General features: G+C 42.1%; 107 protein-coding genes, 6 pseudogenes and 1 riboswitch (2 of these 114 running past the window's edge). Of the genes and pseudogenes, 7 read left to right on the top strand and 106 right to left on the bottom strand.

All coding sequences use genetic code 11. From position 1 onward, the window contains the following. Both B9L23_RS06950 and B9L23_RS06945 read right to left on the bottom strand, forming a co-directional pair. A protein-coding gene (locus B9L23_RS06950; protein WP_089097103.1) for a methyl-accepting chemotaxis protein crosses the window boundary here: on the bottom strand, window positions 1-643 show its start. Its footprint begins 1,049 nt before the window's first position; only the first 643 of its 1,692 coding nucleotides appear in the window; it begins with the start codon at window positions 641-643; its stop codon lies beyond the left edge, outside the window. A 97-nt stretch (window positions 644-740) separates the two neighbouring features. Next, a complete protein-coding gene (locus tag B9L23_RS06945; protein ID WP_089097484.1) occupies window positions 741-2,093 on the bottom strand; it encodes an MDR family MFS transporter in 1,353 nt (450 codons plus the stop codon). Window positions 2,094-2,327: 234 nt separating this feature from the next. On the opposite strand from B9L23_RS06945, the gene B9L23_RS06940 reads away from it, so the two are divergent. Further along, on the top strand, window positions 2,328-3,842 hold the full coding sequence (locus B9L23_RS06940; protein WP_089097102.1) for a glycine betaine uptake BCCT transporter: 1,515 nt from the start codon (window positions 2,328-2,330) through the stop codon (window positions 3,840-3,842). On the opposite strand, the gene B9L23_RS19920 is transcribed toward B9L23_RS06940, so the two are convergent. The 10 genes and pseudogenes from B9L23_RS19920 to B9L23_RS06890 all read right to left on the bottom strand — a co-directional run. Beyond that, window positions 3,820-4,020, bottom strand: a complete 201-nt coding sequence (locus tag B9L23_RS19920; RefSeq protein ID WP_245842301.1) for a hypothetical protein — start codon at window positions 4,018-4,020, stop codon at window positions 3,820-3,822. The genes B9L23_RS06940 and B9L23_RS19920 overlap by 23 nt on opposite strands. Window positions 4,021-4,090: 70 nt before the next feature. Beyond that, window positions 4,091-4,687: a transposase gene (locus B9L23_RS06930; RefSeq protein ID WP_089097101.1), complete on the bottom strand. Its 597-nt coding sequence runs from the start codon at window positions 4,685-4,687 to the stop codon at window positions 4,091-4,093. Window positions 4,688-5,011: 324 nt separating this feature from the next. Continuing rightward, on the bottom strand, window positions 5,012-5,749 hold the full coding sequence (locus B9L23_RS06925) for a metallophosphoesterase family protein (RefSeq protein WP_062678173.1): 738 nt from the start codon (window positions 5,747-5,749) through the stop codon (window positions 5,012-5,014). Between the two features lie 110 nt (window positions 5,750-5,859). After that, window positions 5,860-6,219 (bottom strand): nuclear transport factor 2 family protein, encoded by a 360-nt coding sequence (locus B9L23_RS06920; RefSeq protein ID WP_062678174.1) that lies wholly within the window; start codon window positions 6,217-6,219, stop codon window positions 5,860-5,862. Window positions 6,220-6,560: 341 nt separating this feature from the next. Continuing rightward, window positions 6,561-7,577, bottom strand: coding sequence for a C40 family peptidase (locus tag B9L23_RS06915; protein ID WP_089097100.1), 1,017 nt, complete (start codon window positions 7,575-7,577; stop codon window positions 6,561-6,563). Between the two features lie 303 nt (window positions 7,578-7,880). Continuing rightward, entirely contained in the window at window positions 7,881-9,704 is a 1,824-nt protein-coding gene (locus tag B9L23_RS06910) for an APC family permease (protein WP_089097099.1), read from the bottom strand. 116 nt (window positions 9,705-9,820) lie between these two features. Next, window positions 9,821-9,961 carry a hypothetical protein gene (locus B9L23_RS20355; RefSeq protein ID WP_169712520.1) on the bottom strand — a complete coding sequence of 47 codons (141 nt, stop codon included), beginning with the start codon at window positions 9,959-9,961 and terminating at the stop codon, window positions 9,821-9,823. A 163-nt stretch (window positions 9,962-10,124) separates the two neighbouring features. Further along, complete coding sequence (locus B9L23_RS06905) at window positions 10,125-10,439, bottom strand: hypothetical protein (RefSeq protein ID WP_062753305.1); 315 nt, start codon at window positions 10,437-10,439, stop codon at window positions 10,125-10,127. Between the two features lie 518 nt (window positions 10,440-10,957). Then, window positions 10,958-11,842, bottom strand: a complete 885-nt coding sequence (locus tag B9L23_RS06895; RefSeq protein WP_015863536.1) for a YitT family protein — start codon at window positions 11,840-11,842, stop codon at window positions 10,958-10,960. A 153-nt stretch (window positions 11,843-11,995) separates the two neighbouring features. Next, window positions 11,996-12,124 (bottom strand): annotated as a pseudogene (locus tag B9L23_RS06890) (ISNCY family transposase); the annotation flags it as partial. Window positions 12,125-12,193: 69 nt separating this feature from the next. On the opposite strand from B9L23_RS06890, the gene B9L23_RS06885 reads away from it, so the two are divergent. Next, window positions 12,194-12,358, top strand: a complete 165-nt coding sequence (locus B9L23_RS06885) for a helix-turn-helix domain-containing protein (protein ID WP_073967901.1) — start codon at window positions 12,194-12,196, stop codon at window positions 12,356-12,358. Window positions 12,359-12,374: 16 nt separating this feature from the next. After that, the gene (locus B9L23_RS06880; RefSeq protein ID WP_081188988.1) at window positions 12,375-13,190 is read left to right on the top strand and encodes a DUF817 domain-containing protein; all 816 of its coding nucleotides are present in this window, start codon (window positions 12,375-12,377) and stop codon (window positions 13,188-13,190) included. Window positions 13,191-13,404: 214 nt separating this feature from the next. Here the strand turns inward: B9L23_RS06880 and B9L23_RS06875 are convergent. Both B9L23_RS06875 and B9L23_RS06870 read right to left on the bottom strand, forming a co-directional pair. Further along, window positions 13,405-13,638: pseudogene (locus B9L23_RS06875) on the bottom strand (tyrosine-type recombinase/integrase); the annotation flags it as partial. Between the two features lie 144 nt (window positions 13,639-13,782). After that, on the bottom strand, window positions 13,783-14,175 hold the full coding sequence (locus tag B9L23_RS06870; RefSeq protein ID WP_141103841.1) for a phosphate-starvation-inducible PsiE family protein: 393 nt from the start codon (window positions 14,173-14,175) through the stop codon (window positions 13,783-13,785). Window positions 14,176-14,898: 723 nt separating this feature from the next. On the opposite strand from B9L23_RS06870, the gene B9L23_RS20350 reads away from it, so the two are divergent. Continuing rightward, window positions 14,899-15,090 (top strand): ATP-dependent DNA ligase, encoded by a 192-nt coding sequence (locus tag B9L23_RS20350; protein ID WP_328268822.1) that lies wholly within the window; start codon window positions 14,899-14,901, stop codon window positions 15,088-15,090. Window positions 15,091-15,292: 202 nt separating this feature from the next. Here the strand turns inward: B9L23_RS20350 and helD are convergent. Both helD and B9L23_RS06855 read right to left on the bottom strand, forming a co-directional pair. After that, window positions 15,293-16,815: pseudogene (gene helD, locus B9L23_RS06860) on the bottom strand (RNA polymerase recycling motor HelD). 320 nt (window positions 16,816-17,135) lie between these two features. Beyond that, a pseudogene (locus B9L23_RS06855) lies at window positions 17,136-17,425 on the bottom strand (transposase); the annotation flags it as partial. 498 nt (window positions 17,426-17,923) lie between these two features. Here B9L23_RS06855 and B9L23_RS06850 point away from each other — a divergent pair. Together B9L23_RS06850 and B9L23_RS06845 are read left to right on the top strand one after the other, a co-directional pair. Further along, window positions 17,924-18,796 (top strand): methyl-accepting chemotaxis protein, encoded by an 873-nt coding sequence (locus B9L23_RS06850; protein ID WP_081188987.1) that lies wholly within the window; start codon window positions 17,924-17,926, stop codon window positions 18,794-18,796. Window positions 18,797-18,814: 18 nt separating this feature from the next. Next, complete coding sequence (locus B9L23_RS06845; RefSeq protein ID WP_081188986.1) at window positions 18,815-20,275, top strand: aldehyde dehydrogenase family protein; 1,461 nt, start codon at window positions 18,815-18,817, stop codon at window positions 20,273-20,275. Window positions 20,276-20,386: 111 nt separating this feature from the next. Here the strand turns inward: B9L23_RS06845 and B9L23_RS06840 are convergent, their stop codons facing one another. The 4 genes from B9L23_RS06840 to B9L23_RS06830 all read right to left on the bottom strand — a co-directional run bounded on the left by B9L23_RS06840 (window position 20,387) and on the right by B9L23_RS06830 (window position 22,040). Next, window positions 20,387-20,656 carry a hypothetical protein gene (locus B9L23_RS06840; RefSeq protein WP_089097096.1) on the bottom strand — a complete coding sequence of 90 codons (270 nt, stop codon included), beginning with the start codon at window positions 20,654-20,656 and terminating at the stop codon, window positions 20,387-20,389. Window positions 20,657-20,765: 109 nt separating this feature from the next. After that, window positions 20,766-21,206 carry a hypothetical protein gene (locus B9L23_RS20345; RefSeq protein ID WP_089097095.1) on the bottom strand — a complete coding sequence of 147 codons (441 nt, stop codon included), beginning with the start codon at window positions 21,204-21,206 and terminating at the stop codon, window positions 20,766-20,768. Window positions 21,207-21,342: 136 nt separating this feature from the next. After that, complete coding sequence (locus B9L23_RS20340) at window positions 21,343-21,489, bottom strand: hypothetical protein (protein ID WP_158082878.1); 147 nt, start codon at window positions 21,487-21,489, stop codon at window positions 21,343-21,345. Window positions 21,490-21,665: 176 nt separating this feature from the next. Then, the gene (locus B9L23_RS06830) at window positions 21,666-22,040 is read right to left on the bottom strand and encodes a WGxxGxxG family protein (protein ID WP_245842299.1); all 375 of its coding nucleotides are present in this window, start codon (window positions 22,038-22,040) and stop codon (window positions 21,666-21,668) included. 438 nt (window positions 22,041-22,478) lie between these two features. Beyond that, window positions 22,479-22,568: riboswitch (cyclic di-GMP riboswitch) on the top strand. Between the two features lie 106 nt (window positions 22,569-22,674). On the opposite strand from B9L23_RS06830, the gene B9L23_RS06825 reads away from it, so the two are divergent. Further along, complete coding sequence (locus tag B9L23_RS06825; RefSeq protein WP_089097094.1) at window positions 22,675-23,034, top strand: response regulator; 360 nt, start codon at window positions 22,675-22,677, stop codon at window positions 23,032-23,034. A 600-nt stretch (window positions 23,035-23,634) separates the two neighbouring features. On the opposite strand, the gene B9L23_RS20335 is transcribed toward B9L23_RS06825, so the two are convergent. The 86 genes and pseudogenes from B9L23_RS20335 to flgD form a co-directional block, all read right to left on the bottom strand. Continuing rightward, window positions 23,635-23,793 carry a hypothetical protein gene (locus tag B9L23_RS20335; protein ID WP_156482437.1) on the bottom strand — a complete coding sequence of 53 codons (159 nt, stop codon included), beginning with the start codon at window positions 23,791-23,793 and terminating at the stop codon, window positions 23,635-23,637. Window positions 23,794-23,990: 197 nt separating this feature from the next. Then, window positions 23,991-25,850, bottom strand: coding sequence for a DNA mismatch repair endonuclease MutL (mutL, locus tag B9L23_RS06815; RefSeq protein WP_089097092.1), 1,860 nt, complete (start codon window positions 25,848-25,850; stop codon window positions 23,991-23,993). A 13-nt stretch (window positions 25,851-25,863) separates the two neighbouring features. After that, window positions 25,864-28,443, bottom strand: a complete 2,580-nt coding sequence (gene mutS, locus B9L23_RS06810; protein ID WP_089097091.1) for a DNA mismatch repair protein MutS — start codon at window positions 28,441-28,443, stop codon at window positions 25,864-25,866. A 386-nt stretch (window positions 28,444-28,829) separates the two neighbouring features. Further along, window positions 28,830-29,339, bottom strand: a complete 510-nt coding sequence (locus B9L23_RS06805; RefSeq protein WP_062678181.1) for an acetone carboxylase subunit gamma — start codon at window positions 29,337-29,339, stop codon at window positions 28,830-28,832. Window positions 29,340-29,348: 9 nt separating this feature from the next. Continuing rightward, window positions 29,349-31,619: a hydantoinase B/oxoprolinase family protein gene (locus tag B9L23_RS06800; protein ID WP_089097090.1), complete on the bottom strand. Its 2,271-nt coding sequence runs from the start codon at window positions 31,617-31,619 to the stop codon at window positions 29,349-29,351. A 27-nt stretch (window positions 31,620-31,646) separates the two neighbouring features. Then, window positions 31,647-33,794 (bottom strand): hydantoinase/oxoprolinase family protein, encoded by a 2,148-nt coding sequence (locus tag B9L23_RS06795; RefSeq protein WP_089097089.1) that lies wholly within the window; start codon window positions 33,792-33,794, stop codon window positions 31,647-31,649. Window positions 33,795-34,888: 1,094 nt separating this feature from the next. Further along, on the bottom strand, window positions 34,889-35,437 hold the full coding sequence (locus B9L23_RS06785) for an outer spore coat protein CotE (protein ID WP_015863531.1): 549 nt from the start codon (window positions 35,435-35,437) through the stop codon (window positions 34,889-34,891). Between the two features lie 177 nt (window positions 35,438-35,614). Further along, on the bottom strand, window positions 35,615-36,052 hold the full coding sequence (locus B9L23_RS06780; protein ID WP_081189851.1) for a YlbF/YmcA family competence regulator: 438 nt from the start codon (window positions 36,050-36,052) through the stop codon (window positions 35,615-35,617). A 1-nt stretch (window position 36,053) separates the two neighbouring features. Further along, the gene (gene miaB / locus B9L23_RS06775) at window positions 36,054-37,625 is read right to left on the bottom strand and encodes a tRNA (N6-isopentenyl adenosine(37)-C2)-methylthiotransferase MiaB (protein ID WP_081189850.1); all 1,572 of its coding nucleotides are present in this window, start codon (window positions 37,623-37,625) and stop codon (window positions 36,054-36,056) included. Between the two features lie 184 nt (window positions 37,626-37,809). Then, entirely contained in the window at window positions 37,810-38,676 is an 867-nt protein-coding gene (locus B9L23_RS06770; RefSeq protein ID WP_089097088.1) for a 2-oxoacid:ferredoxin oxidoreductase subunit beta, read from the bottom strand. A 2-nt stretch (window positions 38,677-38,678) separates the two neighbouring features. After that, window positions 38,679-40,415, bottom strand: coding sequence for a 2-oxoacid:acceptor oxidoreductase subunit alpha (locus B9L23_RS06765; RefSeq protein WP_089097087.1), 1,737 nt, complete (start codon window positions 40,413-40,415; stop codon window positions 38,679-38,681). A gap of 202 nt (window positions 40,416-40,617) precedes the next feature. Further along, window positions 40,618-41,541, bottom strand: a complete 924-nt coding sequence (locus B9L23_RS06760) for a dipeptidase (protein ID WP_015863526.1) — start codon at window positions 41,539-41,541, stop codon at window positions 40,618-40,620. A 92-nt stretch (window positions 41,542-41,633) separates the two neighbouring features. Continuing rightward, a complete protein-coding gene (gene spoVS, locus B9L23_RS06755) occupies window positions 41,634-41,894 on the bottom strand; it encodes a stage V sporulation protein SpoVS (protein WP_015863525.1) in 261 nt (86 codons plus the stop codon). Window positions 41,895-42,008: 114 nt separating this feature from the next. After that, the gene (locus tag B9L23_RS06750; protein ID WP_015863524.1) at window positions 42,009-42,803 is read right to left on the bottom strand and encodes a TIGR00282 family metallophosphoesterase; all 795 of its coding nucleotides are present in this window, start codon (window positions 42,801-42,803) and stop codon (window positions 42,009-42,011) included. Between the two features lie 83 nt (window positions 42,804-42,886). Continuing rightward, window positions 42,887-44,443: a ribonuclease Y gene (gene rny / locus B9L23_RS06745; RefSeq protein ID WP_015863523.1), complete on the bottom strand. Its 1,557-nt coding sequence runs from the start codon at window positions 44,441-44,443 to the stop codon at window positions 42,887-42,889. Window positions 44,444-44,903: 460 nt separating this feature from the next. Then, a pseudogene (gene recA / locus B9L23_RS06740) lies at window positions 44,904-45,668 on the bottom strand (recombinase RecA); the annotation flags it as partial. A gap of 974 nt (window positions 45,669-46,642) precedes the next feature. Further along, window positions 46,643-46,930, bottom strand: a pseudogene (locus B9L23_RS06735) (recombinase RecA); the annotation flags it as partial. Window positions 46,931-47,093: 163 nt separating this feature from the next. Next, window positions 47,094-48,344: a competence/damage-inducible protein A gene (locus B9L23_RS06730; protein ID WP_062678187.1), complete on the bottom strand. Its 1,251-nt coding sequence runs from the start codon at window positions 48,342-48,344 to the stop codon at window positions 47,094-47,096. Window positions 48,345-48,380: 36 nt separating this feature from the next. Further along, on the bottom strand, window positions 48,381-48,959 hold the full coding sequence (gene pgsA, locus B9L23_RS06725; protein ID WP_015863518.1) for a CDP-diacylglycerol--glycerol-3-phosphate 3-phosphatidyltransferase: 579 nt from the start codon (window positions 48,957-48,959) through the stop codon (window positions 48,381-48,383). A 56-nt stretch (window positions 48,960-49,015) separates the two neighbouring features. Further along, on the bottom strand, window positions 49,016-49,900 hold the full coding sequence (locus tag B9L23_RS06720) for a helix-turn-helix domain-containing protein (RefSeq protein WP_041269617.1): 885 nt from the start codon (window positions 49,898-49,900) through the stop codon (window positions 49,016-49,018). A 24-nt stretch (window positions 49,901-49,924) separates the two neighbouring features. After that, on the bottom strand, window positions 49,925-50,716 hold the full coding sequence (locus B9L23_RS06715) for a DUF3388 domain-containing protein (protein WP_089097086.1): 792 nt from the start codon (window positions 50,714-50,716) through the stop codon (window positions 49,925-49,927). Between the two features lie 132 nt (window positions 50,717-50,848). Next, entirely contained in the window at window positions 50,849-51,097 is a 249-nt protein-coding gene (locus B9L23_RS06710; protein WP_062678189.1) for a DUF3243 domain-containing protein, read from the bottom strand. A gap of 61 nt (window positions 51,098-51,158) precedes the next feature. Next, the gene (ymfI, locus tag B9L23_RS06705; protein WP_015863514.1) at window positions 51,159-51,875 is read right to left on the bottom strand and encodes an elongation factor P 5-aminopentanone reductase; all 717 of its coding nucleotides are present in this window, start codon (window positions 51,873-51,875) and stop codon (window positions 51,159-51,161) included. Between the two features lie 40 nt (window positions 51,876-51,915). After that, the gene (gene yfmH / locus B9L23_RS06700) at window positions 51,916-53,208 is read right to left on the bottom strand and encodes an EF-P 5-aminopentanol modification-associated protein YfmH (protein ID WP_062678190.1); all 1,293 of its coding nucleotides are present in this window, start codon (window positions 53,206-53,208) and stop codon (window positions 51,916-51,918) included. 2 nt (window positions 53,209-53,210) lie between these two features. Continuing rightward, a complete protein-coding gene (gene yfmF / locus B9L23_RS06695; RefSeq protein WP_089097085.1) occupies window positions 53,211-54,491 on the bottom strand; it encodes an EF-P 5-aminopentanol modification-associated protein YfmF in 1,281 nt (426 codons plus the stop codon). A gap of 153 nt (window positions 54,492-54,644) precedes the next feature. After that, window positions 54,645-55,604 (bottom strand): ABC transporter permease, encoded by a 960-nt coding sequence (locus B9L23_RS06690; RefSeq protein ID WP_081188553.1) that lies wholly within the window; start codon window positions 55,602-55,604, stop codon window positions 54,645-54,647. Further along, a complete protein-coding gene (locus B9L23_RS06685) occupies window positions 55,605-56,675 on the bottom strand; it encodes an ABC transporter permease (protein ID WP_062753333.1) in 1,071 nt (356 codons plus the stop codon). After that, the gene (locus B9L23_RS06680; protein ID WP_062678192.1) at window positions 56,672-58,201 is read right to left on the bottom strand and encodes an ABC transporter ATP-binding protein; all 1,530 of its coding nucleotides are present in this window, start codon (window positions 58,199-58,201) and stop codon (window positions 56,672-56,674) included. Before B9L23_RS06680 ends, B9L23_RS06685 begins: the two co-directional genes overlap by 4 nt. A gap of 129 nt (window positions 58,202-58,330) precedes the next feature. Beyond that, window positions 58,331-59,422: a BMP family lipoprotein gene (locus B9L23_RS06675; protein WP_062753334.1), complete on the bottom strand. Its 1,092-nt coding sequence runs from the start codon at window positions 59,420-59,422 to the stop codon at window positions 58,331-58,333. Between the two features lie 90 nt (window positions 59,423-59,512). Continuing rightward, window positions 59,513-60,244 carry a GntR family transcriptional regulator gene (locus B9L23_RS06670; protein WP_015863507.1) on the bottom strand — a complete coding sequence of 244 codons (732 nt, stop codon included), beginning with the start codon at window positions 60,242-60,244 and terminating at the stop codon, window positions 59,513-59,515. Window positions 60,245-60,446: 202 nt separating this feature from the next. Beyond that, entirely contained in the window at window positions 60,447-62,756 is a 2,310-nt protein-coding gene (locus tag B9L23_RS06665; RefSeq protein ID WP_089097084.1) for a DNA translocase FtsK, read from the bottom strand. Window positions 62,757-62,862: 106 nt separating this feature from the next. Beyond that, a complete protein-coding gene (locus tag B9L23_RS06660) occupies window positions 62,863-63,087 on the bottom strand; it encodes a YlzJ-like family protein (protein WP_015863505.1) in 225 nt (74 codons plus the stop codon). Continuing rightward, entirely contained in the window at window positions 63,084-63,821 is a 738-nt protein-coding gene (locus B9L23_RS06655; RefSeq protein WP_015863504.1) for a ClpP family protease, read from the bottom strand. Before B9L23_RS06655 ends, B9L23_RS06660 begins: the two co-directional genes overlap by 4 nt. Window positions 63,822-63,930: 109 nt before the next feature. Continuing rightward, entirely contained in the window at window positions 63,931-65,598 is a 1,668-nt protein-coding gene (locus B9L23_RS06650) for a ribonuclease J (protein WP_015863503.1), read from the bottom strand. A 151-nt stretch (window positions 65,599-65,749) separates the two neighbouring features. Then, entirely contained in the window at window positions 65,750-66,622 is an 873-nt protein-coding gene (gene dapA, locus B9L23_RS06645) for a 4-hydroxy-tetrahydrodipicolinate synthase (RefSeq protein ID WP_015863502.1), read from the bottom strand. A gap of 12 nt (window positions 66,623-66,634) precedes the next feature. Further along, on the bottom strand, window positions 66,635-67,882 hold the full coding sequence (dapG, locus tag B9L23_RS06640; protein ID WP_062753338.1) for an aspartate kinase: 1,248 nt from the start codon (window positions 67,880-67,882) through the stop codon (window positions 66,635-66,637). A gap of 31 nt (window positions 67,883-67,913) precedes the next feature. Continuing rightward, the gene (asd, locus tag B9L23_RS06635) at window positions 67,914-68,960 is read right to left on the bottom strand and encodes an aspartate-semialdehyde dehydrogenase (protein WP_015863500.1); all 1,047 of its coding nucleotides are present in this window, start codon (window positions 68,958-68,960) and stop codon (window positions 67,914-67,916) included. 123 nt (window positions 68,961-69,083) lie between these two features. After that, the gene (locus B9L23_RS06630) at window positions 69,084-69,680 is read right to left on the bottom strand and encodes a dipicolinate synthase subunit B (RefSeq protein ID WP_089097083.1); all 597 of its coding nucleotides are present in this window, start codon (window positions 69,678-69,680) and stop codon (window positions 69,084-69,086) included. Continuing rightward, a complete protein-coding gene (gene dpaA / locus B9L23_RS06625; protein WP_062753339.1) occupies window positions 69,681-70,583 on the bottom strand; it encodes a dipicolinic acid synthetase subunit A in 903 nt (300 codons plus the stop codon). 142 nt (window positions 70,584-70,725) lie between these two features. Then, entirely contained in the window at window positions 70,726-70,965 is a 240-nt protein-coding gene (locus B9L23_RS06620) for a YlmC/YmxH family sporulation protein (protein WP_015863496.1), read from the bottom strand. A 107-nt stretch (window positions 70,966-71,072) separates the two neighbouring features. Next, the gene (locus tag B9L23_RS06615) at window positions 71,073-72,314 is read right to left on the bottom strand and encodes a M16 family metallopeptidase (RefSeq protein WP_062753622.1); all 1,242 of its coding nucleotides are present in this window, start codon (window positions 72,312-72,314) and stop codon (window positions 71,073-71,075) included. A gap of 13 nt (window positions 72,315-72,327) precedes the next feature. Next, window positions 72,328-73,293, bottom strand: coding sequence for a polysaccharide deacetylase family protein (locus B9L23_RS06610; protein ID WP_081188561.1), 966 nt, complete (start codon window positions 73,291-73,293; stop codon window positions 72,328-72,330). A gap of 89 nt (window positions 73,294-73,382) precedes the next feature. Next, complete coding sequence (gene pnp, locus B9L23_RS06605; RefSeq protein ID WP_062753344.1) at window positions 73,383-75,521, bottom strand: polyribonucleotide nucleotidyltransferase; 2,139 nt, start codon at window positions 75,519-75,521, stop codon at window positions 73,383-73,385. Window positions 75,522-75,680: 159 nt separating this feature from the next. After that, window positions 75,681-75,950 carry a 30S ribosomal protein S15 gene (gene rpsO, locus B9L23_RS06600; protein WP_062753346.1) on the bottom strand — a complete coding sequence of 90 codons (270 nt, stop codon included), beginning with the start codon at window positions 75,948-75,950 and terminating at the stop codon, window positions 75,681-75,683. A gap of 90 nt (window positions 75,951-76,040) precedes the next feature. After that, window positions 76,041-77,024 (bottom strand): bifunctional riboflavin kinase/FAD synthetase, encoded by a 984-nt coding sequence (gene ribF, locus B9L23_RS06595; protein ID WP_089097082.1) that lies wholly within the window; start codon window positions 77,022-77,024, stop codon window positions 76,041-76,043. A gap of 39 nt (window positions 77,025-77,063) precedes the next feature. Further along, complete coding sequence (gene truB / locus B9L23_RS06590; RefSeq protein ID WP_015863490.1) at window positions 77,064-77,972, bottom strand: tRNA pseudouridine(55) synthase TruB; 909 nt, start codon at window positions 77,970-77,972, stop codon at window positions 77,064-77,066. Between the two features lie 75 nt (window positions 77,973-78,047). Next, window positions 78,048-78,428: a 30S ribosome-binding factor RbfA gene (gene rbfA / locus B9L23_RS06585; protein ID WP_015863489.1), complete on the bottom strand. Its 381-nt coding sequence runs from the start codon at window positions 78,426-78,428 to the stop codon at window positions 78,048-78,050. A 15-nt stretch (window positions 78,429-78,443) separates the two neighbouring features. Beyond that, window positions 78,444-78,722, bottom strand: a complete 279-nt coding sequence (locus tag B9L23_RS06580; protein ID WP_015863488.1) for a DUF503 domain-containing protein — start codon at window positions 78,720-78,722, stop codon at window positions 78,444-78,446. After that, the gene (gene infB / locus B9L23_RS06575) at window positions 78,719-80,917 is read right to left on the bottom strand and encodes a translation initiation factor IF-2 (RefSeq protein WP_062753351.1); all 2,199 of its coding nucleotides are present in this window, start codon (window positions 80,915-80,917) and stop codon (window positions 78,719-78,721) included. The genes B9L23_RS06580 and infB overlap by 4 nt, the downstream gene beginning before the upstream one ends. 19 nt (window positions 80,918-80,936) lie before the next feature. Continuing rightward, window positions 80,937-81,239: a YlxQ family RNA-binding protein gene (locus B9L23_RS06570; protein WP_015863486.1), complete on the bottom strand. Its 303-nt coding sequence runs from the start codon at window positions 81,237-81,239 to the stop codon at window positions 80,937-80,939. Next, a complete protein-coding gene (rnpM, locus tag B9L23_RS06565) occupies window positions 81,229-81,519 on the bottom strand; it encodes an RNase P modulator RnpM (protein ID WP_015863485.1) in 291 nt (96 codons plus the stop codon). Before rnpM ends, B9L23_RS06570 begins: the two co-directional genes overlap by 11 nt. Window positions 81,520-81,531: 12 nt before the next feature. Further along, window positions 81,532-82,680 carry a transcription termination factor NusA gene (gene nusA / locus B9L23_RS06560; RefSeq protein ID WP_015863484.1) on the bottom strand — a complete coding sequence of 383 codons (1,149 nt, stop codon included), beginning with the start codon at window positions 82,678-82,680 and terminating at the stop codon, window positions 81,532-81,534. A gap of 24 nt (window positions 82,681-82,704) precedes the next feature. Continuing rightward, entirely contained in the window at window positions 82,705-83,178 is a 474-nt protein-coding gene (gene rimP, locus B9L23_RS06555; RefSeq protein WP_062753353.1) for a ribosome maturation factor RimP, read from the bottom strand. A 330-nt stretch (window positions 83,179-83,508) separates the two neighbouring features. Then, window positions 83,509-87,816, bottom strand: coding sequence for a PolC-type DNA polymerase III (locus B9L23_RS06550; RefSeq protein WP_015863482.1), 4,308 nt, complete (start codon window positions 87,814-87,816; stop codon window positions 83,509-83,511). A gap of 118 nt (window positions 87,817-87,934) precedes the next feature. Then, on the bottom strand, window positions 87,935-89,638 hold the full coding sequence (locus tag B9L23_RS06545) for a proline--tRNA ligase (protein WP_062753355.1): 1,704 nt from the start codon (window positions 89,636-89,638) through the stop codon (window positions 87,935-87,937). A gap of 76 nt (window positions 89,639-89,714) precedes the next feature. Next, window positions 89,715-90,974 carry an RIP metalloprotease RseP gene (gene rseP / locus B9L23_RS06540; protein WP_062753357.1) on the bottom strand — a complete coding sequence of 420 codons (1,260 nt, stop codon included), beginning with the start codon at window positions 90,972-90,974 and terminating at the stop codon, window positions 89,715-89,717. An 18-nt stretch (window positions 90,975-90,992) separates the two neighbouring features. Next, window positions 90,993-92,138, bottom strand: coding sequence for a 1-deoxy-D-xylulose-5-phosphate reductoisomerase (gene dxr, locus B9L23_RS06535; RefSeq protein ID WP_089097482.1), 1,146 nt, complete (start codon window positions 92,136-92,138; stop codon window positions 90,993-90,995). A gap of 20 nt (window positions 92,139-92,158) precedes the next feature. Further along, the gene (locus B9L23_RS06530) at window positions 92,159-92,953 is read right to left on the bottom strand and encodes a phosphatidate cytidylyltransferase (protein WP_015863478.1); all 795 of its coding nucleotides are present in this window, start codon (window positions 92,951-92,953) and stop codon (window positions 92,159-92,161) included. A 5-nt stretch (window positions 92,954-92,958) separates the two neighbouring features. Then, window positions 92,959-93,735: an undecaprenyl pyrophosphate synthase gene (locus tag B9L23_RS06525; RefSeq protein ID WP_089097081.1), complete on the bottom strand. Its 777-nt coding sequence runs from the start codon at window positions 93,733-93,735 to the stop codon at window positions 92,959-92,961. Between the two features lie 140 nt (window positions 93,736-93,875). Further along, entirely contained in the window at window positions 93,876-94,433 is a 558-nt protein-coding gene (gene frr / locus B9L23_RS06520; protein WP_015863476.1) for a ribosome recycling factor, read from the bottom strand. Between the two features lie 2 nt (window positions 94,434-94,435). After that, window positions 94,436-95,158 (bottom strand): UMP kinase, encoded by a 723-nt coding sequence (gene pyrH, locus B9L23_RS06515; protein ID WP_089097080.1) that lies wholly within the window; start codon window positions 95,156-95,158, stop codon window positions 94,436-94,438. A 155-nt stretch (window positions 95,159-95,313) separates the two neighbouring features. Next, window positions 95,314-96,198, bottom strand: a complete 885-nt coding sequence (tsf, locus tag B9L23_RS06510) for a translation elongation factor Ts (RefSeq protein WP_015863474.1) — start codon at window positions 96,196-96,198, stop codon at window positions 95,314-95,316. A gap of 166 nt (window positions 96,199-96,364) precedes the next feature. Beyond that, entirely contained in the window at window positions 96,365-97,072 is a 708-nt protein-coding gene (rpsB, locus tag B9L23_RS06505; RefSeq protein ID WP_062753365.1) for a 30S ribosomal protein S2, read from the bottom strand. Between the two features lie 159 nt (window positions 97,073-97,231). After that, complete coding sequence (locus B9L23_RS06500) at window positions 97,232-97,702, bottom strand: hypothetical protein (RefSeq protein ID WP_089097079.1); 471 nt, start codon at window positions 97,700-97,702, stop codon at window positions 97,232-97,234. Window positions 97,703-97,711: 9 nt separating this feature from the next. Next, window positions 97,712-97,957: a hypothetical protein gene (locus B9L23_RS06495; RefSeq protein WP_062753366.1), complete on the bottom strand. Its 246-nt coding sequence runs from the start codon at window positions 97,955-97,957 to the stop codon at window positions 97,712-97,714. Window positions 97,958-97,978: 21 nt separating this feature from the next. Further along, on the bottom strand, window positions 97,979-98,743 hold the full coding sequence (locus B9L23_RS06490) for a FliA/WhiG family RNA polymerase sigma factor (protein ID WP_015863470.1): 765 nt from the start codon (window positions 98,741-98,743) through the stop codon (window positions 97,979-97,981). Between the two features lie 43 nt (window positions 98,744-98,786). Then, window positions 98,787-99,245 carry a chemotaxis protein CheD gene (locus B9L23_RS06485; protein ID WP_171698686.1) on the bottom strand — a complete coding sequence of 153 codons (459 nt, stop codon included), beginning with the start codon at window positions 99,243-99,245 and terminating at the stop codon, window positions 98,787-98,789. A gap of 38 nt (window positions 99,246-99,283) precedes the next feature. After that, window positions 99,284-99,916 (bottom strand): chemotaxis protein CheC, encoded by a 633-nt coding sequence (locus B9L23_RS06480; protein WP_041269852.1) that lies wholly within the window; start codon window positions 99,914-99,916, stop codon window positions 99,284-99,286. A gap of 48 nt (window positions 99,917-99,964) precedes the next feature. Further along, entirely contained in the window at window positions 99,965-100,402 is a 438-nt protein-coding gene (locus tag B9L23_RS06475) for a chemotaxis protein CheW (protein ID WP_015863467.1), read from the bottom strand. A 31-nt stretch (window positions 100,403-100,433) separates the two neighbouring features. Beyond that, window positions 100,434-102,461: a chemotaxis protein CheA gene (locus B9L23_RS06470; RefSeq protein WP_089097078.1), complete on the bottom strand. Its 2,028-nt coding sequence runs from the start codon at window positions 102,459-102,461 to the stop codon at window positions 100,434-100,436. Further along, the gene (locus B9L23_RS06465) at window positions 102,427-103,524 is read right to left on the bottom strand and encodes a protein-glutamate methylesterase/protein-glutamine glutaminase (protein ID WP_062678212.1); all 1,098 of its coding nucleotides are present in this window, start codon (window positions 103,522-103,524) and stop codon (window positions 102,427-102,429) included. Before B9L23_RS06465 ends, B9L23_RS06470 begins: the two co-directional genes overlap by 35 nt. Before the next feature lie 7 nt (window positions 103,525-103,531). After that, complete coding sequence (locus B9L23_RS06460) at window positions 103,532-104,401, bottom strand: MinD/ParA family protein (RefSeq protein ID WP_089097077.1); 870 nt, start codon at window positions 104,399-104,401, stop codon at window positions 103,532-103,534. Next, entirely contained in the window at window positions 104,398-105,516 is a 1,119-nt protein-coding gene (flhF, locus tag B9L23_RS06455; protein WP_089097076.1) for a flagellar biosynthesis GTPase FlhF, read from the bottom strand. The genes B9L23_RS06460 and flhF overlap by 4 nt, the downstream gene beginning before the upstream one ends. Beyond that, a complete protein-coding gene (flhA, locus tag B9L23_RS06450) occupies window positions 105,513-107,552 on the bottom strand; it encodes a flagellar biosynthesis protein FlhA (protein WP_062753374.1) in 2,040 nt (679 codons plus the stop codon). Before flhA ends, flhF begins: the two co-directional genes overlap by 4 nt. A gap of 19 nt (window positions 107,553-107,571) precedes the next feature. After that, complete coding sequence (gene flhB / locus B9L23_RS06445; protein WP_015863461.1) at window positions 107,572-108,654, bottom strand: flagellar biosynthesis protein FlhB; 1,083 nt, start codon at window positions 108,652-108,654, stop codon at window positions 107,572-107,574. Continuing rightward, window positions 108,655-109,428 carry a flagellar biosynthetic protein FliR gene (gene fliR, locus B9L23_RS06440; protein WP_015863460.1) on the bottom strand — a complete coding sequence of 258 codons (774 nt, stop codon included), beginning with the start codon at window positions 109,426-109,428 and terminating at the stop codon, window positions 108,655-108,657. Window positions 109,429-109,434: 6 nt separating this feature from the next. Continuing rightward, window positions 109,435-109,704 (bottom strand): flagellar biosynthesis protein FliQ, encoded by a 270-nt coding sequence (gene fliQ / locus B9L23_RS06435; protein WP_062678217.1) that lies wholly within the window; start codon window positions 109,702-109,704, stop codon window positions 109,435-109,437. 14 nt (window positions 109,705-109,718) lie between these two features. Next, window positions 109,719-110,387 (bottom strand): flagellar type III secretion system pore protein FliP, encoded by a 669-nt coding sequence (gene fliP / locus B9L23_RS06430; RefSeq protein WP_015863458.1) that lies wholly within the window; start codon window positions 110,385-110,387, stop codon window positions 109,719-109,721. Then, a complete protein-coding gene (gene fliZ, locus B9L23_RS06425) occupies window positions 110,380-111,045 on the bottom strand; it encodes a flagella biosynthesis regulatory protein FliZ (RefSeq protein ID WP_089097075.1) in 666 nt (221 codons plus the stop codon). The genes fliP and fliZ overlap by 8 nt, the downstream gene beginning before the upstream one ends. A 20-nt stretch (window positions 111,046-111,065) precedes the next feature. Then, on the bottom strand, window positions 111,066-111,425 hold the full coding sequence (locus B9L23_RS06420; RefSeq protein ID WP_013401257.1) for a response regulator: 360 nt from the start codon (window positions 111,423-111,425) through the stop codon (window positions 111,066-111,068). 22 nt (window positions 111,426-111,447) lie between these two features. After that, window positions 111,448-112,650 carry a flagellar motor switch phosphatase FliY gene (gene fliY, locus B9L23_RS06415; RefSeq protein WP_089097074.1) on the bottom strand — a complete coding sequence of 401 codons (1,203 nt, stop codon included), beginning with the start codon at window positions 112,648-112,650 and terminating at the stop codon, window positions 111,448-111,450. Then, window positions 112,640-113,644 carry a flagellar motor switch protein FliM gene (gene fliM / locus B9L23_RS06410; RefSeq protein WP_062753386.1) on the bottom strand — a complete coding sequence of 335 codons (1,005 nt, stop codon included), beginning with the start codon at window positions 113,642-113,644 and terminating at the stop codon, window positions 112,640-112,642. The genes fliY and fliM overlap by 11 nt, the downstream gene beginning before the upstream one ends. 30 nt (window positions 113,645-113,674) lie before the next feature. Further along, complete coding sequence (gene fliL / locus B9L23_RS06405) at window positions 113,675-114,100, bottom strand: flagellar basal body-associated protein FliL (RefSeq protein WP_089097073.1); 426 nt, start codon at window positions 114,098-114,100, stop codon at window positions 113,675-113,677. Continuing rightward, window positions 114,097-114,315: a flagellar FlbD family protein gene (locus B9L23_RS06400; RefSeq protein ID WP_015863453.1), complete on the bottom strand. Its 219-nt coding sequence runs from the start codon at window positions 114,313-114,315 to the stop codon at window positions 114,097-114,099. The genes fliL and B9L23_RS06400 overlap by 4 nt, the downstream gene beginning before the upstream one ends. A gap of 45 nt (window positions 114,316-114,360) precedes the next feature. Next, window positions 114,361-115,170, bottom strand: a complete 810-nt coding sequence (gene flgG / locus B9L23_RS06395) for a flagellar basal body rod protein FlgG (RefSeq protein ID WP_081188579.1) — start codon at window positions 115,168-115,170, stop codon at window positions 114,361-114,363. Window positions 115,171-115,190: 20 nt separating this feature from the next. After that, window positions 115,191-115,343 carry the end of a flagellar hook assembly protein FlgD gene (gene flgD, locus B9L23_RS06390; protein WP_081188581.1) on the bottom strand. The gene runs 270 nt beyond the window's last position, so the window shows 153 of its 423 coding nt (coding positions 271-423); its start codon lies beyond the right edge, outside the window; its stop codon occupies window positions 115,191-115,193.

Genomic DNA, 115,343 nt, shown 5'->3' with positions numbered 1-115,343 from the left:
AAAGGGTGAGGAGCGGACGAGAAAGATTGCGGCTCATGTAAATGGTAAGGAGGTTGCCAATAGCGAGCGCAATGACTCCGATAATAATCATCCATACTTTAATGGATGCCGCTTTTGACGTTGCATCCTTGTCAGCCTGATTCATATCTTTTTGTTGGATTTCCACTAGTTGTTGTGCCGCTTCATCAAATTGTGTAGTAATATCCCTTCCTGTTGTTGTAATTAACTGTGTATAAGCCTCCACATTATTTTCCTGTTTTAATTGAAACGTTTTTTGTCCTAGTTCGTAAAACTGTTGTTCCAGCTCATTCAATCGTGCTAGCAACTCTTTTGTTTCCGCCTTTGTCAACGTTTTCTCCAGTTTATTGCTTAGTTTTTCATATTCATCGTGCGCTTTCGTAAAGTTTGTCAATGACGTTTGATCGCCGGTAAGCAAATAACCGCGCATGCTCCCTTGCTCGCGCCGGATCAGAACTTCTAGCTGTTTAACATCGATAAGATTGGAAACTTTATCATTTAAAAGATGCGTATAACTAGCATTAATAGTAGAAATCTGATAATAAGCAATGCCAACGAGTGCGATTAACAGCATATATACGGCGGCAAATACTGCATACAATTTTTTTCGGACTGTCATCTTCATCATCTGATCCCCCCGTTTATTCACATCTAACAACCCATCTACAAAAAAGAAGGAAATGACCCTCCCTTCTTTATTATCGGTATATCATGTTAAATATTTAGGACATTTCCCCGGAACGAAGCAAATTATTTTTTTTCTGTTCCGACTCATCACGAATGAAAAACGATGTGAATAAAGCCACAATGCTGCCGATAAATCCAAATAAAAACAGATGATGGATGCCAGTCATAAAATCAGCCGCTTTCGTTAAAAAGGCGCCCATAATCGTTACACCAATGGCTGTGCCGATGTTGCGGCAAAACATGAAAAATGAAGTCGCGATTCCCTTTTCATGCGCATCGGCAAGCTGCTGCGAGCCGATGACACCGACAGTAGATGTCAATCCAAACGACAGCCCTTGAATGAACATGGCAAAAAAGACATACAAAAATCCGTGGCTTTCATTTAAAAGTGCTAGCAGCAGTCCAGAAAGCACAAGAAGAACGTTTCCGATAATCAATAACATGCGATACCCATAGCGCAAAATCCATTTTCCCGCCGGCACCGCCACAATCATCCAACCAATCGACATGCCTAAAAGGGCGACACCGCTTGCAAACACCGATTGATGGGCGATATTTTGCAAAAATAGCGGAATGTAGCTAGACGTGCCAAATAAAGCGACACAGCTGACAAATCCGTTCATGTTCATCCATTTTAACGTTTTATGCTGCACGAGCGTCAATGGAACGAGCGGAGACGTTTGCTTTTTTTCATATAAGTAAAAAATAACTAATAACACAGCGCCAATGCCGCCATACATCCAATGGTTGCTTTCGACTACCGTCGTCAATAGAAAAAGGCTGATCGCGGCCGCAAATAATACCGCTCCAATATAGTCAATCACCGCCCGTTTTGGTTCGTACACTTCTTTATATGGCAATAGTGTGAGCAAGGAAAGCAAGCAAATCGGGATATTCACATAAAAAATCCAGCGCCATGATGCGTATTCGACAAACAAGGTTCCTAACATTGGCGCAAGAACTGCGGAAATCCCCCACATTGCCGTAAAAAACGCTTGAATTTTTCCGCGCTTTTCAATCGGAAATAAATCCCCGGCAATAATGGCAGGAAACGGCATCATAAAACCTGCGCCAATTCCTTGGACAGCACGGAATATAACAAGCTGGACCATATTTTGCGACATCCCGCAAAGAAGAGAACCGATTAGAAATAAAATAATGCCGAAGCTAAATACTTTCTTTCTCCCAAATATGTCGGAAAGTCTCCCGGCGATTGGAGAAAGAACGGTTGTCGTGATCATGTAGGAAGCAAACGACCACGCGTAAAGAGAAAATCCTCCAAGTTCTTTGGCAATGATCGGCATCGTCGTATTCATGATCGTTGTATCCATCGATGCCACGAGCATCGCGAGCACAATGCTCACCATTACGGATATTCTGTTATTCACCATTGTCTATCCTCCTTTTTATCTGCCATGAATATTTTATTTTACATGACATAACCGTTTCCCTACCAAAAAAATGCTTGTCTCCTGTTATAGTTATAATAAAAGCAAATCCATTGCCATTTCTGTATTTTTTCGTTACCATAGAAACGGAAAGCTTTTTTCCTTCCTTCTCCGGCACCCGAAAACGCTAACACGATCCTCATCGGCATATATTAATACTAAAGGAGGAATTAGATGAAAAAAACAACAAGCGTGTTTTATTTTTCAATAGCAATTGCTATTTTATTTATTTTTTGGGGAGTGATTCCTGCCAATAAACTGCCCGACTATAACTTAGGTGCTGTTAGTACAGCAATGCATTCCTTTTTAATTGATAAATTCGGCTGGTTTTATTTATTGGCAGCAACGACATTTCTTGCCTTTGGTTTGTTCTTAATTTTTTCTAAATACGGAAATATTCGTCTTGGCGGAGACAATGAAAAGCCAGAGTATAGTAACATCACATGGTTTGCGATGTTGTTTAGTGCCGGTATGGGAATCGGGTTAGTGTTTTGGGGGGTGGCTGAACCAGTTTCCCACTATTATGCGCCACCTGCCGGAGAAGGAGAAACGCCGGAAGCAGCCCGCATGGCGATGCGATATGCCTTTTTTCATTGGGGGCTTCATCCGTGGGCGATTTATTGTGTAATTGCTCTAGCGCTTGCGTATTTCCAATTCCGCAAAAAAGAACCTGGGATTATTAGCCGTGTATTGCGGCCAATATTTGGCGATAAAATAAATGGCGCTGTCGGCGTCGCGATTGATACGCTCTCTGTATACGCAACGATCTTTGGTGTTGCAACTTCGTTAGGGCTTGGAGCAATTCAAATTGCCGGAGGATTATCGCATTTATTTCCATCCATACCAAACAACTTTACAACTCAATTGTTGATCATTATCGTTGTTACGTTTTTATTTATGCTTTCCGCGCAAACAGGATTGAATAAAGGAATTAAAATATTGAGTGACATAAACATCATTCTTGCCGTCCTGCTGATGTTTTTTTTGCTTTTTGTTGGCCCGACGAATTTTATTATGGATGTGTTTACAACGACGATTGGTTCCTATTTGCAAAACTTGCCGTCCATGAGTTTCCGGTTGGCGCCGTTTGAACAAAGCGACTGGCCCAAATCGTGGACAATATTTTATTGGGCATGGTGGATTGCGTGGGCGCCGTTTGTTGGAACGTTCATCGCCCGCATCTCAAGAGGTCGTACCATACGTGAATTTATGATCGGTGTGTTAGCCGTTCCGACCGTATTTAGTGCCTTATGGTTTTCTGTCTTTGGCGGTTCGGCGTTATATCTAGAACGGTTTCAACATATCAGCATCATCGATGTCATTAACGAAAAAGGGATGGAAACAGCACTGTTTTTCACGTTGCAGCAATTCCCATTTGGCACTATTTTGTCGGGATTAGCTATTTTATTAATTTGTACATTTTTCGTCACATCAGCCGATTCCGCTACGTTCGTTCTTGGTATGCAAACAACAAAAGGAATGTTGAATCCGCCAAATTCGGTAAAATTTATTTGGGGAATCGTTCAATCAGCAGCAGCTGCTATCTTGCTTTGGACAGGCGGCTTAGAAGCACTGCAAACCGCATCAATCATCGCTGCGTTTCCGTTTGCGATCATTATGATTTTGATCGTCATCTCATTAATTCGTTCGTTTCAAAAAGAACCGATTACCAAAAAAGAGTATAAATAAAAAGCGGATGCCGTGTATTGCCGGCATTCGCTTTTTCATTATATTCCCCGTTTTTGCGTTTGATTTCGACGGTATATGGTTGATATTCGATGATCGGCTTGCCTTTTGCATTCACTCCAACTGGTTCTCCCATGACGAGATCGATGATTTCCTCTTCATATTTTTCAGGAACAGACACAGGCAGCCTCAAGCGGGGAGCGTGTTTTCCTTTTGGTTGTCCAAGTGGATTCACAATTTCTACATAACATTCACAGGTAATTATGGTCATACACTAGACGAATATTTAAGTTCCCTTTTTTGCTTTTATCGCCTCTGGCATACAACTGATTGGAACGCAAATCTTTCCATTCTTCGTTCGTGATTTTTCCTTTCAAGCGCTTATAAAAGTTCTCTTTTCCACCAAAAATCACACGCGGAATCGTTCCTTGATCGAGATGGTGCTTTAGCTCGGCTTCTTTCGCTTTGAGCTTTTCTAACCGTTGGTGCAATCCACCTAGACATGTTGGAAGATCGATGTTTTTCGGTGCTTTTCTTCCATGTTGGTATTCATCGATTTTCTTTTCCGTTTTTTCGATTTTCGCTTGCACATCCTCCAAGCGCATGGGAAGCAACTCCCGTCGAGAAGAAATCAGTGATTGAACAAGCAAGACCGCATCTTCGGCAAACCGTTTGTTGAGCCGAAATTGGTGCGGAAGGTGCTTGATGATGTCTTTGGCGTTCCTTCCCTCCAACAAACGGTTGAACGCGTATCGCTTCGCGGAACCAAAAACGCGCATCAACTCATCCAATGAACGAAGTTGTGATTCATCATTGGAAACGATTTTCATCCCCCGAACCGTTTTCATCCCCTTGCCTTCCCCCTTGTTTGGATCTTTAAGAACATATATTCGCTAAATCTTCTTCCTTTCCTTTTTACATGAGGAAGGGGGGAGATGATTTTTTATCATCAGACAGGGGACGATGGAAAAGATGGGGAACATCTACCTCTGTACGTCCAATAACAGAAGTTTACATGATTTCATACATTTTTATAGATGTTTAACAAACTGCTTATACCTCCTTGCAATATAATGTAACATAACAATGTTACGTTTTAAATCAAAAAAACAAACGGAATCTTAAGATTCCATTTGCTTTTTGCCGCGAACAATGGACGCGTTGACAAATAATTAGCTTGTTTGGCCTTTTTCCAAATGCTGATTGCCAAAAAACACCTGTAAAATAAACTCGCGCGCTGGAACGTTTTTCTCTTCAAAAGCAAGCAGAAAATGATGCGGATCATACGGTACTTGGCGAAACGTTACTTGTATCGCTTTATCGATATGCAAAACCGCATACGGAGCGAACGGTTTTGTATTGCACCCTAACGAACCGGGATTAACGTAAAGCCGTTTATCCGACCGAAAATGATGAAGCGGATGATGATGACCAAAACAAACGACGTCATAATGCGAATAACGATATTGCTCATCTAATTTTTCGACTGATGGATGCCTATCAATCGGAAGAAAATTTTGATGATGGTCCAAATGATAATGGACAAATAACAGCTTTTTTCCATCATATTCCGCTTCTCGTTTTTTCGGCATTTGCGCTAAAAACGGAACGAATGAAGGATCGAGATGCGAAGCGATCCACTCATGATGCTCCCGCTCTTCCCCGCTGCTACCTGGCTCTTTCCCTTCCGCGATCCGCAAGATTGCTTCATCATGATTTCCCATCACATAAGAAACATCGTTCCGTTCCGACAAACAAGCCAATACTTCATTCGTCTCATGCCCAATTCCAACTAAATCTCCTAAACAATAAATATGTTCAATATCTCCTTGCCGGTCGATATCATCCAGCACGGCTTTTAAAGCGGCATAATTGCCGTGGATATCGGTAATAATCGCTAGTTTTGTCATGACACCCTCCATTTCCAATGACTTGTATGCTTGAGGAAAATCTGTTCTCAAGCCTTAAATTTTAACGCCGCTATTCCATTAACGCACCCGCTTGTTTCATAAGATTATTGTTATGATTTTATTATAGTTCCTTGATGGAAAAACATTTGCCATCTTCCATCTATAAATTTCCAAATGGAACTACGCAAAGTATGTTGCATTCTTGTTTCATCTTTTACACGATATGTGGTTAACACAACATCTTCTGATAAAGGGTGTATATCAAAATCATAAAGAGTCATCTTACTTACACTAAGGCCACCTTCACCAACACAATCCTTTTTATACCAAACATTCCCTGAACTCCCGAATTCGAAAAAATCATCTGCAAGCAACTTTTCTAGTTCTGCTGGCGTTGTTCGGGTTTCAGGTTCTAGCAACCGTTTCTCTAATTGATATAAATGCTCTTTTAATAAAGATTGATTTTCCATTTTTCCCCCCTCTTGTTCAACTAAACTCTCCCTTAGCCAACCATGAAGCGGGCTTCACCGCAGATGACGGAAGTTCATTCGTTCTGCCATGGGAGTTCCATAACTTCTTATACTTAATTTTAACATAAATTCCCTTATTACCTTGTAATCCCTATAAAAAAATTATTTTCAATACTCTTTTAAAACCTAAAATCGCACATTAAATCTATGAGTGACAACATCGATTGTCAATAAGCAAAATAGGGTGCTAATTCTTAGTTAAAGCATGAGGAACTTTGCTTGAACAATAAAAAATCGAGTGTAAAACCTACGCGATTTTACACTCGATTGCTTTTCATAGATTAATTGATTACACGGACTGCCTTCACAAAACGTTCTTGCCAATAAGAAGAACCGATCGATGCATAAGAAACGCCTTTAGAAGTTGAAGCATTTAACATTTGTCCGTTACCCGCATAAATTCCAACGTGATTGATCGTTCCATCGAAGTCTGTATCAAAGAAGACTAAATCTCCTTTTTGAAGCTGATTGAAAGAAACCGTCGTGCCTGCTTGTGATTGTGCTGTCGAAGTGCGTGGCAAAGAAATTCCAGCTTCACCAAACACCCGCATAGTAAAAGATGAGCAATCAAATGCATCTGTGCGAGATGGGCTGGCACCATATAAATATTTAGCGCCTAAATATTTTTCACCAATTTGAATGACTCGATCAGCCAAAGAAGAATTCACAGCTTTTGTGCTATTGGAAGGAGTGGTAGACATCGAACCCGGGGAAGATTTAGAAATTTTTTGATTGGAAGATTGAGCAGGAGCTTTTTCTCCAGCAACTTTAATAGATTGTCCCGCTCGAATAAAATTAGGATTTGTAATTTCCGGGTTTAAAGCGAGCAATGAACGAACTGTTGTATGAAACATTTTAGCGATGCCAGAAAGAGTATCTCCTTCTTTAACGATGTAATAACCGCTAGCACCTGATTCCTTAGTAGAAGGAACTGAAGCTGATCCTGACAAACGAATAGTTTGGCCTGCCTTAATAAAATTTGGATTAGAAATTTCGGGATTCATCTTTAATAACGCAGCAACAGTCGTATTAAATTGCTTTGCAATTTTACTTAAGGTGTCGCCAGCCTTCACTACATATGTATCTTCACTTTCGTTAACTTTTAATATTTGGCCAGGGAAAATAAAATCAGAAGTTAAATGATTCATTTGTTTTAATGTTTCTACAGTAGTGTTGTATTTTTTCGATATTCCCCAAAGCGTATCGCCTTTTTGGACAGTATAAGTACTAGCGAAAGCAGTTTGGCCTGCTAATAAAGAACTTATGATTGTACCTGTAAGAATAAATGATTTTTTCATTTTGTGCTCCCCCACAGATGTATTTTTGGTATTCGTTTCTATTGACGTCAATCATTATATTTAAAAAAAGTTGCTAATCTATAACAAAAAGAATAAGAAGTGGTTACAAATCTATTACAGTTACATTACAGGTTAAAAATATCATTTTGTTTTCAGTATCTTTTTCCTAGTAATTATTATTTTTGGATTAAATAGAAGTTTTATCATTTTAACCAAGAATACTTCCGTCTCTGAACGAAGCCATTAATAAAAACGGGGATGATCATTCAGCAATCATCCCCGCATGCAATCGAATATGAACTTCTACTTATAAAGCCGATAAGGAACTGTGGAGACAATCACATTTTTCTTATATAGAAGGTACAATCTCAACAAAACGCTGGATTGGTTATGCAAAAAGTTATGCCACCCTTTTTTCGGTATAAATTGAGGAATCAAAACCGTTACTGTATAATTTCTTTCCCCTGCCTTGCTTTCAATCGTATCCACTAGCTTGGAAATTGGCGTGATAAGATCGCGATAATAAGAAATTAGTGTAACAAGGCGAACGTCTGGCCTCCATTTCTTCCATTTCTCTTCCATTCGAAGCATGCTTTCCCGGTCAAATCCCACATATACAGCCAATACATAATCCCCAATGGCTTGGGCGTAATTTAACGATTGCTCTACTACCTTTGTGATTCCCGCAACAGGTACAATGACGACATTTCCTTCTATTTTATCCGGAATCTCATTTGGATTGACCCGCAGTTGTTCTGCCACAGCATCATAGTGCTTATGGATTCGGTGAAAAACAAATACGATTATCGGAAGAAATACAAGCACAGACCATACTTGAGCAAATTTTGTGATAAAGAAAATGCACAGTACAGTTAGTGTAATGATCGCTCCCAGCAAGTTCACAAGCAGCTTCGGGACCCACCCCGCCGGTTTTTCGCGCACCCATTTGACAATCATTCCTGTTTGCGACAAAGTGAAAGGAATGAATACGCCAACCGCATACAAAGGAATGAGCTGTTCCGTTTGCCCTTTAAAAACGATAATCAGCAAAATAGAAGCAAGACCAAGCGTGATGATTCCATTTGAATATCCTAAGCGGTCGCCGCGGATAAGATACATTCTTGGCATATATTTATCGGATGCCAGATTATATGCCAGCAGCGGAAATGCGGAAAACCCGGTATTTGCAGCCAAGACTAAAATAAGGGCAGTTGTTCCTTGGATAAAGTAATACATAAAGCCTCTTCCAAACACTTCGGAAGCGAGTTGGGAGACAACCGTCTCTTCCGCTTTCGGAGCAATTCCATACCAGTATGCTAAAAAAGTGACTCCTACAAATAGAAAAGCGAGAATGAACCCCATCATCACTAACGTTTTAGCAGCGTTTTTTGCCGCCGGTTCCTTGAAATTTGGAACGGCGTTGGAGATCGCTTCTACCCCTGTCAACGCAGAGCAACCAGATGCAAACGCCCGAAGCAACAAGAATAATGTAATTCCAGGCACCGCAGTACCGATCGGCGTATGTAAGGTAGACGGTGCTTGTCCATTTATAATATGAAAAATCCCAACAATAATGAGAATTACGAGCGCCAACACAAACAAATAAACCGGATATGCCAAAACGGAAGCGGATTCGGTTACGCCTCTCAGATTAAGAATAGTGATAAACACAACCAGTGCGACAGCAATTCCTACTGTGTGTTGATGCAAAACTGGAAACGCGGATGTAATGGCATCCGTTCCTGCAGACAAGCTTACTGCCACGGTTAGAATATAGTCGACCAATAAAGAGCCTCCAGCAATGAGCCCCGGATTTATGCCTAGGTTCGTTTTGGAAACGACGTAAGCCCCTCCTCCATGCGGATAAGAGTAAATGATTTGGCGATACGATAAAATAAGCGCCACCAATAGAATAAGAACTCCAATCGCAATAGGAATGGAATACCAAAATGCAATCGCTCCAATCGACGCAAGAACAAGCAAAATCTGTTCCGTACCGTACGCAACAGAAGATAGAGCATCAGAAGATAAGACAGCCAATGCCTTTAATTTGTCCAGCTTTTGTTCTCCTAGTTCGGTTGATTTCAACGGTCTGCCAATTAAAAATCGTTTTAACGACGAAAACATATATGCACCACCAGTATGTAGAATTTCCATAAGAATATTATCATTTTTCTCAGAAAATGAATAGCCTTGGCTTCATTATTTTCGATCATCTATAGAACGATGGTAGATTACTTAAATTAGTAAATTAAGATAACTGGAAGGCTCTCCCCAGTAAATATTTGGATCATTTTCGTCCTGCATATATCCTGTTTAATAGATTCTAAATATTCTCTCGGGGAAGAGCCTTTAGCAATTTCTTGAAACTTAATTTTTCTCATCCTGTTCCCTCCTCGGAAACAAAATGGTCATTTTGTTTCCTTATCCATATCAACTGGCTGATTTACAATGATTTTTATCTGCCCATCCATATGGCCAAACCAGCTTTCTCCTGTGTAGTTCTTACAACAAATTTTTATCGTGGCTTTCACTTTGAATGACGAATCAACCTACTTTGCCGCTTTTTTGTCCTTTCAACTGTTCGAGCAACTGTTTACACCATTCAAAATCTTTGGTCGCCAACGCCAAATCCATCAATGTATCAAAATCCTCTTTCGTCATCGGTGACTTACTTTTGGCCGGGATTAATTCCCCTATCGAGCAACTTTTTCGCCTTTTTAATCGTTTTCCTTTGCGGTCTTGTATAAATTCGACAACACAATAAGAATCAACCACTCGATCAACATAACCCAATGCACCCTCTAATTGATATTCATCCCCTGCATAATAAACCCAATCGCCGATTTTTAATTTTTCCATACTTATCACCCTTAATTAACAAAAAATTGCTATTATGTTTTTTCTTTCATATATTTTCCAACAACATTTAATAAAACACGAAATGACTGAATAATATCCAGTGATGGATCGCTTGCTTCACCATTTTTTATCCATACAAATATTTTTGCCTTTTCAAGTTTGCCATAATACTCTTCACTAAGTTTGGACTTATTCTTTTTTAGCCAGTTTATTCAGAAAACTCCATTTCGTTCGCTCCTTTATAAAACTCCATGCTTTATCCTAAAAATAAAAGCGCCGCCCCGATCGGAGCGACGCCCTGCTTCAAACAAAATATCCACTAAAAGTCTGCGTTTTTCTACCAATTAACAAGAAGCTTTAATATAGCCTTTTATCTACTTAATGACTCGCTTAGCACCTATATATCGGTCTTTCCAATATTTATCACTCATTTTAACAACTTTTACACCTTTTGATGTTGCACCAATAAACGTACCGTTTCCATAATTTTGTTCGATTACATTTTAGAAAAAGACACCTTAATGAATATCTCTTTTCTTAAAACGTCCACCGCGTACTTCAGCCATATCTGCTATAGCTAAAAAAGCATTTGGGTCATTTTCTTCGACAATTTCTTTAAGTTTGGCCTCCTCAAGACGGGTAATCACACAAAATATCACTTTTTTACCGTCACCAGAGAATGCTCCTTCTCCGCTTAAATATGTAACACCGCGCCCTAATCGGTTCATGATAGCATTCCCAATGGCTACAGGAATATCACTAATAATCCATGCCGACTTCGATTCATCTAATCCTTTAATGACAACATCAATCGTTTTAAAAGCAATCGCATAGGCTAAAATTGAATACATTGCTCTATCCCAAGTGTAAACAAACCCAGCAGCACCAAGAATAAAAATATTAAAAAACATGATGATCTCGCCAACAGAGAAAGGGAGTTTTTTGTTCATGAGTATAGCGAGTATTTCTGTGCCATCCAAAGCGCCGCCATAACGAATGACAAGACCTACGCCCGTACCTAGAATCATTCCGCCAAAAATGGTAGCTAATAAAAGGTCGTCTGTGAAGGCTGGAATAGGATGAAACAGAGAAGTAAAAATGGATAAAACGATAATCCCAAACAATGAGGAGATAGCAAAAGTTTTTCCAATTTGTTTATAACCCATAAAAAAGAACGGAAGGTTTAAAAGAAAAATAAAAATTCCAAGACGAAAACCCGTAATATGTGAAAGCATAATTGAAATGCCTGTTATGCCTCCATCGATAATGTTATTAGGGACTAAAAAGATTTCAAGTCCTACTGCCATTAAAACAGCCCCGATGAAAATAGCAGTTGCTCTTTTAGCGATTTTAGCTTTAGATAACCGTTGATGTTGAATCTGCACCTTGCTCAATTCAGTCATGTTTTTCCTCCTTTTTCTATAAAATGGATCTGTACATTTTTTTATTATAACAAAAGCAGATAGTTCGTTAAATTCATGATTGCGCATATTATGTTCCCTCTCCCCTTGCGCAACAAATTTTACTAAACTGTTTAACTATTATAATTATCCAAACACTGGCGGCCTTCCTGTCACATGCGGTGTTTCTGGCAACGACAGAGAGTCAATATATCGAAATAAGGATGCTAAAAGTGGATCCATTTCGTAAGACCATGCATGTTCGTTGTTTAAATGTAAAATCATGATAGTGCCCACCCCTTGGAGAGTTGTTTTTTGGCTACTGTATATGATTTCCAAGGTGGTGGATTTTTTATGTGCATTTATGCATTCGTTATGCGTTTTGCAACACGTTCTATATTGAAAAATGGAAAGGCAAAAGCGATTCGATTATCAACTTTAGATGCGATTTGTAAGGCTTTAGAATGTCAGCCTGGAGATATTTTAGAATACAAAAGCGACGAAGACACTCAAGGATAATAAAGAGGCACAAATCATGAGAGCCCTAAAACAACTCGTTCGTTTTGGTTGGGAGCAGGCCCTATCATGTTTGTTTCCTGTCGTTATTTTTGCCTCTTTGGCTTTTACAAAATTCATGCCACTTCCCTTCCTACCACGGTATGACTGGCTGCTCATCATCTGCCTTCTGATGCAGTGGTGGATGGTGCGTTCTGGGCTTGAAACACGGGATGAACTAAAGGTTATCACATTGTTCCACCTTATTGGGCTCGCTCTTGAACTTTTCAAGGTACATATGGGCTCCTGGTCTTATCCAGAGGAAGGATATTTCAAAATTTTTGGAGTGCCTTTGTATAGTGGATTTATGTACGCAAGTGTAGCGAGTTATCTTTGCCAGGCGTGGAGGAGGTTTAAGGTTGAACTGGTTAAGTGGCCACCGTTTTTGGTAGTTGTACCTCTTGCAGCTGCGATTTATTTGAATTTTTTCACCCACCATTATTGGATTGACGTTCGTTGGTGGTTATCTGGACTTGTAATCATCGTCTTTTGGCAATCATGGGTCACATTCGAGGTTGATGGAACTCGTTACCGTATGCCACTCGCACTTTCTTTTGTGCTCATCGGATTTTTTATATGGATAGCCGAAAATATCGCAACGTTCTTTGGAGCTTGGGAATATCCAAACCAAACCGATGCATGGAGTCTCGTTCATCTAGGAAAGGTAAGTTCATGGTTCTTATTAGTGATTGTTAGCATTCTTATAGTAGCGACGTTAAAGCAGGTTAAGGGAAAAATTGTTTCACCCAAGAAGGATAAGGTTCAAGAGGCGTTTGATAATCATTTAAAGGAATGAGATAAATAGCGAAATATGAAAAATAAAAATTTTTTTGAATCACTCAATTAAGCAGACGCCAGCGATTTGACCATCTTTAACTGGAGTAAGTGCTGGCTAATGGGATAAGAAAACGCCAAAGACCATAGCAATCTTCGAAGAAAGGTTCAAAGATGCCATGGCCGTACTGGACTATCCCAATTGTTATCGGTACACCTATGCACAACCAACTTTGTTAAAATTTCAGCAACGCCTCCACCGCATCCGCCAAATCACTATAGCTGTCTTTTAAGTATCGAGATGTCGTGGCGATATTGCTATGGCCGGCAAGCCGCCGTACTTTCTCAATGTCGTTGTTCGTGACCTTCAGCATTCACTTACAAAACGTATGGGGCGTAAGTTTTTTATTCGGCAGGCTGTAGCTTTCAATCATTCGCTGGATGCCCCGTACCGAAAACTTACTAGTTTTTAATTGAATTTATTGCTCAAAATCTATTCAGAATTACAAAGAGCTAAAAAGCGAACTGCCGTTGAACGAGTGAATGTAAAAAATTGGACCCCATGAATTCGGAACGTTTACGCTGTGAAAAAAATTAACTCTGATTGTTAAAAATTAAGGTCGGTTGGGGAAAAAGCGGCAACTCAGTCCGTAACATTTAAGGTAGTAGAGGATAAAGATGGCTAAGATTCCGACTAGAATCTCCCACATATGCACATTCAAGATGATCATCTTACGGGCAATGGCAAAAATGATTATATCCATGACGAGTGTCATATCGTGCTTGATGAGCATAAGTGCAACCTCTAATCCAATAATATACAAGAGTGCATGAGCTAAAAAATCCTGAAATTTCTCCATGATTTCCCCTTCCATGATGTAGCTGAATAGGTCATGGACGAGCATTGTTCCTTCTGCAATTACCGCTACAATAATGATTCCCGCTAGCAGCCATTCGAAAAATTTTACTGTCTGGGTAAATACTTGTTCGAGGGATTTTACATTCATCTCCATTACCTCGCTTTCTTTAAAGAATATATCAACGAATTCAAAAAGTGAGAAATGAGGATTATAACTCACCTTTGACAGTTAAGGACCATTTTTGGGGTTACAAAACCGCATCTCTAAAAAATTAAAAGAGCACTATACTGAATGTCTCATCAAACCTGGTAAACGGGGAAGAAAACTCGATCCGAAAAATACCATCATAAAGGTCGCGGAAATCCTGACCCAAAAGAACATGCAATCCTTTTTCGATGTCGATTACGATGGACAAACCTTAACGTTTCCAATGAAGCAGCATTAGCCAAGGAGGGGTTACGGGATGAAAAGTTCCTGATTAAGACAAATACCGGCTTATCCTCAGCCGACATGGTAACCGGATACAAGACGCTCATTCAAGTCGAACGAACCTTCAAAAAATTTTCCGAATATTTATTTTTATTAGTATTGTATTATAACAGATGACTAAATGCAACTACTGTTATATAAAAATATATGTTATATTTTTGCCACCACTCTCATATTGATGGTTATTTTCTTAATGGTATTGTGGAAGCATGGAGGGGATCGCGTGTGACACCAGTCTCTGAAGTCCATGTTGCTTCATAAATCAGATGCAGTACCCAGAGGATACCTTCATCAGCTCAAATTTGACGGCCACAGAGCCTTACTACACTACTAGAGTGGTAGTACTCGCCGCCAAATGAGTGTACTTTCCAGTACCCAGAAATGAAGGATATTAATTTACCTTCAGACTGCATCCTTGACGGAAAAATGATCATGCTGGATGAACAAGCAAAGCTTTGCTTTAAGTCCGTCATGCAACGTTTCCAAGCACGGAAAGAAAAAGCAGTCAAACGCTTAACAAAATCTAGCCCTGTGCATTTTGTTGCTTTTGGCGTTCTAGGGGAAGTGGATTGATTGAAAAGTAGAAGTTGTTCCACTGAAACGGAATAAGCCGGAACGACGTGTGCAGCTGCACACGTCGTTCCGGCTTATGTCATGTTGCTCAACCTTTATTCTGTAATGGCATGGACCTCTTTCTTCTTATCACGTTGAATTCGACCGCCGCCGACAAAATTTAATTACAGTGATATATTTAAGACTCCAGACCAGCCCCGTGTTAACTCTGGATCAAAAGTAAACTCCCCGGCTCAACGTCGCGCAAAAAGGGGCTCGGTTCGCCTACACTGTAAAGCTGTAGGTAATGCATAGCCCGGGTGCAGGCGGTGTAGAACAATCTGCGCAGGCTCTCATCGCCATATACTTGCGCCGATGCGTTATAAATGATGACGGCGTCGAATTCGATGCCCTTGGCCAAATACGCCGGTATGACGACAACACCTTGTTCATATTCGGTAGATCCGCTCTTCACGAGTTTAATTTCTTCGACGTTGCTCAGTGCTTCGTATGCGGCGGTACTTTCCGCAGCAGATTTGCATATAATCGCGATCGTATTATACCCCCGATTCCGCAATTCTGAGATCTGTTGTGAAAGCGGAGCGAGGTGTCGCTGCTATAAAACCTTTCCGCTATTTGTTGGGTGGTGACGATCGGCTTTCCTCTAAAAATAATATCTTTGAATAGCATGCCGGATAATTCTAGCGACTGGCCGTATTTTTTGATCGCCTCAAAAAAACGTGTCGATGCCTTTAATCGGATACTCGCAGTCCTAGCCCGGTATGAAGGGTCATCCGATGCAGTCAACACATATTCCAATTGCTCGTAAGGACTCTCTACTTGAAATTCGTTGCTCAGCCGATGGTTCAAGTACTCCTGGAATGTGACCTGCTGCATATTCTCTTCGCCGAGTTCGGGCAACACATTGGATACGTAGCTATTAAACATCGAATTAGGTGAAAATAGAATGATTTGATCGGATTTCAGCCTATCCCGATACTTGTAGAGCAAGTAAGCGATCCGCTGCAGGGCGACCGATGTCTTGCCGCTGCCAGCAGGGCCTTGAACAATAAGTAGTCGCCCACGATCGTGCCGGATGATCCGATTTTGTTCCCGTTGAATGGTGGCCACTATATTATGCATATGTTTGTCTGCGGCTTTGCCAAGCACCTGCTGTAAAATCTCGTCTCCAATGGTGAGACTGGTATCGAACATCGATTTGATAATGCCGCCGCGGATGATATATTGCCGCTTTTTCTCCAGCATGCCACGGATTACGCCTTCGGGCGTAGCATATTCGGCCGGACCGGGCAGGTAATCGTAGTAGACGCTCGAGATCGGCGCCCGCCAGTCGTAGATAAGGATGTTCTCTCCGCTTGCATCCATGAGCGTGGAGATGCCGATATAGATTTGTTCAGTAACGGAAGTGCCTTCTTCAGTGAAATCGATTCGGCCGAAATAAGGCACCTCCTGCATGCGGCGCAGCGTGGACAACCTCTTGAAGGCATGTCTGTGGGTGCTTTGGCTTACGGACAGGGCCTGAGCCTGTTGTCTCAAGCTGATGATCGTCTCAAGAAAATCGTCGAAAGTATCTATATTAACCTTGACGTCATCCCAAAAGTGTTTGCGTGTATCAATTACTTCTTTCCGGCGCCGGAGGGTTTCGCCTTCCAGCATGCGGATTTGCTCCGTAATAATCTCCATTATGCTGTTTAATCGTTCTTGCTCTTGCCGAAGTTCTGTCATTTCAATCACTCCTTCAAAAAATAAAAAATTGGGGTTGACTGAAGGGGAATTATGTTTTATAATTATAATAGGGATATTTTATTTATATCGATTAATAAAAATGTGTTTCTATACTAATTTATCATAATTTCTCTATTTTATCAATGTATTTAACACTACAGCCGCTATGATTGGATCGTACTTGTTGCAATTTAAAAGGAAGAAAACTCCTATTTAACAAGACAAATGACTCACAAAAAATGATATCCAAATATACGATCAGTTAAACTAAGGTTAGATAAATCATATTTATTGAGAAATCCTTCAGAGAACATATCAATTAAGAGCTTTTTTAGCATCTCTACTTCCGCCTCAAGGCGCTTGATTTTTGTTTCAGGATCTTCCGGACGAGTTCTCGTTCTCCCTTTATTTGGTCCTTTCGCTTTGCCCCGTTTTTCCTTCAGACCTTGTATTCCTTCCTATTCATAGCGTTTCACCCATCGACGTACCACGGACTCATCAATCCCTAATCAATCCCTAATTCTTCCGCCAACGTTTTATAGCCCATGCCCTCTTCCAAATATAAATCCACAGCTTTCTTTTTAAACTTTGCATCATATGTTTTTCGCATTTTCCCATAGAAAAATCCCCTCCATAGTAGACAGATGAATTGGCTTTCTTTTTTCTGTCTACTATAAGGGGATCATATCAGCCTTACTCCGCCTTCTTTTTTCTGTCAAAAAGACTTACTCAAAGTTATACGATCCTCTTTTTTGAATGCACGCTTCAATCATCGTTTTGGACGGATATCACAAATCGATAAGATTTAAAATTGTAGACGCAATACGGTTTCGTCATCAAGAGAGCATGTTTTACATTTGTTGGGAGCAAACAATCAATTTTCTTTATTCTAGACAACTTTTCATATCGCTTCTTAAACGCCTCATAAGAAAACGACAAATTTATTGGGTTGCACCGTGTCCATTTAAAAGTGGTATCTTCTCGCCTATTTAAGATAAAATTCACAAAATTCCTTCTGATAACAGTCATATGTCTTATTGTTAAAATTTCTCGCATTAGTTCCGATAATAAGATTAGTAGAAAGAATTTCTTAAGGAGGTGGCGTGAAGTGAAAAATGTGGCAGAAAAGGGAAAAACAAATGTTGAAGATATAGAGTTACTTGATGCATTTCTAAAAGTGGCTCCATACTTGAACCAACTTGTACATGAAGACATTACGATCGGAATTTATGACACAGAAAAGTTAATTGTTAATTATCCGGCCAAAACATTCTCTTTAAATGTAAAACCCGGTGATCCTTTACAAGAAGGCGACATCATCACAAATGCGATCAGACAAAACAAGCTTCTCTCTGCCATTGTTCCAAAGGAACTTTTTGGTGTTGACTTAATTGCAAAGGCAATGCCTATTCATGACCATAACGGTCGTGTTGTAGGCGGTATCGGAATCGGAGTTAATATGGAGAAGGCTATGCAATTATCGGAAATCTCTTCTAATCTTTCAGCTGTCGTGGAGGAAGTAACTGCAACGATCCAATCAATGGCCGATTCCATCACCGAACTCTCTAATGAAATAACAACAATTTCAGAAAAGGCTAAAGAAGTAGCTGAAAATGTTAGTAAAATTGAAGGTATTTCGAATTTGGTAAAAGAAATTGCAGATCAAAGTAATTTGTTAGGACTAAATGCTGCTATTGAAGCTGCAAGAGCAGGAGAACATGGTAGAGGTTTTTCCATTGTAGCGGATGAGGTAAGGAAAATGGCCAACACCTCGAAGCAACATGTCGCAGAAATCAATGAAAAAACAAACCAAATGAAGAATCTTATTAAGCAGCTAAATGATTTTATTCAATCAGTAAATGAAGAATCGAGTGCCCAATCAGCAGCTATTGAAGAACTGTCTGCTACAATGCAAGAAATCAATACAAATATCCAGATGCTTGCAGAAATAGCGAGACAAAATATTGAAATAGAGAAATAAAATTGGGGGGCTAAGTTCATGGTAAATTTCAAGTTATTAAATAAGCAATATATCAGTGGAGAATGGAAAGATGGTACTAGCAACAGACAACTGGTAGATTTTAATCCATACAGCAATGAAATCATTACAACATTTACATGTGCTAGCTTAAAAGACGTTGATGAAGCCTATCAATCCGCCAAAAAAGCCCAAAAAAAGTGGCAACATACGAACCCTATTGAAAAAAGAGCCGTTTTTGAAAATGCGGTAAAATATATTGAAGAAAATAAGGAATCTATCGAAAACATCATTATCGAAGAACTTGGCGGAACAAAACTGAAAGCAGCTTTTGAAATTGATCTTGTTATCAATATTATCAAAGAAGCATCTACATATCCTTTTCGAATGGAAGGGAAAATTTTACCATCACCAGTTGATGGGAAAGAAAATCGCCTATATCGTATTCCGGTTGGAGTTGTCGGTGTGATTAGTCCTTTTAACTTTCCGTTTTTCCTTTCCATGAAATCGGTCGCTCCTGCATTAGGAGCAGGGAACGGTGTTGTCCTCAAACCACATGAACATACACCTATCACCGGTGGAACGCTCATTGCCAAAATTTTTGAAGAAGCAGGTCTTCCAAAAGGCCTACTAAATGTTGTTGTAACTGAAATTGAAGAAATTGGCGACGGATTTATTGAACATCCAATTCCAAGGGTTATTTCATTTACAGGCTCGAGTAAAGTCGGAAAACATATCGGTGAAGTTGCTGGACGTCATTTGAAAAAAGTTTCATTGGAACTGGGAGGAAATAGTGCCCTGATTGTCCTGGATGATGCTGATATTGATCTCGCTGTTAGTGCAGCGGTTTTCAGTCGCTTTACACATCAAGGCCAAATTTGTATGTCAGCAAATCGGATTATCGTTCATGAAAAAGTATATGATGAATTTTTAACAAAATATGTACGTAAAGTAGCTAGTTTGAAATGCGGTGATCCAAGAGACCCTGAGACGATTATTGGACCGTTAATGAATGAGAGACAAGTTCAAACGATTGTCAGCCTTATTGAAACAGGTATAAAAGAAGGCGCAACACCTATTTTAAAAGGAGAAGTTAAAGGAAATATTGTGGAACCTGTCATATTTACCGATGTTATGCCTGATATGACAATTGCTAAGGAGGAGCTTTTTGGCCCAGTTGTATGTATTATGAAAGTCGAAAATGACCAGCAGGCGATTGAGTATGCTAACAACAGTGATTTTGGTTTAAGCGGCGCCATCCATACATCGAATATTGAACGTGGAGCAGAGATGGCGAAACAGATTGAAACCGGCATGATCCATATTAATGACGGAACCATTAATGATGAACCAGTAGTTGCATTTGGTGGAGAGAAAAATTCAGGTTTAGGACGACTCAATGGCTCGTGGAGCTTGGATACGTTTACAACTCTTAAATGGATTTCCATTCAACATACACCGAGAAAATATCCATATTCGTAATCATGTAGTCCTGTAATGATAATAGGGCAATGCAATTCCTAGGCATATCACTAGAAGGCTGGAGTATTACTCGGCCTTCTTTTTTTATAAACATCATCTTCTTTCACTTCTTTAAGCTGTTGGTTGTTTCTTGATCCACGTGAGTAAGAACTCTTCACATTCCTTTGCTGGAAAGTACCACTTACCGCCGATTTTGTACTTCGGAAAACGCGGATCGTAAAAGAATTTTTCTTTGATGTTGTTCTCACTCATGCAGGTTTGGCGGCACAATTCTTTCATATCCCAAAACGTGTGGCGATGTTCTAACTGATCGAGCTGTTTTTTGAGTTCGTCCAGGAACATTTTTTCTACTTGTTTTTCGTCTATGTTAATGGTTATCATTATGATTACCTCCTTATATTTGACTTCTTGGTTTATGATTGTGGAATTATTCTGATTTGCAAACGGATAATTATTCAAAAAATAGCCTACTCAAAGCGAGTAGGCTTTATTACTTCAACTTCAATTCAACTTCGTATTCTTTCATTTCTCCGTCAAGCTCATCTTCTCCGCCAACATGTGCAGTCCATTTTAGTTTAATCCATTCGATTTTTTCTGCATTCCCACGTTGCAAGTACCAAATGACATCTCCTTCTTTGATAACGCCTTTATCGATTTCTCCACCTAAAGGATCGGAAACCAGCATGTCAGGCATATCGATTTGCTCGCCTGTACTTGTCACTAACACTGCTTGATCTGGATATGTAGTGAATTTTCCATTTGTAGTATTTTCAATTTGAAATTTAACCCCTACAACCGATGTAGTGATTTCATTTCCTTCCTCGTCATAACCTGGCGCTTTGTCACATTTTAATAATGGGCAGGGCGAAAGTTGCGAGGATTTTCCGAAGCACAGGAAACCCTCGAGCGAATGTTTGAAGAACGTTATCATCAACCAAATAATGTAAATATGAAACCAATAAGATAAGGGGATTCTCCCCCTCCACACAGGAGACTGAATATTCAGTCTCTTATGCGGAGGAAACTAGTCCCCTATCCATTCCGAATCCATATCAGAGATACCCTATCTATCTTGCATTACACAAAATTCTTGATGTTACCGCTTTTAATGTCTTATTCGCTTCTCTCCGCAGTGCTTTCAATCCCTTCAATGCATCCGACACATCAACATCCACTTTCACAACCAATTTGTTCGACTCGCGCGCTTCTGCCATGTCGCAACACTCCTTTTCACTAAAATAAAAACGCCACCCCGATCGGAGTGACGCCCTGCTTCAACATATCCCACGATACAATCATAGCATGTCCGAAACAAAATAATCTGTCATCTTTCTATCATCTTTCTGTCATTTTTCTTTCATTTTTCTATCAGAAAAATTAATTATTGGTTCTAATCTCTTCTGTCATTTCTTCTTCTCAACCCTAACAGTCCTGCTAAACCAACCAAACCAATCCAACCCCAATCTGTATCGTCATCATTATCACCATCGTTATCAGCAACGTCCGTATTTTGAGCCATGTGAGTTATTTTGTTTGTATTGTTGTCGATGTCAATGTTGTTATTTTGAGCATAAACAGCTATCCCACAAAGCATTAATGTAACTGATAGAGCACAAAATAAATGTAGAATTTTTTTAAACGCGGTTTTAACCTCAACCGTCAACATATACATGCGATATTTTTCAAGTGCTGCCTCGACTGCTTCTTTTGTTTTTTCTCCGTCCGTGTCATGCAAAAAAGAAAGTTGATAAAACCGTTTGCCCACTCAGACCCCTCCCATGTGTTATAATGTAATTGACCCCTCTTTTCTAAGCTGGGAGAAGTCCTGGCTTTTTTTATTTTTTATATCAGACACTTCAATAGTGAAAATAATCTTAATGAAACAAGGCCAATCTGCCCGCTTAAAGAATCGTATTTCTATAGAATGACCTTGTTCCTTTTTTGATTATTTCTCCTCAATGATAACCGTCGCGTTATAAGACTCTTTAACGAGTACTTGAAACTTAATTTCTCTCATCTCCCCCCTTCTTGGAAAACATAACTACCATTCTGAATATTTTTTGTTTAATAGATCAATAGTGCTATTTAATAACTTTCAATATCAAAAAATAATCGATTTTTCCTATGTAAATTTAACTATAAAACTTGTTAATATTTCTTTAGATTATTGGACAAGTTTCGACAAATATATACAAAAAATTTAATATTGCATCACCAAACTACTCGAAAGGGCAAAACGCAAAGCGAAAGGAGCTAAATCTATTTTCAATAGACATGCCAGCCAGTTGTCTTTCCCATGAAAAATCATTGTGATTTTTTTAAAGGTTCCTTATTAGGCGCACTGTCATATGTACATTTTTAAGGATATATATTTACTTTTTTAGTCAAAGATGGTTCAAATGTATAAAACTGTAATAGTTGCTGATGATTCAATGTTTATGAGAAACTTATTAAAGAATCTCTTAACCGCTAATGGTTACCAAGTTATCGCTGAAGCTTCTGATGGTAGTAATGCTGTATCTCTTTACAAAGAAAAATCACCTGACATTGTTATACTTGACTTAATTATGCCTATTATGAATGGATTAGATGCTTTAAAAAATATTTTAAAATTTGATCCAAAAGCAAAAGTAATAATTTGTTCATCGATGGGGCAAAAAAGTTTCATTATTGATGCTCTTCAAATAGGCGCTAAGGATTTCATAATCAAGCCTTATTTTAACAAATTAATTCCGGCTTTAAATAAATTATTTAGGTAATTATGCGCTTCTTTATAGAAGTGCTTTTTTGAAACTCACCTTGCTATTTTGTTTACTTCAGATTACTTCCTTTTATTGACGGCTTAAAAAATTTCGAAAGCAACATGTCCTGTCTTATGCAATATTTGCATACATTTTCCGCGTTATAGTCGTACAGCCATACTTGATAGACGTTCGTTGTGCAGCCGCATCTTTGACACATGTTCGCTGGATAAAAACGTTCTTTAGTTGAAAAGCAATGCGCACAAACAGAATCATAATGACCTTGTTCTTTGTTCCAACGGGGAATCAAAATTCCCTCGCATTTGCATCGATGATCCCTTTTCGTTATCAAAGGTATATCTCGATTCATTCTCGACAACTTCTTCAAGAAAATCAAAAATCGTGAGTTGCTGCACGTTCTCACCACCCGCTATTTTGTTTCTAAAAGCTACCCGCATACTCTCTAGTTGCCCCTTAAAGAAAAACCCACGGAAACGCTCGATAAACCCTTTTCGTAAAGTCCTTAATTTTTCTGTCTACCTCAATCTGTTTTGCTTTGATTATCTCAACAGAGCCAAAGAAATTTTTGAATTCTCTTTTTAATTGCTCGTTGTTGGTCTAATAATCTTCAGATATCACAGCTTTCTTCGCTTGTTCAATAGGCCAATCTTTATCCTTTTCATCCATCGCGATAACACCGATGTCGTTATAAAATTCAAACGGTTTAACAGTCTTGTAGCGAATTATAATTTCATTCAACCGCTCTTTATCATTCATTCGTTATCACCTCTTTGGAAACATAATTACTCTTTTGTTTCGTTGCCTAATCTACTGTTCGCCCTTCCGGAACAACGAATTACTGTGTTTTTGTTTGCATACACAACAATCCGTAAAGTGATTTGAGCTTACAAACAGGGCAAACGAAAAAATAAAGCGCACCCCCCTTGATGGAACAAGGCGTTGCGCTTTTATATTTACATCACTCTCTTAAACATTTTCTCCAGCTCATACGTGGAAAAATGGATGATGATTGGGCGGCCGTGCGGGCAGGTGAATGGATCAGTCGTTTTGCGCAGTGATTCCAAGAGTGCGAAGATTTCGTCATCGCGCAAATACTCGTTCGCTTTAATCGAACGTTTGCAGCTCATTAAAATCGCTGCTTTTTCACGAAGCTGCTTAATATCGACTTTTTTCATATCGATCACTTGCTGGATCATTTCTTCAATAATCGCCGCTTCTTCCCCTTTTGGAAACCACGATGGGTGGGAGCGGACGATGAACGTATTGTGCCCGAACGGTTCTAAAAAGACGCCGCATTTCGCCAATTCTTCACGATGTGCGTCAATTAGCACATATTCATCTGTCGGATAATGAAATGTAAGCGGAACAAGCAATTCCTGCACTTCGTTTATTACTTCGCCAACTTTTTCGCGAAAATATTCATACTTAATGCGCTCTTGGGCAGCATGCTGGTCAATGATGTAAAGCCCTCTCTCATTTTGCGCCAAAATGTACGTTCCGTGCATTTGCCCGATTGGATAAAGCGGCGGAAGCCGGTCATTCACATGCTCTTGTTCGTCTGATGATTCCGTTTGCTCGTCCATTTCGACTAGTTCATCATCGACATCATTTTGTTTCGATTCCACTGCCGGCAAAAACGAAGGAATTTCCTCCTTGGGTTCTTCCACTGGACTTGATTGCTTTGGCTCATCTACTTGTTTTGGTTCATCTACATGAACGAGTGGAGAAACAAATGGTTCTTTAACGACATGTTCAAACGTCCAAGCCGTTTGTTCTGCTTTTGGTTTTGGAGTTTCTTTTTGCTTGATCGTCATCTCAGGAATAAGCGTCCGCGCTTGAAGCGCCTGGCGAATCGCTTGGGTGACGAGCTCGTTTAATTCCGCTTCTTTGCTGAAACGTACTTCTAATTTTGCCGGGTGGACATTGACATCGACTAAAATCGGATCCATCGCAATCGATAAAAATACAATCGGATAGCGGCCGATCGGCAACAGTGTATGATATCCCGCTTCGATCGCTTTTGCGAGCGGAATGTTGCGCACATATCGCCCGTTGACGATCGTGGAAATGTAATTTCGCGAAGCGCGCGTCACTTCAGGAAGCGAAATGTAGCCTTGAACGGTAAAATCGAGCGATTCCGCTTGAATTGGAATCATCTTTTTCGCGACATCCATGCCGTAAATCGCAGCAAGCACATGGCGTACATCGCCGTTGCCGCTCGTGTAAAGCAGCTGCTTCCCGTGATGGCGCAGCCGAAACGAAATATCAGGATGCGCCATGGCAAGGCGGTTGACGACATCGGTGACATGACCAAGCTCGGTATGAATCGTTTTCATATATTTTAAACGGGCCGGGGTGTTGAAAAACAAGTTAGATACGGTAATATCGGTTCCCTTGCGGCTTGTTGTCCGTTCGTGTACAACGAGTTTTCCGCCTTTTAGAACCACTTTCGTCCCTGGACCGTCTCCCGTGCTTGTTTTCATCTCAACTTCCGAGACGGAGGCGATGCTCGGCAGCGCTTCGCCGCGAAAGCCAAGCGTGCGGATGCGAAACAAATCGTGCTCATCTTTAATTTTGCTTGTCGCATGTCTTTCAAAAGCAACGAGGCAATCATCTTCTTCCATTCCGTCCCCATTATCGATGACGCGAATTTTCGCTAGTCCTGCTTCTTCTAATTCAATTTCAATAATGGTGCTATTGGCGTCAACCGCGTTTTCAACGAGCTCTTTAACGACGGAGGCAGGACGCTCGACGACTTCCCCTGCGGCGATTTTATTGGACAATTGGTCATCGAGCTTACGAATTTTTCCCATCGCTATGCCTCCTTTACTTTAATAGTTTTTGAATTTCGTATAATTTGTTTAACGCTTCAAGCGGCGTTGTTTCCAACAAATTGACCGATTTTAATGCCTCAAGCGCCTTTTTTTCTTTTTTCGATAGATGGGATTCTTCTTTTGAAGGCTGCTCTTCGGCAAACATGCTGAGTTGTTCGAAGACCGCCTCGTTCTTGCCGCTTGGCTGTTCTTTTCGCTGTTCTTGCTGCTCAAGCTCGGCTAAAATTTCTTTGGCGCGCTGAATGAGAGAAGCCGGAAGCTCAGCAAGCTCGGCGACATGAATGCCGTAACTTTGGTCGGCTGGTCCTTCTTCAATTTTATGAAGAAACACGACTTTTCCATTTTCCTCAACGGCTCTCACATGAACGTTTTTCAGCTTGGCAAGCGATTGCTCTAGATCCGTTAATTCATGATAATGTGTGCTAAATAACGTTTTCGCGCCAATATGATCATGAATGTATTCGATGATCGCTTGCGCCAATGCCATCCCATCGTACGTGGACGTGCCGCGTCCGATTTCATCAAACAAAATTAAGCTGTTTTGTGTCGCGTGAACGATCGCATTGCGCGCTTCGAGCATTTCGACCATAAACGTACTTTGCCCAGATACTAAATCATCCGCCGCACCAATTCTCGTAAACACTTGGTCAAAAATTGGGAGGACTGCTTTCTCTGCCGGGACAAAGCAGCCAATTTGCGCCATAATGGCAGTAAGGGCAATTTGCCGCATGTACGTGCTTTTTCCGGACATATTCGGTCCCGTAATTAACAACAGTTCCCGTTCTTTATTCATATAACAATCGTTCGGTACATACGTTTGCGCCCCAAGCACTTTTTCCACTACTGGATGGCGGCCCGCTTGAATGATCAGCTCACGATTATCGGAAAACTGCGGTTTTACGTAATGACGCTCTTCGCTTACAGTCGCAAACGACTGCAAGACATCGAGTTCGCTAATCGTTTTCGCTAATGATTGCAAACGCGGAATATATTGTTTTACGCGTTCGCGAATGTCCACAAACAATTCGTATTCTAGTTCGATGCTTTTTTCTTCCGCTTCTAAAATGAGCGCTTCTTTTTCTTTTAATTCCTGGGTAATAAAACGTTCAGCGTTTGCTAGTGTTTGTTTTCGCTCATAACGCCCTTTTGGCAACAAATGAAGATTCGCCTTCGTCACTTCAATGTAATAACCGAACACGCGGTTATAGCCAATTTTTAATGATTTAATCCCGGTTAATTCCCGTTCTTTGCTTTCTAGCTGGGCAATCCATGCTTTCCCATTGCGGCTTGCATCGCGATAACGATCAAGTGTTTCGTTATATCCGTCTTTAATGATGTTTCCTTCTTTGACGGACAATGGCGGATTTTCTTGAATCGACCGCTCTAACAGATCGACAAGTTCCGAACATGGATCGAGTTTGTCGGCAAGCTGCTGCGCTTCATCATCTGAAAGGTTTTCAACAATATCTTTTAACGCCGGGATTTGCTGAAGCGATTTTTTCAGTTGAATTAAATCGCGCGCGTTTACGTTTCCGTAGGCAACACGGCCAGCGAGGCGCTCGACGTCGTACACTTCGCGAAGACGTTCGCGCAGCTCCTGCCGTTCAAAATAATGATGGATCAGTGTTTCGACCATATGTAAGCGCCGTTCGATTTGTTTGCGATCCAAAAGCGGGCGATCAAGCCATTGTTTCAGCAACCGTCCGCCCATTGCCGTCACTGTTTCATCAAGAAGCCACAATAGCGAGCCTTTCCGCCCTTTGGAGCGAATTGTCTCGGTTAATTCCAAATTTCGCTTCGAGTACAAATCGATTTTCATATAATGATCGACTTGATACACTTGAACAGACTGCATATGATCGAGGCGTCGTTTTTGTGTGCGAATAATGTAATGAAGCAGACGGCCGAATGTTATTTTTAGCTTATCTTGCTGAAGCGCTTCGACGATCGACGTAAATCCTTCAGGAATCACTGTCTCATCCTCGTATGAAATCGTCACATCATAGCGTTCCTTTAATAGCTGCTGATACTGTTCTGGAAATTGAGAAGAAATGACAATTTCTTTCGTACCGATCGCATACAGCTCATTCATCACATCATCCAATGAAGCAAGAAGCGTTATGCGATTTTCCCCTGTTGATAAATCCGTATAAGCAAAACCATACGTGCCATCATCAAACATGGTCACCGTCGCCAAGTAGTTGTTTTCTTTATCTAACAGCCCTTTCCCTTCCATCACTGTTCCAGGGGTAATGAGCTGAACGACTTCGCGGCGGACGACCCCTTTTGCCGTTTTTGGATCTTCGACTTGTTCGCAAATCGCGACTTTATATCCTTTTGAAATCAACTGTTCAATATATCCTTGCGCCGAATGATACGGAACGCCGCACATCGGCACCCGTTCTTCGCCGCCATCACGGCTTGTCAGCGTAATTTCCAGTTCCTGCGCCGCTTTGATCGCGTCGTCAAAAAACATTTCGTAAAAATCGCCAAGGCGAAAAAATAAAAAGGCATCTGGATATTGTGCCTTAATGTCCAAGTATTGCTGAATCATCGGCGTATATGTAGCCATCGTTCTCCTCCAACCTTGCAAATTTACGTTTTATCAATAAAATTAGCGGCCACCCTGTCATTTTGGCGTTTCCATCCGTGTATCGCCATCAACATAAAGCCGCTAAATTCCGCAAAATCTTGTTTTCATCTATGTATCTAGTTTCGAACCAATATGGAGATTTTTTGAATACATTAATGCATCTGCGTTTCAACACGTTTCATTATAACATATTTTAAAGAAGAAAAAGAGAAAGTTCAAATTCTGGCATCGCTAAAGCGTTAAGCAGTCCGGCAGCTCCTATGTTCGTCTTTCCAATAATGAGCTTCTCCCTCTTACATTCCATTTCAGAAAATGCAATGCATAAAAACAGACGGCAGCTTTTCGCCGCCGTCTGTTTTTTATTTTTATTTCGCCTGCGGAAGCGGGCGCTTTAACCATTCTTTATAGAATGTATCGATATCAGGCTCGAAGTCTTTGATGACCGGATACCACGGTGTCACCGCTTCTACCTCAAGCTGTGTTGCGCAGCCAGGGCAATAGTACTCGCGAAGCACCTGCCATTCCGGATCTGGCGCCATCAGTTTCGGATACAGTTCCGCCATTTTTTCTACTGTATCACGAACATAGATGAGCGCATGAAGCTTCCAGTTGTCGCTTGCCTCGCAAAATTCATATCCACAATCGCATTTTACGATGCGCCGGCCATCCGGCTTTTGCACAATATAGAGATGAAGGCCGGCCGGAAGCAAAATCGGATCATCCCACGGCACCCTTTCTTGAAGGATGCTAATATATTTGTCAAATCGGTCAGTGTCTTTATAATTGGAGAGCATTTCTTTTAATTTGACAAAATCTATCGTACCGTCGATTAATTCCTCTATCGTCTTGCGATCGTATTTATCATATTTTTCCATATTTTCACCTCATTTCAACTTATTAATTTTTCTTCCGAATACTGGGATGCCCAATTCTTCTTCTGTTAATTTCCAATCTTCCGGCAAATTCCAGAACGACTTAAACTCGTTATAAAACTTTTCACTTAACGCGAAGGTGCTCGCATACATGTGACGCACTTGTATCGCTGCTTCTTTGTTGATAATTTTCTTTCTTTCCTCTTGCATCCATTGTTTTGTCGGCACTCCTCGTTTCAGCCGCTCTTTTCTCATTTCCTCACGGCGTTTCTTCGTTGCTTCTTCATCAACGATATATCGACCTTTTTCATCTTGAGTGAAGACCGCTCCATAAACACTTTCAGCGAAACGAGGAAGAATATGGCCTTCGTTTAAATCATTTTCAATCATTTTTGGTTTCCGCTCTAGCGGATCGCCGAATCCTGGACCCCCACGCAAATAGTTCAAATATAGATCATAGTTTTCAAAAATGGTTTCCGTTGTAATCGCCTGCTTGTCACGGATAATTTCTTTTGCTTCCATCAGTTTTTCATATTGTGGGTTATCTGGATCAGGGTCACCGCCAGTCGGAATCGGCAGTCTCTTTTCGATCCGTTCTTTTAAGTTCGTGCCATGGGCCTCAAAACGGTATCCCGATGCGGCCGGATAACCTCCCATCAATCCACAGTCACTCGAGATGTAGCCGTTGCCCATGAAGAACATCGTCCAGTCTTTTGCCCCATACACCATTCTCAACGATTCATAGCCGTTTCCACCACGGTATTTTCCGTGGCCGCCTGTATTCGGCTTAATGCTTCTTCCGAGATAAATGAGCGGTTCTGCCAGCTCCCAGATTTCCATGTCGCCCATATCGCCTTCAGGGTTCCAAATTGCCGCGGCGTGGCTGATCCCATCTCTTACCGCGCTCGCGCCAACCCCTTCAGCGGCTGACTCGAAGCTGTTGACAGCATGGTTTTCATTGAACTGGTTGTAGCCTCCACCTTGCAGCCAGTTGGATGTATTGGCATTACCTGCGTTGACTTCTTCGAGATAACCGCGGGCGAAATAGTTGCGGCTGAGTCCACGCCATAACGGGCTCCACGCAGATACAAGGAAATGCCAAGCATAGCTGTGCGCAGTACGAATATCATCTGGATTTAGCCATGAACCGTATGGCAAGTCAAACTTACTTGCATAATACGCTCCATCGTTGACCCGGTCGTTCGGAATGAGCGTTTGCGACATCATAACCCAGATTCCACTCGTAATTGAAACCGGCGTCGCGTTGTAACTATGCCATCCCCATCGATTAACTCCTTCAAAGTCGATTTCAAATTTGCCGTCCTTATGAACGATGATCTCCGTCGGCGCGTGCATGATTGTGTTCACACGGGCATATGGAGGTACATCAAGATTTTTGTACGGTACGTCTACAAAGGAAACTTGGCGGTATCTTCCCGGAATAAGCAGCGTTTTTACTTGGTTGATAAAGCCGCGGCGCCCTTCTTCGATCACTTCGCGGATAAATTGTTTGTACGTATCGATTCCTTCTTCTCTTACAATATCAAGAACAAGATCGCGAATCATATGACATCCGGCTATGCGCGTCCGTTCGTCAAGCAACCAGTACTTTGTCGTACGGACCGAACGCTGGCTTTCAATTAACCAGTCTTTTAACAGTGTATCGTTTTTCCCGATTTTGCGGCAGGCCACTTGATAACCGTCATCGTAACGAGTGACAGGTCCGACCGTCATGCTTCCAGGTGCTGTTGCGCCAACATCGATAACGTGAGTAACTCCGCCAACCCAGCCAATCAGTTCTCCATCGTAGAAAATTGGCACGATCGTATGAACATCACACGGATGGACGTTTCCGATCTGGCAGTCATTGTTGCAGAAAATATCGCCATCTTCAATGCCAGGGTTCTCTTCATAATCATTTTTAATCATAAATTTGATGGCGGCGCCCATCGTGCCAACGTGAATGATGATTCCAGTGGAAGTAACAACGCAATCACCTTCAGGAGTGTAAAGTGTAAAGCATAATTCACCTTCCTGCTCGACAATTGGCGATGCGGCAACCCTTTTCGCCGTTTCCCGCGCGTGCACCACACCGCCGCGCAGTTTGGAAAAGATCTTTTCATAACGGATCGGATCGCTTTCTTTCAGCGGAAGTTCTTTCAATCCTGCGTAATGTCCAGTCAGCTGGCTAATCCGATCGATTTCCTCCCGCATTTCTTTGAGTGTTTTTCCATTCCACCCGATAGTTTTGCGTTGTTTTACCTCTTGTACGTTCATCGCCATGATTGATCAACCTCCCTTTAAATTTTTTTAAACTTCTTTCAAATGGAAAATGCGATGTTGGTCAAGATATGTTTCAAATCCCGGCGGAATGACAAATGTCGTAGCCGGAGATTCAATGATCGAGAACGCTTTAATTTTGTTGCCCGGCTTCAGTTTTTCCATTTCCCAAATATCCGCTTCGATCCATTGGCCTTTCCAATACACTCTGCGCTTGCCAAGGTACGCTTCTTTCGGCGGTGTTTCACCCGCAAACGGTTCTACCGGGATTTTCGGTTTCGGCACTTCGACGATTCCCCGAACGATTGCGCCTGTGATGCTGTAACCGAGCTCTGGCGATTTCGCCGCCTTGGCGTAAACTCTCGCATACGTGTCTTCGAACGCGTTCACAAGTTCATACCAGTCATTCACGTTCTTGAATGCTTCAATCGGCGCTTCAATTTCCAAGTCGTTTAATTGTCCTTGGTATTGCATGCGGAAATAGAGGCGGAAATCAACTTCTCCTTTGCTGAACTGGCTCTTCTCAAATTCGGCTGCCACTTTCTCCTTCAGTTCATCCCACGCATCCTGCAGTTCTTTTCCAGCTTTTAGTTTTTCATCATCACTGGCGCCGTCATTGACGTTAATATCGAGCGTTTTATCATAACGATATTCGAAATCCGCAGCACCACAGCCGAACGCGGAAAATCCTGCCGCCCACGCCGGTACGAGCACATCTTCAAAACCTAGTCCTTTCGTATAACCGGCGGTATGTAGCGGGCCTCCTCCTCCGTATGAGAAGCATACATACTGGGATGGCGAATACCCTTTTCCTAAAATCATGGATTCCAGGTAGTTGCGAAGCTGTGATTCAAGCAGGTCAATCACGCCGTACGCCGCGTCTTCGACGGATAATCCGAGCGGATCAGCGATCTGTTTCTTAATCGCTTCGTACGCTCGCTCTGGATAGAGCTTGACTTCCCCGCCAAGGAAGTTATCCGGGTTGATTAGTCCGAGAACAACGTGGCAGTCCGTTACCGTTACCGTGTCCACGCCGCCTTCCGGATAGCACACACCGACTCTCGATCCGGCACTGTCCGGGCCAAGTGTCAATGTTTTATAGTTCGGATCGACTCGGACATAGCTTCCGGCTCCCGCTCCGACGGTATCCATTGCGACAAGCGGCAGTGAGAGCACAAGACGAGCCATATCCGGACTTGTGTTGATGCTCAAATCCCCTTGGGTGATGAGCGCTATATCAAAGCTCGTTCCACCAATATCCGAGCAGGCAATATTGCGAATGCCAAGCTGCTCTCCAAGATATTTTGCGCCAATGACGCCGCCGATTGGGCCAGAGACAAGCGTTCTTGCCAATTCGTTTGCCCGTGTGCTGATCGTCCCTCCATGGCTTGCCATCACACGCAAATCAAAGTTAGCTCCATGTTCTTTTAGCATATTATTAATTTTTGTTAACGTTTCGCGCGAAGGATCGGCCGCATACGCCTCAATGATTGTCGTATTTGTCCGGTGCGACTCTTTTCTAACCGGATAATAGTCGACGGACGCAAATATAGGAACTTCTTTGCCGACTTTCTTCATGACTTCTTTGGCTATATCTCTCACTCTTCGCTCATGATGAGGATACTTGTAAGAATGAAGCAAGCTGATAACAATGGCTTCTACATCTAGTTCAAGAAGTTCCCTAACAGCTGGTTCCACTTCATGCTCATAAAGCGGAATAACAACGTTTCCAAATAAGTCAACCCTTTCGGTTACACCTCTCGTTAACTCTCTCGGGACAAGCGGCGGATCATAACGGTGAGTATTGATGTGCAAACGGTCCGAGTAAGAATAACCAAGATATGATTGGATCGCTCGGCCCATTCGATGAAAGTCTTCCATACCCTTGTTAACGATCAGTCCGACCCGGCGTCCCTTCCTTGAAACGAGTCGGTTCAGCATCGCTGTTCCCGAATAGACTCCGGCAAGCAGCTGCGGAAATTGCTCATCAACGGTCGTTTCCCAGTAAGAAAGCGCATCCTTCGCCGAATTTAAGAGACCTACCGATTCGTCTTCCGGTGTAGATTGCGCTTTCCCAACGACAAACTCTCCGTTTTCATCGATGATAAATGTGTCTGTCATCGTTCCCCCAGCATCAATCGCAAGAATTTGCGCTTTTCTTTTTACCGCTGTTTTCATTTCTTCATCCCCTTCCTACATGTTTAATTTGATAGCATTGTGATATTTTATAGTAGTTATAAATGATAGATCTAAAATCTAGACTAGGAAGCATAATGGCAGAATATTTTACTTACGCGCAAAACCTTTTCGTGTCACCCCCGCATCTTCCGTTGTCACAGAGCAATCTGTGCAAAATGATTCGCTATGATCTCACCCTGCAACTAGATTTCATCACCTCCTTCAATGGATATTTAGAAATAAGGATGACCGTGAATCTGGAGATAAAATGGGAAAATATCATTTTTTAGTATTTTTTCTTTATTTATGTTAAAAAATGGTTAATGAGCCGAAAATACCATTCACGTTCCGAAAGAAACGAACAGTGAAAAGTCTGAACCTCTGCACGACTAAAATCCACAGATTCTGGCGCACTAAAGAGTTTTTCCTACACCTGCGTATAAGCACTCACTTTTGTCCCGTTAAGCATCATGGACAAACACCTCACTGGTATTTGGCGCCTGTCTGCACGGTTCAAACAAAACTGTTTTCTACCTCACCGGTGGCTCCAATCGCGGGCTTTCATAGCTATATATGATTATAGTGAACGAATAACCGAAAATCGCTGTTTGGACTGGAACATATTCATTGTGCAGGACCGTTGCTTCGTGTAGGCAGAGAATAGGAGAACCATTATGTCTAATGTTAAATCATGAAGAGATGGTTGAGGCATTTCAATGTGTGGAAACGTTGCTTCAATGACTAAAACAACTGAAGAACATCAACGCATGCTCCATCAAAAGCGTTTTTTGCCTCATCAATTTCTAGCTTTTGATAGAAAACAGAGGATAAATTTAACACGTTTCAAAAATCTCTAAATATATTAATCCACAATTAGTATGGTTTATTTGTTAAATAGAATAGCACATATAAAATCACATGTCTACAAAAAATTTTAATTTTTTATAATTTTTTTATTATTTTGAATAGTTAATATATATAAAAAAGTGATGAACATGATGCAAATATTGATACGAAACAGATAAATAAAAAGTTAAGCTCCATTCCATCCCTTTTCAACCAAAAAAAAACTAGGAAGATCTTTCTTCCTAGTTTTACTCTTCATCGCCGAGAAGCAAATCTGGGCTTAAATCTTCTAGTTCTTCATCTAGGTCACCGTAGTCAAAATCATCGTCATCATTGCCGCAGCCGTCTGGATGGATCGCGACACATATTTTCGTTTCCCCAATGACTTCGGAAATAAATTCGCGTTCTACATCGACCACAATTTTATTTCCGTTTGGCGAAATGGTGCATTCTAGGCAGTTCGGCTGCTGAATGACGCGAACGATAATGTCTGTATCATCGCTAATAATATCATCATCGTCACGGTATTTTAATTTCACCACATCCGCATATGTTACTGTTTCTGTGACAACTTCTGTTTTTGTATTGTTGTCGTATGAATACCAAACGTTAACGTCATATTTCCCATGGATTTCTACTGTCTTGTCACATTTTTTCGCATCGTAACGATGGTTAATAATCCAGCATCCTAAAATGCTTGATGGACGATTCGGAGCAGTAATCGTATGAGTAGATTGCGTAAATTTACGACCTTTCCCGACGACCGCCTTTGTAATAATTTCTCTGTATTCAGACATATAAGAAACCCTCCTCAAATGAATCTTCATTTCATCCTATGCATGATTTCGCCTAATGTGCACATAAGTTTATAAATTATTCCTTATAGTTCATTGTATGCAGGGTCCCCGTATGATGTGCCTACTTTTTCCGCAATAAAAAAAACGCCCTTGAAAACCAAGGACGTCAGTCAAATTTTAATGACAGCCGCAGCCGCCGTTTCCACTACAGCGTATTTGCGCACCTGTCTCCCCGCGCAACACGTTGCCGCCTGTTGATGCGATAATCTCATCGGTCACCGTATTGGAGATGGTAGAAGCGACTAATTGAAGCAGATCATTCACTTCCGTTTGCGATTGCTGGAATTCGCTAACGATCGGAATTTGCGAAAGCTCTTCGTAAATCGCGTCAATTTGTGCTTCTACTTTTTTCAGCGCTTTATATTTCCCGTAATGTTTTAAGTTGACTGCTTGTTTTTGCAATGATTTAATTTGCTCGATCATCGCGCGCACTTTTTCGTTTTGGTGTATTTTTTCTTCCGCGCGTTTAAAAAAATCAACTTCTTCTGTCTCGGCAATCATTTTGGCGAGTTCCTTCGCCTGTGCTAAAATCTCATCACGTGTATATTTTGCCATCTCATTTCACCTCGATCGCTTCTTCTACCATTTCCCCGTTTAATGTCCATGTTTTCGCTTCGGTAATCCGCACTTTGACAAGTTTGCCAATCGCCGATTTCGGACCGATGAAGTTGACAAGCTTGTTTTTCCGCGTGTATCCAGCAAGGACATCCGGGTTGTTTTTGCTCTCGCCTTCAACTAATACTTCGACAACTTTCCCTTCATATTCCTTCATTTTTCGCGCTGAAATTTCATTGACAAGCGCGTTTAGCCGCTGCAAGCGTTCTTTTTTCACTTCCATCGATACGTTATCAACCATTTTCGCCGCCGGTGTGCCTTCACGTGGCGAATAAATGAACGTGTATGCAGAATCAAATTCGACTTCGCGGTAGAGCGACAGCGTTTCTTCAAACTGTTCTTCCGTCTCGTTCGGGAAGCCGACAATAATATCCGTTGTTAACGCAACGTCTGGAATCGCCGCTTTAATTTTGCGGACAAGCTCTAAATATTCCTCACGCGTATATTTCCGGCCCATCAATTTCAATATTTCCGTGCTGCCGGATTGCACTGGAAGGTGAATATGCTCGACTAGATTGCCGCGTTTGGCGAGCACTTCGATTAAACGATCGTCAAAATCGCGCGGATGGCTAGTCGTAAAGCGAATGCGCGGAATATCAATTTTACGAAGTTCGTCCATCAAGTCGCCAAGACCGTATTTCATGTCGGTGAAATCTTTCCCGTAGGCGTTGACGTTTTGGCCAAGAAGCGTAATTTCTTTATATCCTTGGGCGGCAAGATGGCGCACTTCTTGAATAATGTCTTCCGGACGGCGGCTTCGTTCTTTCCCTCGTGTATACGGAACGATACAGTACGTACAGAACTTATCGCAGCCGTACATAATGTTTACCCATGCTTTAATGTTGCCTCTGCGCGCTTTTGGAAGATTTTCGATCACATCGCCTTCTTTTGACCAAACTTCCACAACCATTTCTTTTGACATGTATGCTTCATGTAAAATGTATGGAAGGCGATGAATGTTATGCGTACCGAAAATCATGTCAACGTATTGATATTGTTTCAAAATTTTATTGACGACCGATTCTTCTTGCGACATACAGCCGCATACCCCAAGAAGCAAATCCGGATTGTTTTGCTTCAGCGGCTTTAAGTGGCCGATCTCGCCAAACACTTTGTTTTCCGCGTTTTCGCGGATCGCGCACGTATTCAATAAAATGACATTCGCATCTTCCGGGCGGTCAGTCGGCTCATATCCGAGCGCCATAAAAATTCCTGCCATTACTTCGGTATCATGTTCGTTCATTTGACAGCCATACGTGCGAATATAAAACTTGCGGCCTTCGCCCATGCCGCGGAATTGCTCCGGTATAGTGAAGTCTTTAACATATTTTACTTCTTCTTTTCCGCGTTTTTTCGCTTCTTTTAAATTTGGCGGAATAAATACGCTAGTAAAATATTTTTCGTAATCTTTGCTCGTTTTTTTCTTTAACGCATCCAAAGCGGATTTTTTGTCCGTTGGATGATCAGCTGTTTGAATTTGTCCTGTTTGTTCTAAACGTTGTTTTTCGTTCATAATAATCTCCTTTCTATAGCTATAGAAAACAATTGTTTCCTTTTCATCATACACATTATCATAGTATATAATTGATCACAAATTTAAACAATACTTTTCTTATTCAGCTTAACACTGAACAAATCATCATAACAAAATCACTCCCAACTAGGCAATACCTAATTGGGAGTGAATCATTTCCAAATTACATAAATTCAGAAATTAATTCATCGAATTTTTCTTTGCTTAGTTGAAGATCTGCCTCCGTAAGCGGTGTTTCGCTATAACCGTGAAGCAGTTCTTGATACGATTTTTGTTCTTTATTTTGATAAATCAGCCCTGTTACTAATCCTTTATATTTCATTACCGTTTGCATTGCCATGATGCGGTCCGATGGATCATACCCCTCAATCTCGCTTACTTTCACAAGGTTTTCTTTAAACCAGTCGTATGTGTTTACCTTATTATATGTAACACATGGACTGAATACGTTAATAAGCGAGAACCCTTTATGTTTAATCCCCTCTTCAATTAAGCTCGTTAATTCTTTTAAATCGCTCGAGAAGCTTTGCGCTACGAACGTTGCGCCAGCGCTTAGCGCGATTTCCATAATCGAAAGAGCCGGTTCGACCGAACCTTGCGGAGTGCTTTTCGTTTTAAAGCCGACATCGCTGCGCGGCGATGTTTGCCCTTTTGTTAAGCCGTAAATTTGGTTGTCCATAACAATATACGTAATATCGATGTTGCGGCGAATCGCATGAATGGTATGACCCATGCCGATCGCAAATCCGTCTCCATCGCCGCCTGCGGCAATGACCGTTAAATCACGGTTCGCCATTTTCACTCCTTGGGCGAGCGGCAATGCGCGGCCATGGGTGCCGTGAAAGCCGTACGAATGAATATAACCGGAAATACGTCCCGAGCAGCCAATTCCGGAAATAACTGCTAATTGATGAGGTTCAAGCCCGACGTTTGCCGCGGCGCGCTGAATGGCAGCTTGAACGGAGAAATCGCCACACCCTGGACACCAGTTCGGTTTTACATCGTTACGAAAGTCTTTAAACGTTGCCATATTTATAACAACTCCTTGCATTTTGTATAAACTTCGTTCGGCAAAAATGGATTACCGTCATATTTCAATACACTAGAAATTTTTTCAGCATGTCCAACATTCATTTTAAGAATGTTTGCAAGTTGGCCTGTTGCATTTTGCTCAACGACGACGACTTTTTTCGCTGATTCGACAAGCGGCAACACTTCCTCCGTTGGGAACGGATGAAGAAGACGAATGTGCGCGTGATTGACTTTCACGCCGTCTTGCTCAAGACGGTCGATCGCTTCTTCGATCGCACCGCGCGTAGAGATAAAACCAACAATTAACAAATCTGCTTCATCGTGTTTAACGTTTTTATGAACTGGTGTGTTGAATTGAATATGTTTTAATTTGCGCAAACGCTTATCCATCTGTGCATTCCGATTTGCCGCAACTTCAGACGGTCTTCCTGTTTCCGCGTGTTCTACTCCTGTTACATGGTGAATTCCGTTTGGCGTTCCCGGAATTACGCGCGGAGAAATGCCATCTTCGGTAACTTCGTAACGTTTAAAATTATCTTTTTTCTCCAACGGCGGGAGTTCGTCTGTTACCAGTTTGCCACGGCGGATTTCGATTTTATCGTACTCTAACGGTTCAACCGTTTGTTTACCAAGGGAAAGTTGCAAATCAGATAAAACGATCACCGGACATTGATATTCTTCGGCAAGGTTGAACGCTTCCACCATATCGTAAAACGCTTCTTGCACTGTGCTTGGCGCCATAACAATTTTTGGAATTTCACCATGCGTTCCGTAAATCATGGCCATTAAGTCAGATTGTTCTTGTTTTGTCGGCAATCCTGTACTTGGACCGCCACGTTGTGTATCAACGATGACAAGCGGTGTTTCTGTCATTCCAGCAAGCCCGATCGACTCCATCATAAGAGAAAGACCTGGACCTGCTGATGCGGTGAATGCCCGCACGCCAGCATAGTTGGCACCAATCGCCATCGTACATGCGGCGATTTCATCTTCCGTTTGAATGACAGCTCCTTCTAGTTCCGGAAGTTTTTTAATTAAATATTCCATAATTTCTGAAGCCGGAGTAATCGGATATGCCGCCATAAAACGCGCACCGCCAGCTAATGCGCCCAATGCAAGCGCGTCGTTGCCGATCATGAACATCCGCTTTTTCCCATCCGCTTTTTCTAATTTCATTGTTTGAACATGATCACCGAGCTGTTCTTTCATATACTGAGCCCCTGCTCGGATCGCTTCCATGTTCTTTTCGACAACTTGCTGGCCTTTTCTTCCGAAAATTTCTTGTACCACTTCTTGATATACGTTAATATCAAGGCCAAGAACTGCACTTGACGCACCAACAGCGACCATGTTTTTCATAAGCGATGTTCCTAAATTTGTCGCGATATCTGTAAACGGAACTGCATATAACGTTACATTTTGACCTTCCGGAATCGTTGGGTTAAACTTCGCATCAGCGATCACGATGCCACCATCACGAAGTTCATGAAAATTAAAGTCAATCGATTCTTGGTCAAACGCCACTAATATATCAAGATCATCGGCAATCGAACGAATTGGTGTTGTACTTACACGAATTTTGTTATTCGTATGACCGCCTTTAATCCGCGAAGAAAAATGACGATACCCATATAAATAATAGCCTAGGCGATTTAGCGCAATGGAGAAGATTTCACCGGTACTTTCAATTCCTTCTCCCTGCTGTCCTCCAACTTTCCATGAAAGTTGACTAATCATTTCTTACACCCCTTTAAGTTCGGTCAAAATTACAATTATAAGTGTAGCACTTTTCCAATAAAATCACTAGACTTGCAGGCAATGATTTTCACAAAAATTTAAACATATAAAAATATATCAAACGATTTCATTCTAGACCTATATGAAAAAAAATGCAACCTTACTTATAAAAACTCTTTTCTATTGCCATCAATCTCTTATTTTACTGCGGCAAATGGTCATAAAAATTGCGAAATAAAAACCGTTCTACCTCATCTTCTGAGTAGTGTTTTTGCAGCTCGTTGACTAAATTTGTATAGCACCGCGCATTTTCGAGTCCTTTTGCCGTTTCTTCCATTCCGTCAAAATCAGAGCCAAACCCAACGTGCCTTGCTCCCCCGAGTGAACAAATGTGTTCCAAATGGCGGAGAACGTCAGAAATCGCCGCTTTTTCTTTTTCTTTCGTTAAAAAGTACGGAACGAACGTAATTCCAATCATCCCATTTTTCTCAATCAACGCGCGAATTTGCTCATCTCGCAAATTACGCGGATGTGGACAAAAGCGATATGTATTAGAATGAGAAGCAATCGGAAATTGCGCGATTTCCATCACGTCCCAAAATGCTTTTTCCGATAAGTGGGAAACATCGACCCAACGTTTTGCCTCGTTAAGATGCCGCACCACTTGTTTTCCGAATTCCGTTAATCCGGCACCGCGCACTTCCCAAGAACCATCTGCTACAGCATTGGACCAATTCCATGTCAGTCCAACAGACGAGACACCAAGGCGAAGCAATGTTTTTAATTTTACAAGGCTTGTCCCAATCGCATCGCATCCTTCAAGCGTTAACATCGCCCCAATTTCATTTTCTTCCAATGCGTCAATATCGCGTTTCGAACGAACAAATTTCAACATTGGAAATCGCTCAATCATTTGTTCAAAAAAAATGTCTATCATTTCTAGCGCAACCGTAAAACGAGCTTCTTCCGGAACAGTTTCCGGTATGTAAATGGCAAAACATTGAACTTTTATTTTCGCCTCTAGAAGTGATGGAAAGGTGACATGAAGACTTTTGCCATCTTGGAACGATAAAGACCGATCCATCCATAATTTCATCAGTGCGTCACAATGCGCATCGAAAATCATACATATCCCCCTTTATAAAGTAAAATAACCTGCCTGCCTTCCAATGGAAGGCACAAACAGGTTATGTTTCTATCATAAAAGCGTTACTACTATTAACGAGGTTCTACAATTAATTTAATCGCCGTACGTTCTTCCCCATCAATAATAATATCCGTAAATGCAGGAATACAAATAAGGTCCATGCCGCTCGGTGCCACAAATCCTCGTGCAATAGCTACTGCCTTAACGGCTTGGTTTAATGCACCTGCGCCGATTGCTTGAATTTCTGCTGATCCGCGTTCGCGCAATACCCCGGCAAGTGCACCAGCTACAGAGTTAGGATTCGACTTTGCTGAAACTTTTAATATTTCCATTTCTAGCTCCTCCCTCATTTCCTCAAAAATAGTTCTACTGTTACTATATTCACTGTTTTAGCGAGTATTCCTGCTAAGTTTATAAATATTTTTTAAAAATTCCTAAAACAATGACTATTCTAAATAAGGATTGTCATCATTTATCACAATTCTTTCGATCTTATTTGCTCGTCCCGTTTTCTCATCAATATCAATGAGCACAGCGTTTAATTGGCTTCTCCCCTCTTTTACCTCAAAACGAACGGGTAATGAGGTTAAAAATTTCCGCAACACCGCCTCACGATCCACTCCTAAAATTCCATCATACGGACCGGTCATCCCAACATCAGTAATATACGCCGTTCCTTTCGGCAAAATACGAGCGTCGGCAGTTTGAACGTGCGTATGTGTACCAACAACTGCAGAAACACGTCCATCCAAATACCAACCCATCGCTTGCTTTTCACTTGTTGCCTCCGCGTGAAAATCAATCAAAATCATCGGCGTGCGCCTGGTTGCTTCTTCAATTAGCTCATCTGCTTTTTTAAATGGACAATCGATGGCGGGCAAAAACGTTCTCCCTTGCAAGTTAATAACAGCTACTTCCATTTGCTCTACTTGTACATATACAATCCCTTTTCCTGGGACACCTTCCGGAAAATTAGCCGGCCGTATTAATGACTTTGCATCATCGATAAATTCAAATATATCGCGTTGATCCCATGCGTGATTGCCAAGCGTGACGACATGGGCGCCTTGCTCAAGAAACGTACGATAAATTTTTTCCGTAATTCCTTTTCCGCCTGCGGCATTTTCCCCATTAATGACAATGATGTTCGGTTTATGTTTTTCTTTTAACTTTGGCAAATATTGTTCTATCATTTTTCTTCCCGGTGAACCGACAACGTCGCCAATAAACAAAAATTTCATTGTATATCCCTTTCTAAGCTGAAATCTAACTAGTTCAAGTTTGGCACAAAATATAAAAAAAATAAAGTGGCAATATCGCCACTTTATTTTGCATATTCTACCGCTCTTGTTTCACGAATAACGGTAACCTTAATGTGTCCCGGATAATCGAGTTCCTCCTCGATCCGTTTACGAATTTCCCGCGCCAATCGATGCGCTTCTAAATCATCAATCATATCCGGCTTCACCATAATACGCACTTCTCGACCTGCTTGAATCGCATATGATTTCTCCACACCTTCGTACGATTCAGCGATTTCCTCCAATTTTTCGAGGCGGCGAATATAGTTTTCCAATGTTTCACTGCGCGCTCCCGGTCTTGCCGCAGAAAGTGCATCAGCCGCTGCAACGAGCACGGCAATGACGGAAGTTGGCTCCGTATCACCATGATGGGAAGCGATGCTGTTAATGACAACCGGGTGTTCTTTATATTTTGTCGCCAATTCTACACCGATTTCAACATGGCTTCCTTCCACTTCATGGTCAATCGCCTTGCCAATATCGTGCAGGAGGCCAGCACGTCTTGCTAACATTTCATCTTCGCCAAGTTCCGCCGCCATCAACCCGGCTAAAAACGCCACTTCAATTGAATGCTTCAAGACGTTTTGCCCGTAGCTTGTCCGGAATTTGAGGCGTCCTAAAATTTTTATTAAATCCGGATGTAACCCGTGAACGCCAACTTCAAAGGTGGTTTGTTCGCCGACTTCACGAATATGCTCATCCACTTCACGTCTTGCTTTTTCGACCATTTCCTCAATTCTTGCCGGGTGAATGCGTCCATCTTGAACAAGTTTGTCTAAAGCAATTCTAGCCGTTTCACGGCGGATTGGATCAAATCCCGATAAAATAACTGCCTCCGGCGTATCATCGATAATTAAATCAATACCGGTGAGCGTTTCAAGCGTACGAATATTCCGTCCTTCACGACCAATGATCCGGCCTTTCATTTCATCGTTTGGCAAATTAACGACAGATACGGTCGTTTCGGCGACATGGTCAGCCGCACAGCGCTGAATCGCCAGCGATAAAATTGCTTTTGCTCTTTTATCCGCCTCTTCTTTCGCGCGGGTCTCGGCTTCTTTCACCATCATTGCAATTTCATGAGATAGCTCTTTTTCGACACGCTCCAAAATAACTTGGCGTGCTTCTTCGCGTGTTAGACCAGAAATTCGTTCCAATTCCATTTGTTCCTTTTGAACGAGCTCTTCCACTTTGCTTTCCATCTGTTCAATATGTTGTTGTCTTTGATTCAGTGCTTCCTCTTTCGATTCTAAGAGCGCTTCTCGTTTATTCAGCGCCTCATCTTTTCGGTCAAGATTTTCTTCTTTTTGCAGCAATCGGTTTTCTTGTTTTTGCAACTCGCTTCTTCGATCGCGAATTTCACGTTCAACCTCTGTACGAAGTTTATGAATTTCATCCTTTGCTTCAAGAAGCGCTTCCTTTTTCAGCGCATCAGCTTCTCGTTTCGCATCTTCAATGATTTGGTTTGCAGCTGCTTGTGCACCGCCAATTTTCGCTTCTGCAATGGATTTTCGAATAAAAAAGCCGACAACGGCACCGACAACTAAGGCAAGCAAAGCGGAGATGATGATTGACCCCATTTTTTTCACCTCCTCTTGCTATAAAATTATTTCGAAATAACTGTCGGCATGTACGTTGTTACAAACGTTTCAACATACAGTACCATACTTACTGACATCGAAATCAGCAACACATATATCCGCCCATTAGCCGAACGTATGCGCCGCTAAAGCCGATCAAGCGAGAACTTTCTTTCCATTTTTCATGCGGACGCGCTCCAGTTTCTGCTAAATGTTTACAGACAATAAAAAAACATCATTAGTGTTTTTATACAGTTGGCTCAATCCAAAATACATTCATGTTTTGTGCATGAGCCACTTTCATTTAGCCGGAGTCACGGACTTTCGTGGCTGATTCTTTGTATAAAATATACATGTTAATTTTAAAGGTGGCAAAATTTATTGTCAAGATATAGAAGTTTCTCCCTGTCACAAATCAGAAAAAATAAAAAAGAGAGGAAACAGCATTTCCTCCCTAGGTTTAGTCTTCTAAAAATCCAAGCTCCTCTTGTTGCGTCTCGTTTGCGTTGTTCGAAACAGAAGGCGATTCAATTCCGTAATGTCTACGGATTTCTTGTGCAATTTCTTCAGCGATATGCGGATTTTCTTTTAAAAACTGTTTTGCATTTTCACGTCCTTGACCTAGACGCTCGTCTTTATACGAATACCAAGAACCGCTTTTTTGCACGATATCCAGCTCTGATGCCATATCGATGATTTCGCCTTCTCGGGAAATTCCCTCTCCGTACATAATATCTACATCAGCCGTTTTAAATGGAGGGGCAACTTTATTTTTTACTACTTTAATTTTTGTTTTATTTCCAACCATGTCATTGCCCTGTTTAATTTGTTCGGCACGGCGCACTTCTAAACGGACCGAAGCATAAAATTTTAGAGCTCGGCCGCCTGGTGTCGTCTCCGGATTTCCAAACATCACTCCGACTTTTTCGCGAATTTGGTTGATGAAAATAGCGATTGCCTTTGATTTATTAATCGCTCCGGATAATTTGCGCAATGCTTGTGACATAAGACGCGCTTGCAAACCAACGTGGGCATCGCCCATTTCTCCTTCAATTTCCGCTTTCGGTACAAGCGCCGCAACAGAGTCAATAACGATAATATCAACCGCGCCGCTTCTTACTAATGCCTCGGCAATCTCCAATGCCTGTTCTCCTGTATCCGGCTGGGAAAGCAACAACTCATCGATGTTTACGCCTAGCTTTTGTGCATAAACTGGATCAAGCGATAGCGATAGGTAATAGTCACCCTCGGCATTACCCGGAGGGGCTATTTTCCCCCGCTTCACACCGTGCGTGCGAGTTTCCCCGCACACGGCGTTCCATCGAGTACCCCGGTTACTAATTACACCCAAGACTTCACCCGTGTATATACTTCCTATACTTTTCTTCCGACCTCGGGCTGATTAGTTCTTGAAACGTGTGTTTGATAGTATCAAATCCTTTCTGTCGGGATTTGTACCATACACGTTGTTAATCAGTTTTGCTCACCGAAATCCTTGCGGATTTCCTCACGGCTTCCTAATCGACGTCTGGGGTTAGTAACCAAAAGGTACTCGACTATGCCCCTTCGCTCCGCAGGCATTACCCTGCTTCATCACTACTACGGGCTGCTGCCCCACCCCTTCAGCAGTCATTTCCTACTGCTTAGTGGCATCGGGGTGCGCACCCCTTAACATCCACTGGGGTGGTTCACCTGTACCGCACCACCTATCCTTACATACTCCCTTAGGCCCCGCCTCTGACCCGTCAGCCACCTTTTCGTCCACGGTTGGAGGACTCAAGGCAAAGATCCTCTGTGGGATCAATCCAGATCGAGCAAACACGAATACTCGATCCGGGGCTGAGCCTCTCTAAGGAGGTGAGCACCTTCTTTATTCGGTGCTCCACGCCTTACGAGCCGTACTTCCGGCGGTTCGTTCCAACGCACTCTGCGTTCTCTGGCCATAGGAGTTTTATGGACCCCCGGCTACTTCGCTAACCACTTCTCAGGTCTGCTTTTCGCCGTCCTCTCCGAGCTTCGCACGGTAATGTTGCGCACCATTACCGCACGTCGGGGTATTAGGGCAGGAATGCCAACCTTCATTCCTGTCTCGGACTTTCACCGAGCTCTCGGTGGTGCAGTTAGGACCTACTGTAATTCGGTCCCGCTAACTTTTCGTATGGTGTTTCCACCATACTTGGGTTAGCAACAGGTCGCACCGTGCTCCGCATCAATAAACGCAGCTTGTCCCCCCTGTTTTTGCACTTCGGCAATCGCATGAAGCGCAACTGTTGTCTTCCCGGAAGATTCAGGCCCATATATTTCAACAATGCGTCCACGCGGATATCCGCCGACTCCTAAAGCGATATCCAGTGCAAGCGATCCACTTGATACAGTGGAAATTTTCCGGTCTGTTTGTTCTCCAAGTCTCATGATCGAGCCTTTTCCAAATTGCTTTTCGATCTGTTTTAACGCCTGTTCTAAGGCGGCTTGACGGTCTTGATTCACTAACAAACTCCTCCTTTTTCTCAACTACTTATACTATACCGTTTTTTAGGGCTGTTGCCAAGAAAAAAATCGAACGTTCATTCGTTTTTCTTGTGGAGAAAATAGAAACATTCTCCATTTGTGATGAAATAAAAAGCGGGGGAACATCAAAGAGGAAAGGCAGCTACCCTTCATATGCAGCCGCCAATTTTTTTAATATAATGGAGCAACCATATTTCGCGGTACGAATTCGAATCGCATCACGCTGACCGGGTAATGCAAGGGCATAGACTTCTGTCTCGTTTTCAGGGGTGGAAATGCCAATATATACAGTGCCGACTGGCTTTCCTTCAAGCGGGTCTGGTCCTGCTACGCCTGTAAAACTGATGCCAATATCAGCATGACAAAGTGTGCGGACATTTTCCGCTAATAGCTGCGCACAACGTTCGCTTACTGCTCCATCTGTTGTCAAAACAGAAGCAGGAACGTGAAGAACTTTCTCTTTTACTTCATTGGCATAGCAGACAACTCCGCCGCGGACAACTTGAGAAGCGCCGGGAATGGCCGTTAATTCGGTTAAGAAAAGTCCGCCTGTGAGGCTTTCTGCCGCCGCGATCGTTTTCTTTTTTTCCTTCAACATCTTCACGGTCTTTTTAAACAACGTTTCGTCATTATAGCCATAAAAATAGCGGCCGACGCGCTCTAAAATCGCTTGTTCCGTTTTATCTAAAAGTTTTTTTGCTTCGATTTCGGAATGGTGTTTCGCGGTCAAGCGCAACGCTACTTCTCCGTCACCAGCAAGCGGGGCAATCGTCGGGTTTGATTGTTGATCAATAAGATCTTCAATGTCTGTTTCCAGCTGCGACTCACCGATTCCGAAAAAGCGTAATACACGCGATTCAATGCGCTCATGACGGCCAAGCTGTTCCATTAAAAACGGTCGGCCATATTTGAGAAACATCGGCTGCATTTCTTTTGGAGGGCCGGGAAGAAGCATATACGTAATTGAATTCAGCGTAATTGCCATTCCAGGTGCCATTCCGTGTTCGTTTTTCAATATAGTAGATCCTTGTAATACAAGCGCCTGTTTTTTATTATTTTCTGTCATGGTCCGGTTTGTGCGGGCAAAATATGCTTCAATGGAACGAAGCGCTTCCTCATCGATCACAAGCTCGCGCCCTAACAGGCGGGCGATCGTTTCTTTCGTTAAATCATCTTTCGTCGGCCCAAGCCCGCCAGTAAAAATAATGAGTTCGGCACGCGCCTGCGCCACTCTTACCGCCTGTTCGAGCCGGCCGGCATTGTCGCCTACAACGGTATGAAAATAGACATTGATTCCAAGTTCAGCGAGCTTTTCAGATAAAAACTGTGCATTCGTGTTGGCAATCTGCCCAAGCAATAACTCAGAGCCGACAGCAATAATCTCCGCATTCAATGAAAATGCCCCCTTTGTTTGACTGCGTACATCTTTCTACTTTGAATGCAAAAAAGCATGTTTATTTTTCGCAAAGTAATCCCATCCGGACCAAATCGTAAAAATGACTGCAACCCAAAGCGCTAAATCGGCAAACGGAAATGAAATAAGAGAAAAAGGGAAATTATGTAAAAGAAGAGCGGAAATGGCGACAATCTGCGTCCATGTTTTAATTTTACCAAGCATGTTGGCAGCCATTACTTCCCCTTCTCCTGCAAGCACAAGCCGAAGCCCCGTAACCGCAAATTCACGGCTAATGATGATGATCACCATCCATGAAGGAGCGGCCTTTAGTTCGACAAGTACAATGAGCGCTGCCGATACAAGCAGTTTATCCGCAAGCGGATCTAAAAACTTTCCTAAATTAGTTACTAGCTGATATTTACGGGCATAATATCCGTCAATCCAGTCAGTTGTCGAGGCAATAATGAAAATAAGCGCACCAATCAGATGGGCAATTGGCAGCGTGTCTGTTCCTATTTTCACGCTGCCCCATCCAAACGGAACTAACATGACAATCAAAAATAACGGTATTAGCATAATTCTTGCTACTGTTATTTTATTAGGTAAATTCACTCTGAATACCTCCGCTAGCAAACATGTGAAAAGAGCCATCTACAGGAAAGATGACTTTATGATTTTTTAAAGATAAATTTCATTTTTTGATATACTTCGTCTTTTGGGTCCATTGGATAGGTGAAAGGTTGTCCATTTACTTTTATGTCAACATCGAGCGTTCTCCCGATTTTTACAAACACTTCCGCCTCTGCTGATAAGTCAAACGTTTGCGTTTGCCCGTTCGTTAAATTTCCTTTGAAAAAGGAGTGGCCTTTTGTATTATATACCTCTACCCAAGAGTTTCCTTTTGACGTCAATTCAATAACAAATTCGTTTGTATTTGTTAATTCGATTGTCGATAAATTACCGCGTGTTTCGACAACAGTAAGCGTTGCAGCTGAAGAAGGTGATTTTTCCGTTTCTTTTTCCGCTTTTGGTTGTTTGTCCTCAGTTTCTTGTTTTTTCTCTTTTTCTTCTTTTTTCGCTTTTTCAAGCGGTGAATTTTTCGAGCGTTCTACCTCCGTCGTCTCCCCGGCAATTTGATTTTGCGGTTTGTCCTCTGCGTTATTTTGTTGCAAAAACAGCCAAATCACAACAGCAATGCCGACAATCCCTGCAGCAATAAGCAATTTTGGAAGCAAATCTAACCATTTCGTGCTGTTCGGTGAAATTTGTTGCCGCGTTTTTACTCGCGATAATTGCTGAGGGATTTCTTCATCATATGATTGTGGAATATCTTGTTTGTACTGTTCAAATATTTCGTCCGGGTCAAGCCCAACTGCTTCGGCGTATTGCCTAATGAACGCCCGAACATAAAAATTCCCCGGCATAATCGCATAATTTCCTTCTTCAATACCGATTAAATAGCGCTTTTGAATTTTCGTCATCTCTTGCAACTCGTCCAAACTAATGTTTTTCGCTTCTCTTGCTTCCTTCAAACGTTTACCTAGTTCCGTCAACGACAAACACCTTCCATTTTTTGATTAAAAATCAAATTCTGAAAAAACATCGTTTCCAAACAGTGACGGCTGATCAATGACATCGTACGTAATCTCTTCATTTGGATCATGGCGCAACTCAATAATATAGTCAAAATCATCAAGAGTGTATTCGGTATGGCGGACAAAAATATCTGGGTGTTCCACCACTTTTGTCGCCTCAAGGCGCATCAGTTCGCGAATCAGTTGCCAATGTCTCTCATTTGCCCGCCGAGTAGACACGATGGCGTCAATAATAAAAATATTTTCTTCGCTATATTCGCCTTCGATCAGCTGGCTGCGCACCGTCTGCTTAATCAGCGTTGAGGATACAAAAAGCCATCGTTTATTCGCACAAACACTTGCCGCAACGATCGACTCGGTTTTGCCGACGCGCGGCATTCCGCGGATGCCAATAAGTTTATGGCCTTTCTCTTTAAAAATTTCCGCCATAAAATCAACAAGCAGCCCGAGCTCGTCACGGACAAAGCGGAACGTTTTTTTGTCATCGACATCCCGCTGAATGTAGCGGCCGTGGCGGACGGCAAGGCGATCAAGCAGTTTTGGCTGGCGCAGCTTCGTCACTGTAATATTATCCATCGTTTGCAAAATGGTAGACAATCGTTCGATTTGTTCGTTATTATCACAAAGTAGAAGCATGCCGCGCCGCGAATCGCGGACACCGTTAATCGTAACGATATTAATAGACAGCATTCCTAATAATGAAGCAACATCGCCTAACAAACCCGGGCGATTAATATGTATCTCATATTCCAAATACCACTCTTGCTTCCCCATCCCATCTTTCCTCCCTCATCCTTAATGCCCGCACAAACTCCCTATGATAAATTCATACTACTATAATATCGAATGGAAAAGCAACAGAAAAGGGACTGGAATGAAAAAAGAGAGGGAACCCCTCTCTACACGTTATTGTTGTTGCACTAATTTTACCATCATGTTGGCGATAGCGTGCTGCTCTTGTTCGTCTGCAACCTTCCAAAGGTCCGCAAGCAACCGTTCTTCCGGGTTTTTTGGATCTACTTGTTTTGCTAGGTAATCACCGATTTGATAAGCGATGTCTGAAATCACTTGTTGGCTTAATCCTTGTTGCTGCGCTTGTTCAAGACGATTTGCCAGGAAGTCTTTCCATTGTTCAAAGTTATCTAATACAGACATATGTTTAACCTCCTTCATTTTCGTTTCAAGGATAGTTTGCCTGCTTTTTGATAAAATATACTTAACAGTACCAACCGCCATTGACGGAAATAATTTGTCCCGTTATGTATGAAGCAGCATCGGAAAGCAAAAATGACACTGTTTTCGCAACCTCATCGGGTGTGCCGATACGCCCGATCGGAATATCGTCCGCAATGGATTGCAATTCCTCATCACTGAACCGGCGCAACATATCTGTATCAATGGCCCCTGGAGCGACGGCATTCACACGAATTCCGCTGGGCGCCACTTCTTTTGCGAGCGCTTTTACAAACGCATTTTGTCCGCCTTTGACCATGGAATAGACGACTTCGCAAGAAGCACCTGTAAGTCCCCAAATTGAAGAAATAACAACGATGTTTCCCCGCTTGTTCGCAATCATCCGCGGCAGTAGTTTTTTCGTCAATAAAATCGGACTTGTCACATGAAGCTGAACCATTTTCCTAACAAGCTCATCGCTCATATCCGTAATGAGACCGTAATAGCTGTTTCCGCTATTATGAATAATGACATCGATGGGACGATTGATTTGAGAAAGAAGCATGCTTGCTCCATTTTCATCCGAAAGATCCGCTTGGACAGGAATGACATGGACATTTGCTAACTCGTTTTTCAGTTTTTCTACTCGTTCATACCGGCGATGATAATGCAAAAAAAGCCCATAACCATCAGAAGCAAGTTGGCGGGCGATGCTTGTCCCAATTCCTCCGCTTGCTCCAGTAATAAGCGCATATTTCATAATAATCCCCCTAAAAAAGCACCCTCCATAATGAAGGATGCTACTTTCTTTCTTTTGGAACAACTTGGCATACCGCAATTTGGGATTCGCGGAAACATTGTTTTGCAATTTGATCCATCTGTTCGATCGTTAATGATTGTAATACTGGAATAACATCAAACAAGCTTACTTCGTTAAATGCGTATCGCGTAAACTGGTTGGCGATATATTCTGGAGAGTTAAGCGAGCGTAAAAACGCACCGATTTTTTTCTTTTTCACTCTCTCTAATTCTGATTCTGTCATGGAATCACCGGAAAACGACAACAATATTTGTTTCACTTCTTCGCTAAGCCGATCTGGATCGCTCGTATCCCCGCCGACCATGGCAAAGCCAAATTCCCGCTCTTCTGTATAATCGTACATAAATGTTTCATCAATAAGCCCAAGCTGATACAACCGTTCATAATGCGGCGAACTTTTTCCGAATAAATAATCTAACAAAACATTGAACGCTAACTCATGAATTAATTTTTCTTTACCGGCTGGGTGAACAGTTGGCGCCTTGATTCCGACAAGACATTTACTCGTTTGCACGTGCATCGGAATGACTTTCTTTTCTTCCGCTCTCTCTTTCGGTTCATCGTACACAAAGCGCTGAATCTCACTAGCTTGCGGAAACGATTTTTTTGCTTGGTTATCGCGAATTTGCTGCATTATTTTTTGTTCATCGACCGGCCCGACGATAAAAAGCAGCATATTGCTCGGATGGTAAAACGTTTCGTAACATTCGTATAACAATTCTTTCGTAATATGAGAAATGGATTCAACCGTACCGGCAATATCAATTTTCACCGGATGGTTTTGATACAAGCTTTCAATGACGCCGAAATAAACGCGCCAGTCCGGATTGTCATCATACATGCGAATTTCTTGGCCGATAATTCCTTTTTCTTTTTCTACCGTTTGATCGGAAAAATATGGGCTTTGCACAAAATCGATGAGCGTTTCTAAATTTTTTTCCACATTTGTTGTACTCGAAAACAAGTAGGCCGTACGCGTAAACGTGGTGAAGGCGTTTGCGGATGCTCCTTGTTTACTGAACTGCTGGAACACATCGCCATCTTCTTTTTCAAACAGTTTATGCTCTAAAAAGTGAGCGATTCCATCCGGCACCTGCTTCATCTCGGTCTTTCCGAGCGGAACGAATTGATTGTCGACCGATCCATATTTGGTCGTAAACGTTGCGTACGTTTTATGAAACCCTTTTTTTGGCAAAATGTACACATCTAAACCATTTTCCATTTTTTCATAAAACAGTTGTTCTTGCAGCTGTTCGTATACAATTTTCTCCATAATTATTCCGCTCCCTCCATTCCGGTCAGGAAGTAAATCGTGTCGAGCTCGACCTTGCCCGCAACGCGCACGATTTCCTCCCGCGATACGCGATCTGCACCTGATAGCCATTCTTCAATCGGCCGTTTCCGCTTTGAGACAACGTTATGGTAAAGCACTTCCACCAATCCGCGCGGCGTATCGATCGTTTCTAACAATTGATTGCGAATAACCGCTTTTGTTTGCGTGATTTCTTCATCGGTAAAATCGCCGTTTTTCATCGCTTCCATTTGTTTTTCAATAATTTGCAACGCTTTTTGATAATTGGACGGTTCGATGCCGGACATCACCATTAATAACCCTTTATGGCTTTCTAAACGCGAAGCGGCGTAATACGCTAAACTTGCTTTTTCACGAACATTGATAAACAATTTCGAATGAGAAAAACCGCCAAAAATGCCATTAAACATTTGGAGCGCGTAATAGTCATCGTCTTCATACGTGACGTTCGTCCGATAACCGATGTTCAATTTTCCTTGTTTGACATCTTGTTTTTCGATCACTTCATTTACTTTATCGCGCGTTTTAGTTGAAACTGTTTCTCTCACAGATGCGCGAACCGTGCGGTTTGGCAGTGAAAAATGCGATGCAACTGCTTCCAATACGGTCTCTTCTTGTACATCACCAATGACGTATAAATCGATTTCGTCTTCTTCCAGCGTTTTTTTATAATATTGAAACAGCTGCTCTGCAGTAATGCGATCCACATCGTCTAGCTCGCCATTCGCGTGCAGGGCATACGGTTCTCCTTTGCACATTTCCTGAATAAGCCGCAAGTTGGCATACCGCATTTTATCGCCGTACACGGCTTGAATACGCTGCTTAAGCGCTCGCTTTTCTTGTGCGACAATGTGATCGACAAACCGGCCGTCTTGCAAAGCGGGACGAAGAACAACATCGCTTAACAGCTTGAGCGCTTTGCGAAGAAGCGGAATTTTCTCTTGTAAAAACACTTCATTTGCCACATCGATTCGAATCGTAATAATATGGCTTTCGCCTTTTTTCGATAAATCCACATTTAATGTTGCGCCATACAGTTCATCTAAATATGTGCGCAATTGTTTTACACTTGGGTACTCCGCCGTGCCGCTTTGAAGCACATACGGCAAAAGCGCGCGTAACGTAACCGTTTCTTTTGTAAGCGGTGCTTTCATTTTCCATACAAGTGTATTTGTTTTATATTTATCGGTCGGAATCGTATGGACGTTCATGTTTTGGATTGTCGTTATTTTTTCATTGATCAATCGAACTCCTCCTTTGTAAACTTGTCGATATTTTTATTGTTGTGTTCATCATATCAACAATATACCTTTCACAAAACATAAAATGCAAATAAAAGCAAAAAAGAACTCGAACTTTACGATCGAGTTCTTTTTTCACGATTTTCATTACGTCTTTTACCGTTTTCCTTTAATATAAGGCGTACCTAAAGCTTTCGGTGCTTCCGCGCGCCCGATAAAGCCGGCAAGCGCTAAAATCGTTAGCACATATGGAGCAATCAGCAAATAAACCGTCGGTACATCTTTTAAAAATGGAAGCGTTTTTCCAACTATACTTAAACTTTGTGCCAAACCAAAGAACAACGCCGCTCCCATCGCCCCAATCGGATGCCATTTTCCGAAAATCATCGCCGCAAGCGCCATAAAGCCGTGCCCGGAAATCGTCGCATGGCTGAAATCGCGCGAAATGATCATCGCATACACCGCACCGCCAAGCCCACCTAACGCTCCGCTGATCATAACGGCAATATAGCGCATTTTCGTCACATTAATTCCCATCGTATCCGCTGCCATCGGATGTTCACCGACTGCGCGAAGACGAAGGCCAAACGGCGTTTTGTAAATGACATACCATACGACAAACGCCAAAATAATCGCCAAATATGATGGAATGTACATATTGGAGAAAAAGAGCGGCCCGATCACCGGAATATCACTTAATACCGGAATGTCTATTTTATCAAATCCAACTTGAATCTGATCGGTTTGCCCTTTTCCGTATATTTTTTTGACTAAAAAGAGCGACAATCCAAGCGCTAAAAAGTTAATCGCCACACCGCTAACCACTTGATCAGCGCGAAACGAAATAGATGCAACGGCATGAAACAGCGAAAAAATGGTGCCGACAACCATCGCAACGAGTAAAGCGAGCCATGGGGTAAGCGTTCCAAATTTATCAGCAAACGTTAAATTGAAAACAATGCCAATAAATGCTCCAATGGTCATTAACCCTTCTAAACCAATATTCACAACGCCGGATCGTTCGCTAAATACGCCGCCAAGCGCTGTAAAAATAAGGGGAGCAGCAAAGAAAATGGCAGAAGGAATAATTACTTGCAATACTTCATAGACGCTCACTTATTCCGCCCCCTTTTTCAAACGAGATAGTAATAAACGAATGACATAACTTGACGCGACAAAGAAAATAATGAGTGCAATAATAATATCCACTAGTTCTGTTGGCACACCAGCGCTTGACGGCATTTCAAGCGCCCCAACTTTCAACGCGCCAAATAATAATGCTGATAGCAATATTCCAAATGCGTTGTTTCCGCCAATCAGCGCCACAGCAATTCCATCAAATCCTACACCGGTAAAACCGGCTTTCACGGAAATATTTCCGAAAGTGCCGAGACCTTCCATCGCCCCAGCGATTCCAGCGAATGCTCCAGAAATGATCATGGATAAAATAATATTTGCTTTTACATTCATTCCTGCATATTGAGAAGCATGCTGGTTAAACCCAACAGCGCGCAGTTCAAATCCTTTTGTCGTTTTTTCAAGAAGAAACCACATAACGACCGCACCGATGATCGCGAAAATAATGCCATAATGTACGGAAGAGTGATACGTAATGGATTCTAAAAACTCCGAACGAAGCGATGCGCTTTCATGCACAGGCTTTGATTTAAACCCTTCATCCGATAAAACAGAGCGAATAATAGCGTTTGTCACATGAAGGGCAATATAGTTCATCATAATGGTAACAATCACTTCATGGACTCTTAAATACGCCTTTAAAATCCCTGGAATGAGCGCCCATATCGCTCCTGCCAGCGCTGCCGCTAAAATCGCCATCGGCAGGTGAATGACCTTTGGAAGTTCAAACGATACACCGACCCATACCGCCGCAAGCCAGCCAACAATAAGCTGACCTTCTACACCGATGTTAAACAAACCGGTACGGAAGGCAAAAGCAACTGCAAGACCTGCTAAAATATAAGGTGTCGTTTGTCGAATCGTTTCTCCAATGTAATATGGATCGCCAAATGCACCGTATAGAAGAGACGAATATCCGGCGAGCGGATTATAACCGCTTGCGATCATTACAACCGCACCGACAATCATCCCTAACAATACGGCCAATACAGGAACAACAAAGGCAGACGATGTGGAAACAAAAAATTTTTTAAGTTCACTCAACTTCATGAAGACACACCTGCTTCCTTCCGTTTACTTCCCGCCATTAATAATCCGAGTTCTTGCTCTGTCGTCTCTTTCGGATCAACGATGGCAACAATTTTTCCTTCGTAAATAACAGCAATACGGTCACTTACATTCATGACTTCATCTAGCTCAAATGAAACAAGAAGCACCGCTTTTCCTTGATCACGCTGTTCAATTAAACGTTTATGAATAAATTCAATTGCCCCAACATCCAGACCGCGTGTTGGCTGTGCGGCAATAAGCAAATCTGGATTTCGATCTACTTCCCGGCCGATAATCGCTTTTTGTTGGTTCCCGCCAGACAGGGCGCGCGCTTTCGTAAATTCGTCCGGCGTGCGCACATCGAATTCGGCAATAAGCTGACGCGCTTTGTCGTAAATCGCTTTAAAATTTAAAATTCCGCGTTTCGAATATGGGGATTTGTAATATGTTTGCAGCACCATATTTTCCCCAATTGGAAAGTCCAGAACAAGGCCATGTTTATGGCGATCCTGCGGGATATGGCCGACGCCTGCTTCGGTAATTTTTCGCGGCGGAAGGTTCGTAATATCGCGGCCGTTCAACAAAATCGATCCCGATTCCACCTTAACAAGCCCTGTAAGCGCCTCAATCAGTTCTGTCTGCCCATTGCCGTCTACCCCTGCAATACCCACAATTTCTCCAGCATGCACCGTTAAGTCTAAATGATTGACGGCAGCCACGCCGCGCGCGTCTTTTACGACTAAATCTTTAATTTCCAGCACTGGTTTGCCTGGCTGTGCTGGTTTTTTTTCTGTTTTAAACTGCACTTCGCGGCCGACCATAAGAGAGGCAAGCTCATTTGGATTTGTTTCTGAAACATTTAAAGTAGCGATTCCTTTTCCGCGGCGAATAACGGTGACACGATCGCATACTTCCATTATTTCCTTTAACTTATGGGTAATTAAAATAATCGATTTTCCTTCTTTCACCAACTTTTTCATAATTTGAATCAGTTCATGTATTTCCTGCGGAGTCAACACTGCCGTTGGTTCGTCAAAAATTAAAATGTCCGCCCCGCGATATAGCGTTTTTAAAATCTCGACGCGCTGCTGCATGCCAACCGAAATATCAGCGATTTTCGCCGTCGGGTCTACCGCAAGACCGTACCGTTCCGACAGTTCGCGTACTTCTTGTTCTGCGCGCTTTATATCAATGATTCCGCCTTTTTTCGGTTCACTGCCTAAAATAATGTTTTCCGTGACTGTAAACGTATCAACAAGCATAAAATGTTGATGCACCATGCCAATCCCAAGTTCATTCGCAACGTTTGGATCAGTAATGTTTACCTTTTGGCCCTTTACGCGAATCTCGCCGCCATCCGGCTGATAAAGGCCAAACAGCACGTTCATGAGCGTCGATTTTCCTGCTCCGTTTTCCCCTAAGAGCGCATGAATTTCCCCCTTTTTTAACTGCAATGTAATGTTGTCGTTTGCGACAAAATTGCCAAACACTTTTCGAATGTTCAACATTTCAATAACATATTCCAAATAAATTCACTCCTTACTTAAGCAAGGTAAAATCATAAAATGGAAGGATGCAATATCCGATTGCAGCCTTTCATTTTATGATTTTTTGCGAATAAAAAGGCTAGCGTAACCACTAGCCTTTTTATTCAATTATTTTAAGGATGCTTCAAACTGTTTGTATTCTTTGCGAGTCATTGGAACTTTTACTTCGCCTTTGATGATTTTTTGCTTCCATTCATCGACTGCTTTTAACACTTCCGGCTTAATGTTGTCTTGTGTAGGCGCAATGCCAACCCCGTCTTCTTGAAGACCATATTCAAGCGTTTTTCCGCCAGGGAAATCGCCATCTTTTGCTCGTTTTGCCAAGTCATATACAGCCACATCGACACGTTTTACCATCGATGTTAATGTAACGTTATACGTTTTGCCGCCAACTTTCACAACACCTTCAGGCGATTGGTCTTTATCCACACCGATTACCCAAATTTCACGGTTCGGATCTTTCTTTTTCAAGTCTTTTGCTTCAGAGAACAAACCATTTCCTGTTCCGCCAGCGGCATGATAAATGACATCGACTCCGGAAGCATACATGCTTGATGCAATCGCTTTTCCTTTATCCGCTTGGTCAAACGCACCGGCATATTGCACTTCGACTTTCGCTTTCGGATTAACAGCTTTTACTCCTGCAAGGAATCCGCTTTCAAACTTCTCAATTAATGGAATTTCCATGCCGCCGATAAATCCGATTTTATTCGTTTTTGTTGTTAAGCCGGCAACGACACCAACAAGGAATGAACCTTCATGCTCTTTGAACGTAATGCTAGCTACGTTTGGTTGTTCAACAACCGTGTCAACGATCGCAAAATGCTTTTTCGGGTTTTGTTCAGCAACTTCTTTTACTGCATCTCCCATTAAATATCCAATTCCATAAATCAAATCAAAGTCGCTGCGCACAAGCTTATTTAAGTTTGTCGGATAGTCAGCATCGCTTGATGATTGTAAATAATCATAACCGCCTCGGCCTTTTTTCAAGCCATTCTCTTTTCCAAATTTTTGCAAACCTTCCCAAGCAGATTGGTTGAAAGATTTGTCATCAATACCGCCAACGTCTGTTACCATCGCAACACTAAACGTGTCTTTGCCTTTGTCACCAGCATTATTCCCCCCTTGTCCACCGCATGCACTTAACAGTGTACCTGCTGCTAAAACAAGGGAAAGGGCGAGTCCAAATCGTTTTTTCATTAAAATACCCCCTAATCCATAAAAAAATTGTTGTGCTTTCTTACTTATTATAAAATCATCCCTATATTTCTATGTATGGATGTCACCTCCTTAAAAACTAAGGCGTTTTCGAAGTACATGAAAGCTGATTTTGTCAGAACGGAAATAGTTGATGGAATAAAAAATCGGCTCATCATTTTTATCAAAATGCATTTGCTTTAACACAAGAAGCGCAGTTTCTGGCTCACATTGCAAAATCGGCGACACTTTCTCATGGTAACCGAGCGGTTCAATGCGAGCTACAGCATAAGCAATATCGCGATTCGCCTGATTGTGTAAGTTTTCAAAAAGGGATTCTTGCTCATAGGAAATTCCTTTTGGTAAATATTTACATAAAATTTTGTCTATACAATATACAACAGGCTCCCCGTCAGCTGTACGGACACGTTCAATCAAAAGAATGTCATCGTCCGCCGAACATTGAAATCTCCGGATGTCATCTTCCGTTGGCTGTTGAATGGAAGAAGATAAAAAAATCGTTCCAGGTTTTCGACCTGCCTGCCGAATCATATCAGTAACGCTGCTTAACTGCTCGATCCCCGATGTAAACAGCGGTCTTGCATTGACGAACGTTCCAACACCATGCCGGCGAATAATCACGTTTTCTTCCTCTAAAACACGCAATGCCTCACGCAATGTTGCACGGCTGACACCTAGTTGTTTCGCTAATTCAAATTCCGATGGGAGCTTTTGTTTTTCTTTATACACGCCTGTTTCAATATCACGCTTAATTCGATCAATCACTTGTAAATATAGGTGACGGTTGTCTGACTTGATGGACATGAAAAAATCCCCCATTTTTCATTTCAACAGATATCAGACCTCTGACGTTAGACATGTAGACTCTTCGAGATTACTATACCATTTTTTTTGGGATAAATAAATAGTAAATAAAAATTTTGTCGAAAAAAGCAAAAAAACGATTGATAACGTTTTCAATGTGATATATTTTTTAAAAGAGCAGGCAACAAGTTTGCCTGCTCCCCTATGATGTTTTTACATTTTCTTTTGGAATAAGTACAGCGCGAGGTTTACTTCCTTCATAGGGTCCAACAACTCCACGTGCCTCCATCGCATCTATGAGACGAGCCGCACGATTATAACCGATGCGAAAGCGCCGTTGCAGCATGGAAACCGAAGCACTTTGCATCTCTACAACAAGCCGAACCGCTTCATCATACAATTCATCGTCAAATTCCTCGCTCTCACTATTTTCTTCGCTGACCATCATCTCTTCATAATATTGTGCTTTTTGCTGGGAAATAACAAAATCGACAACCTCTTCGACTTCTTCATCGGAAACAAACGCTCCTTGGACACGAATCGGTTTGGAAGCACCCATCGGCAAAAACAGCATATCGCCACGGCCCAGCAGTTTTTCCGCTCCCCCCATATCCAAAATAGTCCGCGAATCGGTTTGGGAAGAAACGCTAAAAGCGATCCGTGACGGAATGTTTGCTTTAATGACACCTGTAATGACGTCAACCGAAGGCCGCTGTGTCGCAATAATTAAATGAATTCCTGCCGCGCGCGCCATTTGCGCCAAGCGCGTAATCGAATCCTCTACATCGGAAGAAGCAACCATCATTAAATCTGCCAGCTCATCAATAATAACGACAATATAAGGAAGAAGCGGCTGTTTTCCTTCCGATTCTTGATTATGGCGCTGCACGTATTCATTATACCCTTCGATATTTCGTGTGCCTGTATGTGAAAATAATTCATATCTTCTTTCCATTTCTTGAACAACCTTTTTTAACGCTTGTGACGCTTTTTTCGGATTCGTCACAACCGGAGCCAACAAATGCGGTATTCCGTTATACACGCTTAATTCTACCATTTTCGGGTCAATCATCATTAATTTTACTTCATGCGGCTTTGTACGCATAAGCAAGCTTACGATAATTCCATTAATGCACACACTTTTCCCGCTTCCCGTTGCCCCGGCAATTAATAAATGCGGCATTTTGTTAAGCTCAGCTGCAACGACTTCGCCAGAGATGTCACGGCCTAGCGGAATTAATAGTTTCGCTTCATGTTTGTAATGATCGATCGCTTCTAACACTTCTCTTAAAGAAACGGTCGCAATTTCTTCATTTGGAACTTCAATGCCGATCGCGGATTTTCCGGGAATCGGCGCTTCAATACGAATGTCTTTTGCAGCTAGCGCAAGGGCAAGGTCGTCGCTCAAACTAACAATTTTGCTTACCTTCACCCCTACGTCCGGATATACTTCATATTTCGTTACTGCAGGGCCAAGATGAACTTGGGTTACTTTCGCCTTTACACCGAAGCTTTGAAATGTTTTTTCCAGCTTGCGCGCATTTGCATAAATGTTTGCATGATCTTTCGCTTGGTTTGATTGTTTTGGAAGATGGAGCAGTTCAAGAGGCGGAAGTTGATAATCAATATTTTCCATTTCCGAAAACGCTAACGGCCCAGACGCCTCTTCCTCAATGTCTTCTGCGTTTTCCTGCTCTCGTTCTTGTTCTATCTCATTCGAACGCGCGGCAGTAAAATCAGAAATAATCGGCGGAGGAGAGAGCGTTTCTCCTTCTTGTATGATCGGCTCCTCTTCTGTGCTGTCATGTTGCTTGTCGGGTTGTGGAGTTCTTGTTTTTTGCCGTTTTCGTCCCTGCTTTTTACCGCCCCACTGTTTTATATCCGCAACAAACGCCAGCCATTGCTCCTTGAGAAAAGAAGCGATTATGATCACCACTTTTCCCACTGTTTCACTCAATGATTTTCCGGTAATAAAAACAGCCCCGATGATAAAAAGAAAAAAACAAATCCATTTTGTTCCAAGTTCATCAAATAATTGATAGCTTGCCGCGAAGAAAAACGCCCCGACCATCCCGCCGCCTAAATCAGTATTCGCCGATTCTCCCTGCACTTCGTTCCAAAACAACTCCCATGTTGTTCGAATGATGCTAGGGTCAAATTGCCCGCGTCGGGACAATAAATCGAATAACGTTTCGTGACTTAGTAATAAAAGCGCGGAAACGATAATATATAAACCGAGAAGAATGCGATGAGTAAACGAAGGCCATGCACGTTTCCAAATGATATAAAACGACAATATAAATAAGGCTACAAACAGCAGCATATACCATTCTCCAAAGAAAAAACGCGCAATAAATACGAGCGTCTTTCCAACTAGCCCAAGACGCGCCATCGCGATGACGGAAATCGCTAACATCGTAAGACCAAGCAATTCAAATTGAAATGCTTCTTTCCAATGTTGCTTTGACTGCTTTGGCCGTCTTGATTTTTTCTGTCGTTTCCGTTTTGCCACAACTATTCACTCCAATAAACAAACTGAAAGATTGGAAAAAAGCAGCCATACTTGGCTGCTTTTTTCCGTTTGTTTATTATTATATCACGAATGGACATGGAATTCATTACGATGTTGTGGAAGAAATCGTAAATCTCGTTCCTGGTGCATATTTTTGTTCTAAAAAATGAAGCGGATTCGTACTTAAATTTTGAACAATTTCATATTCATTGGTTTCCGTTTTTTGTACAAGAAATGGAATTCCATCATAGTATACCATTGTTCGTTTTTCGTATTCTTCCTTGGCAGTTTGGAAGATAAGATGTTCCGGCATGATCGTATATAAAATCATTGGACAATCTTCCTTTCCCCTGATTTGTTCAGTTCAATTAATTCGCGCAATTTGTTCATCGCTTGAGCAACGCCGCCGACTTCATCAATAAGTCCGTATTTTACCGCATCAGGGCCGACAACATTGGTGCCGATATCACGCGTTAAATTCCCTTTGGAAAACATAAGTTCCTTAAATTTTTCTTCCGTAATTTTGGAATGTTTTGTAACAAAGCGAACAACTCGCTCTTGCATTTTATCCAAATATTCAAATGTTTGCGGAACGCCAATGACCAGCCCAGTCAATCGAACAGGGTGAATCGTCATCGTTGCCGTTTCGGTAATAAATGAATAATCACAAGAAACCGCAATCGGCACACCAATCGAATGACCGCCTCCTAATACGATAGAAACGGTCGGTTTCGATAAGGACGCAAGCATTTCCGCAATCGCTAATCCTGCTTCTACATCTCCGCCTACCGTATTTAAAATAACGAGCAGGCCTTCAATATTTTGATTTTGTTCAATGGCAACAATTTGTGGAATAACATGTTCGTACTTCGTTGCTTTATTTTGCGGTGGAAGTTGAATATGTCCCTCAATTTGCCCGACAATCGTTAAACAATGAATGTTTGTATCCGGCGTCATTTGCGGAATGTTTGTTTGACCTAGCTGTTGAATCGCCGCTGTTACTTGTTCCTCTTTCGTTTCTTGGTTTTCTTCTGATTCCGATTGTATGTAACGCTCTTTTTCCATGCATATTCTCCTTTCTTTCCGTCATACATATAGTATGCTCGAGTTGGAAAAGAAAAATGCCGATAGGAATTTCCTATCGGCATGTTCGTTGACTTTGAGCATGATTGTATTATACTTCCATAATAATTGGTAAAATCATCGGTTTTCGTTTTGTTTTTTCAAATAAAAATTGGCTCAATGCTTCGCGAATGTTTGATTTTAATGACGACCATTCGATCATATAGGTTTGCAAGCATTTATTCACAATATTTGCAACGATTTTTGTTGCTTCATCAAGCAATGATTCTGATTCTCTGACATAGACAAAACCACGCGAAATAATTTCCGGTCCAGCGATAATTTTTTTTGACTCTTTGCTCAATGTAACGACAACAATTAAAATCCCATCTTGCGAAAGAAGACGCCGGTCTCTTAAAACAATGTTGCCAACATCGCCTATGCCAAGACCATCAATCAAAATGTTGCCGTACGGAACTTTTCCTCCAGGACGCGCTACTCCATTGCGAAATTCAATGACATCACCTTTGTCAATCAAAAACGTCCTATCTTCGGAGATGCCAACCGCTTTTGCAAGATTAGCGTGTGCTTTTTGCATACGATATTCGCCATGAACAGGAATAAAATATTTCGGTTTCATTAAATTAAGCATTAGCTTCAATTCTTCTTGGCATGCGTGTCCAGACACGTGCACTTTTCTCTCGCGGTAAATGACGTTCGCTCCGGCACGATACAGTGCATCAATGGTTTTTGAAAATACTAATTCATATCCAGGCATCACCGATGCCGCAACAATGACAGTATCTCCTTCTTTTATGTTGACCTGCTTGTGTACTTGTTTAGCCATACGGGCCAATGCGCTCATCGGTTGGCCATGCCCGCCTGTTGTTAAAATAATAAGTTCCTTGTCATCATAGCGGTCAATGTCATGGATGGAAATAGTCACTTTTTCCGGAAGATGTAAATATCCAAGCCGAACAGCAATATCCATCACTTTATGCAACGTTTTCCCTACAACCGCTACCTTCCGTCCGTACATTTTTGCCGCATGTAATACTTGTTGAATTCTGGTGATGTTCGACGCATAGCAAGCAACAAAAACCCGACCATTCGCGTTATAAATAACATCGGCAATTTCCTGGGCTACAAGCGTGTCCGATCCCGTATAACCCGGTCTTTCCGCATTCGTACTATCGGATAATAGGCAAAGCACTCCTTGTTCGCCAATCTGCGCCATTTTCCCTAAATCGGCTCGATTTTTGCCATATGGAGTCTGGTCAAATTTAAAGTCGCTCGTATAGACAATGGCGCCTTGGGATGTATGAATGCTAATCCCAACCGAATCAGGGATGCTATGAATCGTTCGGAAAAACGTCACTTTTGCTTTATCAAACAAAATTTCTGAATCGGAGCGAATTTCGATTAGTTTTGCGTTTGTAATCCCCTGTTCCTTCAAAATCGATTCCGCCAATCCTAACGTAAGCTTTGTTCCGTACACCGGCACCGCCGTAATCTTTTTCAACACGTAAGCAATGGCTCCAATATGTTCCTCATGCCCGTGGGTTAAAAAAATTGCTTTAATGCGATCTTGGCGTTCAATGAGATAGCTAATGTCAGGAATCACTTTGTCAATCCCAAGCATCTCGTCCTCAGGAAACATGACGCCGGCGTCGATCACAAAAATGTCGTCATCCAGCTCGACCACATACATGTTTTTACCGATTTCCCCGACTCCCCCAAGGGAAAAAATCCTTATTTTCTCTACTTGTTTCGTTTTCAATGTCACGTCCTCCTATGATGATACTAACCCGCTCAAAGTCACTTGATTTTATTATAACTGATGGGAGATTTTGAATACAAGATGATTTATGAAGCGCTTTATAACAGCAAAAAACCAATCCGCCTATGCGGATTGGTTTTCCTTTTGGCTTTTATAATGTATTTAATAAATTCATTAGCTCGATGCGCTCTTGTTCGGTAAGCGGGACAAGCGGCAGACGAACAGAACCAACGTCTAATCCTTTTAACTGCAGCGCCGTTTTTACCGGTACAGGATTTGGCGCTGCAAATAACCCTTTCATAATTGGCAACAGCTTTTGATGCAGTTTTGCCGCTTTGGCAAGTTCCCCTGCTTCGAAAGCAGCAATCATTTGTTGCATTTCATTGCCAATAATATGAGAGGCAACAGACACAACGCCGGCACCGCCAATCGCCAATACCGGAAGGGTGATGTTATCGTCACCGCTGTAAAGCAGAAAATCCTCTCTCGTCCGGGCGATTATTTCCGTCATCGTATCTAAATTGCCGCTCGCATCTTTTATAGCAACGATGTTTGGAATTTCCGATAAACGAACAACCGTGTCAACAGACATGTTCACAACAGAACGTCCAGGAATATTATAGAGCATCACCGGAAGCGACGTGCTTTCGGCAATCGCTTTGAAGTGTTGATATAACCCTTCTTGATTCGGTTTATTATAATACGGCGCTACTAACATTACCGCATCGACGCCAGCTTCTTCCGCTTTCTTCGTCAACTCAATCGATGCGTGTGTATTGTTGCTTCCAGTCCCAGCAATAACTGGAACTCTCCCGTTCACAACCGAAACAACGTGACGGAATAAAGCAACTTTTTCTTCCGTTGTTAATGTTGGCGATTCGCCTGTCGTTCCGGCAACAACGAGCGAATCTGTTCCGTTTTCGAGCAAATAATCGACAAGCTTGGTCGTTTTTGCAAAATCGATATTTCCTTTATGATCAAACGGCGTTACCATCGCTGTCACGATTTTGCCAAATTGGATCAATACCCTCACTCCTCACTCCAATTTTAAATCGTACTCTTCCGCCGATTCCTCGGAAAGATGGAATGCATCATGCAACGCGTTCACCGCTTTTTTCATATCTTCCTCTTTCACTAATACCCAAATGGTCGTATGGCTATCGGCTGATTGTAAAATTTGAATTCCTTGCTCAGAAAGAGCCGTAACGATTTTTGCCGTCACTCCAGGGACTCCAGCAATCCCTGCTCCGACTGTAGATACTTTCGCACATCCTGGTGTAACGATCGGTTCATAACCAATACGGCGAAGGGCAGCGACCGCTCGCTCTGTCATTTCACCAGAAACCGTATAAACAACACCGTTTGGCGAGATGTTAATGAAGTCGACGCTAATTCCTTCATTCGCCATCGCCTTAAAAACATCGGACTGCAATTCATAATGTCCCTCTTTCGCCTGTACTTTAATTTGCGTAATATTGGAAACATAAGTAATGCCAGTGACTAACCGCTCTTTTACATCGCTTCCTTTTTTCGAACGAATAGCAGATGTAACAAGCGTTCCTAAAGAATCGGAATACGTTGAACGAACGCGCAACGGCACTTTTGCCTGCATCGCAATTTCAACAGCGCGTGGATGAATCACTTTTGCCCCTTGATAGGCCATATTGCAAATTTCCGTATACGTGACGACATCGAGCGGACGGGCGTTTTCGACAATGCGCGGGTCTGCAGTCATCACCCCTTCGACATCGGTAAAAATATCGACCCATTCGGCGTTTAACGCCGCACCAAGCGCCGCCGCAGACGTATCGCTTCCGCCGCGCCCAAGCGTTGTAATATCGCCATTTTCTGTCGCGCCTTGAAAGCCAGCAACGACAACGACATCGTATTCGTTCAATGCTTTAAGCAGGCGTTCGCACCGCATTTCGATAATTTTCGCATTCGTATAATCATCGTTCGTTCGGAAACCTGCTTGCGCGCCAGTAAACGCAGTTGCTTTTATTCCATGCTTATTTAATAGATTCGTAAAAACAACGCTAGAAATAATTTCACCGCACGCCATTAGCATATCTTGTTCGCGCTTCGTGACATAATTGTTAGCCCCGCCGATGAGGCTAAGGAGCGTATCCGTCGCATACGGTTCTCCTTTTCGCCCCATCGCCGAGACGACAACAACTACTTTATAGCCGTCTTCAAGCGCTTTTTCAATATGCTTGCGTGCAAAATCACGCCCTCGTTCGTCACGGACGGATGTGCCGCCAAACTTCTGAACAATGATTTTCATGTTAACACCTCGATGTAATTCGCTTCTCTATTTATTTTACAATCCCTAGTTTAATTAAACTTTCCGCAATTTGCACGGAATTCCATGCCGCGCCTTTTAGTAAATTATCAGATACGACCCATAAATGGAACGCCCGGTCATGATCTAAATCCTTGCGAATTCGTCCGACAAACACATCGTATTTGCCAACACAATCAACTGGCATTGGATATACTTGTTCGCTTGGGTCATCTTGTAAAATGACACCCGGAGCATCTTTTAATACCGCTTTAATGTCGTCTGCACTGACCCCATCTTTTTCAATTTCAATATATACGGATTCCGAATGGCCGCTAATGACCGGGATGCGCACACATGTTGCTGCCACTTGCAGCTCCGGCATATGCATAATTTTTTTCGTTTCATTGATCATTTTCATTTCTTCAAATGTAAAGCCGTTTTCTTGGAATTTATCAATCTGCGGGATGGCATTAAAAGCAATTTGATAATGTTTACGGTCCGATTTTACTGGCAGAATTTCCGGTGTCACCGGCTCACCGTTTAACACCGCTTTCGATTGCGCCTTTAATTCCTCAATCGCCTGCACCCCGGCGCCGGATACAGCTTGATACGTGGAAACGATCACTTTTTTTAGACCGAACGCTTGGCGAATCGGTTCAAGCGCAACGACCATTTGGATCGTTGAACAGTTCGGATTGGCGATAATGCCATTATGCCATGTTAAATCATTTTCGTTCACTTCAGGGACAACGAGCGGGACGTTTTCTTCCATACGAAACGCGCTCGTGTTATCGATCACGATTGCCCCGCGTTTGACCGCTTCCGGTGCCAATGCTTTGGAGACAGATCCGCCTGCACTAAACAGGGCGATATCCACCCCTTCAAAGCTTTCCGGTTTTGCGGCTTGCACTTCGATTTCTTCGCCGCGAAAGCGCATTTTTTTTCCTGCTGAACGTTCTGATGATAATAATGTCAGCTTTCCGACTGGGAAATTTCTATTTTCGAGCGTTTGCACCATTTGTTGGCCAACTGCGCCAGTTGCTCCTACGACTGCAACATGAAAACGTCTTTGTTCCATGAACCATTCTCCTTCCGCATAGTCACTCAATCACATTGGTAAATTTATAGTTTTTATTTTACCATATTCCACTTTAAAGGAGTGAAAATTTTTATGCATAGGAGTGAGTTTTCTATCGATTGCTTATTGATCCCGGAATTTTTCAATAATGACCGGCTGAAGCTGTCTTCCTTCTAATGCGGCGAGGACCGTATCATGCAACAGCGACATTTTTGCCACCATCGAATTCGGTTTTGTATGCGGGGCGTCTTGGCCAAACGGAATAAAATAAATATTTTTCGCCGCCATTAGGCGCATTAAGTTTACCCCATTTAATCCTAACGCATCATTCGTGGAAATGCCAAGAACAACCGGGCGGTGATTACGCATCGTTGCCTTTGCTGCCATTAATACAGGCGAATCTGTCATCGCGTTAGCAAGTTTGCTCATCGAGTTTCCTGTCAGTGGGGCAATAACCATACAATCAAGAGGAATTTTCGGACCGAGCGGCTCTGCTTTGACAATCGTATCAATCACTTCGTTTCCTGTTATTTCTTCTAGCTTCTTCACCCATTCTTCTCCTTCGCCAAAGCGAGTGTTTGTCGTTTTTACCGTATACGTAACAATTGGCAATACTTCCGCTCCTTCGTTTACTAATTTTTCAATTTCCGGCATGACCGCGTCATACGTGCAATGAGAACCTGTCAACCCAAATCCGATTCGCTTTCCTTTTAAACTCATTTACACATTCCCCTTTCTTTTTTCTAAATCTGTATATAATAGTTGTGAAAGAACATTTGCGATAATTTGCCCTGCTGTTTTTGGCGCAACAACTCCCGGCAGCCCTGGTGCGAGGATCGCTTTTACTCCACGCTTTTCGGCGTAACGAAAATCGGTGCCGCCAGGCTTTGAAGCTAAATCAACGATAAGCGTATGCGCCGGCATTTTTGCGATGACACTTGCCGTTACGATTAAATGCGGAACGGTATTAATGCAAATATCGATATCCTGCACTTCTTTTTCTAAATCATTGAGATGAAACGGGGTAAGACCCATTTCTGTAATGCGGGCCAGATGCTCCGAGCGGCGTGCCCCTACTTTCACTTTTGCACCAAGTGCAGCAAATGTACGTGCAACCGTCATGCCGACGCGCCCAAGCCCAAGGACCGCTACGCGAGAACCATGAATCGTAAAATCGGTATGCTGAATGACAATCATGATCGTTCCCTCTGCGGTTGGAATCGAGTTATAAATCGCTACATCGTCGCGTTCAAATAATTGAACATATTTGCGGTCGACGGTTTTCATTAAATTGTCCAAGTAGCTATTACTAATCCCGGAATAGACCGTGCAATGCTTCGGTGTTTTTAACATCATTTCTTCTGTAAAGGGAATTGGTTCATGCGAAAACACGGTATTTACTTTTCCATCCGGAGTTGTTCCGTGAACCGGCAAAATAATCGCATCTAAATCGGCGAAATCGACTTCATCTATTCTCAACTTTGTCGCTCCCGTAAAATGATGCGCTAATTGATCAAAGCCAACTAAAGACAATTTCGCATCTAGCTCAATTAATTTGCGTATGACTTCTAATTGCCTTGCGTCCCCACCTATAATGGCAATATGCATGCCTGTTAGCATCATCGTGTATGCTCACCTTCTTTATGCGAAACTTATATTTTAGCTTTATTTCTTTTCACATCTTATGTAAAAAAGGAATTGTAGGTGAATATCTCCAGTTTAAAAGAAAAAAGTGACCGCCTTTGGCGATCACATGCACTCTTGATCATTCATCCGGAAAATCGATAATAATCATATCCGTACCAACTTTTTTTATATATTTCCACGGAACGCGAATTTCGCTCCCCTCTTTCCGAAATCCAAACCATTTTCCTGTCGGAATGAGCAATGCTTGAATTTGCCCAGTTTGCTCATTGATTTCCAAATCCGTCTGTCCTAGCACCCCGAGCCGTTCGGCGCGTCTTGCATCCACAATTTCTTTGCCGCTTAACTCGCTTAACCTCACCGCGTTCTCCTCCTTTCTTTTCTTTCTATTATTGTAAGATGAGGAAAATAAAAAAATGCCTGCATTTTAGCAGGCATTTTCGCACAACGATGTTGCTATCAACTTGCTTACGAACTGATTCGGTTCGGTAATTGACCGCTTGGACTAATTAAGGCAAGCGCATAATCTTCATTAAAAATACAACGTGCAAGTTCATTCACTTTTTCCACGGTTACGCTATTAATTTCCTCAATAATTTCATCAAGAGAACGATGGCGCCCAAGCAACAATTCGTTTTTGCCGTTGCGGCTCATCCGGCTATTTGTGCTTTCTAAACCTAACATTAAACTTCCCTTCATTTGTTCTTTACTGTTTTTTAGTTCTTTTTCAGTAATTCCATCTTCTTTTAATGCATCGATCGTTTCTTGTATCGTTTCAAATAACAAATCAAGCTGATTGTTGCCTGTTCCGGCATAAATCGCTAGTAATCCACTATCTTGGTAAGAAGAGTGATAAGAAAAGACCGAGTATGCTAAACCGCGCTGTTCACGGACCTCTTGGAAAAGACGACTGCTCATGCTGCCACCTAAAATATTATTTAAAATAATTAATGTGTAAATATCCGGATGGCCGACAGGAAGCCCGTTGAATCCGATACATAAATGCGCTTGTTCCGTATCTTTTTGCCGCACTAATTTTTGCGGCTGAAATAACGGCGCTGGTGATTCGCTAGCTTTTTGTTTTGCCGTGAAAGAACCAAAATAGCTTTCCACTTGCTGAACAAAACTTTCGTCAACATTACCGGCAATGGAAATAACGACACGATCCGGAGTATAATAATCAGCCATATATCCGCGCAACGAATCGCTCGTAAACGTGCGCAGCGTTTCTTCCGTTCCTAAAATTGGATAACCAAGCGGATGATTCGCATAGCAAGCTTTGCTTAATAAATCATGAACAATATCATCCGGTGTATCTTCATACATTCTAATTTCTTCTAGTACGACATTTCTCTCCTTTTGTAATTCCTCATCAACAAAAGTAGAATGGAAAAACATATCTGCTAACATTTCGAGAGCAAATGATGCATGCTCATCTAATACTTTGGCATAATAGCAAGTATATTCTTTAGAAGTAAACGCATTTACTTGACCGCCAATACTGTCAAACGCTTCGGCAATCTCTCTTGCCGTGCGCGTTTTTGTCCCTTTAAAGAACATATGTTCTAAAAAGTGTGAAATTCCATTATTTTGCTCCGTCTCATTGCGTGAACCTGTTCCAATCCATATCCCGATCGCGACAGAACGCACTGTCGGAATTTGTTCTAGCACGATTCGTACTCCGTTTTTGCAAGTATATTTATTAATCAACATCACGTTCCTCCTATTTTTGTACAATTCTCTTTTCGTCTAATAATGTAGACACATTACCAATTTCATATTCTTTTTGCTGAATCGAAATAATAAGCGGCTCAAGCGCCTCGGCCGTTGATAGCGTTGGATGCATCAAAATCATTGCACCGGGATGAACTTTGGACATTACCCGTCTCACTATAACAGATGGAGACGGTTTTTGCCAATCAATTGTATCGACGCTCCACATAATTGTTTTCATATCTAAATCAGCGGCGATTTTCACGACATCATCACGATAGCTCCCGCTTGGAGGAGCAAACCATTTGCATTTCACCCCGGTTGTCGCTTCGATGATTTCGTTCGTTTTGACTAGTTCCTTGCGGATTTTTTCATTATCTAGCGACTTAAAGTCAGGATGGCTATATGAATGATTTCCTATTTCGTGACCAGCATCTACAATCATTTTTGCCATATCAGGATGATTTTTTACCCAACGCCCTTCCAAAAAAAACGTTGCCTTCACGTTATGCTTTTTTAAAATATCGAGCATTTTCGGAATATACTCATTTCCCCATGCCACATTGATGAGAAATGCGACCATCGGTTTATCCGGATGTCCCCGATAAATCGGTGCTGGCGGCAAATCTCCTAAATGAACACGTGGAGGAACTTGTTTGTACACAAGCTTCCGTTCATCAAACTTTCCTTCCTTTTTCATATTTTCATACGAAGCTTGCACATCGATTTTTAATCCGTTATAACCAGGCGTTGCTTTCCATACTCGATCGATGACCGCATCTTGTGGGGGAATTTCATACTGTTTTGCTTTTTCTACAATTTCTGCATAGAGCTTATCGGCTCCTTTCATAGCCATAATATTCCCTTTTTGTGAAAAAACGGTAATATATTGGCTCACTGGTGGCTGATTGATGATGACCCAAACAAAGAAAAACATAATCGCCACCGATAAATAGCGGGTATAATTTCTGTTCACATCTGTCCCTCCTTTTATACTACAAATATGTGAAGAAGGGACAAGATAGAACTTTCCCCCACAACAAAGAAGCCTTAAGGAGCGAAATCCTAAGGCTTCATTCTATGCCGTTCCGGACGTTTGCCTTTTTTTTCCTTTTTCTCGCGCAATACTGCTTTTCGCGATAAATTAACGCGTCCTTGTTTATCAATTTCCATTACTTTTACTAAAATTTCATCGCCGATCGAAACGACATCTTCCACTCTTCCGACACGCTCTTCTGCTAATTCGGAAATATGAACGAGACCGTCTTTGCCGTTGAACAATTCAACAAATGCCCCAAATTTCTCAATGCGCTTCACTTTACCCAAATAAATTTGCCCGACTTCGACTTCGCGAACGATATCTTCGATAATCTGCTTCGCCTTTTGGTTCATCGCTTCGTTGACAGACGAGATGAAAATTGTTCCATCTTGTTCGATATCAATTTTTACGCCGGTTTCATCAATAATTTTATTAATTTGTTTTCCGCTTGGGCCGATGACTTCGCGAATTTTTTCTGGATTAATTTGCATCGTTAAAATTTTCGGAGCGTATTTCGACAACTCTTTGCGCGGCTCGCGGATCGTTTGCATCATATGTTCTAAAATTTCCATACGACCTTTTTTCGCTTGCTGGAGCGCTTCTTCTAATATTTCACGAGATAAGCCTTTAATTTTAATATCCATCTGCAAAGCGGTGACGCCTTTTGCCGTACCCGCTACTTTAAAATCCATATCTCCGAGATGGTCTTCAATGCCTTGAATATCTGTCAAAATCGTATAATTGTCATCGTTTTTCACAAGTCCCATCGCGATTCCCGCTACCGGTGCTTTAATCGGGACACCTGCATCCATCATCGCGAGCGTGCTTGCACAAATGCTAGCTTGAGATGTCGAACCGTTCGATTCTAGCACTTCGGAAACAAGGCGAATGGTATATGGAAATTCTTTTTCAGATGGAACGACCGGTTCTAACGCTCGTTCTCCAAGCGCTCCGTGTCCAATTTCACGGCGGCCTGGCCCGCGCATCGGTCCTGTTTCGCCAACCGAAAATGGCGGGAAGTTATAGTGGTGCATAAACCGTTTCGTTTCTTCAATACCAAGCCCGTCCAATATTTGTACATCGCCAAGCGCTCCTAACGTACAAACACTAAGCACTTGCGTCTGTCCGCGCGTAAACAGCCCTGAACCGTGCGTGCGCGGCAATACGCCGACTTCAGAGGAGAGAGGCCGAATTTCGTCAATCTTACGGCCGTCCGGACGTATTTTTTCTTCGGTAATAAGCCGCCGCACTTCTTCTTTAACAAGTTTATGCAAAATTTCATTTACTTGTTTTAATGTTTCTTCATCTGCTTCTTGTTCTTCGTATTTTGCGATGACACTAGCTTTTACTTCCTCAATTGCTGCATCACGCGCCAATTTTTCTGGCACTTGAACAGCTCGTTTAATATCCTCTTCCGCCAGTTGGCGAATTTCTGCTTCTAGTTGAGGATCAAGCTCATAAAGAACTACTTCCATTTTTTCTTTGCCTACTTGGGCGGCGATTTCCTCTTGGAAAGCGATCAGCCGTTTTACTTCTTCATGTCCGAACATAATCGCTTCTAAAATCACTTCTTCCGGCACTTCGTCCGCTCCAGCTTCGACCATATTAATCGCGTCTTTCGTGCCGGCAACAACAAGATGAATATCGCTTTTTTCCAATTGTTCGACAGTCGGATTAATCACAAACTCTCCATCCACACGGCCGACTGTAACACCGGCAATCGGTCCCTCAAACGGAATATCCGAAATCGTTAAGGCAAGTGACGCACCGAATAACGCCGCCATTTCCGGAGAACAATCTTGGTCTACACTCATGACCATCGAAACAATTTGCACTTCATTGCGGAATCCTTCCGCAAACAATGGACGAATTGGCCGGTCAATTAAACGGCTTGCTAAAATCGCTTTTTCACTAGGACGTCCTTCCCGCTTAATAAATCCTCCCGGAATTTTACCAACCGCATAAAGACGCTCCTCATAGTTGACCGTTAGTGGAAAAAAGTCGACGTTTTTTGCTTCTTTTGATGCCGTTGCTGTGTTTAATACCACTGTGTCGCCATAACGGACTAATACCGCTCCATTCGCTTGTTTCGCTAATTGGCCAATTTCCACGACAAGCGGCCGTCCAGCCCAGTCTATGGAAAAAATGCGTTTTTCTTGCTCCATATAAACGAGTACTCCTCTCTATGTACAAATCGAAAATAAACGAATGTATATACTGTTAGTATGGACGAATCATTGGCAATGTATCAGTTCCTATTTATTAATCATAGCGAAAAATCGCTTATATAACTAGCAAAAAAGCGGGAATGCTCCCGCTTTTTTTTATCGACGTAATCCAAGTTTGTTAATTAATTCACGATAGCGCGCAATATCTTTATTGCGTAAATAAGTCAATAAATTGCGACGTTTACCGACCATTTTAAGCAATCCGCGACGCGAATGATGGTCTTTCTTATGAACGCGTAAATGTTCATTTAAATTGTTGATTTGCTCTGTAAGGATAGCAATTTGCACTTCCGGAGAACCTGTATCGTTCTCATGAATTTTAAACTGCTCGATAATTTCTCTTTTACGCTCTTGTGTTAATGCCATCCTTATTCACCTCCTCGTTTATAAACCCCAATTACCTAGCAAGCGTCGGTGACTCGACTTGCCAAGCAATGGTTATTTTGCATACATTCATTAGAATACCTCTTTTTGCGATAAAATGCAAGTGTTTTCGGTGAAATTGCGAAAGTATGCTTGCGCTTTTTCTTTATCCCGCTTGATTTGCGCAATTAATTCATCCACGCTCTCAAATTTTTGCTCACTTCTTAAGCGCATATGCCACTCAATCGTCATCGTTTCCCCATAAATGTCTTCCGCAAAATCGAAAATGTGCACCTCGATATTCGGCATGCCTTCACGGGTAGAGTGAAAAGTCGGTTTATATCCAACATTGCACACCCCTTCAAATACGTCCGTCCCGATTTTTACTTTCACGGCATATACACCAACGGCCGGCAATAAATAATCATCATTTAACGCAATATTTGCCGTTGGAAATCCAATTGTTCTTCCGCGACGTTCGCCGTTAACAACCGTTCCTTCCACTTCATAAAAGCGGCCGAGCAAGCGCGGCAGTTGCTCTACCTCTCCGTTTTTCAGCAACTTTCGAACATAAGTGGAGCTTATTTTCTCTCCAGCAAAGCTCAATTTTGGAACCACCGTCTGCGTAAATTGATCACGCGAATGAAATGGCAATGTCTCCATTGTTCCTTTTCCAAGACGCCCGTAAGTAAAATCAAAGCCGGCAACAACGTGTTTCACATGAAAACCGATAATATACTGATCCACAAATTGTTGTGGAAACAATTGTGCAAACGCAGGAGTAAACTCAACGATATATAAAAAATCGATGCCAAGTTTGGCAATTAGCTGTTCTTTTTTCTTTAGCGGCGTAATCAAATGAATGTGTTTTTCCTTTTTTCCAAGCACGACAGAAGGATGGGGATGAAACGTCATTACCGCGCTTTTATATCCTTTCTCCGCCGCGATTTTCACTGCTGTGCGAATCACTTCTTGGTGCCCAAGATGAATGCCGTCAAAATAGCCAAGCGCCATAACAGTAGGGGGCAGCTTTTCTTTTTTTATATGATGGGGATGCGAAATAAACAATGTTTTCATTTTCTTTAATCACCTTCTGTTTTTTTGCAACTTTCCTTATCATCGAAGTACTTTTAACGGTTTCATTAAGTGAGGTTTAGTAGGATGTTTTATATAAAGGGCAAGTGCCTCTCTTTGCTTGCTTATCATTAATACCGGTCCCTCGAGCGACTGTAAAAAAGCTGGAAGCGGCAATATTGCTCCGTTTTTTACTTTCTCTGCTACTTTATCATTTATTTCATATTTCGGCAAATGAAAAAGTGCTTTGCCAATCGGCAGTAAAATCGACTTCAGTTGGCCGCTCTCTATGTACTGCTCTAATTGTTCAAATGTGACGCAATCTTGCAAGGAAAATGGACCGGATGCAGTACGAACAAGGTCGGACATATGGGCTGGGTAGCCAAGACGTTCGCCGATCATCACTGCTAATGTACGAATATATGTACCTTTGCTGCAAGTGACACGAAAACGAAACGAAACGATGTCTCCTGCAAACGCGTCTCTTTCATCAAGCAATGTTAGTTCATGGATCGTCACAATGCGAGTCGGCCGCTCGACTTCAATGCCCGCACGCGCATATTCGTATAGTTTCTTTCCTTTCACTTTTACCGCGGAATACATTGGTGGCGTTTGCGCAACTTCTCCCGTCAATTGACGGAACACCGCTTCGATTTCATCGCGTGGAATAACACGGTCTACCTTTTGTTTTGCGATGATTTCACCTGTGCTGTCTTCCGTTGTCGTAGCAATCCCTAGTGTAACCTCCCCCTCATATGTTTTCGTAGCCCCTGTTAAAAACTCAGCGATGCGCGTCGCTTTGCCAATGCAAATCGGCAATACTCCCGATACATTTGGATCAAGCGTCCCTGTATGCCCTACCTTTTTTATTTGCAGCATCCGGCGAATGCGTGCAACACAGTCATGTGATGTCATTCCAGGCGGTTTATGCAATAGTAATACTCCGTCCATTTGCGCACCCTTTCTTAGTAAAATAACTTATGTATTATGTACATAATGGAAATGGATAGACAAATTGTCTATCCATTATTCCTCTTTGTTTTCCTCTTCTTTTTTCCCGCCTTCGTGCTCAGTGGAAATTTGGCGGATTAATTGCTCAATGCGATTGCCGTATTCGATTGATTCATCAATTTCGAAAAATATTTCTGGTGTTTTCCGCAAGCGAATGCGCTGCCCAATTTCGGAGCGGATAAATCCTTTTGCTTTTTCCAGCCCTTTTAAAGTGTTTTGGCGTTGTTCTTCATCACCTAACACGCTTATATACACTTTTGCTTGTTGTAAGTCGCCTGTGACGCGCACATCAGTAACAGTGACAAAACCGATACGTGGATCTTTTAATTTGCGACCAATAATATCGCTTAATTCTTTTTTCATTTGTTCACCGACACGTGTAGCCCGTAAATTCATTGCCAATCACCTCGATTAAAACCACTCAAATGTCGTAACCGTTCTTTCCAATTCCGGAAAGGAATCGATCAAAGCAAGCGCTCGCTGCAGCTCCCGCTCGGTTGTCACCCGATTGGACGTAATCGCGACAATCCCGAGCGTAGTCCGCTGCCATACGTTTTGGTGATCGATTTCGGCTATAGATATATTATACTTTTGTTTTAACCGTGTCATTATTCGTTGTAACACAGCACGTTTTTCTTTTAATGATTGCGCATCATAAATTACACATTCACAGGCGACAAAGCCGATCATTTTCTTTCCACTTCCTGCATAATGTACGCTTCAATAACGTCTCCTTCTTTAATATCGTTGAAGTTTTTAATCGTCAAACCGCATTCATATCCTTGCATCACTTCTTTGACATCGTCTTTGAAGCGCTTCAAGGAATCGATTTCTCCTTCGTAAACGACAATGCCTTGACGGATCAGGCGCACTTTGCTGTCACGCGTAATTTTTCCATCTGTCACATAGCATCCGGCAATCGTTCCAACTTTCGATACTTTAAACGTTTGACGAACTTCCGCTTGACCGATGACTTTTTCTTCATATTCCGGATCAAGCATTCCTTTCATCGCTGCTTCAATTTCTTCAATAACCTTATAGATGATGCGGTGCAGACGAATGTCGACTTTTTCGGATTCGGCGACGCGTTTTGCATTGGCGTCCGGACGGACATTAAAGCCGATGACAATGGCATTTGAGGTCGTTGCTAAAAGAATGTCCGATTCGGTAATCGCGCCAACAGCGGCATGGATAATTTTGACGCGCACTCCTTCGACTTCGATTTTTTGCAGGGCAGCAACCAGCGCTTCAACCGATCCTTGAACATCCGCTTTGACAATAATATTTAATTCTTTCATTTCACCTTGTTTAATTTGTTCAAAGAGGTCATCTAGGCTAACGCGAGCTTTCATGTTGCGTTGTTCCATTAATTGTTTTTGTGCGCGCGCTTCTCCGATTTGCCGCGCTTTCTTCTCATCTTCAAACACCATGAAACGGTCTCCGGCTTGCGGTACTTCGTGAAGACCAGTGATTTCCACCGGTGTCGAAGGACCTGCTTCTTTCACACGACGCCCTGTATCGTTGACCATCGCCCGCACGCGGCCGTATGTGCAGCCAACAACAATCGGATCGCCGACATGCAACGTTCCTGCTTGAACAAGCAACGTTGCCACTGGTCCACGGCCTTTATCCAGTTTTGCCTCGATAACAGTTCCGGTTGCACGACGATTTGGATTTGCTTTTAATTCTTCCATTTCGCTAACAAGCAAAATCATTTCCAATAAATTGTCAATACCTTCTCCTGTTTTTGCTGACAGTTTACAGAAGATCGTATCTCCGCCCCATTCTTCCGGAATAAGATTATACTCCATTAATTCTTGCATCACTCGATCTGGATTGGCATCCGGCTTATCCATTTTGTTGATGGCAACAATAATTGGGACATTTGCCGCTTTCGCATGGTTAATTGCTTCTACTGTTTGCGGCATCACCCCATCATCCGCAGCAACAACGAGGACAACAATATCGGTTACTTGCGCTCCTCTTGCCCGCATTGTTGTAAACGCCTCATGTCCTGGCGTATCAAGGAACGTAATTTTTTTATCGTTAACTGTCACTTGATATGCACCAATATGTTGCGTAATACCCCCTGCTTCTTGCTCCGTCACTTTGGAGTGACGAATCGAATCCAATAGCGTCGTTTTCCCATGGTCAACGTGCCCCATAATCGTGACGACCGGCGGACGTTCCACTAAATCTTCAGGATCATCGACAATTTCGATCGATTCAAAATTCGTTTCATCAATGACTACTTTTTCTTCGACTTCTACTCCGTAATCGGAACAAATAAGTTCGATCGCATCTTTATCTAACTCTTGATTGATCGTTGCCATAACGCCGAGCATAAATAGCTTTTTAATAATTTCTGAAGGTTCGCGCCCAAGTTTTTTCGCTAGTTCGGCAACCGTTAATGTTCCTTCAAACGTAATCTTCTTAGGAAGCTCTTTTTCTTTCTTCATTGGTTGCTCTTGTTGTACAGGCTGCTGTTCTTTCGCTTTTGCCTTCCCTTTAATTTTCTTTTTCTGTTGATGGAAAATTTTCTTTTCTTGCTGCTGTAATTGCAAATCGTGTTTTTTTCCTTCTTTCTTTTTGTTTGCCGCTTTTTTCTTCGGAACTTTTGTTTTCACTACTTCTTCATCTTCGTCATCAAAATCATCGACATAATTTTTCGGTTTTACTGGCGCCTTTTGTTTTTCCTTTGGAGCAGAAGCTTGCGGCCGCTCATTTTTTTTGTTGTACGTATGATCAAGCTTTTCGACAACTTCTGGTTCCAACGTTGCCATATGATTGGTAACTTCAATATTCATTTCTTTCAATTTATGAATGACGTCTTTACTCGGTACATTGTTTTTTTTCGCGTACTCATATACACGCATTTTAGACATAGATTCACCCCCATAAAGATCAATCGAGCATCGTCAGTAGTTTGTTAGCAAACCCTTCATCTATAATCGCAACAACGACGCGGGCATCTTTTCCAATCGCATGCCCGAGCGTATAACGGTCAGACACTTTACGGAGCGGAACGCCATAGGAAGAGCATTTATCTTTGATTTTTTTCATTGTATTTTCTGACGCATCCTCCGCTAAAAGTACGAGTTTTGCTTTGCCGCTTCGAATTTCTTTGACCGTCAGCTCCTCACCCGAAGTTACTTTCCGTGCTCGATTCGCTAATCCCAATAATGATGCCCATCGGTTATTGCTCATTTCCAGCAGCAGTCTCCTTTTCTGCCAACTGAAGCAACTCATCATACAGCGCATCAGGAATTTCCGTTTTTAAATGATGGGCTAAAATATTTTTCTTTTTTGCTAGTAAAATGCATTCTTTATCTAGTGTAATGTACGCGCCACGACCAGCCTTTTTTCCTGTCGGATCAATGGAAACTTCCCCATCTTTTGAGCGGACGATGCGCATCATTTCTTTTTTTGGCTTCATTTCACCAGTCACGACGCATTTTCGCAACGGAACTTTCTTTTGACCAGCCATCTCGCTCCCCCCTCACTCGATTTTCTCTTCTTGTAAATCGAATGATTGGTTGCTGTCATTTTCATTATTGACCGATGTCTCTTCTGAATCAAGAAAAGTGGATTGCGCATATGGATCGATTCCTAATTCTCTCGCTTCCGATTCGCTTTTAATATCAATTTTCCAGTTTGTCAGCTTTGCTGCTAGCCGAGCGTTTTGCCCGCGTTTGCCGATTGCTAATGACAGCTGATAATCCGGCACGATTACGGTCGTTGCTTTTTGTTCTTCATTGACGATTACACGCAACACTTTTGCCGGACTTAATGCGTTTGCGACAAACTCAACAGGATCTGCAGACCAGCGGACGATATCAATTTTTTCCCCGTTTAATTCCTCCACAACCGCTTGAACCCGCTGCCCTTTTGGACCGACGCACGCGCCGACCGGATCCACTTCCGGATTGTCGGAATGCACCGAAATTTTCGAGCGGTCTCCCGCCTCACGGGCAATGGATTTAATTTCTACTGTTCCATCATAAATTTCTGGGACTTCCAGTTCAAAAAGACGCTTAAGCAATCCCGGATGGGTGCGTGAAACAAAAATTTGTGGTCCTTTTGTTGTCTTTTCCACTTTTGTAATATACACTTTAATACGGTCGTGCGGTTTGTATGTTTCGTTCGGCATTTGTTCGCTAGCCGGCAGCAACGCTTCTGTTTTACCGAGACTGACATAAACAAAGCGAGGATCTACACGTTGTACGATCCCTGTCATGATATCTTCTTCACGGTCAACAAACTCAGCATAAATAACGCTTCTCTCTGCTTCGCGCACCCGTTGTGTAACAACTTGTTTCGCTGTTTGTGCCGCAATGCGGCCAAAATCTTTCGGCGTTACTTCTAACTCGAGAACATCGCCGATTTGATAATTCGGATTGATTCGTTGTGCTTCTTCTAAAGAAATTTCGAGGCGCGGATCATTTACTTCATCAACCACTTCTTTACGCGCAAATACACGGATCGTTCCTGTTTCTGTATTTAAATCAACCCGTACGTTTTGCGCCTGGCCGAAATTGCGTTTATACGCAGAAATGATCGCCGCTTCAATCGCTTCCATCACAACTTCTTTGCTAATGCCTTTTTCACGGATAATATCCGCTAGGGCATCGAGTAATTGTGTATTCATGAAACGAAAATCCCCCTTTTACCATTAAAAAAAGATAACAGCAAGTCTTGCGCTCGCCACTTTTTCATACGGAATATCGATTGTTTTTTTGCGAGTTTTGTCTTTAACTGTGACAGACACTGTTGTTCCATCAAAACTGATAAGTTCGCCTTCAAATTCCTTTTCTCCTTCAATTGGTTCATATGTTTTGATATATACATTTTTCCCAATCGCTTTTGTAAAGTCCTTCGGTTTTTTTAACGGTCGTTCCGCCCCAGGTGAAGAAACTTCAAGAAAGTAGTTGTGTGGAATTGGATCGACTTCATCTAGTTTTTCACTTAACTTTTCGCTCACCATGCCGCATTGTTCAATATCAACACCATTATCGGAATCAATAAAGACACGCAAAAACCAATTTTTTCCCTCTTTTACATACTCGATATCCACAAGTTCTAAATCCATGTCGGCAAGAATTGGAGTGACTAGTTCTTCTACTATATTCGTCACTTTTTTGCTCATTCTTTTCCTCCTAACATAGAGAAACTGCATCCGTTCGTTATAACGAGAAAATCCCCTGCAAATCTGCGGGGAATGAAAAGCAATTGGCATCCATTCAAGACGAAAGAGTGGGTTTCCCCACTCTTTCCTTACCCATTATCTTTACCATTTCCACTAAAACTATAACATATTGGAAAATATATTGCAATGGGAAAACGAAACGAGATCCTATTTGTCATGGATTTTTTAAGGTCCGGCTGAAAATGGGACATCGGTTTTGCGCTATATGCCGTTACAAACGAAAAGCCTATTTGCTAATCTGTTTAGCGCTGACAACGCGATAAGATGACTTTAAAATAAGGAAAGCTGGTTATGGTCTGGCAACGAATCAAGACAACCGCGGCTCTCTAAATATTCGATGAGCGTCTTTGAAAGTTTTCCGCGCTGCTGTAAATCTTCTTTTGATAAAAATTCTCCTTCTTCGCGAGCACGGACGATGTTGAGCGCCACGTTTGTCCCAAGACCCGGAATGGCGTTAAATGGCGGAATAAGCGAATTGCCGTCAATGACGAATTCGGTCGCCTGTGAACGGTAAAGGTCGATGTTTTTAAACGAGAATCCGCGTTCACACATTTCTAAAGCGACCTCTAATACCGTCAACAAGCTTTTTTCTTTTGCCGTCGCGTTCAATCCTTTCGCATTAATTTCTTCGATGCGTTTGCGAATCGCCGCAGAACCTTTAATCATCGCGTCCAAATCAAAGTCTTCCGCACGCACTGTAAAATAAGAAGCATAGTACAAAAGCGGATGATGCACTTTAAAGTAAGCAATGCGAACCGCCATTAATACGTACGCGGCAGCGTGCGCTTTCGGGAACATATATTTAATCTTTTTACATGATTCAATATACCATTCCGGCACATCATGTTTGCGCATTTCTTCTTCGAATTCCGGCGTTAGCCCTTTTCCTTTCCGCACCGATTCCATAATTTTAAAGGCAAGCGACGGCTCAAGCCCGCGATAAATTAAATAAACCATAATGTCGTCGCGGCAGCCAATTACTTCAGAAAGGGTGCAAGTGCCGTTTTGAATTAACTCTTGAGCGTTTCCAAGCCAGACGTCCGTTCCATGGGAAAGGCCGGAAATTTGCACCAGCTCGGAAAATGTCTTTGGCTTCGTTTCTTCAAGCATCTGCCGGACAAAGCGCGTTCCGAATTCTGGAATACCGAGCGTGCCGACATTGCACATAATTTGTTCCGGCGTGACGCCAAGTGATTCAGTACTGCTGAAAATTTTCATCACTTCTGGATCGTCCGTCGGAATCGTTTTTGGATCAATGCCGCTTAAATCTTGGAGCATACGAATTACCGTCGGATCGTCGTGCCCAAGAATATCTAGCTTCAGAAGATTGTCATGAATCGAATGGAAATCAAAATGCGTCGTGCGCCATTCGGAACTCGTATCGTCAGCTGGATATTGAATTGGCGTAAAATCGTAAATGTCCATATAATCCGGAACGACGATAATGCCTCCTGGATGCTGCCCGGTTGTCCGTTTTACCCCGGTACATCCCGCGGCAAGACGGTCGATTTCCGCACTGCGCAGCTGCAAATTCAAATCGCTCGCATACCCTTTGACAAAACCGTAAGCCGTTTTATCGGCCACCGTACCGATCGTTCCTGCGCGATATACGTTATCTTCTCCGAACAATACTTTCGTATAGTTATGGGCGCGCGGCTGATATTCCCCGGAGAAGTTCAAGTCGATATCCGGAACTTTATCCCCTTTAAAGCCAAGGAACGTTTCAAACGGAATATCATGCCCATCTTTTTTATATTTTGTGCCGCATTTTGGACAATTTTTATCCGGCAAGTCAAATCCTGAACCGACCGAACCGTCATTGAAAAATTCCGAGTGCTTGCAATTCGGACAAACATAGTGCGGCGGCAGCGGATTTACTTCCGTAATTTCTGTCATCGTCGCGACAAAAGAGGAGCCGACAGATCCGCGCGAACCGACAAGGTAGCCGTCATCAAGCGATTTTTTTACGAGTTTATGGGAAATTAAATAAATGACGGCAAAGCCGTGTCCGATAATGCTTTTTAACTCTTTCTCCAAGCGCTGCTCAACAATTTCCGGCAGCGGATCACCGTAAATTTCTTTGGCGCGCCGATAACTCATTTCGCGAATTTCCTCTTCCGCCCCTTCAATGCGCGGCGTATACAGCTTATCTTTAATCGGCTTTACCTCGCCAATAAGATCAGCGATTTTTTGCGTATTCATAACGACGATTTCTTTTGCTTTTTCTTCTCCTAAAAAGGAGAAGCACTTGAGCATTTCGTCCGTCGTCCGAAAATATACATCCGGCAGCTCATAACGGTTGAGCGGATTTGCTCCGCCTTGGGAGTGAATCAAAATTTTTCGGTAAATTTTATCTTCTGGATTTAAATAATGAACGTTTCCAGTTGCAACGACAGGAATGTTTAATTTTTCCCCGAGCATCACGATCTTGCGGATAATTTCCTTGATCATATTTTCATCTTTTACGTAATCCATTTCAATCAGCGGTTTGTACACTTCCGGCGGATGCACCTCGAGAAAATCGTAAAATTTCGCGATTTCTTCGACTTCTTCCGGCGCTTTTTGAATCATATTGTCAAATACTTCCCCTTTATCACAGCCGGAACCGACTAAAATTCCTTCACGATGCTGCTGAAGCACTGAGCGAGGAATGCGCGGGACCCGGTAAAAATATTTCACATGTGATAAAGAAACGAGTTTGAATAAATTTTTTAATCCAATGTCATTTTGCGCAAGCAATGTCACATGGAACGGACGGGATCGTTGATACGACACTTCTTCCTTCGAACGTTCATTTAATTCGTCATGATATAAAATTCCTCGTTCTTGCGCGTCTTTTAATAGGCGCATAAGCAAATACCCAGTCGCTTCTGCATCGTAAATCGCTCGGTGATGCTGGGTTAGCTCGATATCAAATTTTTTACATAGCGTGTTTAAACGGTGATTTTTCAATTCTGGATATAAAAACCGCGCTAATTCAAGTGTATCAATAACCGGATTCGTCACTTTACCAAGACCGAGTTTCGTAAAGCCGACATTTAAAAATCCAATGTCAAAGCTAGCATTATGTGCGACAAGGATGCTATCGCCCATCCAGTCGTAAAACTGGCGCAGCACTTCTTCGACATCTGGGGCATCTTTCAACATGTCATCGGTAATGCCTGTCAGCTCGATCGTTGTAATCGATAACGGATGATGCGGGTTGGCAAATGAAGTAAAGCGGTCGATAATTTCTCCGTCCTTCACTTTCACAGCGGCAAGTTCAATAATCGTATTATACACCGCCGATAGACCGGTCGTTTCCACGTCAAAGACGACGTACGTGTCCTCGGAAAGCAAGCGGTGCGCTTCGTTATAGGCGATCGGCACGCCGTCATCGACAATGTTTGCTTCGACGCCGTACAATACTTTCATATCGTATTTTTTTGCGGCACTGTACGCTTCTGGAAATGACTGCACAACAGCATGGTCCGTAACAGCGATCGCTGGGTGGCCCCATTTTTTTGCTTGTTCAATGAGCTTCGTAACGGAAGTGACCGCATCCATTTGGCTCATCGGCGTGTGCAAATGAAGTTCCACCCGTTTTTCTCCTTCCGGAGCGGTATCTTGGCGTTCTTTCGCCTTTATTTCGTTTATATCGTTGGCGATTAAGACAAGGTCACGGACGAACGTATCATTTTGCACACTCCCTCTTACCTTTACCCACATTCCTTTTTTTACATCCGCCATCAGTGCGGCATCTTCTTTATCGCGTGAAAACATTTTTACTAAAATCGAGTTTGTATAATCGGTGATTTTTAGTGTTAATAACGTCCGTCCGCTTTTTAACTCATTGATCTCCGCGTCAAACACATATCCTTGTACAACGACGCGGCGTTCTTCTTCGACGATGCTGTCTAGCGTGCGAATTTCCTCTTCTTCTCTAATTGGATAACCGATAATAAGCGGCCCTGCCGGCGCATTGCCCGCTGTTTCCGATTTCGTTTCTTTCGTCATCTCCGTTAATGCCGCTAAGGCACGTTCCGCATCTTCTTGCTGTTTTTGCGCTATAAATTGCTCAAAATCTTTTTCTGACTGTTTGACTTCTATTTCCAGCTGCAAAAGCGGAAAACCAAACGATTGATATACTTCAGCTATTTTTTTGGCGAAGCGGCGCTTCACCGCCATTGCTTCTGCATCATTGCGAGCAGTAACATATAGTTTATTTCCTTTTACAGTCGGAACTTGCTCATGAAGCAACGATAAAAGCGGCGAGACCCCTTCTTGCAACTCTTGCAAACAGAGCGTCCAATAGTCACGCACATCCGATTCCGTAAAATGGGAATCGATCGTTTGTATTGTATATTTCACATTTGCGATATGATGGAACGCATGAACAAGCTTTTGTGTAAACAGTTGATAAACCTGATAAGGCAAAATTTTCGGCAGCAAAAAATAGAAATGCCAACATTTTTTCTCCTTTTCAATGACAAGCTTTTGAATGCCTGCCTCAGAGAAATACGGAACAAATTCGTCAGACGTCAATTCAAGCTGCTGCAACAACACTTGAAATCGCTCTTTTTGCTCGTTCGTTAACATGACGTCGATCCTTTCCCCTCTCAAAATGATTACACATCTCTCCTAATATAATAACAGAAGGGCTGTCTGAAAAGTAACATTTCTACTTTTCACCAGCACAGCCCTTCAAAATCTATATTTATTGTTGTAAAAGACGTCGAATCGTGTCGATCAGTTCGTCTACAGACACTTCCATTGACTCGCCTGTTTGGCGCACTTTTACTTCTACAATTCCTTCATTAGCGCGCTTTCCAACTGTCACCCGAATTGGAATTCCGATTAAATCGCTGTCGGCAAATTTGACGCCAGCGCGCTCCGGACGGTCATCATATAATACTTCAAAGCCGGCTTGTCCAAGCTTTTCATACCATTCGTCAGCAAGCTGACGCTGCTCCTCATTTTTTGCATTCACCGAAATAAGATGGACGTGGAAAGGAGCAACTGATGCCGGCCACACAAGACCGTTTTCGTCGGCAAATTGCTCGGCAATCGCAGCCACTAACCGGGAAACGCCGATGCCGTAGCAACCCATAATCATCGTTTGCGAACGTCCATTTTCATCTAAATAAGTCGCGTTCATCGCTTTGCTGTAACGCGTGCCCAATTTAAACACGTGGCCAACTTCAATGCCGCGGGCAAAGCGAATCGTGCCTTTTCCATCTGGAGACGGATCTCCTTCTTGAATAAAACGTAAATCTGCATATTCAGAAACAGTAAAATCACGCTCTGGATTGACGCCAATATAATGATATCCTTCCTCATTCGCCCCACATACACCATTGACAATTGCTTTTACCGCGTGATCGGCAACGACGGTAACAGATTCGCTAACACCGATTGGACCGAGCGAACCGACCTCACAGTTCATTGCTTGCTTCGTTTCTTCCGGTGTTGCCAGCTCTACGACCGATGCGTCAAATAAGTTTTTCACTTTTACATCGTTTGCTTCATGGTCGCCGCGGACAAGTACAAGTACGTAACGGTCATCCACTTTAAAGAGCAATGACTTGATGCATTTTTCTGGCGTCACCTGTAAATAGGAAGCTACTTCTTCTATTGTTTTTTGCCCCGGTGTATGCACTTTTTCCAATTTGCGAAGCGGCTCATCGCTTTTTTCATATGTAGTAATAACAGGGGCCATTTCGATATTTGCCGCGTAATCAGAAGCATCGGAATAGGCGATCGTATCTTCACCGATTTCCGATAATACCATAAATTCATGCGTATCTTTTCCGCCAATCGCTCCGGAATCAGCAATGACGGCGCGGAAATTTAAACCACAGCGGCGGAAGATGTTCGAATACGCTTCATACATTTTATTGTATGTTTCATCCAAACTTTCTTGTGACGTATGGAACGAATAGGCGTCTTTCATAATAAATTCACGGCCGCGTAATAAACCGAAGCGCGGGCGTTTTTCATCACGGAATTTTACTTGAATTTGATAAAGCGTAAGCGGCAGGCGCTTATATGTTTTCACTTCGTCACGCACAAGCGCCGTAATTATTTCCTCATGCGTCGGTCCAAGCGCAAAATCGCGTTCATGACGGTCTTTCAGGCGCATAAGCTCCGGACCGTACGAATACCAGCGGCCGGATTGCTGCCATAATTCCGCTGGCTGCAGCGCCGGCATGAGCAATTCGATCGCTCCGGCACGATTCATTTCCTCACGAATGATCGCCTCTACTTTTTGCAATACGCGCTGGCCAAGCGGTAAAAACGTATATACACCGCTTGCGCTTTGTCGAATAAATCCAGCGCGCAACAACAGCTGATGGCTTTTCACTTCTGCGTCTGCAGGCACTTCACGCAATGTTGGGATAAATGACTGACTTTGTCTCATCTTCTCGCACCTCTTTTTCTCTATCTCTTTTGTTCAAGGAAAGAAGGAAGAAGACTTCCCATCTTTCCTTCACTTTTCATAGGAAAAACTTTTGAATGTCATTCCATGTAACAACAAGCATTAATAGCATTAAAAGGGCAAAACCGATAAAATGAACCATTCCTTCTTTTTGGCGGTCAATCGGTTTGCCGCGCAGCGCTTCGACGGCGAAAAAGAGCAATCGCCCACCATCAAGCGCAGGAAGCGGCAATAAGTTGACAATACCAAGGTTAATGCTTAAAATCGCTCCCCATTTCATTAAATAGTAAATTCCCGATTCTGCCACTTTTCCAGTTGAAACGGCAATGCCAACCGGTCCCGATAGCATATCGAGCTTAAATTGACCAGTGACTAACTGTCCGAGACCAACAAGAATTTCTTTCGTCCAATAATACGTTTCAATGACTCCTTGTTTTAATGAGCCGAAAACCGATTTTTCCATAGGCCCGTACACACCAATAAGACCAATCGTTTCTCCTTGTACTGTTTTCGCGTCAGGCGTTACCGTAATATCCATAATTTTTCCATTCCGTTGTATTTTAAAAAGCAATTCCTCTTCTGGATGGGCACGAATAATATCAACGACTTGCGTCCACGTCTTGACCGGTTCGTCATCGATCGAAAGAACGATGTCACCTTGCCTGAGGCCCGCTTCTTTTGCCGCGCCGTCTTTTGTCAGTTCGCCGATTATCGGTTTGTCAACCGGATATCCTTGAAGCAATCCGATTAACAAAAATACAACAAATGCCAACACAAAATTCATAAGCGGTCCTGCTAAAATCGCCATCGTCCGTTGCCCTAACGTTTTCGCGGCAAATTGACGATGATACGGAGCAATTTGAATTTCTTGATGGTCGACGACGAAAAAGGCTGGCTCGTTCACGGAAAATCGTTCGAGGCGATCTTCATTTTGATCCACATAGCCGGTAATGTACATCTGATGTTCTAAATCTGCTTGTTCTACTTCAATTATTTTCGCATTTGGATAGTCGTCTTTATGGTTGACAATAATTTTGTCGACGTTGCCATCGCGATCTAGTTCTAATCCGACGACTTGCCCAGGTTTAATTTCGATCATTTCCGGGTCTTCACCGGCCATGCGGACAAAACCGCCTAATGGGAGCAAACGAATCGTATATACGGTTTCGTTTTTCTTAAATGAAAATACTTTTGGACCGAAGCCGATGGCAAATTCACGGCATAAAATTCCCGCGCGCTTAGCGAAAATCAAATGGCCAAGTTCGTGGAAAAACACAAGCGCACCGAAAATCACAATAAACGCAATGATCGTTTCCAATGTTTCAACCACCTTTTTTTATAGTAGTGACCGAACGTACCGGCGGGTTTCCGCATCAATTTCACGAATCTCCTCCAGCGATGGTTCTTTTACGAATTCATGCCGCTCTAGTGCACGTTCAATATATTCCTCAATAGTTAAAAATGCGATACGGCCTTGCAAAAAGGCGGAAACTGCCTCTTCATTCGCTGCGTTCAACACCGTTGGCAACGACCCGCCCGCTTTTCCTGCTTCATATGCTAATTGTAAACAACGAAAACGCTCAAAGTCTACCCGCTCAAAGTGTAATGTGCTAATTTCTGCTAAGTCAAGCGGTTTCGCATTGGCTAGCGGCAAGCGTTCAGGGTATGTTAAAGCATATTGAATCGGTACGTGCATATCTGGCATTCCGAGCTGGGCGATCACGCTTGTATCACGGAATTGAACGAGCGAATGAATGATGCTTTCACGATGTAATAACACATCAATTTGCTCATATGGCAACTCGAAAAGCCAATGCGCCTCAATAACTTCTAACCCTTTGTTCATCATTGTCGCCGAGTCAATCGTAATTTTTGCTCCCATCGACCAGTTCGGATGGCGCAACGCTTCTTTCACTGTTACGTTTTTTAATTCTTCCCTTGTTTTATCACGAAAGCTGCCGCCGGAGGCTGTTAAAATAATTTTTTCCACACGGTTTCGTTTTTCTCCTTGTAAACATTGAAAAATTGCCGAGTGTTCGCTGTCAACTGGCAATAAAGAAACGCCTTGTTTTTTAGCGGCTGCTGTTACAATATGCCCTGCTGTTACAAGTGTTTCTTTGTTCGCTAATGCAATCGTTTTGCCTGCTTCAATAGCTCTTAGTGTCGGAACAAGACCTACGCTTCCAACAACGGCTGTCACAACGATATCCGTCTCTGGGAAAGCCGCTGCTTCAATTAATCCCTCCTCGCCAAACACGATTTTCACTTTTCCTGCGTATTCGCTGCGAAGCTTCTCATAAGCGTCCGCCTCAGCAACAGCGACAAGCCGAGGAGCAAACTCTTCAATAATCGCTCGCGCCATGTCCACATTTTTTCCAATCGATATTGCTGTCAATTGAAACTCATCTGGATGGGAACGAATAATATCCAACGTCTGGGTGCCGATGGAACCACTCGCCCCTAATATACTAATATATTTCAATTCCTTCACTCCTAACTCCCTTATAACGCTGCATTGATGAAAAAGTGTAAAATCGGCAAAATGAATAATAAACTATCAAAGCGGTCCAAAATACCGCCATGACCCGGCAAAATATTTCCTGAATCTTTCACGCCATAATACCGTTTAAATGCGGATTCGACTAAATCCCCTAATTGACCAAATATGGAAAGAACAATCGTCATCACAATTAAAAGGGCAAAACTGTCAAAAAGGTTTGTACATAGTTGATATATAATGGCAACAACAACCGCACAAACAATTCCGCCAATCGAGCCTTCTACGGTTTTATTCGGGCTAATTTCCGGCCAAAGCTTGCGTTTTCCCCATGCTCGACCGATAAAATACGCTCCCGTATCTGTCGCCCATATGGTAAATAAAGCATAAACCATATACGCTAAACCAATAAAGCGGGTTTCCATGAAATAATAAAACCCGAAGCCAACATAAAGAATGGATAAACATATAAATCCTGCTTCTTCAAATGTAAATGCGTTTTTTGTCACCACCGTATATATAAGCAACAATAATACGGCAACTACTAATAATTCGATTTTCGTTATATTGAAGGACTCGAGCCAATTGGTGTAGGCTTTTGGAATAAGAAGCCCCCATAAAAGCAGGAAACCAATGATTCCTTCTTTAGAAAACACGCGAAGACGTTTCATGCGCAATAATTCAAACAGCCCAATCGTTGCCAATATATATGTTACTATTATAAACGGAAATCCGCCAAAAATAACAATCGGTAAAAACAGTGCGGCGGCAATGACTCCAGTAATGATCCGTTGCTTCATCTTGTTTAAACTCCTCCAAACCGGCGATTACGCTTTTGAAAAGCAGCAATCGCTTCTAATAAATGTTGCTCTGTAAAATCTGGCCATAACACATCGGTAAACCAAAATTCAGTGTAAGCGAGCTGCCATAACATAAAATTGCTTAAACGTATTTCTCCGCTTGTACGGATGAGTAAATCTGGATCCGTTAAATCTTTTGTCATTAAATAGGAAGACACTAATTCTTCTGTAATTTGCTCCGGAGATAGCCGGCCTTTTTGAACCTCTTTGGCAATCTGTTGCACCGCATATGTAATTTCCGCACGGCTTCCGTAGTTTAAAGCAAAATTAAGAATCAACCCTGTATTTTCCTTTGTTTCGTGAATGGCTCTCTCTACCGCCCGCCGCGTATGCTCAGGAAGCTGCTCGATATGGCCAATCACGCGAACATTGACATTCTCCTCTGCCAATTCAGGAAGAAATGTCGTTAAAAATTGTTCTGGAAGCTTCATTAAATAATCTACTTCGCTTTTCGGCCGCTTCCAATTTTCTGTCGAAAATGCATATAATGATAATATTTTTATGCCAAGTTCGTTGGCAAAACGAGTAATTTTGCGAACGACTTGCATGCCTTCATAATGGCCTGCCGCCCGCGGCAATGCGCGTTTTTTCGCCCATCTCCCATTCCCATCCATAATGATGGCCACATGTTTCGGGATTGGGTTTCGCATTATTTCTTCTTTTGTGTAAACAAGAGGAGAGGATGGCTCATCCTCTTTATTTTTCCAAATTTTATTAAACATACTAGTCCTCCGTATTGATTTTTATTATTAATGTGCCATGCGGCTAGCTAGTTTCAAAACAGCTATTTTTTCCGTCTCATTTTGCCTTTTCATTATAACAAAAAAACCCTCCATGTATATAGAGGGTCTTTCCTATTTCATTACACTTCCATAACTTCTTTTTCTTTCTCTTTCGTAATCGCATCAATCTTTGCGATATGGTCATCGGTAAGCTTTTGAACATCATCTGTATAACCGCGCAATTCGTCTTCCGTAATTTCCCCGTTTTTCTCAAGCTTTTTCAACTCATCATTTGCATCACGGCGGATGTTACGAACAGCAACTTTCGCATCTTCCGAATATTTTTTGACAAGCTTCACTAGCTCGCGGCGACGTTCTTCTGTTAATGGCGGAATGGTGATGCGAATGACTGACCCATCGTTGGATGGCGTTAATCCTAAATCAGAAGATAAAATCGCTTTTTCAATATCTTTTATAACCGATTTATCATACGGCTGGATGACGAGCAACCGCGCTTCCGGAACGCTGATGCTTGCCAGCTGGATAATTGGTGTAGGCATGCCGTAATAATCAACTGTTACTTTTTCTAATAAACTCGGGTTTGCTCTTCCTGCGCGAATGGTCGCAAGCTCACGAGTGAACGCTTGAACAGCTTTGTCCATTTTTTCCTTTGCAGTATTGATAATTTGTTGTACCATCTTTATTTCCCCCTTACGATTGTTCCTATATTTTCACCAAGAACGGCACGTTTTATATTGCCTTCTTCCATAATGGAGAAAACAATCAACGGAATATCGTTATCCATACATAACGATGAAGCAGTAGAGTCCATCACGCCTAATCCTTGTTTAATAACATCTAAATAGGATAGTTCATCATATTTTACCGCGTTTTCATCGACTTTCGGGTCAGCGCTATATACACCGTCAACGTTGTTTTTTGCCATTAAAATAACGTCTGCTTCAATTTCAGCAGCACGTAATGCGGCAGTCGTATCTGTTGAAAAATATGGATTTCCTGTTCCTGCTGCAAAAATAACGACACGTTTTTTCTCCAAATGGCGGATCGCTCTTCTTCGTATGTAAGGTTCAGCAACTTGCCGCATTTCAATGGATGTTTGCACTCTCGTTTCGACGCCGAGATTTTCGAGGCTATCTTGAAGCGCCAGTGAATTCATCACCGTTGCGAGCATTCCCATATAGTCCGCTGTGGCGCGATCCATTCCCATCTCGCTTCCCGTTTTTCCGCGCCATATATTGCCGCCGCCGACGACGATCGCAATCTCAACACCGAGTTCGGCGACTTCTTTTACTTGTTTTGCAATGGATTGAATGATCGAAGGATTAATACCAAATCCTTGTTCACCAGCTAACGCTTCACCGCTTAATTTTAATACAACTCGCTTATACTTTGGCTTTTCCATGTCAAACCTCCATGCAGCTAATTAAAAGCGAAAAAACGTTTATTTCCAAGGAAACATCGCAAAGAAAATGCCACATTGCTTCCTGTCAAGCTAAGCGTTGTAACGTTCTATTTTTAAAAATAGGGAACACGGCGTGTGTTCCCTATGGACTTCATTCATTGCTTTCTCATTTGATTCATTACTTCTTCAGCAAAGTTATCTTGGCGTTTTTCCATACCTTCGCCAACTTCATAACGGATAAATGTTTTCACTGTCGCGCCGTTAGATTCAACATATTGACGGACTTTTACATCTGGGTTTTTCACAAATGCTTGTTCTAGCAAGCAAATATCTTCATAAAATTTGTTTAAACGGCCTTCTACCATTTTTTCAACGATATGTTCCGGTTTTCCTTCATTTAATGCTTGCTGTTTCAATACTTCGCGTTCGCGATTAATTTCTTCTTGCGGCACTTGGTCGCGAGAAACGTATTTCGGATGCAATGCGGCGATATGCATTGCCACATCTTTCGCTACTTCTTGGTTTGCCGAACCTGCTAATAATGTTAATACGCCGATGCGGCCTCCCATGTGCAAATACGCACCGAAAACATCATTTTCTCCTTTTTCCACAATTTCAAAACGACGCAACGTGATTTTTTCACCAATTTTTGCAATTGCAGCATTAATATGTTCTTGAACTGTTGCCCCGTTATCCATTGTTTGTCCAAGCGCTTCTTCAAGCGTAGCTGGTTTATGTTTTAACAAGTGTGCAGCAAGTTCTTTTACTAACGTTTGGAACGCTTCGTTTTTCGCAACAAAGTCCGTTTCAGAGTTCACTTCTAAAATAACAGCCGTGTTGCCGTCGACTTCGACCAGCGTCATTCCTTCCGCAGCAATACGATCCGCTTTTTTCGCCGCTTTGGCGATCCCTTTCTCGCGAAGCCAATCGATCGCTTTTTCCATATCACCGTTTGTTTCTGTGAGCGCTTTTTTGCAATCCATCATCCCCGCGCCCGTTTTTTCACGCAATTCTTTTACCATTTGTGCTGTAATCGCCATAAATAAAAATCCTCCTTTAAACTCGCATATATGTATCGTTCAAGCAAAATCGGCGGAAGCTAATTTTGCTCTCTCCCGTAATTAGTATAGCCAACTACGGCCATTTTCTGTCTCAAAAAAAGGTGATAAAAGGCTTTTCCCCTCTTATCACCTTTCCCAAAACACATTACTCAGCAGCAACGACTGCTTCTTCGCCTTGTTTTGCTTCTAACACTGCGTCCGCAATTTTGGAAGTAAGAAGTTTTACGGCACGAATTGCATCGTCGTTTGCTGGAATGACATAGTCAATTTCATCCGGATCGCAGTTTGTATCTACAATTCCGATAATCGGAATGTTTAATTTGCGCGCTTCTGCAACAGCAATGCGCTCTTTGCGCGGATCGATTACGAACAATGCGTCCGGCAATTCTTTCATTTCTTTAATGCCACCTAAAAATTTCTCTAAACGTTCTTGTTCTTTCTTTAAACGAATGACTTCTTTTTTCGGAAGTACGTCAAAGATGCCGTCTTCCGCCATTTTTTCAATTTCTTTTAAACGTTTAATACGTTTTTGAATCGTTGCAAAGTTTGTTAATGTACCACCTAACCAACGTTGATTCACATAGAACATGCCGCAACGTTCTGCTTCTTCTTTCACAGACTCTTGCGCTTGTTTTTTCGTACCGACAAACAAAATTTTACCGCCGTTTGCTGCTAATTCTTTTACGAAATTATATGCTTCTTCCACTTTTTTGACGGTTTTTTGTAAGTCGATAATATAAATGCCGTTGCGTTCTGTGAAAATATATTTTTTCATTTTTGGATTCCAACGGCGAGTTTGATGTCCGAAATGAACACCAGCTTCAAGCAATTGTTTCATAGAAATAACTGACATTGCAAGATCCTCCTATTTGCTTGGTTTTTATTCCTCCGCCCACGTCATTTTTAAGCAAGACTGACAGCGTCAGCACCGTTGCTTAAATCGATGGGCGTGTGTATTCACACCATGTAAAAATATATCATAACTGCATGTGACAATCAAGCAATTGTTAGCCTACTTTTGGTGAAATTTTAATAATAACTCGATTTCCGTTTTTCCTTTTTTTAGAATTTTAGCGATTTCTTCAATCGTTTTTCCTTGTTCGAAAAGCTGCCATGCCTCTTCGACAAGCGAAGGCATAGCTTGATGACGTATATCAACGATGTCTTTCACATCGTCAACGTTTGGAAAATAGTTAGGCAGCGCTTCTTCTTTTGTCGATGTTGCATCGGCTTTGGAAGAAGATTGCTTTCTATCAGCCTTAGTGCGGTTGGTCAGCATGTCGGTCAGCTCTTTTAGAAAACGCTCGTTTTCTTCCTTCCACTCTAATAAATATGCAGAAAACGTTTGTTCCATCTCCTCAGCCATTTGTTGCTGACGTTTTTCTGTTTCTTTCACTTTCGATAATTGTAAATAAAGCAAAATAATAACGAACAATGAAAGCGCATGAAGAATAAAACTGACAACAAGTAAAAATGCAATCATCGCATCCCTCTATCCTATCATATCAATGATTTTTCCTTTATATGGATGGATATTTTTATTGTTTTGTTCCCGGCAAATATTGGCGCTTGTTCGCTTTTCTGTCACTTGCCTCCGCGCTCGCTCCTCTTGTTTTTTTGTCGCTTCAGCAAGCTGTGATTGCATAAGCTGTGCGTGATGATGCAAAGCATTTTGAATTTTTCCAGCATCGTACGTTTTTGGGAACGCTATTTGTAATTCGATTAATTTGATATCCATATGTCCCCACTTCCTTTTAAGCTAAAGCGCTTGTTCTAGAATTTTGCGCAGCTTAAAAATGGCTTTTGAATGAAGCTGGGAAATTCTTGATGTGGAAAGTCCTAAAATTTCTCCAATTTCGGTAAAAGTAAGTTCTTCTTTATAAAACAAACTAATAACAAGCTGCTCTTTTTCACTTAGCTGCTGGATTACTTCTGCCAATTTCTCATACAATTCCTGCTTTAAAACTTCTTCCTCCGGAGAAGGTGTTTTTTCATCACGAATGGCTAGAAGCGCGTTTTCTTCTTCCTTGTTTTCCGTAATAACATGTTGAAAAGATAAGACGTTGGCAAAAAAGTTCTCATTTACTGCCATATATACTTCCTCTTCTGTGATCCCTAGTTCATCGGCAACTTCTTTTGCTGTAACAGACCGCATATACCGCTGCTCCAGCTTTTCGATCGTTTCCTCAATTTTTTTCGCCTTTTCCCTTACGCTGCGCGGAAGCCAATCTTCTTTGCGCAGCCCATCGAAAATGGCGCCGCGAATCCGAAATGAGGCGTACGTATCAAATTTTAAATCACGGGAGGGATCAAACTTTTCGAGCGCGTCGTAAAGCCCCATTAATCCAAGACTTATTAATTCTTGTTTACTTATAGTTTTTGGCAACGACGCGGCTATTCGTTGAACATGATAATGAACAAGCGGCATATATGTTTGCACGAGCTTATCTCCGGCTTGCGGGTCACGGTGATATATCCAACGATCCCAATATTTGCGTTCTTCGCTCGTTAAAACGTTCGCCATGTGATTCCACCTCATCTTTTTCAAAATGCCGCTGTTATTTCTCTCATATTTCTTTCGTCCCTTGATTCACTGTACGAATCGATAAAATGGCCGTTTTCGGATTAAATTCGATCGTTCGTCCGCTGTTGCCGCCAACATCTTCGGCAACGATCGGAATATGAAACCGGTTCAACTGCTGCCTAACTGCTTCGACATTCCTTGCTCCAATTCGCATCATATCCGTACTTTTGGAAGGAAAAGAAAACATTTGCGCTCCACCGGCCATTTTTGCTTTTAGCATCCCTTTTCTTCCTCCCGCCTGAACAACGAGTTCTATTAACGCTTCGATCGCTGTATCTGCATATTTCGCTACGTTCATTGTTTCCGATCTCGAAAGCGAAGAATCAGGAAGCATCACATGCGCAAGTCCCGCCACTTCCTTCCATTGGTCAAAAATGACGACGCCGACACATGATCCTAATCCAGATGTTCGAATTAAATTTGGCGCATGAACCACCTTCATATCGGCAATGCCAACTTTTACTACATGAATGGTTTCGCTCACGGAAGATCCACACCTAATGCGCGAAAAATGGAAGCGAACGAATCTGGATCAGGAAGTAAGAAGAAATGCCCATTGACACTATCTTCTGGACGGCGTTCATCATACAAAGCGGTATCAATAAGAATCGCATAATCACCAACGCGAGACAATTCCAATAACCCATATTGCAAAATAGCGCCAATCATATCAACGGTTAGCATCGGAACAGATGGATAAAATGCCAAATTAGTAAAGTCAGCCAGTGCCGAAAGATAGGAACCGGCAAGTATATTTCCTAGCTCTTGCAGCGCTGATTGTCCTAGTTCTGATGGATGTGAATCAAACGTAAACGTCTCATCCCCCGTCATTTGACGTATAAACCGCTCTGCCTGTGCCAATGAAAGTACAAAAAACATATTTCCCGGAGCATCTCCTTCAATCCTCAAATACACACATGCTACTACTTGTTCCGCACCGCCAATAAGCTCCATTACTTCATCAAATGTAGCAATTTGAACATATGGAACAGCCATTTCAATTTTTTTATTTAATAGTTTTGATAAGGCTGTTGCTGCATTCCCTGCTCCGATATTGCCGATTTCTTTTAAAATATCAATATGGGTGCCACTTAATTTGTTGATATGTTCCATCATTTTGTAACTCCTCTCGATAAAAGCAAAGCTTTCCCGACAATGGCATTATGTTTCCAACGCTTTCTCTAAATTGAGCAAAATAAGCAATCTTTTTCCTACCTTTGCTACCCCATGAATATAATCCACTTCCACAGCACCAATCGCTTCTGGAGGCGGTTCGATGCTTGACGCGGGTATATCAAGCACATCGTTAGCAGCATCGACAATCAACCCAACTTCTATATCTTGAAGCGCAACAATAATAATGCGCGTTTGTTCGGAATAAGGGGAAGAAGGAAAACCAAATCGTTCTCTCAAGTCAATAATCGGTGTTACTACACCACGTAAATTAATAACTCCTTTCACATAATGCGCCGTACGCGGAACTCGAGTAATATGTTGAATTTTTTCGATGGAACGAACGTATTGAACAGGGAGTGCATATTCTTCATTTTTTAGTTGAAAAACAATCACTTTCCATTCCGACTCTTGAACGTCAACCATCTTACATTCCTCCTTCCAATTAAAACCACTATTATTTAATTAACGCATTGCAGTCGATAATAAGCGCTACTTGCCCATCCCCTAATATGGTGGCACCGGAAATAGCAAATACAGAAGTTAAATAGTTTCCTAATGATTTTAAAACGACTTCCTGTTGCCCAATAAAGGAATCAACAACAAGACCCGCCATTTTTTCCCCTTTGCGAACGATGACCACGGAAACAAATTCTTTCTCTTCCGATATAGTTGGTACTTCAAAAATTTCTTTTAAGAATACAAGCGGGACAACTTTTCCACGGAAATCAATGACTCGCTGATTATGCGCATGGAAAATATCTTCTTTCTTAATGATCGCTGTCTCAATAATGGATGATAATGGAATAGCATATTTTTCTTGTTGAATTTCAACAAGCAGCACTGAAATAATGGACAATGTTAACGGCAGTTGAATCGAAAAAATGGATCCTTTTCCTTCCTCGGAATCCACTGTCACCGTACCGCCAAGCGATTCGATCGTGCTTTTGACAACATCAAGCCCAACTCCGCGTCCAGAAATATCAGAAATTTTGTCTGCCGTCGAAAAACCAGGAGCAAAAATAAGCTCATACACTTGCCTATCCGTTAAATTAGCGGCGTTTTGCTGGGAAATAATTCCCTTATCCATCGCTTTTTGCAACACTTTATCACGATTAATGCCGGCACCATCGTCCTCTATTTCAATAAACACATGATTACCGCTATGATACGCTTTTAATTTTACCGTTCCTTCTTCCGGTTTGCCGTTTGCCCGACGCACATCTGGTGTTTCAATGCCATGGTCAATTGCATTGCGGAGAAGGTGAACAAGCGGATCACCGATTTCATCAATAACCGTGCGATCAAGCTCTGTTTCCGCCCCGATGATTTCTAGCTTTACTTTTTTCCCTAATTCGCGCGCCAACTGACGAACCATGCGCGGGAAGCGGTTAAAGACCGTTTCTACCGGCACCATGCGCATATTTAAAATAATGTTTTGTAAATCGCTTGAAATGCGCGACATTCGTTCCACCGTTTCATGAAGTTCCGGATGATTTAATTCGCGGGAAATTTGCTCCAAACGCCCGCGGTCAATGACAAGCTCCTCAAATAAATTCATTAAAATATCGAGTCGTTCGATATTAACGCGGATCGTTTTATTTGCTGATATCGATTGTTTTGTCGCTGCATTTGCCTCAACGCTTTTCGGACGCTGTTCTTTCTCGACGGTTGCTGCTTGTTGTTGCATTGTTTCTTCCTGAACAACTTCGACATCGTTTGTTTTCTTCCGCTCATCTATATCGAATAGTGCTACGTCCACTTCTTCCACTTCGGAAACTTTCATTATCCGCTCATATAATTCTTCTGCTGATTTTTTCGTTACAACGGTGACAATGAATTCCCGATCAAACTTCTCCTCCTCAAGCATCTCTACAGGAGGGTTCGATTTAATCACTTCGCCTGCTTCGTTTAATGCTTCAAATATCATAAACACGCGTGCAGATTTTAATAAACAGTCAGCTCGTAATTTAACGCGTATTTCATACGCAAAAAAGCCTTGCTCTTTTGATTGTTGCAGCACATTGTACTCAAATTCTCCGTAAGTTTGGGTAAGTGATATATTAGAAGAACTAGTCTGTTCCGTTCCTAATTTAGTCGGTGACTCTCCTTGTTCAATACGTTTTAATTGATCGACTACTTCTTTTACATCACGCTTGCCATCGCCGCCTTCCGCAATGGACATAATCATCGCTTCTAAATGATCCACTGCCTGAAAAACAACATCTAATATTTCTGGGGTAACGGTAATTTTATGGTTGCGAATGCCGTCAAGCACATTTTCCATTTGATGGGTCAAATTTGCTAAATCTTCAAACCCCATCGTTGCAGACATTCCTTTCAACGTATGTGCTGAACGGAAAATCTCGTTTACAATCGACATGTCTTCAGGTGCTTTTTCCAATTCTAGCAACTGTTCATTGATTGCTTGTAAATGCTCTTTACTTTCTTCAATGAACACTTCCAAATATTGGCTCATGTCCATCGCCTTTTCCCCCTTGCCCTTCTACATATTTGACAATCATTTCTGCAATTTGTTCTAAAGGCACGATCGAATCTACTACATTTGCTTGAATCGCTGCTCTCGGCATCCCGAACACGACCGCTGTTTCCTGTGCTTCAGCGATTACTTTGGTGTTTCCATTTTCTTTTAATTTTTTTAATCCTGCTGTTCCGTCTGAACCCATTCCTGTCATAATGACTGCAATTTTTTCATAGCCCGTTAATGCGCTTATCGATTCAAACAGCACATCAACAGATGGACGATGGCCATTTCGTGGCGGCGACTGTTCCACGCATGCCGTAAGCGACCCATTTGATTCACGTACTAATAAATGAAACCCGCCAGGCGCAATATAAGCAGTGCCATTTTGCAACGTTTCCCCATCTTCTGCCTCTTTTACGGTAATTTGTGAAAGTGAATCAAGCCTTTGTGCCAATGATTTTGTAAATCCTTTTGGCATATGTTGAACGATCATAATTGGTGCAGCAATATTTTCTGGCAATCTCGTTAACACTTGCTGTAAAGCGCGGGGGCCTCCCGTTGATGTCCCAATACAAACGATTTTTTTGCGCTGATGTGCCCGCTTGTCATACATCGGATTCATTATTATTTCACTTGCATTGTCTTTGGATATTACCCGTACATTGGCACGACTTGCTAGCAGCACTTTGTTTATTAGTTCTTCTTTCACTTTATATAAATCAAGCGAAATCTCCCCGGACGGTTTTGCAACAAAGTCGATCGCCCCATATTGCATGGCGATAATCGTATTTTTTGCACCTTCTGTCGTCGTGCTGGATAACATTACAACAGGAAGCGGATGTTCTTTCATTATTTGTTTAAGCGCATCAATCCCATTCATAATCGGCATTTCGACATCTAATGTAACGACATCCGGATTTAGCAGAGAAACCTTTTTTAGTGCTTCTTTGCCGTTTCTAGCCGCTCCTACTACTTCGATTTGCGGGTTTTCGGAAAGAAGATCGATAATAAACTTTCGCATAAAAGCCGAGTCATCTACAACGAGCACTTTCACTTTGTTCATGTATTCTCTACCTTTCTAAAAGGAAATGCCGCAATCTAGCAAAGAAGTTAAACGATCGCTGGACTCTTTCTTCATCCATTGCCCGCGCTGACAAATAACGATCCGTTAGCATATACATTGCACGGCTAATTTTCGAAGCCGGGTCGAACAGTAAAAACGGTGTTTGCCGCACTACTGCCTTATAGACAGAGCGGTCTTCCGGCAAAACGCCCAACGGAATAATATCCTTATTAAGAAATTGTTTTGCCACACTTTTTAATCGACGCAACGTATCTCGTCCTTCTTGATCGGTCTGGGCTCGATTCACAATGACATAAAACGGAATATTCTTTTCTTGCATATGAACATACTTCATCATCGCATACGCATCTGTCATCGCTGTCGGCTCCGGTGTCGTGACGATAAAAATTTCATGGACCGCCTTTAAAAGACGAAGTCGGTCTTCGGAAATGCCTGCTCCCATATCGAAGATAAGATAGTCGTATTGTTCAGATATCGATTGCAATTGCGTTAAAAAGTAATCCATTTTTTCTTCGTCCATTGTAAATATATCGGCTAGTCCTGTTCCTCCAGCAATAAACGAAATATTTTCCGGACCATTTTTAATCAGCTCATATAACGAAAACCGCTCATAAAACAAGTCAATTATCGTCGCATGAGACGATTGACCGAGCAAAATATCGATGTTTCCCATTCCAATGTCCATGTCAAGCAACAATACCCGAAAGCCTCGTTTGGATAACATAATCGAAAAGTTGAGTGAGACGTTGGATTTACCGACCCCACCTTTCCCGCTAGTGATTGCAATCGCTTTTGTCGCACTTTGTTCATTTCGTCTATTTAATCGCAACCGTAAGCTTTCTGCTTGATCTCTCATGTTCGTTCGACTCCAAACAACATATTCATCATTTGTTCAACCGATGCTTCCATCATATCGTCAGGAACGTTTTGGCCATTTGTTAAATAAGCAGCTCCTACTTTATATTCCATCATTAAATTAAACATCGCACCGTAATGAGTTGTTTCATCTAACTTTGTAAAGATGAAGCGATCAATCGGAATGAGAGAAAACTGTTCATAAATCGTTTTCATATCCTCGTATTTTGCCGTTAGCGCAAATACGAGAAACGTCTCCATTTCTTCATTAAAATCGATCATATTTCGCAAATCTTTTACATATTGTAAATGACGGAAATTTCGTCCCGCTGTATCAATAAATACTACATCGCGATCGGACAGTTTTTTCTTTGCTTCGTGAAAATCTTGCAAATTATAACAAACTTCAAGAGGTACATTTAAAATGTTGGCATACGTTTTCAGTTGATCGATGGCTGCAATCCGATACGTGTCTGTCGTAATAAATGCAATGTTTTTTCCATGCTCCAAAACGCAACGCGCGGCAATTTTGGCTAATGTCGTCGTTTTTCCTACGCCTGTCGGTCCAACCACATTAATATATTTTTTTTGAAAGGAAATTCCGCCGAACGGAAGCAGCGACAATTTTTCCTTCATTATTTCCTTGGCCCAGGCAACCACTTGCTTTTCTGTCGCTTTTCCGCCATTTGTATACCATTTCTCCAGCAAATCGGCCATGATTTCTTGCACAAGCGGAGCAGAAATTTCTTGTTTTGCTAGCCGGCAATGCACTTCTCCTAGCGGTCCCGGATAATGGGAAAAGCCAGTGGTGACGTTTGTTGAGAGCTGTTTTAACATCGTTTTTAACTCTTTCAGTTCATGAAGCAGCTCCGCATCTTCTTTCTGCTTTTTCTCGGCAAGAAGCGAAGTCGTTTCCTTTTTTCTTTCCGCCCGTTCGTGCACAGGCTGTGGATCGACAGCGGCAATCACCTCGATATTTTTTTTTGTAAATAACCCCAAAAATCCGCCTTTACGAACCACTTTTGAATTTAAAATCACCGCATCGCTCCCAAGTTCCGCACGAATCATTTTCATTGCTTCCGGCATCGACGGTGCAACAAATTTCTTTACTTTCATGCTATATCCACCATCCCAACGCTTTGAACTTCCACATTTGCTTCAAGCTCGTTATAAGATAAAATCGGCAAGTTTGGAAAATATCGTTCCGTCAATTGCCGCACATACATACGAACAGCAGGGGAACAAAGCAAAATCGGCGTCTGATTCGCAAACGGATGCTGTTCAAGCTGTGCGGCAATCGCTTCAATAATCGACTGCGACCTTTCCGGATCCAGCGATAGATAGCTTCCATGTTCAGTCTGTTGTACCGCATCGGCAATCGTTTTTTCCACTTTTCCTGATAATGTAATTACTTTTAACGGCTCTCCCGGAATGACATATTGATTCGTAATTTGCCTTGCTAACGCTTGCCTCACATATTCGGTTAATATGTCTGTATCCGTTGTCATGCGGGCAAAATCTGCCAGCGTTTCAAAAATGAGCGGCAAATTGCGAATCGATACTTTTTCTTTTAATAGTTTCGCTAGTACTTTTTGCACTTCACCGATCGAAAGTGGATTCGGCGTCACTTCTTCCACTAATACCGGATACGATTCTTTCAAATGATCGATAAGCTGCTTCGTTTCCTGACGCCCTAACAATTCATAAGCATGGGCTTTTAACACTTCTGTAATATGTGTAGAAACGACAGACGGCGGATCAACGACCGTATAGCCCAACATTTCCGCCCGATCTTTCATATCTTCGGAAATCCATTTGGCAGGAAGTCCAAATGCCGGCTCCACAGTGTCAATTCCCTCAATGGAATCATCTTCGATTCCTGGGCTCATCGCTAAATAATGATCTAAGAGCAGTTCACCGCGCGCCACTTCATTCCCTTTAATTTTTAAACGATACTCATTTGGCTGAAGTTGAATATTATCACGTATACGAACAACTGGAATGACTAACCCTAGCTCTAGGGCTAGCTGCCGGCGAATCATGACAATCCGATCAAGCAGATCCCCGCCTTGATTCGCATCGGCAAGCGGAATAAGGGCATAACCAAACTCAAACTCAATCGGATCCACATTCAGTAGGCTAATAACACTTTCCGGACTTTTTAATTCGTCCATTTCCGTTTCTTTCGTTTCTTCTTGCGAAGGCGCTGCTTCTTGACGGGCCGTCTGTGTGGAAAAACGATATCCGCCAAGCGCAAGCAGACCGGCAATCGGAATCGTAAGCACATCATTAATCGGTGTGAACAGGCCTAACAAGAAAATCGTTCCCGCCGTCACATATAACATTTTTGGAAACGCAAACAACTGCTTCATAATGTCGCCGCCGAGATTGCTATCGGATGCGGCTCTTGTCACGACAATTCCCGTAGCTGTTGAAATTAATAATGCCGGAATTTGACTAACAATTCCATCCCCAACGGTTAATAACGTGTAGCGCTGTGCCGCCTCAGAAACATCAAGCCCCTGCTGAACAACGCCAATCACCATGCCAAAAAGCATATTAACGACGACAATAATCATCCCGGCAATAGCATCGCCTTTTACAAATTTGCTCGCTCCATCCATCGCCCCATAAAAGTCCGCTTCCTGAGCAATTTTTTCACGGCGCTGCCGCGCTTCTTGTTCCGAAATCATTCCTGCATTTAAATCAGCGTCAATGCTCATTTGTTTCCCGGGCATCGCATCGAGCGTAAAGCGTGCCGCTACTTCTGATACACGTTCAGCGCCTTTTGTAATGACGACAAACTGGATAATAATTAAAATCAAAAACACAACGAAGCCGACGACCACATTGCCGCCAACAACAAACGTACCAAACGTTTCCACAACCCCGCCTGCTTCTCCTTTACTTAAAATCGAACGTGTCGTAGAAACGTTTAACCCTAACCGAAATAGTGTAAGAAGTAATAAAAGGGACGGAAAAATCGAAAATTGCAGCGGCTCTTTCATATTCATCGCCGTAAGGAGAACTAATAGCGCAAGCGAAATATTAATAATAATTAATACACTTAACAGCCATGACGGCAGCGGGATAATGAGCATTGCTACAATTAAAACAACCATCAATAATACCGATAAATCTCTTGCTTGCATACACGTTCTCTCCTTACTGCTAAACTTTTCGTTTCAAGCGGTACACGTACGCTAAAATTTCGGCTACCGCTTTAAAAAACTCTTCCGGAATCATATCGCCAACTTCCGTTTGCCGATAAAGCGCCTGGGCAAGCGGACGATTTTCTACCGTCACGACATCATGCTCTTTTGCTAGTTGCTTGATTTTTAGCGCAACGTAATCGACACCTTTTGCCACAACCATCGGTGCATCCATTTTTCCGTCCTCGTACTTTAGTGCTACCGCATAATGCGTTGGGTTCGTTATGACAACGTCGGCTTTCGGAACCTCTTGCATCATCCGCCTCATCGCCATTTCCCGCTGCTTTTGCTTGATCTTTGATTTAATTAATGGATCGCCCTCTGTTTTTTTGTATTCGTCTTTAATATCTTGTTTTGACATTCGAATATTTTTTTCAAAGTCAAAGCGTTGATATAAATAATCAAAAATGGCGAGAAACAACAGCGCTGAAGAAGCATAAAGCCCCATTTTTGCCGTTAAACTAGCTAACGAGCTTAATGTCGTGCTTATTGATTTCGTTGTTAACGACAAAATATGATCAATCTGAAACCATAACAATGCAAACGTAACAAGTCCGACAACACTGATTTTTAAAATCGATTTTAAGAGTTCTACAATCGCTCGCAGCGATATCATTCGCTTAAACCCTTGAACGGGATCAAGCCTATTCCATTTCATTTTCAACGGTTCTGTCGTAAACAAAAAACCGACTTGCAAAAAATTGGCTAAACAAGCGGCGATGACTGCCGCGAAAAAAATGGGTGCAACGAGCATCGCCATATTTTTCAGCCAAGTGATAGAAAGACGGTGAACCGAGTCAATGGTTAAATCAACTCGTGCATATTGTTCGAAAGATTGATACATGAAGTGCAAAAGCTTTTCTTTATAAAAAGTTCCTAAGAAGTACAAAACAAGAAAAACAACAAGCATCACAATCGCGGTATTGATGTCGGCACTTTTGGCAACTTGTCCTTTTTCTCGCACTTCTTGCCGCTTTCTAGGCGTCGCTTTCTCCGTTTTTTCGCCGGCGAAAAATTGTAAATCAAGGCGCAACTCATTCATTTATGTGCCTCCTAAAAGCTTCATCAGCTCACGCATCGCCAAAAACATCATGTCGAACAAATGGCGGACAGCGATAAACAGCGTTGCCATCGTTACAATCAATAATATAAACGCCGCAGCAATCTTTACTGGAAAACCGACAACGAAAATATTAAGCTGCGGTACGGTGCGGGCAACAATTCCAAGCGCAACATCGACTAAAAATAAGGAGCCAACAAGTGGAACCGACATTTGAAAAGCAATAATAAACATCGTGCTAAACGATTTGACAATGTATTTAGCGACATGGCCGTGGTCAAAATGCGGCCAATGATCAAGCGGGATAAAACGATAACTGTAAAATACTCCATCTAGCAGCAAATGATGTCCATCGACTGAGAGCAACAACAATAAAGCAAACGTATAAAGATATTGCCCCACTAGCGGGCTTTGCGCACCCGTTTGCGGATCGATGACATTGGCAATGGCAAACCCCATTTGAAAATCAATCAGCCCGCCAACGATTTGAATCGCCGACACAATCATATAGGCAAATAGACCTATAAAAAGACCGACAAGCACTTCTTTAACTACTAGCAGCACATACATTCCGTCTAAGGGGATTGCCGGTTTAGAAATGGAAAAAAACATCATCCAACTTAGAAAAAAGGATAGCCCGATTTTATGTACCGCTGGAATCGTTCGATACGAAAACAGCGGCAATGTCGCAAAAAAGGAAGCGACCCGCGCAAAAACGAGCAAAAATGCTGGAAAATGTAATAATAATTGCTCCATCACTCATCAGCCTATAAATTTTGTTAAGTTATTAAAAATCTCATATGCATAGGACACCATTCTCGATAACATCCAAGGCCCGAAAAAAATAAGTCCGATTAATACCGCAACAATTTTGGGCACAAATGCAAGCGTCTGCTCTTGAATTTGCGTCGTTGCTTGAAAAATGCTGACAATCAGTCCAACGGCAAGAGCCAATAAGAGAAGCGGACCGCACACGATTAAAATCATATACACTCCCCGCTCCGCCATATGAATGACAAAATCGGCACTCATTTTTGCCACCTACTTTACTGAAAGCTTTCTAACAAAGATTTCACGACTAAATACCATCCATCAACAAGGACAAACAATAAAATTTTAAACGGCAATGAAATCATCACAGGCGGCAGCATCATCATTCCCATCGACATCAAGACACTTGCAACGATCATATCGATGACAAGAAACGGAATAAAAATCATAAATCCCATTTGAAACGCCGTTTTTATTTCGCTGATCGCAAATGCCGGAACAAGCGTCGTAAGCGGGATATCTTGTACGGATTTCGGTTTTTCTGCACCGCTATAGGACAAAAATAAAGCCAAATCTTTTTGCCGTGTATGTTTGCTCATAAACTCTTTTATCGGTACAGAAGCACGTTCATACGCTTGCTCTAAACTAATTTTTTCTGAAAACAATGGTTGCAACGCTTGGTCGTTTATCTCTTTAAAAGTCGGGGCCATAATGAAAAACGTTAAAAATAGCGCTAAACCGACCAGCACTTGGTTTGGCGGCATTTGCTGCGTTCCAAGCGATGTGCGAACGAACGATAAAACGATAACGATGCGTGTAAAGCATGTCATCATAATTAAAATGCCAGGAGCGATGGACAATACAGTTAATAATAATAATAGTTTTACAGACATAGAGACATTTTCAGGAGCGACTTGGTTAAACATTTGCACAAATTCATTCATCGGATGTCGTTCCTTTCCGTTTGACATGCTTCAATAATTCTTTCCGCTTGACTGACAGCTCCTGCATTTCTTTTAAAAACATATCGCGAAACGAATCATGACGATCACTTGTCTGTTTTCGTTTCTCTGTTAAGTAATCGCGCAGACGAGCACCCCATTTGCTTGGTTCTAACATTTGCTGCAATCGTTCATGATGCAGCGCCAAAATTTCTTCTATCTCTTTTTCATCATCGATTTCTCGCAATAGTTGAATCGATTCGCCAACTCCAATCACAAGAATGCGATTTCCTACTTTTATTAATTGGACCGAACGATTTGTTCCAACGCTTGTCCCACCAAGATGCTCAATAACTCCTTTTTTTCCAGTAAACAACTGGCCGCGATGATGGAGAAATTTTAGCAATCCATAAATTAATAAAAGTACAAACACTGTTGCCCCAATAAGTTTAATGACATCCCAAACGGATAAAGCCGAACCTTGCTCTTTTTGAGTTGATGTAACTTTTTTATGCGAATCCGTTTGTTGTTCGCACAAGTCAGGATGCTGCAAACATTCATTCACCGTTGGCGATTGCTCCGCAAAAACAGGAAAGCCTGTTTGCGCAGCAATCGTGATGACGATACATAAAAATAATGGAATGATTCGTAACCGAAACAAACTTGTTCCACCTCTTATATTTATCCAAGCGTTTTATTAATCGCCTCAATGACACGGTCAGCTTGGAATGGTTTTACAACGAAATCCTTTGCTCCCGCTTGAATAGCATCAATCACCATTGCTTGCTGCCCCATCGCTGAACACATAATGACTTTTGCATTGCTGTCAATTTTCTTAATTTCTTTTAATGCAGTAATACCATCCATCTCCGGCATGGTAATGTCCATCGTTACGATATCTGGACGGGTTTCCTTATATTTTTCAATCGCTTGCAAGCCATCGGCTGCTTCTGCCACTACTTCGTGTCCGTTTTTTGTTAAAATATCTTTAATCATCATTCTCATAAACGCTGCATCATCAACAACCAATATTCTTGCCATTGTCTATCAACCTCCTAAATGATTATTTTAGTCTTTTTAGGCGATCACTTTGACTGATAATATCGGTGACGCGTACACCGAAATTTTCATCAATCACAACTACTTCTCCTTTAGCAATTAACTTATTGTTCACCAATATATCAACAGGCTCTCCCGCTAATTTATCCAATTCGATAATAGAGCCTGATGACAAACTTAAAATTTCCTGAACAGAACGTTTCGTACGACCAAGTTCGACGGTTACTTGAAGCGGAACATCAAGAAGAAGCGATAAATTTTTCACTTCTGCATCCGCTGACGGGGATGGTTCAAATTCAGCAAAATCAACCGATTGAATTTGTCGTTCTCCCGCTCTAGCATACGTCCCAAAATGATTTGTATCGCGATGAGAAGGAGCTGTTTCATGTGTAACATAATTTTCCGTTTTAGGAAGTTCGTAAGACGGCGATGTATCAATTGTTTCAGCCGTTACTGATTGCTTAGAAAGCGCCGCTTCTTGCATAACGGTTTCTTTCCCTGCTTCTTTCACACCGCTAGAAGAGTCTGTTTCACTAGTTGAATGAAGGAGCTGTTGCACAAGTTCTTTCGCAAAATCAACTGGCAATAATTGCATAATATTTGAATCAATTAAATTGCCAATTTTCAACCGAAAAGAAACTTTAATAAATACGTCTTCATCCGGCAAATATTCAATTCCTTCCCCTTCTTTGACATCTAGCAAGTGAACGGTTGGGGGAGAAATATCTACACGTTTTCCGAAAATAGTGGACATCGATGTCGCTGCCGATCCCATCATTTGGTTCATTGCTTCTTGCACAGCGCTTAATTGAATCTCTCCTAATAAATCAGCCGCACTTTTTCCATCTCCACCTAGCATTAAATCCGCAATGATAGCTGCATCTTCTTGTTTAATAACAAGCAGATTCGTTCCTAAAAGTCCATCTGTATAATTTACTTGAATCGCTACATACGGTAATGGAAACTCGTCAGCTACATTTTTTCGTTCAATGACCGAAACGCTTGGGGTCGTAATTTCCACTTTTTGATTTAACAATATCGAAAGCGCTGTTGCCGAGCTTCCAAACGAAATATTGCCAATTTCCCCTAGCGCATCTTGCTCAAGTGGCGACAATACATCATCTAGCTGCGGAATTTTATCACTTTCGCCTGGTCCGCGCAGCAGCGCATCAATTTCATCTTGGGATAACATATCATCATTCATCATTGTAATTTTCTTCCCCCTTAAACGTATCTAAAATTTGTATCGCCAACTTTTTATTTCGCTTTCCGGGCTGGCCAATAAATTTTGGAATATCCCCTACTTTAATAAGAAGCGGTTGATGAATGGACTGATCGAGCTCAATAACATCACCGACTTCCAGCTGTAAAAATTCTTGAATGGTAATCGTTGCACTTCCAAGCTCAGCAATAATAGGAAGTTTTGCAAAGCGAATTCGCCTATCGATCGCTTTTGTTTCTTCCGGTAAACTTTCTTTTTTCTGCGTTTGCATCCAATAATGGACGGAAAGCTTAGGAATAATCGGCTCTAGCACAACATGCGGTATACAAATATTAATCATTCCGCTCGCCTCGCCAATTTGTGTGTTTAACGAAATAACGACAACCGTGTCATTCGGTGATATCATTTGCAAAAACTGCGGATTTACTTCAAAATCGGTGAAAATAGGATCAATCTCTGCCACCGATTCCCATGCATCACGCAAATTGGAAAAAGCTTTATCAAATAAATTGGACATAATTTTTGTTTCAATTTCTGTTAAATTATCTACTTTATTCATACTTGTTCCTCTTCCGCCCATTACACGATCAAGCATCGCATAGGCGATATTTGGATTCACTTCTATTAATATATGGCCATTGAGCGGTGGTACTTCAAAGATGTTTAAAATCGTCATTTTCGGAATGGAACGAATAAACTCTTCATACGGAATTTGGTCGGCAGATGCCACCGATATTTGCACATATGTACGCAATTGCGCCGAGAAAAAGGTAGTTAATAATCTTGCAAAATTTTCATGAATGCGCGTTAGACTGCGAATTTGATCTTTCGAAAAACGAAGCGCCCGCTTAAAATCATATACTTTAACGCGCTTTCCCTCTTCTTCTTTTTTTAATTCTTCCGCGCTCATTTCTCCCGCGGACAGCGCCGCTAACAGCGCGTCTATTTCGCTTTGTGATAATACTTCACCGGTCGTCATGTGCTCGTTTTCCCCCTTTTTAAGTACAAGCTATTGGAGGATAAAGGAGGTAATATATACTTGCTCCACTGTTCCTTCTTGCATAATTTGGTTAATTTGTTGTTTTAAACGTTCTTCTAAATCAGTCATGCCTTTTTTTCCTTTAAAATTTTCCGCTTTCATTTCAGAAAGCTCTTCGATAATAATATTTTTAATTTGAAAATCGCGTTTTGCCGCTTCTTCTTTTCCTTCTTCACTGTTTGCTTGAATTTTAAAGGAAACTTTCACATAACGTCCATCTGCTAAATTTGTTGTTATTTCTGGGATATCGATCGAGCTCGCCACGATTTCATCGGCACTTGGCGCGCTGTGATCTTTTTCTTCGGTTAGTTTCATCACAGCAATTAAAGCTACGGTGCCAATGAGAGCAATAATAACAAGTATAATTACCATCGTTTTTATTACATTACTTTTCACTTTTCCGATCCTCCTAAACCTTCCGGTAAGCGCACCACTGCAACTTGTCGATAAAAATCGTTCGCCAATCGAATAACCTCTTGTACGGATTCACGTACGACAAACTTTTTTCCGTTTGTTAACGTAATCGTTGTATCGGGAAATGCTTCCACTTGTTCAATATAAATCGCATTTAACACAAACTTTTTTCCATTTAGCCGTGTTAATGTAATCATGTATGTACAGGGTACTAGACGGCAGCTAGTACCCTCCCCCCTTTACTATTTCTTCAAGTTGACAAGCTCTTGCAAAATTTCATCCGATGTTGTAATAATGCGCGTATTCGCTTGGAAGCCGCGCTGCGCGACAATCATTTCCGTAAACTCTTCCGCAAGATCGACGTTGGACATTTCCAGCGTACCAGCGACAATAGTGCCAGTTCCATTAGCACCAGGAGCGCCTGTAGTTGCTGTACCAGAGTTAGCTGTTTGTCTGAAAAGATTGTCTCCTGCCTTTTCTAATCCGTCATTATTAGGAAATTTCGCTAATTGGATGGTGCCAGCGGTCTGTAATTGCCCACTTGCATTTACGTAGCTTACAGTTCCATCTGCACCGATACTAATGCTTTGTGCAGTTTTAGGAATTCCGATACGCTCACCACTTGTGTTGAGTAAATAGCGTCCGTCAGCGCTGACGATATATCTGTAATCATCATCTCCGGAATCTAAGTAAAAATTTCCTGTTCTTGTGTATACTAGATTACTTCCATTTGCATCTCCCAAGACGAAAAACCCATCTCCAGAAATCGCTAAGTCTAACGGACGTCCTGTCGTTTGCAAGCTTCCTTGCGTATGGACAGTATCAATCGCTGCCAGTTGGGATCCTAGACCAACTTGTTTTGGGTTTACACCGCCGCGGTTTGCTGTCGGACCGCTTGCCCCTGCAATTTGCTGGCTTACTAAATCTTTAAAAATCGTTCTTCCTTTTTTAAATCCATATGTATTGACGTTGGCGATGTTATTCCCAATGACATCCAGCTTTGTTTGGAAATTTCTCATTGCGCCAATTCCCGAATACATAGAACGAAGCATTGTGTTTCCTCTCCCTTTCTTTATTTAGATTCCACTTTCACCACAAGACTCGCTTTGATCGTTGTGCCATTATCAAGTTCTAGAAAAATTTGCTGATCTTTTTGTGACACCGATTTAACGATCCCGCTTTTTGTGTTTTCATCCTCTTGCCAATAAACGTTTTTGCCAATCCA

It is taken from the genome of Parageobacillus galactosidasius (genome assembly GCF_002217735.1).
Classification (GTDB): domain Bacteria; phylum Bacillota; class Bacilli; order Bacillales; family Anoxybacillaceae; genus Parageobacillus_B; species Parageobacillus_B toebii.
Note: the sequence above shows the minus strand (reverse complement) of the source record. Positions and strands in the feature narration are given on the sequence as shown.

Bases quoted from the DNA above. Each gene is read 5' to 3' on its own strand.
- B9L23_RS20340 (WP_158082878.1), bottom strand. From the start codon at position 21,489: ATGGCAGAAGCGCGCGAGTCGAACAAATTGGTTGTGAAAGTGGATGTT.
- B9L23_RS06485 (WP_171698686.1), bottom strand. From the start codon at position 99,245: ATGAAGGTGGTTCATGCGCCAAATTTAATTCGAACATCTGGATTAGGA.
- B9L23_RS06915 (WP_089097100.1), bottom strand. From the start codon at position 7,577: ATGAAAAAATCATTTATTCTTACAGGTACAATCATAAGTTCTTTATTA.
- B9L23_RS06490 (WP_015863470.1), bottom strand. From the start codon at position 98,743: ATGGCGAACGTTTTAACGAGCGAAGAACGCAAATATTGGGATCGTTGG.
- dpaA (WP_062753339.1), bottom strand. From the start codon at position 70,583: ATGATGCTAACAGGCATGCATATTGCCATTATAGGTGGGGACGCAAGG.
- spoVS (WP_015863525.1), bottom strand. From the start codon at position 41,894: ATGGAAATATTAAAAGTTTCAGCAAAGTCGAATCCTAACTCTGTAGCT.
- B9L23_RS20345 (WP_089097095.1), bottom strand. From the start codon at position 21,206: ATGATAACGTTCTTCAAACATTCGCTCGAGGGTTTCCTGTGCTTCGGA.
- B9L23_RS06880 (WP_081188988.1), top strand. From the start codon at position 12,375: ATGAGAGCCCTAAAACAACTCGTTCGTTTTGGTTGGGAGCAGGCCCTA.
- B9L23_RS06885 (WP_073967901.1), top strand. From the start codon at position 12,194: ATGTGCATTTATGCATTCGTTATGCGTTTTGCAACACGTTCTATATTG.
- flgG (WP_081188579.1), bottom strand. From the start codon at position 115,170: ATGCTTCGTTCTATGTATTCGGGAATTGGCGCAATGAGAAATTTCCAA.
- fliY (WP_089097074.1), bottom strand. From the start codon at position 112,650: ATGATGAATGATGATATGTTATCCCAAGATGAAATTGATGCGCTGCTG.
- dapG (WP_062753338.1), bottom strand. From the start codon at position 67,882: ATGAAAATCATTGTTCAGAAGTTTGGCGGCACATCCGTCCGTGACGAA.
- B9L23_RS06710 (WP_062678189.1), bottom strand. From the start codon at position 51,097: ATGTCTGTATTAGATAACTTTGAACAATGGAAAGACTTCCTGGCAAAT.
- B9L23_RS06570 (WP_015863486.1), bottom strand. From the start codon at position 81,239: ATGAGCAATAACCGATGGGCATCATTATTGGGATTAGCGAATCGAGCA.
- B9L23_RS20350 (WP_328268822.1), top strand. From the start codon at position 14,899: ATGAAGGATATTAATTTACCTTCAGACTGCATCCTTGACGGAAAAATG.
- B9L23_RS06545 (WP_062753355.1), bottom strand. From the start codon at position 89,638: ATGAGACAAAGTCAGTCATTTATCCCAACATTGCGTGAAGTGCCTGCA.
- B9L23_RS06400 (WP_015863453.1), bottom strand. From the start codon at position 114,315: ATGATTACATTAACACGGCTAAATGGAAAAAAGTTTGTGTTAAATGCG.
- rpsB (WP_062753365.1), bottom strand. From the start codon at position 97,072: ATGTCAGTTATTTCTATGAAACAATTGCTTGAAGCTGGTGTTCATTTC.
- flhF (WP_089097076.1), bottom strand. From the start codon at position 105,516: ATGAAAGTAAAGAAATTTGTTGCACCGTCGATGCCGGAAGCAATGAAA.
- mutL (WP_089097092.1), bottom strand. From the start codon at position 25,850: ATGGGAAAAATTCGTAAGCTCGATGACCAATTGTCCAATAAAATCGCC.
- B9L23_RS06530 (WP_015863478.1), bottom strand. From the start codon at position 92,953: ATGAAGCAACGGATCATTACTGGAGTCATTGCCGCCGCACTGTTTTTA.
- B9L23_RS06910 (WP_089097099.1), bottom strand. From the start codon at position 9,704: ATGTTTTCGTCGTTAAAACGATTTTTAATTGGCAGACCGTTGAAATCA.
- B9L23_RS06715 (WP_089097086.1), bottom strand. From the start codon at position 50,716: ATGGGGAAGCAAGAGTGGTATTTGGAATATGAGATACATATTAATCGC.
- B9L23_RS06460 (WP_089097077.1), bottom strand. From the start codon at position 104,401: ATGAGAGATCAAGCAGAAAGCTTACGGTTGCGATTAAATAGACGAAAT.
- fliQ (WP_062678217.1), bottom strand. From the start codon at position 109,704: ATGAGTGCCGATTTTGTCATTCATATGGCGGAGCGGGGAGTGTATATG.
- asd (WP_015863500.1), bottom strand. From the start codon at position 68,960: ATGGAACAAAGACGTTTTCATGTTGCAGTCGTAGGAGCAACTGGCGCA.
- B9L23_RS06800 (WP_089097090.1), bottom strand. From the start codon at position 31,619: ATGGCGATGAACGTACAAGAGGTAAAACAACGCAAAACTATCGGGTGG.
- rny (WP_015863523.1), bottom strand. From the start codon at position 44,443: ATGGGGTCAATCATCATCTCCGCTTTGCTTGCCTTAGTTGTCGGTGCC.
- B9L23_RS06845 (WP_081188986.1), top strand. From the start codon at position 18,815: ATGGTAAATTTCAAGTTATTAAATAAGCAATATATCAGTGGAGAATGG.
- B9L23_RS06550 (WP_015863482.1), bottom strand. From the start codon at position 87,816: ATGTTAACGAACGAGCAAAAAGAGCGATTTCAAGTGTTGTTGCAGCAG.
- B9L23_RS06795 (WP_089097089.1), bottom strand. From the start codon at position 33,794: ATGAAAACAGCGGTAAAAAGAAAAGCGCAAATTCTTGCGATTGATGCT.
- B9L23_RS06660 (WP_015863505.1), bottom strand. From the start codon at position 63,087: ATGATTTTATATACGATCATGCCGGAACATCTTATCTTCCAAACTGCC.
- truB (WP_015863490.1), bottom strand. From the start codon at position 77,972: ATGGACGGAGTATTACTATTGCATAAACCGCCTGGAATGACATCACAT.
- fliP (WP_015863458.1), bottom strand. From the start codon at position 110,387: ATGAATGAATTTGTGCAAATGTTTAACCAAGTCGCTCCTGAAAATGTC.
- rnpM (WP_015863485.1), bottom strand. From the start codon at position 81,519: ATGGCTGGTCAAAAGAAAGTTCCGTTGCGAAAATGCGTCGTGACTGGT.
- flhA (WP_062753374.1), bottom strand. From the start codon at position 107,552: ATGCAAGCAAGAGATTTATCGGTATTATTGATGGTTGTTTTAATTGTA.
- pnp (WP_062753344.1), bottom strand. From the start codon at position 75,521: ATGGAGCAAGAAAAACGCATTTTTTCCATAGACTGGGCTGGACGGCCG.
- B9L23_RS06525 (WP_089097081.1), bottom strand. From the start codon at position 93,735: ATGTTTAATAAAATTTGGAAAAATAAAGAGGATGAGCCATCCTCTCCT.
- B9L23_RS06480 (WP_041269852.1), bottom strand. From the start codon at position 99,916: ATGGAACATATCAACAAATTAAGTGGCACCCATATTGATATTTTAAAA.
- B9L23_RS06895 (WP_015863536.1), bottom strand. From the start codon at position 11,842: ATGACTGAATTGAGCAAGGTGCAGATTCAACATCAACGGTTATCTAAA.
- B9L23_RS06760 (WP_015863526.1), bottom strand. From the start codon at position 41,541: ATGATTTTCGATGCGCATTGTGACGCACTGATGAAATTATGGATGGAT.
- miaB (WP_081189850.1), bottom strand. From the start codon at position 37,625: ATGAACGAAAAACAACGTTTAGAACAAACAGGACAAATTCAAACAGCT.
- B9L23_RS06765 (WP_089097087.1), bottom strand. From the start codon at position 40,415: ATGATTAGTCAACTTTCATGGAAAGTTGGAGGACAGCAGGGAGAAGGA.
- infB (WP_062753351.1), bottom strand. From the start codon at position 80,917: ATGTCTAAAATGCGTGTATATGAGTACGCGAAAAAAAACAATGTACCG.
- B9L23_RS06675 (WP_062753334.1), bottom strand. From the start codon at position 59,422: ATGAAAAAACGATTTGGACTCGCCCTTTCCCTTGTTTTAGCAGCAGGT.
- nusA (WP_015863484.1), bottom strand. From the start codon at position 82,680: ATGAATACACAATTACTCGATGCCCTAGCGGATATTATCCGTGAAAAA.
- B9L23_RS06785 (WP_015863531.1), bottom strand. From the start codon at position 35,437: ATGTCTGAATACAGAGAAATTATTACAAAGGCGGTCGTCGGGAAAGGT.
- B9L23_RS06685 (WP_062753333.1), bottom strand. From the start codon at position 56,675: ATGAAGTTGAGTGAACTTAAAAAATTTTTTGTTTCCACATCGTCTGCC.
- B9L23_RS06930 (WP_089097101.1), bottom strand. From the start codon at position 4,687: ATGAAAACGGTTCGGGGGATGAAAATCGTTTCCAATGATGAATCACAA.
- B9L23_RS06655 (WP_015863504.1), bottom strand. From the start codon at position 63,821: ATGGAAAAAGAGCGTTACATACAATCGGAATCAGAAGAAAACCAAGAA.
- B9L23_RS06465 (WP_062678212.1), bottom strand. From the start codon at position 103,524: ATGAACAAAGTGAAAGTGCTCGTTGTAGATGACTCGGCTTTTATGCGA.
- B9L23_RS06805 (WP_062678181.1), bottom strand. From the start codon at position 29,339: ATGGAAAAATATGATAAATACGATCGCAAGACGATAGAGGAATTAATC.
- B9L23_RS06580 (WP_015863488.1), bottom strand. From the start codon at position 78,722: ATGATCGGCTTTGTCGCCTGTGAATGTGTAATTTATGATGCGCAATCA.
- B9L23_RS20355 (WP_169712520.1), bottom strand. From the start codon at position 9,961: ATGAGAAAAATTAAGTTTCAAGAAATTGCTAAAGGCTCTTCCCCGAGA.
- rpsO (WP_062753346.1), bottom strand. From the start codon at position 75,950: ATGGCATTAACACAAGAGCGTAAAAGAGAAATTATCGAGCAGTTTAAA.
- flhB (WP_015863461.1), bottom strand. From the start codon at position 108,654: ATGAATGAGTTGCGCCTTGATTTACAATTTTTCGCCGGCGAAAAAACG.
- B9L23_RS06870 (WP_141103841.1), bottom strand. From the start codon at position 14,175: ATGAATGTAAAATCCCTCGAACAAGTATTTACCCAGACAGTAAAATTT.
- B9L23_RS06475 (WP_015863467.1), bottom strand. From the start codon at position 100,402: ATGGTTGACGTTCAAGAGTCGGAATGGAAAGTGATTGTTTTTCAACTA.
- fliR (WP_015863460.1), bottom strand. From the start codon at position 109,428: ATGGAGCAATTATTATTACATTTTCCAGCATTTTTGCTCGTTTTTGCG.
- tsf (WP_015863474.1), bottom strand. From the start codon at position 96,198: ATGGCGATTACAGCACAAATGGTAAAAGAATTGCGTGAAAAAACGGGC.
- B9L23_RS20335 (WP_156482437.1), bottom strand. From the start codon at position 23,793: ATGAATGATAAAGAGCGGTTGAATGAAATTATAATTCGCTACAAGACT.
- B9L23_RS06840 (WP_089097096.1), bottom strand. From the start codon at position 20,656: ATGATAACCATTAACATAGACGAAAAACAAGTAGAAAAAATGTTCCTG.
- frr (WP_015863476.1), bottom strand. From the start codon at position 94,433: ATGGTACAACAAATTATCAATACTGCAAAGGAAAAAATGGACAAAGCT.
- rbfA (WP_015863489.1), bottom strand. From the start codon at position 78,428: ATGAATTTACGGGCTACACGTGTCGGTGAACAAATGAAAAAAGAATTA.
- B9L23_RS06670 (WP_015863507.1), bottom strand. From the start codon at position 60,244: ATGTCCATCAAGTCAGACAACCGTCACCTATATTTACAAGTGATTGAT.
- B9L23_RS06925 (WP_062678173.1), bottom strand. From the start codon at position 5,749: ATGACAAAACTAGCGATTATTACCGATATCCACGGCAATTATGCCGCT.
- B9L23_RS06420 (WP_013401257.1), bottom strand. From the start codon at position 111,425: ATGGCAAGAATATTGGTTGTTGATGATGCAGCGTTTATGAGAATGATG.
- B9L23_RS06920 (WP_062678174.1), bottom strand. From the start codon at position 6,219: ATGGAAAATCAATCTTTATTAAAAGAGCATTTATATCAATTAGAGAAA.
- B9L23_RS06825 (WP_089097094.1), top strand. From the start codon at position 22,675: ATGTATAAAACTGTAATAGTTGCTGATGATTCAATGTTTATGAGAAAC.
- B9L23_RS06470 (WP_089097078.1), bottom strand. From the start codon at position 102,461: ATGGACATGAGCCAATATTTGGAAGTGTTCATTGAAGAAAGTAAAGAG.
- pyrH (WP_089097080.1), bottom strand. From the start codon at position 95,158: ATGGAAAAGCCAAAGTATAAGCGAGTTGTATTAAAATTAAGCGGTGAA.
- B9L23_RS06905 (WP_062753305.1), bottom strand. From the start codon at position 10,439: ATGGAAAAATTAAAAATCGGCGATTGGGTTTATTATGCAGGGGATGAA.
- B9L23_RS06495 (WP_062753366.1), bottom strand. From the start codon at position 97,957: ATGGATATCAAATTAATCGAATTACAAATAGCGTTCCCAAAAACGTAC.
- mutS (WP_089097091.1), bottom strand. From the start codon at position 28,443: ATGGCTACATATACGCCGATGATTCAGCAATACTTGGACATTAAGGCA.
- fliM (WP_062753386.1), bottom strand. From the start codon at position 113,644: ATGACGACCGGTGAAGTATTATCACAAAGCGAAATAGACGCGCTGTTA.
- B9L23_RS06780 (WP_081189851.1), bottom strand. From the start codon at position 36,052: ATGGCAAAATATACACGTGATGAGATTTTAGCACAGGCGAAGGAACTC.
- B9L23_RS06770 (WP_089097088.1), bottom strand. From the start codon at position 38,676: ATGGCAACGTTTAAAGACTTTCGTAACGATGTAAAACCGAACTGGTGT.
- B9L23_RS06630 (WP_089097083.1), bottom strand. From the start codon at position 69,680: ATGAGTTTAAAAGGAAAGCGAATCGGATTTGGGTTGACAGGTTCTCAT.
- B9L23_RS06500 (WP_089097079.1), bottom strand. From the start codon at position 97,702: ATGATTGCATTTTTACTTGTTGTCAGTTTTATTCTTCATGCGCTTTCA.
- ribF (WP_089097082.1), bottom strand. From the start codon at position 77,024: ATGAAAACATTGTTTATTTCGCATCCCCATCATATAAAAAAAGAAAAG.
- ymfI (WP_015863514.1), bottom strand. From the start codon at position 51,875: ATGAAATATGCGCTTATTACTGGAGCAAGCGGAGGAATTGGGACAAGC.
- yfmH (WP_062678190.1), bottom strand. From the start codon at position 53,208: ATGGAGAAAATTGTATACGAACAGCTGCAAGAACAACTGTTTTATGAA.
- B9L23_RS06940 (WP_089097102.1), top strand. From the start codon at position 2,328: ATGAAAAAAACAACAAGCGTGTTTTATTTTTCAATAGCAATTGCTATT.
- rimP (WP_062753353.1), bottom strand. From the start codon at position 83,178: ATGAGCAAAAAAGTGACGAATATAGTAGAAGAACTAGTCACTCCAATT.
- B9L23_RS06750 (WP_015863524.1), bottom strand. From the start codon at position 42,803: ATGAAATTTTTGTTTATTGGCGACGTTGTCGGTTCACCGGGAAGAAAA.